111 protein-coding genes, 3 tRNA genes and 2 pseudogenes (2 of these 116 cut by a window edge) are annotated in these 112,905 nt (G+C 73.3%); 60 read left to right on the top strand and 56 right to left on the bottom strand.

Annotated features, from left to right (window positions below):
* Positions 1-304, top strand: partial view of a DegT/DnrJ/EryC1/StrS family aminotransferase gene (locus tag AFB00_RS10475; protein WP_068797074.1) — the final stretch only. Its footprint begins 827 nt before the window's first position; the window shows 304 of its 1,131 coding nt (coding positions 828-1,131); the start codon falls outside the window, past its left edge; the stop codon is at positions 302-304.
* 5 nt (positions 305-309) lie between these two features.
* On the top strand, positions 310-1,716 hold the full coding sequence (locus AFB00_RS10470) for a lipopolysaccharide biosynthesis protein (RefSeq protein ID WP_197519814.1): 1,407 nt from the start codon (positions 310-312) through the stop codon (positions 1,714-1,716).
* Positions 1,717-1,724: 8 nt separating this feature from the next.
* On the opposite strand, the gene AFB00_RS10465 is transcribed toward AFB00_RS10470, so the two are convergent.
* The 3 genes from AFB00_RS10465 to AFB00_RS10455 form a co-directional block, all read right to left on the bottom strand.
* Positions 1,725-2,003, bottom strand: coding sequence for a transcriptional regulator (locus tag AFB00_RS10465; RefSeq protein ID WP_068797072.1), 279 nt, complete (start codon positions 2,001-2,003; stop codon positions 1,725-1,727).
* The gene (locus AFB00_RS10460) at positions 2,000-2,464 is read right to left on the bottom strand and encodes a hypothetical protein (protein WP_068797071.1); all 465 of its coding nucleotides are present in this window, start codon (positions 2,462-2,464) and stop codon (positions 2,000-2,002) included. Before AFB00_RS10460 ends, AFB00_RS10465 begins: the two co-directional genes overlap by 4 nt.
* 567 nt (positions 2,465-3,031) lie before the next feature.
* Entirely contained in the window at positions 3,032-4,333 is a 1,302-nt protein-coding gene (locus tag AFB00_RS10455) for a hemolysin family protein (protein WP_068800184.1), read from the bottom strand.
* Positions 4,334-4,420: 87 nt separating this feature from the next.
* Here AFB00_RS10455 and AFB00_RS10450 point away from each other — a divergent pair, with 87 nt between their 5' ends.
* Positions 4,421-5,155 (top strand): dienelactone hydrolase family protein, encoded by a 735-nt coding sequence (locus AFB00_RS10450; RefSeq protein WP_068797070.1) that lies wholly within the window; start codon positions 4,421-4,423, stop codon positions 5,153-5,155.
* A 59-nt stretch (positions 5,156-5,214) separates the two neighbouring features.
* Here AFB00_RS10450 and AFB00_RS10445 read toward each other — a convergent pair whose 3' ends face one another.
* From AFB00_RS10445 to AFB00_RS10435, 3 genes are all read right to left on the bottom strand, one after another.
* Positions 5,215-6,282 carry a hypothetical protein gene (locus AFB00_RS10445; protein ID WP_068797069.1) on the bottom strand — a complete coding sequence of 356 codons (1,068 nt, stop codon included), beginning with the start codon at positions 6,280-6,282 and terminating at the stop codon, positions 5,215-5,217.
* A gap of 593 nt (positions 6,283-6,875) precedes the next feature.
* Positions 6,876-7,259 (bottom strand): DUF397 domain-containing protein, encoded by a 384-nt coding sequence (locus AFB00_RS10440; protein WP_068797068.1) that lies wholly within the window; start codon positions 7,257-7,259, stop codon positions 6,876-6,878.
* 2 nt (positions 7,260-7,261) lie between these two features.
* Positions 7,262-8,095 carry a Scr1 family TA system antitoxin-like transcriptional regulator gene (locus tag AFB00_RS10435; RefSeq protein ID WP_231974312.1) on the bottom strand — a complete coding sequence of 278 codons (834 nt, stop codon included), beginning with the start codon at positions 8,093-8,095 and terminating at the stop codon, positions 7,262-7,264.
* A 277-nt stretch (positions 8,096-8,372) separates the two neighbouring features.
* Between AFB00_RS10435 and AFB00_RS10430 the strand changes: the two genes are divergently transcribed.
* Together AFB00_RS10430 and AFB00_RS10425 are read left to right on the top strand one after the other, a co-directional pair.
* Complete coding sequence (locus AFB00_RS10430) at positions 8,373-8,609, top strand: hypothetical protein (protein ID WP_156819480.1); 237 nt, start codon at positions 8,373-8,375, stop codon at positions 8,607-8,609.
* A gap of 24 nt (positions 8,610-8,633) precedes the next feature.
* The gene (locus AFB00_RS10425) at positions 8,634-9,518 is read left to right on the top strand and encodes a glycosyltransferase family 2 protein (protein WP_231974310.1); all 885 of its coding nucleotides are present in this window, start codon (positions 8,634-8,636) and stop codon (positions 9,516-9,518) included.
* Between the two features lie 246 nt (positions 9,519-9,764).
* Here AFB00_RS10425 and AFB00_RS10420 read toward each other — a convergent pair whose 3' ends face one another.
* Positions 9,765-11,351, bottom strand: a complete 1,587-nt coding sequence (locus tag AFB00_RS10420; RefSeq protein WP_083275418.1) for a hypothetical protein — start codon at positions 11,349-11,351, stop codon at positions 9,765-9,767.
* Positions 11,352-11,545: 194 nt separating this feature from the next.
* Between AFB00_RS10420 and AFB00_RS10415 the strand changes: the two genes are divergently transcribed.
* Positions 11,546-11,941, top strand: a complete 396-nt coding sequence (locus AFB00_RS10415; protein ID WP_068797066.1) for a VOC family protein — start codon at positions 11,546-11,548, stop codon at positions 11,939-11,941.
* On the opposite strand, the gene AFB00_RS10410 is transcribed toward AFB00_RS10415, so the two are convergent.
* From AFB00_RS10410 to AFB00_RS10395, 4 genes are all read right to left on the bottom strand, one after another.
* Positions 11,922-13,844: an arabinofuranosyltransferase gene (locus AFB00_RS10410; protein ID WP_068797065.1), complete on the bottom strand. Its 1,923-nt coding sequence runs from the start codon at positions 13,842-13,844 to the stop codon at positions 11,922-11,924. The genes AFB00_RS10415 and AFB00_RS10410 overlap by 20 nt on opposite strands.
* A 5-nt stretch (positions 13,845-13,849) precedes the next feature.
* Positions 13,850-14,629 carry a class I SAM-dependent methyltransferase gene (locus AFB00_RS10405; protein ID WP_068797064.1) on the bottom strand — a complete coding sequence of 260 codons (780 nt, stop codon included), beginning with the start codon at positions 14,627-14,629 and terminating at the stop codon, positions 13,850-13,852.
* A 52-nt stretch (positions 14,630-14,681) separates the two neighbouring features.
* On the bottom strand, positions 14,682-16,889 hold the full coding sequence (locus AFB00_RS10400) for a DUF6541 family protein (protein WP_068797063.1): 2,208 nt from the start codon (positions 16,887-16,889) through the stop codon (positions 14,682-14,684).
* A gap of 129 nt (positions 16,890-17,018) precedes the next feature.
* The gene (locus AFB00_RS10395; RefSeq protein WP_068797062.1) at positions 17,019-19,103 is read right to left on the bottom strand and encodes a DUF6541 family protein; all 2,085 of its coding nucleotides are present in this window, start codon (positions 19,101-19,103) and stop codon (positions 17,019-17,021) included.
* Positions 19,104-19,248: 145 nt separating this feature from the next.
* On the opposite strand from AFB00_RS10395, the gene glf reads away from it, so the two are divergent.
* Positions 19,249-20,466, top strand: coding sequence for a UDP-galactopyranose mutase (gene glf, locus AFB00_RS10390; RefSeq protein WP_068797061.1), 1,218 nt, complete (start codon positions 19,249-19,251; stop codon positions 20,464-20,466).
* 240 nt (positions 20,467-20,706) lie between these two features.
* Here glf and AFB00_RS10385 read toward each other — a convergent pair whose 3' ends face one another.
* The 4 genes from AFB00_RS10385 to AFB00_RS10370 all read right to left on the bottom strand — a co-directional run bounded on the left by AFB00_RS10385 (position 20,707) and on the right by AFB00_RS10370 (position 23,168).
* The gene (locus AFB00_RS10385; protein ID WP_060710839.1) at positions 20,707-21,615 is read right to left on the bottom strand and encodes an IS3 family transposase; all 909 of its coding nucleotides are present in this window, start codon (positions 21,613-21,615) and stop codon (positions 20,707-20,709) included.
* Positions 21,612-21,902: a transposase gene (locus AFB00_RS10380; RefSeq protein ID WP_060710840.1), complete on the bottom strand. Its 291-nt coding sequence runs from the start codon at positions 21,900-21,902 to the stop codon at positions 21,612-21,614. Before AFB00_RS10380 ends, AFB00_RS10385 begins: the two co-directional genes overlap by 4 nt.
* A gap of 54 nt (positions 21,903-21,956) precedes the next feature.
* A complete protein-coding gene (locus tag AFB00_RS10375; protein ID WP_068797060.1) occupies positions 21,957-22,256 on the bottom strand; it encodes a hypothetical protein in 300 nt (99 codons plus the stop codon).
* Between the two features lie 123 nt (positions 22,257-22,379).
* Positions 22,380-23,168 (bottom strand): IclR family transcriptional regulator, encoded by a 789-nt coding sequence (locus AFB00_RS10370; protein ID WP_068797059.1) that lies wholly within the window; start codon positions 23,166-23,168, stop codon positions 22,380-22,382.
* A gap of 126 nt (positions 23,169-23,294) precedes the next feature.
* Between AFB00_RS10370 and AFB00_RS10365 the strand changes: the two genes are divergently transcribed.
* The gene (locus AFB00_RS10365) at positions 23,295-24,407 is read left to right on the top strand and encodes a mandelate racemase/muconate lactonizing enzyme family protein (protein WP_068797058.1); all 1,113 of its coding nucleotides are present in this window, start codon (positions 23,295-23,297) and stop codon (positions 24,405-24,407) included.
* On the top strand, positions 24,392-25,525 hold the full coding sequence (locus AFB00_RS10360) for an iron-containing alcohol dehydrogenase family protein (protein WP_231974308.1): 1,134 nt from the start codon (positions 24,392-24,394) through the stop codon (positions 25,523-25,525). Before AFB00_RS10365 ends, AFB00_RS10360 begins: the two co-directional genes overlap by 16 nt.
* A 1-nt stretch (position 25,526) precedes the next feature.
* Here AFB00_RS10360 and AFB00_RS10355 read toward each other — a convergent pair whose 3' ends face one another.
* From AFB00_RS10355 to AFB00_RS10335, 4 genes are all read right to left on the bottom strand, one after another.
* Entirely contained in the window at positions 25,527-26,153 is a 627-nt protein-coding gene (locus AFB00_RS10355) for a hypothetical protein (protein ID WP_068797057.1), read from the bottom strand.
* A 2-nt stretch (positions 26,154-26,155) separates the two neighbouring features.
* Entirely contained in the window at positions 26,156-26,620 is a 465-nt protein-coding gene (locus AFB00_RS10350) for a hypothetical protein (RefSeq protein ID WP_068797056.1), read from the bottom strand.
* 689 nt (positions 26,621-27,309) lie between these two features.
* Positions 27,310-28,452, bottom strand: a complete 1,143-nt coding sequence (locus AFB00_RS10340; protein ID WP_068797054.1) for a hypothetical protein — start codon at positions 28,450-28,452, stop codon at positions 27,310-27,312.
* Complete coding sequence (locus AFB00_RS10335) at positions 28,449-28,730, bottom strand: hypothetical protein (RefSeq protein WP_068797053.1); 282 nt, start codon at positions 28,728-28,730, stop codon at positions 28,449-28,451. Before AFB00_RS10335 ends, AFB00_RS10340 begins: the two co-directional genes overlap by 4 nt.
* A 356-nt stretch (positions 28,731-29,086) precedes the next feature.
* On the opposite strand from AFB00_RS10335, the gene AFB00_RS10330 reads away from it, so the two are divergent.
* The 5 genes from AFB00_RS10330 to AFB00_RS10310 all read left to right on the top strand — a co-directional run bounded on the left by AFB00_RS10330 (position 29,087) and on the right by AFB00_RS10310 (position 36,614).
* Positions 29,087-31,108, top strand: a complete 2,022-nt coding sequence (locus tag AFB00_RS10330; RefSeq protein ID WP_083275416.1) for a glycosyltransferase — start codon at positions 29,087-29,089, stop codon at positions 31,106-31,108.
* A gap of 205 nt (positions 31,109-31,313) precedes the next feature.
* The gene (locus tag AFB00_RS10325) at positions 31,314-34,070 is read left to right on the top strand and encodes an arabinosyltransferase domain-containing protein (RefSeq protein ID WP_156819478.1); all 2,757 of its coding nucleotides are present in this window, start codon (positions 31,314-31,316) and stop codon (positions 34,068-34,070) included.
* Between the two features lie 112 nt (positions 34,071-34,182).
* The gene (locus AFB00_RS10320; RefSeq protein ID WP_068797051.1) at positions 34,183-35,097 is read left to right on the top strand and encodes a hypothetical protein; all 915 of its coding nucleotides are present in this window, start codon (positions 34,183-34,185) and stop codon (positions 35,095-35,097) included.
* Positions 35,098-35,209: 112 nt separating this feature from the next.
* A complete protein-coding gene (locus AFB00_RS10315) occupies positions 35,210-35,866 on the top strand; it encodes an HIRAN domain-containing protein (protein ID WP_083275413.1) in 657 nt (218 codons plus the stop codon).
* Between the two features lie 94 nt (positions 35,867-35,960).
* Positions 35,961-36,614, top strand: a complete 654-nt coding sequence (locus tag AFB00_RS10310; RefSeq protein WP_068797049.1) for a hypothetical protein — start codon at positions 35,961-35,963, stop codon at positions 36,612-36,614.
* On the opposite strand, the gene AFB00_RS10305 is transcribed toward AFB00_RS10310, so the two are convergent.
* Both AFB00_RS10305 and AFB00_RS10300 read right to left on the bottom strand, forming a co-directional pair.
* Positions 36,574-37,731 carry a helix-turn-helix domain-containing protein gene (locus AFB00_RS10305; protein ID WP_197519813.1) on the bottom strand — a complete coding sequence of 386 codons (1,158 nt, stop codon included), beginning with the start codon at positions 37,729-37,731 and terminating at the stop codon, positions 36,574-36,576. The genes AFB00_RS10310 and AFB00_RS10305 overlap by 41 nt on opposite strands.
* Positions 37,732-37,737: 6 nt before the next feature.
* Positions 37,738-38,070: an NUDIX hydrolase gene (locus tag AFB00_RS10300; RefSeq protein WP_231974306.1), complete on the bottom strand. Its 333-nt coding sequence runs from the start codon at positions 38,068-38,070 to the stop codon at positions 37,738-37,740.
* Between the two features lie 209 nt (positions 38,071-38,279).
* Here AFB00_RS10300 and AFB00_RS31650 point away from each other — a divergent pair, with 209 nt between their 5' ends.
* Positions 38,280-39,077 (top strand): TauD/TfdA family dioxygenase, encoded by a 798-nt coding sequence (locus AFB00_RS31650; RefSeq protein WP_197519812.1) that lies wholly within the window; start codon positions 38,280-38,282, stop codon positions 39,075-39,077.
* A gap of 232 nt (positions 39,078-39,309) precedes the next feature.
* Here AFB00_RS31650 and AFB00_RS10295 read toward each other — a convergent pair whose 3' ends face one another.
* Entirely contained in the window at positions 39,310-41,214 is a 1,905-nt protein-coding gene (locus AFB00_RS10295; protein WP_068797046.1) for a glycosyltransferase, read from the bottom strand.
* A 44-nt stretch (positions 41,215-41,258) separates the two neighbouring features.
* Complete coding sequence (locus tag AFB00_RS10290) at positions 41,259-44,477, bottom strand: arabinosyltransferase domain-containing protein (RefSeq protein ID WP_068797045.1); 3,219 nt, start codon at positions 44,475-44,477, stop codon at positions 41,259-41,261.
* Positions 44,478-44,671: 194 nt separating this feature from the next.
* Between AFB00_RS10290 and AFB00_RS36145 the strand changes: the two are divergent.
* From AFB00_RS36145 to AFB00_RS10270, 4 genes and pseudogenes are all read left to right on the top strand, one after another.
* Positions 44,672-45,226: pseudogene (locus AFB00_RS36145) on the top strand (acyltransferase family protein); the annotation flags it as partial.
* A gap of 83 nt (positions 45,227-45,309) precedes the next feature.
* A complete protein-coding gene (locus tag AFB00_RS31640; protein WP_068797043.1) occupies positions 45,310-46,407 on the top strand; it encodes an acyltransferase family protein in 1,098 nt (365 codons plus the stop codon).
* Between the two features lie 78 nt (positions 46,408-46,485).
* Complete coding sequence (locus tag AFB00_RS10275; protein ID WP_068797042.1) at positions 46,486-47,163, top strand: hypothetical protein; 678 nt, start codon at positions 46,486-46,488, stop codon at positions 47,161-47,163.
* A gap of 18 nt (positions 47,164-47,181) precedes the next feature.
* A complete protein-coding gene (locus AFB00_RS10270) occupies positions 47,182-47,832 on the top strand; it encodes a nitroreductase family protein (RefSeq protein ID WP_068797041.1) in 651 nt (216 codons plus the stop codon).
* 128 nt (positions 47,833-47,960) lie between these two features.
* On the opposite strand, the gene AFB00_RS10265 is transcribed toward AFB00_RS10270, so the two are convergent.
* Positions 47,961-48,716, bottom strand: coding sequence for a decaprenylphospho-beta-D-erythro-pentofuranosid-2-ulose 2-reductase (locus tag AFB00_RS10265; protein WP_068797040.1), 756 nt, complete (start codon positions 48,714-48,716; stop codon positions 47,961-47,963).
* Between the two features lie 19 nt (positions 48,717-48,735).
* Positions 48,736-50,142, bottom strand: coding sequence for an FAD-binding protein (locus tag AFB00_RS10260; RefSeq protein WP_068800179.1), 1,407 nt, complete (start codon positions 50,140-50,142; stop codon positions 48,736-48,738).
* Between the two features lie 95 nt (positions 50,143-50,237).
* On the opposite strand from AFB00_RS10260, the gene AFB00_RS10255 reads away from it, so the two are divergent.
* A complete protein-coding gene (locus AFB00_RS10255) occupies positions 50,238-52,061 on the top strand; it encodes a hypothetical protein (protein ID WP_068797039.1) in 1,824 nt (607 codons plus the stop codon).
* A 20-nt stretch (positions 52,062-52,081) separates the two neighbouring features.
* Positions 52,082-52,684, top strand: a complete 603-nt coding sequence (locus AFB00_RS10250) for a DUF1707 SHOCT-like domain-containing protein (protein ID WP_083275409.1) — start codon at positions 52,082-52,084, stop codon at positions 52,682-52,684.
* A gap of 7 nt (positions 52,685-52,691) precedes the next feature.
* On the opposite strand, the gene AFB00_RS10245 is transcribed toward AFB00_RS10250, so the two are convergent.
* From AFB00_RS10245 to AFB00_RS10230, 4 genes are read right to left on the bottom strand one after another with little or no spacing between them, the layout of a single operon-like run.
* Complete coding sequence (locus AFB00_RS10245; protein WP_068797038.1) at positions 52,692-53,432, bottom strand: ABC transporter permease; 741 nt, start codon at positions 53,430-53,432, stop codon at positions 52,692-52,694.
* Positions 53,429-54,304 (bottom strand): ABC transporter ATP-binding protein, encoded by an 876-nt coding sequence (locus tag AFB00_RS10240; RefSeq protein ID WP_068797037.1) that lies wholly within the window; start codon positions 54,302-54,304, stop codon positions 53,429-53,431. Before AFB00_RS10240 ends, AFB00_RS10245 begins: the two co-directional genes overlap by 4 nt.
* Entirely contained in the window at positions 54,301-54,615 is a 315-nt protein-coding gene (locus tag AFB00_RS10235) for a transcriptional regulator (RefSeq protein ID WP_068800177.1), read from the bottom strand. The genes AFB00_RS10240 and AFB00_RS10235 overlap by 4 nt, the downstream gene beginning before the upstream one ends.
* Positions 54,612-55,229: a hypothetical protein gene (locus tag AFB00_RS10230; RefSeq protein WP_156819476.1), complete on the bottom strand. Its 618-nt coding sequence runs from the start codon at positions 55,227-55,229 to the stop codon at positions 54,612-54,614. Before AFB00_RS10230 ends, AFB00_RS10235 begins: the two co-directional genes overlap by 4 nt.
* A 225-nt stretch (positions 55,230-55,454) precedes the next feature.
* Between AFB00_RS10230 and AFB00_RS10225 the strand changes: the two genes are divergently transcribed.
* Positions 55,455-55,934, top strand: coding sequence for a GtrA family protein (locus AFB00_RS10225; protein ID WP_068797035.1), 480 nt, complete (start codon positions 55,455-55,457; stop codon positions 55,932-55,934).
* Between the two features lie 21 nt (positions 55,935-55,955).
* On the opposite strand, the gene glfT1 is transcribed toward AFB00_RS10225, so the two are convergent.
* From glfT1 to AFB00_RS10200, 5 genes are all read right to left on the bottom strand, one after another.
* The gene (gene glfT1 / locus AFB00_RS10220) at positions 55,956-56,870 is read right to left on the bottom strand and encodes a galactofuranosyltransferase GlfT1 (RefSeq protein ID WP_068797034.1); all 915 of its coding nucleotides are present in this window, start codon (positions 56,868-56,870) and stop codon (positions 55,956-55,958) included.
* Complete coding sequence (gene wzt, locus AFB00_RS10215; protein ID WP_442965852.1) at positions 56,867-57,646, bottom strand: galactan export ABC transporter ATP-binding subunit Wzt/RfbE; 780 nt, start codon at positions 57,644-57,646, stop codon at positions 56,867-56,869. Before wzt ends, glfT1 begins: the two co-directional genes overlap by 4 nt.
* A 5-nt stretch (positions 57,647-57,651) precedes the next feature.
* Positions 57,652-58,521, bottom strand: coding sequence for a galactan export ABC transporter permease subunit Wzm/RfbD (gene wzm / locus AFB00_RS10210; RefSeq protein ID WP_068797033.1), 870 nt, complete (start codon positions 58,519-58,521; stop codon positions 57,652-57,654).
* A gap of 94 nt (positions 58,522-58,615) precedes the next feature.
* Positions 58,616-59,164 carry a bacterial proteasome activator family protein gene (locus AFB00_RS10205; RefSeq protein ID WP_068797032.1) on the bottom strand — a complete coding sequence of 183 codons (549 nt, stop codon included), beginning with the start codon at positions 59,162-59,164 and terminating at the stop codon, positions 58,616-58,618.
* 37 nt (positions 59,165-59,201) lie between these two features.
* The gene (locus AFB00_RS10200) at positions 59,202-60,194 is read right to left on the bottom strand and encodes an NAD(P)H-quinone oxidoreductase (protein ID WP_068797031.1); all 993 of its coding nucleotides are present in this window, start codon (positions 60,192-60,194) and stop codon (positions 59,202-59,204) included.
* Between the two features lie 55 nt (positions 60,195-60,249).
* On the opposite strand from AFB00_RS10200, the gene AFB00_RS10195 reads away from it, so the two are divergent.
* On the top strand, positions 60,250-60,936 hold the full coding sequence (locus AFB00_RS10195) for a GNAT family N-acetyltransferase (protein WP_068797030.1): 687 nt from the start codon (positions 60,250-60,252) through the stop codon (positions 60,934-60,936).
* Between the two features lie 62 nt (positions 60,937-60,998).
* Here the strand turns inward: AFB00_RS10195 and AFB00_RS10190 are convergent, their stop codons facing one another.
* Together AFB00_RS10190 and AFB00_RS10185 are read right to left on the bottom strand one after the other, a co-directional pair.
* A complete protein-coding gene (locus tag AFB00_RS10190; RefSeq protein ID WP_068797029.1) occupies positions 60,999-61,616 on the bottom strand; it encodes a VC0807 family protein in 618 nt (205 codons plus the stop codon).
* Positions 61,613-62,485, bottom strand: a complete 873-nt coding sequence (locus AFB00_RS10185; protein WP_068797028.1) for an alpha/beta fold hydrolase — start codon at positions 62,483-62,485, stop codon at positions 61,613-61,615. Before AFB00_RS10185 ends, AFB00_RS10190 begins: the two co-directional genes overlap by 4 nt.
* A 122-nt stretch (positions 62,486-62,607) precedes the next feature.
* Between AFB00_RS10185 and AFB00_RS10180 the strand changes: the two genes are divergently transcribed.
* The gene (locus AFB00_RS10180; RefSeq protein WP_231974304.1) at positions 62,608-63,150 is read left to right on the top strand and encodes a TetR/AcrR family transcriptional regulator; all 543 of its coding nucleotides are present in this window, start codon (positions 62,608-62,610) and stop codon (positions 63,148-63,150) included.
* 1 nt (position 63,151) lies between these two features.
* Here the strand turns inward: AFB00_RS10180 and ypfJ are convergent, their stop codons facing one another.
* Entirely contained in the window at positions 63,152-64,081 is a 930-nt protein-coding gene (gene ypfJ, locus AFB00_RS10175; RefSeq protein ID WP_068797027.1) for a KPN_02809 family neutral zinc metallopeptidase, read from the bottom strand.
* Between the two features lie 208 nt (positions 64,082-64,289).
* Complete coding sequence (locus tag AFB00_RS10170) at positions 64,290-65,165, bottom strand: helix-turn-helix transcriptional regulator (RefSeq protein ID WP_068797026.1); 876 nt, start codon at positions 65,163-65,165, stop codon at positions 64,290-64,292.
* Positions 65,166-65,249: 84 nt separating this feature from the next.
* Between AFB00_RS10170 and AFB00_RS10165 the strand changes: the two genes are divergently transcribed.
* Positions 65,250-66,005, top strand: coding sequence for a class I SAM-dependent methyltransferase (locus AFB00_RS10165; protein ID WP_068797025.1), 756 nt, complete (start codon positions 65,250-65,252; stop codon positions 66,003-66,005).
* Here the strand turns inward: AFB00_RS10165 and AFB00_RS10160 are convergent.
* Positions 66,002-66,337 carry a winged helix-turn-helix transcriptional regulator gene (locus AFB00_RS10160; RefSeq protein WP_068797024.1) on the bottom strand — a complete coding sequence of 112 codons (336 nt, stop codon included), beginning with the start codon at positions 66,335-66,337 and terminating at the stop codon, positions 66,002-66,004. The two genes, AFB00_RS10165 and AFB00_RS10160, sit on opposite strands and share 4 nt — an antisense overlap.
* A gap of 66 nt (positions 66,338-66,403) precedes the next feature.
* On the opposite strand from AFB00_RS10160, the gene AFB00_RS10155 reads away from it, so the two are divergent.
* The 4 genes from AFB00_RS10155 (at position 66,404) to AFB00_RS10140 (ending at position 68,829) form a co-directional block, all read left to right on the top strand.
* The gene (locus tag AFB00_RS10155; protein ID WP_068797023.1) at positions 66,404-67,195 is read left to right on the top strand and encodes an NAD(P)H-dependent oxidoreductase; all 792 of its coding nucleotides are present in this window, start codon (positions 66,404-66,406) and stop codon (positions 67,193-67,195) included.
* Positions 67,196-67,245: 50 nt separating this feature from the next.
* Positions 67,246-67,328 (top strand) — tRNA-Ser (locus AFB00_RS10150).
* Positions 67,329-67,351: 23 nt separating this feature from the next.
* Positions 67,352-68,236 carry an alpha/beta fold hydrolase gene (locus AFB00_RS10145; protein WP_068797022.1) on the top strand — a complete coding sequence of 295 codons (885 nt, stop codon included), beginning with the start codon at positions 67,352-67,354 and terminating at the stop codon, positions 68,234-68,236.
* Positions 68,237-68,325: 89 nt separating this feature from the next.
* Positions 68,326-68,829: a VOC family protein gene (locus tag AFB00_RS10140; protein WP_068797021.1), complete on the top strand. Its 504-nt coding sequence runs from the start codon at positions 68,326-68,328 to the stop codon at positions 68,827-68,829.
* Between the two features lie 36 nt (positions 68,830-68,865).
* Here the strand turns inward: AFB00_RS10140 and AFB00_RS10135 are convergent, their stop codons facing one another.
* Positions 68,866-69,453, bottom strand: a complete 588-nt coding sequence (locus AFB00_RS10135) for an isochorismatase family protein (RefSeq protein ID WP_068797020.1) — start codon at positions 69,451-69,453, stop codon at positions 68,866-68,868.
* A 66-nt stretch (positions 69,454-69,519) separates the two neighbouring features.
* Between AFB00_RS10135 and AFB00_RS33940 the strand changes: the two genes are divergently transcribed.
* The gene (locus AFB00_RS33940) at positions 69,520-70,437 is read left to right on the top strand and encodes a GNAT family N-acetyltransferase (RefSeq protein ID WP_068797019.1); all 918 of its coding nucleotides are present in this window, start codon (positions 69,520-69,522) and stop codon (positions 70,435-70,437) included.
* Here AFB00_RS33940 and AFB00_RS10125 read toward each other — a convergent pair.
* Together AFB00_RS10125 and AFB00_RS10120 are read right to left on the bottom strand one after the other, a co-directional pair.
* Positions 70,427-70,867 carry a DUF6194 family protein gene (locus tag AFB00_RS10125; protein WP_068797018.1) on the bottom strand — a complete coding sequence of 147 codons (441 nt, stop codon included), beginning with the start codon at positions 70,865-70,867 and terminating at the stop codon, positions 70,427-70,429. The two genes, AFB00_RS33940 and AFB00_RS10125, sit on opposite strands and share 11 nt — an antisense overlap.
* 53 nt (positions 70,868-70,920) lie before the next feature.
* Entirely contained in the window at positions 70,921-71,367 is a 447-nt protein-coding gene (locus tag AFB00_RS10120; protein ID WP_068797017.1) for an SRPBCC family protein, read from the bottom strand.
* A 48-nt stretch (positions 71,368-71,415) separates the two neighbouring features.
* Here AFB00_RS10120 and AFB00_RS10115 point away from each other — a divergent pair, with 48 nt between their 5' ends.
* Positions 71,416-71,922 carry a DinB family protein gene (locus tag AFB00_RS10115; protein WP_068797016.1) on the top strand — a complete coding sequence of 169 codons (507 nt, stop codon included), beginning with the start codon at positions 71,416-71,418 and terminating at the stop codon, positions 71,920-71,922.
* Between the two features lie 3 nt (positions 71,923-71,925).
* Here the strand turns inward: AFB00_RS10115 and AFB00_RS10110 are convergent, their stop codons facing one another.
* Positions 71,926-72,702, bottom strand: a complete 777-nt coding sequence (locus AFB00_RS10110) for an AAA family ATPase (protein WP_068797015.1) — start codon at positions 72,700-72,702, stop codon at positions 71,926-71,928.
* Between the two features lie 150 nt (positions 72,703-72,852).
* Here AFB00_RS10110 and AFB00_RS10105 point away from each other — a divergent pair, with 150 nt between their 5' ends.
* Positions 72,853-73,257 carry a YccF domain-containing protein gene (locus AFB00_RS10105; RefSeq protein ID WP_068800175.1) on the top strand — a complete coding sequence of 135 codons (405 nt, stop codon included), beginning with the start codon at positions 72,853-72,855 and terminating at the stop codon, positions 73,255-73,257.
* Positions 73,258-73,281: 24 nt separating this feature from the next.
* On the opposite strand, the gene AFB00_RS10100 is transcribed toward AFB00_RS10105, so the two are convergent.
* The 4 genes from AFB00_RS10100 to AFB00_RS10080 form a co-directional block, all read right to left on the bottom strand.
* Positions 73,282-74,145 carry a helix-turn-helix domain-containing protein gene (locus AFB00_RS10100; RefSeq protein ID WP_083275407.1) on the bottom strand — a complete coding sequence of 288 codons (864 nt, stop codon included), beginning with the start codon at positions 74,143-74,145 and terminating at the stop codon, positions 73,282-73,284.
* Between the two features lie 5 nt (positions 74,146-74,150).
* Positions 74,151-74,720 (bottom strand): DUF6879 family protein, encoded by a 570-nt coding sequence (locus AFB00_RS10095; protein WP_083275406.1) that lies wholly within the window; start codon positions 74,718-74,720, stop codon positions 74,151-74,153.
* Positions 74,721-74,722: 2 nt separating this feature from the next.
* A complete protein-coding gene (locus AFB00_RS10090; protein WP_068797013.1) occupies positions 74,723-74,929 on the bottom strand; it encodes a hypothetical protein in 207 nt (68 codons plus the stop codon).
* 618 nt (positions 74,930-75,547) lie between these two features.
* The gene (locus AFB00_RS10080) at positions 75,548-76,804 is read right to left on the bottom strand and encodes a M18 family aminopeptidase (protein ID WP_197519810.1); all 1,257 of its coding nucleotides are present in this window, start codon (positions 76,802-76,804) and stop codon (positions 75,548-75,550) included.
* 20 nt (positions 76,805-76,824) lie between these two features.
* Here AFB00_RS10080 and mftG point away from each other — a divergent pair, with 20 nt between their 5' ends.
* Genes mftG through AFB00_RS10060 form a run of 4 tightly spaced genes read left to right on the top strand, consistent with a single transcriptional unit; the run spans position 76,825 to position 81,378 of the window.
* Positions 76,825-78,306 carry a mycofactocin dehydrogenase MftG gene (gene mftG, locus AFB00_RS10075; protein ID WP_068797010.1) on the top strand — a complete coding sequence of 494 codons (1,482 nt, stop codon included), beginning with the start codon at positions 76,825-76,827 and terminating at the stop codon, positions 78,304-78,306.
* A gap of 23 nt (positions 78,307-78,329) precedes the next feature.
* Positions 78,330-78,791, top strand: a complete 462-nt coding sequence (locus tag AFB00_RS10070; protein WP_068797009.1) for an SRPBCC family protein — start codon at positions 78,330-78,332, stop codon at positions 78,789-78,791.
* Positions 78,788-79,303, top strand: coding sequence for a GNAT family N-acetyltransferase (locus AFB00_RS10065; protein ID WP_068797008.1), 516 nt, complete (start codon positions 78,788-78,790; stop codon positions 79,301-79,303). Before AFB00_RS10070 ends, AFB00_RS10065 begins: the two co-directional genes overlap by 4 nt.
* Positions 79,304-79,329: 26 nt before the next feature.
* On the top strand, positions 79,330-81,378 hold the full coding sequence (locus AFB00_RS10060; protein ID WP_068797007.1) for a M3 family metallopeptidase: 2,049 nt from the start codon (positions 79,330-79,332) through the stop codon (positions 81,376-81,378).
* Positions 81,379-81,461: 83 nt separating this feature from the next.
* Here the strand turns inward: AFB00_RS10060 and AFB00_RS31635 are convergent, their stop codons facing one another.
* Complete coding sequence (locus tag AFB00_RS31635; RefSeq protein WP_156819475.1) at positions 81,462-82,715, bottom strand: glycoside hydrolase family 16 protein; 1,254 nt, start codon at positions 82,713-82,715, stop codon at positions 81,462-81,464.
* Between the two features lie 523 nt (positions 82,716-83,238).
* On the opposite strand from AFB00_RS31635, the gene AFB00_RS10050 reads away from it, so the two are divergent.
* Positions 83,239-83,916, top strand: coding sequence for a response regulator transcription factor (locus AFB00_RS10050; RefSeq protein WP_231974302.1), 678 nt, complete (start codon positions 83,239-83,241; stop codon positions 83,914-83,916).
* On the opposite strand, the gene hisC is transcribed toward AFB00_RS10050, so the two are convergent.
* Positions 83,901-84,983 (bottom strand): histidinol-phosphate transaminase, encoded by a 1,083-nt coding sequence (gene hisC, locus AFB00_RS10045; protein WP_068797006.1) that lies wholly within the window; start codon positions 84,981-84,983, stop codon positions 83,901-83,903. The genes AFB00_RS10050 and hisC overlap by 16 nt on opposite strands.
* Before the next feature lie 63 nt (positions 84,984-85,046).
* Here hisC and AFB00_RS10040 point away from each other — a divergent pair, with 63 nt between their 5' ends.
* The 8 genes from AFB00_RS10040 to AFB00_RS10005 all read left to right on the top strand — a co-directional run bounded on the left by AFB00_RS10040 (position 85,047) and on the right by AFB00_RS10005 (position 91,825).
* Positions 85,047-85,337: a transposase gene (locus tag AFB00_RS10040; RefSeq protein WP_060710840.1), complete on the top strand. Its 291-nt coding sequence runs from the start codon at positions 85,047-85,049 to the stop codon at positions 85,335-85,337.
* Positions 85,334-86,242, top strand: a complete 909-nt coding sequence (locus tag AFB00_RS10035) for an IS3 family transposase (RefSeq protein WP_060710839.1) — start codon at positions 85,334-85,336, stop codon at positions 86,240-86,242. The genes AFB00_RS10040 and AFB00_RS10035 overlap by 4 nt, the downstream gene beginning before the upstream one ends.
* A 76-nt stretch (positions 86,243-86,318) precedes the next feature.
* Positions 86,319-87,014 carry a dienelactone hydrolase family protein gene (locus AFB00_RS10030; RefSeq protein WP_068797005.1) on the top strand — a complete coding sequence of 232 codons (696 nt, stop codon included), beginning with the start codon at positions 86,319-86,321 and terminating at the stop codon, positions 87,012-87,014.
* A gap of 60 nt (positions 87,015-87,074) precedes the next feature.
* Positions 87,075-89,099 carry an acetoacetate--CoA ligase gene (locus AFB00_RS10025; protein WP_068797004.1) on the top strand — a complete coding sequence of 675 codons (2,025 nt, stop codon included), beginning with the start codon at positions 87,075-87,077 and terminating at the stop codon, positions 89,097-89,099.
* A gap of 110 nt (positions 89,100-89,209) precedes the next feature.
* Positions 89,210-89,299 (top strand) — tRNA-Ser (locus AFB00_RS10020).
* Positions 89,300-89,355: 56 nt separating this feature from the next.
* Positions 89,356-89,431, top strand: a tRNA-Arg gene (locus AFB00_RS10015).
* Positions 89,432-89,542: 111 nt separating this feature from the next.
* Positions 89,543-90,868 carry a site-specific integrase gene (locus AFB00_RS10010; RefSeq protein ID WP_068797003.1) on the top strand — a complete coding sequence of 442 codons (1,326 nt, stop codon included), beginning with the start codon at positions 89,543-89,545 and terminating at the stop codon, positions 90,866-90,868.
* A gap of 45 nt (positions 90,869-90,913) precedes the next feature.
* A complete protein-coding gene (locus AFB00_RS10005; protein WP_068797002.1) occupies positions 90,914-91,825 on the top strand; it encodes an aminoglycoside phosphotransferase family protein in 912 nt (303 codons plus the stop codon).
* Positions 91,826-91,837: 12 nt separating this feature from the next.
* Here the strand turns inward: AFB00_RS10005 and AFB00_RS10000 are convergent, their stop codons facing one another.
* From AFB00_RS10000 to AFB00_RS09985, 4 genes are all read right to left on the bottom strand, one after another.
* On the bottom strand, positions 91,838-92,653 hold the full coding sequence (locus tag AFB00_RS10000; RefSeq protein ID WP_068797001.1) for a hypothetical protein: 816 nt from the start codon (positions 92,651-92,653) through the stop codon (positions 91,838-91,840).
* 31 nt (positions 92,654-92,684) lie between these two features.
* Positions 92,685-93,458: an HARBI1 family protein gene (locus AFB00_RS09995; RefSeq protein WP_068800171.1), complete on the bottom strand. Its 774-nt coding sequence runs from the start codon at positions 93,456-93,458 to the stop codon at positions 92,685-92,687.
* A 169-nt stretch (positions 93,459-93,627) separates the two neighbouring features.
* Positions 93,628-94,215 (bottom strand): hypothetical protein, encoded by a 588-nt coding sequence (locus AFB00_RS09990; RefSeq protein WP_068797000.1) that lies wholly within the window; start codon positions 94,213-94,215, stop codon positions 93,628-93,630.
* Positions 94,216-94,358: 143 nt separating this feature from the next.
* Positions 94,359-94,694 (bottom strand): helix-turn-helix domain-containing protein, encoded by a 336-nt coding sequence (locus AFB00_RS09985; protein WP_068796999.1) that lies wholly within the window; start codon positions 94,692-94,694, stop codon positions 94,359-94,361.
* A gap of 162 nt (positions 94,695-94,856) precedes the next feature.
* Between AFB00_RS09985 and AFB00_RS09980 the strand changes: the two genes are divergently transcribed.
* The 12 genes from AFB00_RS09980 (at position 94,857) to mobF (ending at position 106,539) form a co-directional block, all read left to right on the top strand.
* Positions 94,857-95,192 (top strand): helix-turn-helix domain-containing protein, encoded by a 336-nt coding sequence (locus tag AFB00_RS09980; protein ID WP_068796998.1) that lies wholly within the window; start codon positions 94,857-94,859, stop codon positions 95,190-95,192.
* Positions 95,192-95,431, top strand: a complete 240-nt coding sequence (locus AFB00_RS09975; RefSeq protein ID WP_068796997.1) for a hypothetical protein — start codon at positions 95,192-95,194, stop codon at positions 95,429-95,431. The genes AFB00_RS09980 and AFB00_RS09975 overlap by 1 nt, the downstream gene beginning before the upstream one ends.
* 293 nt (positions 95,432-95,724) lie before the next feature.
* Positions 95,725-96,027, top strand: coding sequence for a hypothetical protein (locus tag AFB00_RS09970; protein ID WP_068796996.1), 303 nt, complete (start codon positions 95,725-95,727; stop codon positions 96,025-96,027).
* A complete protein-coding gene (locus AFB00_RS33105) occupies positions 96,024-96,410 on the top strand; it encodes a hypothetical protein (RefSeq protein WP_068796995.1) in 387 nt (128 codons plus the stop codon). Before AFB00_RS09970 ends, AFB00_RS33105 begins: the two co-directional genes overlap by 4 nt.
* A gap of 101 nt (positions 96,411-96,511) precedes the next feature.
* Positions 96,512-96,982 carry a WhiB family transcriptional regulator gene (locus tag AFB00_RS36140; RefSeq protein ID WP_442965851.1) on the top strand — a complete coding sequence of 157 codons (471 nt, stop codon included), beginning with the start codon at positions 96,512-96,514 and terminating at the stop codon, positions 96,980-96,982.
* Positions 96,982-97,521, top strand: coding sequence for a hypothetical protein (locus AFB00_RS09955; RefSeq protein ID WP_068796993.1), 540 nt, complete (start codon positions 96,982-96,984; stop codon positions 97,519-97,521). Before AFB00_RS36140 ends, AFB00_RS09955 begins: the two co-directional genes overlap by 1 nt.
* Complete coding sequence (locus tag AFB00_RS09950; RefSeq protein ID WP_068796992.1) at positions 97,521-99,467, top strand: type IV secretory system conjugative DNA transfer family protein; 1,947 nt, start codon at positions 97,521-97,523, stop codon at positions 99,465-99,467. Before AFB00_RS09955 ends, AFB00_RS09950 begins: the two co-directional genes overlap by 1 nt.
* A complete protein-coding gene (locus tag AFB00_RS09945) occupies positions 99,464-100,354 on the top strand; it encodes a hypothetical protein (RefSeq protein ID WP_068796991.1) in 891 nt (296 codons plus the stop codon). Before AFB00_RS09950 ends, AFB00_RS09945 begins: the two co-directional genes overlap by 4 nt.
* On the top strand, positions 100,354-101,013 hold the full coding sequence (locus AFB00_RS09940) for a hypothetical protein (protein ID WP_068800170.1): 660 nt from the start codon (positions 100,354-100,356) through the stop codon (positions 101,011-101,013). Before AFB00_RS09945 ends, AFB00_RS09940 begins: the two co-directional genes overlap by 1 nt.
* The gene (locus AFB00_RS33100) at positions 101,010-101,174 is read left to right on the top strand and encodes a hypothetical protein (protein ID WP_156819474.1); all 165 of its coding nucleotides are present in this window, start codon (positions 101,010-101,012) and stop codon (positions 101,172-101,174) included. The genes AFB00_RS09940 and AFB00_RS33100 overlap by 4 nt, the downstream gene beginning before the upstream one ends.
* 84 nt (positions 101,175-101,258) lie before the next feature.
* Positions 101,259-101,915 carry a hypothetical protein gene (locus AFB00_RS09935; protein ID WP_068796990.1) on the top strand — a complete coding sequence of 219 codons (657 nt, stop codon included), beginning with the start codon at positions 101,259-101,261 and terminating at the stop codon, positions 101,913-101,915.
* A 223-nt stretch (positions 101,916-102,138) separates the two neighbouring features.
* Positions 102,139-106,539 (top strand): MobF family relaxase, encoded by a 4,401-nt coding sequence (gene mobF, locus AFB00_RS09930; RefSeq protein ID WP_068796989.1) that lies wholly within the window; start codon positions 102,139-102,141, stop codon positions 106,537-106,539.
* 10 nt (positions 106,540-106,549) lie between these two features.
* Here the strand turns inward: mobF and AFB00_RS09925 are convergent, their stop codons facing one another.
* Positions 106,550-106,975, bottom strand: coding sequence for a hypothetical protein (locus AFB00_RS09925; protein WP_068796988.1), 426 nt, complete (start codon positions 106,973-106,975; stop codon positions 106,550-106,552).
* Positions 106,976-107,295: 320 nt separating this feature from the next.
* Between AFB00_RS09925 and AFB00_RS09920 the strand changes: the two are divergent.
* Positions 107,296-108,270, top strand: a pseudogene (locus AFB00_RS09920) (proline racemase family protein); the annotation flags it as partial.
* 81 nt (positions 108,271-108,351) lie between these two features.
* Here AFB00_RS09920 and AFB00_RS09915 read toward each other — a convergent pair.
* Together AFB00_RS09915 and AFB00_RS09910 are read right to left on the bottom strand one after the other, a co-directional pair.
* The gene (locus tag AFB00_RS09915) at positions 108,352-109,221 is read right to left on the bottom strand and encodes an IS5 family transposase (RefSeq protein ID WP_068796711.1); all 870 of its coding nucleotides are present in this window, start codon (positions 109,219-109,221) and stop codon (positions 108,352-108,354) included.
* A 521-nt stretch (positions 109,222-109,742) separates the two neighbouring features.
* Positions 109,743-111,521 carry an ABC transporter substrate-binding protein gene (locus AFB00_RS09910; RefSeq protein WP_068796986.1) on the bottom strand — a complete coding sequence of 593 codons (1,779 nt, stop codon included), beginning with the start codon at positions 111,519-111,521 and terminating at the stop codon, positions 109,743-109,745.
* Positions 111,522-111,715: 194 nt separating this feature from the next.
* On the opposite strand from AFB00_RS09910, the gene AFB00_RS09905 reads away from it, so the two are divergent.
* Together AFB00_RS09905 and AFB00_RS09900 are read left to right on the top strand one after the other, a co-directional pair.
* Entirely contained in the window at positions 111,716-112,633 is a 918-nt protein-coding gene (locus AFB00_RS09905) for a polysaccharide deacetylase family protein (RefSeq protein ID WP_068796985.1), read from the top strand.
* Positions 112,634-112,649: 16 nt separating this feature from the next.
* Positions 112,650-112,905, top strand: the 5' end (the start) of a protein-coding gene (locus tag AFB00_RS09900; RefSeq protein WP_068800169.1) for a penicillin acylase family protein. The gene runs 2,150 nt beyond the window's last position; only the first 256 of its 2,406 coding nucleotides appear in the window; the start codon lies at positions 112,650-112,652; its stop codon lies off the right edge, out of view.

Below are 112,905 nucleotides of genomic sequence, written 5' to 3'. Positions count from 1 at the left end.
CACCCCGGTCACCCGGGACGGCGCCGAGCCGGCCTGGCACCTGTACCCGCTGCGGGTGCTCGACGGCCGCCGTCGCCAGCTGTTCGAGTTCCTGCGCGAGCGCGGGATCGGCGTGCAGGTGAACTACGTCCCGGTGTACTGGCACCCGGTGTTCGCCGATCTCGGTTACCGGCGCGGCCTGTGCCCGAACGCCGAGACCTACTACTCCCAGCAGCTCTCGCTGCCGCTGTTCCCGGACCTGACCGACGCCGACGTGGACCGGGTCGCCGATCTGGTGCGGGAGTTCTTCGGGTACCCGGTGTGAGTGCGGTGGCTCCGGACGCGAGCCGCGCGGTCCTCGGCCGTGGCTCCCTCTACACCCTGGGCAGCGTCGCGCCGATCCTGGCGAACGTGCTGGTCACGCCGGTCGTGACCCGGGTGCTGGGGCTGGAGCAGTACGGCATCGTGGCCGCCGGTCTGATCCTGGTGCAGGTCGGTGCGATGGTGGTCGGCCTCGGGCTCGGCTCGTCGATCACCCGGCACGGGATCCTGGAGCGCTCCGGCGCCGACGGTGCCCGCGCGCTGGTCCTGCAGGGCAGCGCGATCTCGACCGGGCTCGTCGTGGCGGCCCTGCTGGCCGGCCCGCTGTGGAGCGAGCCGGTGCTCTCGGTGCGGTGGCAGGCCGGTCTCGCGTTCGCCGCGCTCAGCGCGGCCGGGTTCGCCGCGGTGCTGAACGCGCAGGCGTTCCTGCGGGTCCAGGACCGGCCGCTGCCGTTCGTGGTCATGTCCGGGGTGGCGACGCTGGGCGGCCCGCTCGCCGGCCTCGGCATGGCGCTGTGGCGCTCCGCCGACGCCGACGACTACCTGTTCGGCCTGCTCCTCGGCTACCTCGCGGCCGGGCTGACCGGCGTCGTCCTGGCGTGGCGGGGTGGCCGGCCGCGCACCGAGCGCGGCGACCTGTGGCGGGCGCTGAAGGTGGGCCTGCCGGCCGTGCCGCACCTGGTCGCGTTGCTGCTGGTGCAGAACGCGCTGGTGGTGATCGTGAACCACGTGTTCAGCCCCGCGGACGGCGGCCGCATGCAGGTCGCGCTGCTGCTCGGCTCGGCCCCCGCGATGGTGGTCTCGGCGCTGAACAACGCCTGGGCCCCGGTGATCTACCGGACGGACCCCGCGCAGCGCGGTGAGGCCCTGGAGCACAGCGCCCGCGACGTCGCTGCCATCACCGTCGCGCTCTCCGGCGGGGTCGCCCTGCTCGCGCCGTTCCTGCTCCGGGTGCTCGCCCCCGCCGAGTTCAGCCCCGCCGAGCTGGTGCCGGTGACCGCGGTCGCGACGATCGGCGCCGTCGTCAGCGTGGCCTACCTGGCGAACGTGCACCTGGTGTTCGCCTCCGGGCGCAGTGCCGGACTCGCGCTGGCGAGCCCGGTCAGCCTGGTCATCGGCCTGGTCGCGGCGATCCTGCTGGCCCGGACCGGATCGCTGACGGCGGTGGCGGTCGGCTTCCCGCTGATCTACGTGGCCCTCGCGGTCGGGACGTCGCTCCTGCGGCGCCGGGTCTCGGAGACCCGCTGGCGGGAGTCCGTCCTGGCGCTCCCGGTGCTCGCGGGCGCCCTGGTCTGCGGGGCCGCGGTCGTGCTGCCCGCCGAGGGCATCGGATGGCTGTCGGTGCGCTTCGGCCTCGCGGTGCTGCTGGGCGTGGCGTTGCTCTGGATGGTCCGCCGGATCTTCACCCGGTCCTGACCCGGTCCTCACGGGCTGCCCAGCCAGGCCAGGTGATCGCGGAACGCGGCCCGGCCGGACGGGGACAGCCGGAGCCAGGTGCGGGCCCACTGCCCGCCCCGGCCCGTGCGGATCTCCAGGAGACCGGCGTCGGCGAGACTGCGGCTGTGCTGGTGCGCGGTGTAGTCGCCGATGCCGGCGAGACCGCACAGGGCCGAGAACTCGATCCGCTTCGCACCCTGCAGCAGCGCGCACAGCGCCAGCCGTGGCCGGGTCTCGAGGACCGGGTGCCGCTCGCCGGCGGTCACAGCGCGACCCGGCCGGACGCGACGTCGTCCCGCATCAGGGTGCGGATCCGGTACTGCCCGGCGAGGACGAAGACGACCAGCGGCACGAGCGCGATCAGGGCGATCGTCCGGTGGCCGTTCGCCACCAGGGTGTACATGCCGCAGAAGCCGCCGAGCGCGATCGCGAGGACCGCGAGATGGATCCGGCGGGCGCTCGGGTAGGCGCCGATGTGGCGCGGGAGGTGCACGCCGGACCGGTACCGCGTGATCACCGAGTACGCGGTGGCGGCCAGCACGACGGCGACCAGTCCCCACGAGATGTAGCCGGTGTCCAGCGGCAGGAACGACGTCCAGATCGGGATGCCCGCCATCGCCACGAGCGCGACGGCGTAGAGGGCCCAGTAGGTGCGCGGCAGCTCGACGTGGGTGGCGAGCTCGCGCCGGGCCTCGACGGCCTGCTGGAGGGTGGGCTTGTCGTTCATGTCTTTCTCCCTTCGGCATCAACTTGCAATACGGAAAGTGTGTGCCAAGTGGATCGGGTTCGTCAAGCGGCAACCTTGGGTGCGGCGGTCCGCCGGCGTGCCGGGGCGGGGGATACGTGGCCCGGATCCGCTGGTCACCGCGGTGCGGCTGGTTCGATCGGGTGATCGGGGACGGGCACCTCACGGGTCGTGCCGGGGCGGCCCGATCCGGGGACGCCGCCGCAGTGCGCAGGTCGCGTCGCATCCTGGAGCGTCTACTGCGCACACGTCCGGCGTGTCGCACCCGGCGCGTGGGGCGCGGCGGGCCGGGGCGGGGTGCGGGACAGGCTCCGGGGTGCGGTGCGCCGCACGGGGCGCGGCAGCTGGTGCGCGGTCAGCGCGGTGCGACCCTCGCACAGGCGCCGGGTTCCGGCCGGGATCGGCGGTCCCGCACGAGGTCCGGCCCCGTGCGGCGCCGGGGCATCGGTGCGGGTCGCCGTCCCGAGCCGTCCCGAGCGGTTCCGTGGCGGCCCCGGGCGGTCCTGTGGCGGCTCAGGGCGGGATCCCCGGGGGCGGACGAGTGCCCGGTTACGGCTGCGCCGACTCCACCACGGTCACGCCGGCGACGCGCCGGCCGTCCAGCTCGGCCACGGTGAGCCGGTGGCCGTCGAGGTCGACGTGGTCCCCGACGGTGGGGATGCGGCCCAGCGTGTGCTGCAGGTATCCGCCGAGGGTCTCGAAGGGGCCGTCGGGCAGCGTCAGACCGGTGCGGTCGTGCACGTCGTCGCGGTGCAGCAGGCCGTCCACGGTGCGGTCGGAGCCCGGTCCGGAGGCGGACGGCGCGGCGTCGTACTCGTCCTCGATCTCCCCGACCAGCTCCTCGATCAGGTCCTCCATGGTGAGGATGCCGTCGGTGCCGCCGTACTCGTCGATCACGACGGCCAGGTGCGCGCGCCGGGCCCGCATCTCCGACAGCGTCGGCAGCAGCGCCTTCGAGCCGGGCAGCACGTGGACCGGGCGCATGATGTCGCCGACGGTCCGCCCGTCGGTGCCGGACGCGTCGTCGAGGCGGGCGGTGAGCAGGTCGCGGACGTGCACGAACCCGCGGACGTCGTCGACGTCGGTCCCGGTCACCGGGTAGCGCGAGTGCGGCCGGTCGACGACGTCGCGGGCGGCTTCGGCCAGCGACGTCGACGCGTGCAGGAAGTGCACCTCGGTCCGCGGCACCATCACCTCGCTGACCTGCCGGTCGGAGGCCTCGAAGACGTCGGTCAGGACCCGGCGCTCGTCGGTGTCGAGCTCCTCGTGCCCGCTGACCATGTCGCGCAGCTCCGCCTCGCTGACCCGTTCGGAGTCCGCGGTGGGGTCGAGGCCCAGCAGCCGGACGACCGCGTTGGTCGAGCGGGACAGCAGCCAGATCACCGGCCGCGAGATCGTCGCGATCCGGTCCAGTACGGGGGCGACGAACAGCGCCACGCCCTCCGAGCGCTGCAGCGCGAGCCGCTTGGGGACCAGCTCGCCCAGGACCAGCGACAGGTAGGAGATCACCGCGGTGACGGCGACGAGCGCGATCGTCCCGGCGAGTGCCTGCGGGACGCCCCACCCGGCGATCAGCTCGCCGAGCGGCCCGGCGAGGGCGGAGCCGCCGTAGGCCGCGGAGAAGAACCCGGCGAGGGTGACGCCGATCTGCACCGCGGACAGGAACCGGTTGGTGTCGCGCCGCAGTGCCGCGACCCGGGCGCCGCGCCTGCCCTGCGCGGCGAGCCGGTCGACCTGGCTGTCGCGCAGCGACACCAGAGCGAGTTCCGAGGCGGCGAAGTACCCTCCGACCAGCACGAAGAGAACGACGAGGCCGATGCTGAGGGCGATTCCGCCACCGGTGACGTCCATCGACGACAGCATGTCACGGTGGCTCGACCCGGACACAGCAGACACAGCGGACACGCCGGGGTGTCGGCCCACCGAGAAGGGAGCACCGTGCCCGAACTCCAGGTCCCCGCGTCGGCGGGCGGCCGTCAGCGCGCCCACCTCGCGGTCCCGCCGGTCGGCGACGGGCCGTACCCCGGCGTCGTCGTGCTCCAGGACGCGCTCGGTGCGACCGCCGACCTCCGTGCGCACACCGAGCGCCTGGCCACCGCCGGGTACCTCGCGGTCGCGCCCGCGCTCTACACCGCACGCGGCGGTGGCCCACGGTGCATCGCCGGGGTCATGCGGTCGATGCGCAGCGGCAGCGGCCCGGTGTTCGACGACATCGAGGCCGTCCGCAGCTGGCTCGCCGCCCGGGACGACTGCACGGGGACGATCGGCGTCATCGGCTTCTGCCAGGGCGGCGGCTTCGCGCTGCTCTCGGCGGCGCGGCACGACTACGCCGCCGCCGCGCCGAACTACGGGATGCTGCCCGACGACCCGGAGCGCGACCTCGCCGGCATCTGCCCGACCGTCGCGAGCTTCGGTGCACGGGATCCGATCCTGAAGGGAGCGGGCCCGCGGCTGGAGTCCGCACTGGACCGGCTCGGCGTCGAGAACGACGTGCGGACCTACGACGAGGCCGGGCACAGCTTCCTGGAGCGCGGTGTCCCCGGCGTCGCGCGCCGGCTCGTCGGTTTCGGCCACCACGGCCCGTCGGCCGAGGACGCCTGGGGCCGCATCCTGCGCTTCTTCGACACACACCTGCGCGCCGGACCGCGCGACCCGGAGGCGGCCGGAGGCTGACCCCCGGACAGCGCCGCGCCGCCGCGCCCGGACGGCTGTGCCCGGGCCGGGCGACGTGCTCAGGCGTCGAGCGGTTCCTCGGTCGCGATCGGGACCGGCAGGCCGTGCGGGAGCGGGCGGGGCAGCGCGGCAAGCGGGTTGCGCAGCCACAGCATCGGGTTGGAGCTGCCCGCCGACATCGCCTGGGTACTGGCCTCGGACCGCTTCGTCAGCCCGAGCACCATCGCCGCCTTCGCCAGCGGGGACGCCGCGTAGTACTGGACGGCCGGCCCGACGCTCGGCGTCCGCCCCCAGCCCAGGACCTCGCGCAACGCGTCCGGGGCGAGCAGGTGCTCGGCGCCGAGCTCCCGGCGGGCCAGCGCGGTGGCCGCGGCGTCGGCCCCGGCGGCGCCGGACTCGGGGCGGGTGCCGTCCTCCGGATCGGCGGTGTGGAACTCGGGCCAGGTCTCCCGCAGCTTCTCGACGGCGGACGACGACTGCGACCCGAACGTCAGCGGATCCCCCCAGACCGCGGCCGGGGTCCCGACGGCGGCGGCGTAGAGCACCGCGGTGGACAACCGGTTGGACGAGACCCGGCTCGCGTTCCCGATCAGGTGCATGATCCGCGGCAGGAAGTGCGGGTCGTCCCGGCGGCCCGCGGTGACCAGGGTGTGCCCGGCCTCCCGCCAGGCGGCGGTGATCCCGGGGTCGGTCATGTCCTCGTGGTGCAGGCAGACCGTCGACGGCCTGTCGACCTTCGCGACGTGCCGGGCCAGCTCGGTGTGTGCGCCGGTGACCCGGACCAGGCGGGTCCCGTGGAACGGGACGAACACCGGCCCGAGCCGGTCCGACCTGCTCCAGCCCCGGGCCTGCAGCAGGCTCTCCAGGTAGAGGACGGGCGCCCCGATCGGGGTGGTCGTCCGGGTCTCGTCGGCGGGGGACCAGCCGCGGCAGCCGTGCGACCAGACGAGCAGCCGTCGTTGCCGGGGGTCGGTGCCGACCCGCGGGAAGTCGGCGAAGTGCGCCGCCACCGGGGAGACCGCCGTCCAGCCGTGCTGCAGCAGGCCGGCGATGTGCCGGGGCCGGGGCAGCCCGGCGTGGGCGGCCAGGACTGCCGAGTGACCGTAGTAGTGGTTCTGGATGTCCATGGCCGTGCTCCGGATCGCTGCTGGTGGGGCCGGGCGATCGTAGCGATGCGCCCCGCACGGGTTCCGCGACCCGCGCAAGCCGTTCGGACGACGGCGGCCGCAGGGGAGTCGGGAGCGCCCAGCCGCGCCGCACTGCACTGCGCTGTCCCGCTGCGCTGTCCCACGCTGCCGCTCCGCCCCGCGCTGCGCTGTCCCGCCGCCCCGCTCCGCTCCGCCGCGCTGCCCTGCGCAGCCGCGCTGCCCTGCGCAGCCGCGCTGCCCTGCGCAGCCGCGCTGCCCTGCGGCGCGCTGCTCCGCCTCGCTGTCCTGCCCCGCCGCCCCGCGCTGTCCCGCCGCGCTGCGCTGCCCCGCCGCGCTGTCGTGCCTGTGCTGCCTCGCACCGCGCCGTCGCCCCGCGTCGCCCCCGCTTGGCGCGGTGGCATCGCGCTGTCGGACCGCGTGGCCGGAACCGCATCGGTTTGTCGGTGTCGCACGAGGCCCGGCCTCGTGCGGGGGCCCGGGGTCGGTGCGGGGCCGTGGACCCGGTGCGAAGATGGCACGGTCGCGGTCGGGGCGGCCCGTCGGAGCCGTGGCCGCCGCGCGCCGTGCCGGGGTCAGTGCTGCGTGGCGGTGTCCGGCGGAGAGAACTCCCCGGCACGGACGCCGCGGCGGTAGGCGATCCACTCGGCGTCGGTGAAGACGAGCCGCTCGGTCCCGCCGGTGTGCAGGACGGCGCCGCCGTCGGTCGTGGGCTCGGCGGCCAGCGATCGCCCGTCCGTCCGGGCGTGCGCCGCTCTGTCGGGGGCGACCCGGGCCGGCTGCCGGTCGACGTCGGCGAGGAACGCGGTCCACTCGGCGTCGCTCACGGTGAGGACGGGGCCGGAGCGGTCCTTGCTGTCACGGACGTCGACGAGGGTGTCGCGGAACCGGACCTCGACGCAGGTGCCCGTGGCGTTGGAGTAACTGCTGACGAACCAGTCACCGGGCCGCGCGCCCATCCCTACAACTCCTCGGCGTAGCCCTCCACCATGCGGACCGACTCCTCCGCGGACAGAGTCAGCCGTAGTGCGTCGGCCCAGGCGAACACTACATCTCGGACCTGCCCCGGCTGGTCCAGTATCTGCCGCACGGTGATCGCCTCCTGCCAGACCAATGTAGGCAGTCGGGAACTGGCGAAGTCGATCAGATGGAACGTGGAGGCGCCGATCAGGCTGCAGCCCGGAGAGTTGAAGGTCAGCACCCGGATCTGAATGGTCTTCGGGTGTGCGCGTGCCATCTCGGCGAGGTACTGGAGCTGTGCCCGGAACACCTCCCGGCCGCCTACCTGCTGTAGTAGCGCTGCTTCGCCGAGGATGACGGTCAGGTGTAACGGGTCCTCGCCGGTGAGTCGTTCCTGACGTCGCCGCCGTACCTCGATCCGCTGATCGACTTCTACCGGGCGCAAGTGGATGGAGGCCTCCATCAGAGCGCGCGTGTACTCCGGTGTCTGCAGGAGGCCGGGCACGAGGCCCTCGTAGCTGCGGATGCTTTGCGCGCCGTACTCCAGGCCGTGGAAACGGTGGGTCTCCTCGCCGTACAGCGCCGAGTACGCCGTCCACCAGCCACGACCCCGTGACTGCTCCCGTAGCGCGTACAGCTCGCCCTGCTCGTGGGTGTCGAACTCGAGCAGATCTATGAGGAGTCCCAGCTTCTCCTCGGACAGGATCCGGCGCTCGTTCTCCACGGCGGACCAGTAGTTCCGGGTGAAGCCGAGCGCGCCGGTGATGGTCGCGACGTCGACGCCCAGCTCGATCCGGCGCTCCCGCAGTCGCAACGACAGTTCCCAGCTCGCCACGGTCGGCGATGGTGGTGCCACGGGACTCCTCACCTGGTCCGGCATCGGGTGTGACCTGAGTCTAGTCCACCAGCACAAGTCTTGTTACCGTAACCAGAGCAGCACGCGAGGGGAATACAAAGGAGTAGACAGATGCCGATGCGGTTCACATGGCCGGGGCGACGGCGGGATCGTCGCCGGAGTGCGCTCTGCCGCGGAGTGTGCGTGGGGTGCCGTACGCGCCGCTGGGTCGATCACCGCTCGTTCCGCTGCCCGGGGTGCACCGTGCGGAGCCGTGGTGACATCGACCTCGGATGAGTCGGCGGCCCGTGAGGCGGGCGCGGAGCGGGACGATCCGGTCGTCCTCGCCGCACGGCTGCTCCGTCGTGACGGTGACGGCGGGTGGCAGCGGATCCTGCGCACGCACGTACCGGACCACTCCGGGAGCTGCGCCGGCTGCGCTCCGTCGGCGACCGGTCGTCCGCGCCACCCGTGCCTGCTCCGGGTGGTCGCCCAGGCCGCCCGTGACGTGTGACGGCGGCTCGCTACCGTCGGGCGCGTGACCGTCCCGACCGTCGACGTGATGCTTCCCTTCTACGGGGACCCGGATCTGCTGCGCCGCGCGGTGCGCAGCATCCAGGAGCAGGACCGCGCCGACTGGCGCCTCACCGTCGTCGACGACGGCTATCCCGACGACACGATCGAGCCGTGGTTCGCCGGCCTCGGTGACGACCGGATCCGCTACCGCCGCAACCCGGCCCGGCTCGGTGCGCAGCCGAACAACCGGTACTGCATCGAGGCGGTGGAGCTGCCGTACTTCGTCATGATGGGTGCGGACGACCTGATGGCGCCGGACTACCTCGGCACCGTCCTCGCGCTGCACGAGCGCTGGCCGCGGGCCGCCGTCGTCCAGCCGGGGGTGGCGGTCATGGACTCCGACGACCGGCCGGTGCGGCCGCTCGCCGACCGGGTGAAGGCCGCGCTCGCCCCCCGGGGCCACGGACCGCGCGAGGTCTCCGGCGAGGACCTGGTGACGAGCCTGCTGCGCGGGAACTGGCTGTACAACCCGTCGCTGTGCTGGCGGACGGCGGCGCTGAAGCAGATCCCGGAGTCCGCGGACGTCTTCGACCTGGCCCTGCCGGTCGCCGTGATCGCCGACGGCGGGTCGATGGTCGTCGACGACCGGGTCTGCTTCCGCTACCGGCGGCACCGCTCCAGCGACTCCGGCTCCGGTGCGGCGGCCGGGAACCGGTTCGCCGAGGAACGCCGCTACTTCACCGCCGAGGCCGCCCGGATGGACGCCCGCGGCTGGACCCGGGCCGCCCGCGCGGCCCGGTGGCACGTGTCGTCGCGGCTGAACGCCGCCGTCCAGCTGCCCGGTGCGGTGCTGCGCCGCGACAGCGCCGCACTACGCGCACTCGGCGCGCACGTGCTCGCCCGCTGACGGCGTCCGACCGACCTGGCCGGGCCCCTCCGCGGAGGGCGGAACCGGGGACGGGGCGGTGGCGCGGGCCCGGACGACGTGAGATCGAACCTCGGGCTGCGTCCGGTGCCGCTGGTGGCACCGGACGTCGCCGAGGATTCGATCACCGAATCCACACCGCCCCGCTCCGCCGGCCGCGGCGCCGTTCGCCACGGCCGTTCACCGGAGCCGCGTTCCGCGGAACGCCCAGAGCGGAACGTGCCGCGGTCAGCTCCGGCCGAGGAGCCGTTCGATCCAGCGCGAGTAGCCGGGGTCGAGCCGGGCGTCGCTCTCCGCACGTCCCTCGGCGAGCCTGCGGTCCAGCGCCGAACGGATCTCCGGGGCCACGTCCCGCTTGGCGTAGACCAGCTGGAAGTACTCCGGACGCATCTGGGCCACCCCCACCAGCTCCCGGTCCCCGATCACCCGGTCCAGATCCACCCGCCACGAGTCCTCCGGCGGGGCCGGCGAGGACCCGGTGACCACGACGACCGTCGGGTCGTCCGCCTGGATCACGGCCGTCGGGTCGGCGCCGTGCGCGATGCGCTCGTCGTTGAGGCCGATGTAGTCGGTCGCGGTCCAGCCGGAGAAGTACGGGATCGCCCCGGCGTCGGAGACCGCGAGGGTGCGCCGCTCGACCGGCAGGCGGGTGTCGGCCAGCGCGGTGCCGACGGCGACGTGCGCGCGCCGGAGGTCGTCGCCGTAGTGGACCATCGTCCGGGCGTCGGGGGCGACGACACCGGCGACCGTCGTCCAGGCCACCCCGGCGACGGCCGCGACCGCGGCCACCCGGCGCAGGTCGACGGTGTCCAGCGCCCAGGCCGCGGCGAGGCAGAGCACCGGCAGGCCGTGCCAGGCGAACCGGGACAGGTAGTCCATCGCCGGTGCGGACAGCGCCGGGATGACCCACAGCGCCGTGCAGCTCGCGAGGGCCAGCGCGCAGACCGCCGCGACCCGGGCCCGGAACAGCCCCGCGACGGCGAACGCCAGCAGCGGCAGCAGCGTCGCGGCCGTCAGCTGGATCCAGCGGCCGTCGGTGGCGGCCTCCACCCCGACCTTCACGTAGAACGTGTTCGGCAGCGGGTGCCCGAAGTACGCCCACCGCCCGGCCAGGTACGCACCCCCGACGATCGCGGCGGCCGCCGTCCACAGCCACATCGACCGGTCCCGGCGGCGCACCCACCACAGGACGAGCACGGCCGGGGCGACGCCGAGCACGCCGTCCGGGCGCAGGGTGCCGGCGAGCAGCAGCAGCGCCGGGATCGCGGCGTCGTGCACGGGCGCGTCCCGGTCGGTGAGCAGCCGCGCGGCCAGGACGACCGAGCAGAGCACGACCAGCGCGAACGGGGCCGTCTCCAGGCCGGAGTCGACGTGCACCCAGGTCGGCAGGAACAGCACGAAGCTCCCCGCGGCGAGCACCGCGCCGGAGCGGGTACGCGGCTCGCGGACCAGGATCCAGGCGATCGCCGCGGCGCACACCGCGGCGGTCAGCTTCGAGACCACGGGCAGCGGGACGCCGGCCCACACCCACGGCACGTGCCACAGCATCCAGACGAAGTTGGTGAAGCCCTCCACCGGATCCTGGCCGGGGTTCCAGGTCGGGCCGAACCCGTTCGCGAGGTTCGCGCTGTAGCGGTAGGTGATGTAGGCGTCGTCGACGGTGACCGACCAGCACGCCCACAGCCCGACGACCAGGGCGAGGAGTGCGGCCGCCAGCAACGCGGGACGCTTCGGGGCACGGCGTGCCGACGGACGATCCGGAACGGGAGACGGCGGGCGCGCGGTCTCGACGTCACCGGTCATCGTCGGGGTCATGACGAGGATCCTTCCGCACCGGCGGTACCGGATCCGCAGCCACTCCGGAATCGGCGTGGGGGACCGCCCGGCCGGGTTAACCTGATCGTTCCCGCCTGCTCTCGAAGGACCTTGGTGTTGCGCCGTTCGGCCCCCACCGAGCTGAGTCCACCCCGCACCGATGAGTTCCGCCCCGCGCCCCGGTCGGAACTGCCATGAGCACCCACACCGAGAGCACCACCACGCTGACCGACATCGCCGTCGTCATGTTCACCGTCGCGGACCAGGACGCGGCGCTGGAGTTCTACACGACCAAGCTCGGCTTCGAGGTCCGCGGCGACAGCCGCTTCGGGGAGAACGGCGAGTACCGCTGGCTGGAGGTCGCCCCGCCGGGATCGACCGCGCGGCTCGCGCTGAACCCGCCGATGTACGGCGAGCCGGGCGGCAGCGCCGTCGGGATCGAGACGCCGGACGTCGCCGCCGAGCACGCCCGGCTCACCGCGGTCGGCGGCATCGACCTGGACCCGATCGGCGAGGACACCCCGGGGGCGCCGCGCCTGTTCATGCTGCGCGACCCGGACGGCAACCACATCACCGTGGTGCAGGTGTGACCGGTCCCGTCCGTACGAGCACCGCGTAGGGGCCGACGTCGCGGCGCTGCCACGCCGGGTCCTCGAACAGCCGCGGCGCGAACGTCGCGGGCGGGGCGTCGGCGCGCGGGTCCGGGAACCGGTCCTCGGTCGTCGGGAGCTGCAGCAGCCCGTCCGGGGTCCGGGTGAACACGAACACCGACGGTGCCCGTGCCGGGCTCCGGTCGAGCGCGCCCTGCAGCTCGACCGGCCCGGTGGACGTGCTCCACCGGCGGAGCTCCGCGGTGCGCTCCGGGTAGTTCCCGAGCGGGTTCGCGTACTGCGCCGACGGCGCCTGGAAGGCGAAGTACGGGGTGTAGGTCAGCAGCGTCTGGTTCGCGCTCGCGACGACGACCTCGCGCGGCGGCCGGCCGGTCAGCCCGTCGATCGTGGTGCGCAGCTCGCCCAGCCACGAGTTGGGCTCGGCCGGGTCGCGGCTGCCGTCCGGGCGGGAGCCGTCCGGACGGGCGTCCAGGGCGGGCCCGGCCCAGTCGTAGGTCTCCGGGACGGACTGCACCCCGGCGAGGACGCCGAGCGCCGCGAGCACCGACACGACGGCCGTCCCGGCCCGCCGCGCCCGCTCACCCTCCCGGCGGCGCAGGCGTTCCAGCAGGTCGGCGGCCGCCCACACCGCGCCGGACGCCAGCGCGGCGGTGAGGATCGGCTCGATCCGGAAGGCCAGCAGCGTGGTCCCGGCGGCGAGCGCGACCGTCGAGAGCAGGTACCACAGGTAACCGCAGGCGACGACGACGCCGAGCGCCCGAGCGACCGCCGACCGCCCGGCCGCCGCGACGATCCACACCGTCCCGGCCAGGCACAGCCCGCCCAGCGCGGTCGGCTCCAGCATCGGCAGCGGCCATCGGGACCCGGTCTCGGCGAGGAAGTGCTGGCCCGCGCTGTACGTCGGCTCACCGGCGGACGCGAGCAGGTAGGGCAGCCAGTGCACCAACGTCGCGGGCAGGGCGGCGAGGAGCACCACGCCGACCGTCCCGAGCAGCCGCAGCGGGGGCGCGGTCCGGCTCGTCAGCCCGACGACGGCGAGCACGACCAGCACCAGCCCGGCGAACATCAGGATCTGGGTGTGCGTGACGGCCGCGACCCCGAGGACCAGCCCGACCAGCACCGCGGTCAGCAGCCACGGCCCGCGTCCGGACCGGGTGACCAGCCGCAGGCCCAGCACGGCCAGCGGGGGGACCAGGGCGCCGGTCAGCCAGGAGTACGGCGTGTACGCGGCGAGGGTGCCGAGCCCGGCCAGCGCGGTCGCGGCACCCGCGCCGAGCGCCCGGCGGCGGGTCGTCACCAGCGTCCACAACGCGTACGCCAGCACCGCCGTCGCGGCCAGCGTCGCGACCGAGAAGACCTTGTGGAACTCCCACGCCGGTACGCCGAGCAGCGCGGCCGATCGCCCGCCCACCCAGAACCACGCCGTCGGGTAGTACGGCGGCAGGTCGGCGTAGGCGAAGTCGGCGAGCCGCCCGGAGTCGGCGAACCGGGTGAGGAACTGGACCCGGAACTGCTGGTCGCCGGAGACCCCGAACAGGTAGTGCGGCGTGTTCGCCAGGAACAGTGCCAGCGGCCCCGCCGGGATCGCGGCGAGTCCGGCCCAGGTCAGCGGGGCGGCGAGCACCGGCCGGGCGGTCCGCCCGGCGACGACGAGGACGAGCGCGACCAGCGCCCCGCCGGTGGCGGTCAGCGCCAGCCCGACGTTCGAGTTCGCCGGGATCGGCAGCCGGTCCGCGACGGCGAGCGCGGCGACCGCGACGCCGACCGCGACCAGCGGACCGAGCACGAGGTCCGCGAGCGCGGCCGCCCGGCGGGGCGCGGAACGGGCGGGCGACGGCCGTCCGCGGCCGCCGTCCACGACGGTCGCAGCGCCGCCCGCCACCGGACTCAGACCGGCTTCTTGACCGCGACGACCAGGAAGGCCTTCGAGATCGCCCACAGCGCCGGGAACCGGCGCAGCGCGGCCACCCCGGTCGAGTACAGCGCGGAGCCGCCGCCCTCGGCGAGGCTGACGTCGCCGGGGACGGTGAACCGGGCGTCCAGCTCCGGACGGGCGGCCAGCAGCCGGCGCATCCGCAGCCAGCTCGGGGCGTAGCTGGCGTCGGTGTAGTCGCTGCCCCGGCCGGACAGCCGCAGGTAGCGGTTCGCCAGCGGCAGCGGCAGCCAGGCCAGGAACGGCAGCGAGTAGTGCGCCTCGATCGGCCACCACCGGTTCGGCACGAGGATGTAGGCGACCCCGCCGGGGCGCAGGCAGCTCGACAGCCGCTCCAGGGCGTCGGGCTGGTCGTCGAGGTGTTCGAGGACGTTGTCGAGCACCGCGACGTCGAACGTGCCGGTGTCCTCGCCGTGGCCGAACTCGCCGATGCCCTGCACCCGGAACGTGAAGTTGTCGGCGCCACCCTCGTCGGCCAGGGTCCTGGCCTGGGCGGCGAGCGCGCCGTTCGGCTCGATGCCGACGACCTCGCGGCACATCCCGGCCAGCTCCAGCGCGGTGTAGCCGTAGCCGCAGCCGATGTCGGCGACCCGGCACTCGGCGAACGGCCGGTCCAGGAACGGGGCGGTGGTGATCGCGATCTGCTTCGCGAAACCGGTGGCGAGCTGCCGGCGCTCGACCATGCGCAGCGAGCGTTCGTACTCGGGGAGGCTGGTCTGCTCGTTCGGATCCACGTCGGGGGAGTTCTCCGTTCGGGCTGTCGGGGGGTGACTCACCGTACGGGGGTCATGGCTCGGGGTCGGGAACGGGCGGCCCTTCCGCGTCCATCGCCTGCGTGTCCGGAAGATCCGAAGGGTCCGTATCGCACGCGGTGACCCGCCACAGTTCCTGCCCGCCCCCCGAGGCGACCAGTTCGAAGCCCGGCACGGGTGCGATGTCGTGCAGGCCCGGGTACCAGCGGGCCCCGCCGTGCCACGGCCAGAACGAGACCGGGCCGCTGAGCAGCCAGCGCGCCCGGACGGCGGACGCCGCCGTGCAGACCTCGGGATCGACGGCGACGTCGCGGAACCGGGTGGCGAGCACCGTCTGGTCCGGCGACCAGTTGCCGGTCAGGTGCGGGAACACCACCTCGCGGCCGGTGAGCGGGTAGAGCAGCGCGTTGCCGGTGAACGGGTCCGTGGCGACCACGTCGTCCTCCGGCACGATCTCGCCGACCTGCAGCAGGAACGCGCGCTGTCCCGGCTCCAGGAGCTGGTCCGGGGTGTTCTGGTACGGCGACGCGAGGACCGACGAGTGGGTCGTGACGTGCAGGCCGCCGGTCACGCCGAGCAACACCGCGGCGAGGACGACGACGGTGCCGGCGTAGACGCCGCGCCCGCGCAGCGTGGGGACCAGGGACGGCACCCGCAGCAGCGCCGAGCGCAGCAGCCAGGCCAGCGTCAGCAGGCCGACGACGGCCAGCGGTGCCCCGGTGACCGGAACGATCGCGGCCAGCCGGTAGGAGTCGTTGTACCAGGCACCGGTCAGGGCGGCGGAGAGCTCGCCGTCGTCGGACGCGGCCAGGACGTACAGCGTGCCGCCGGCCAGGTGGGCCGGGACCAGCCACGACGTCGTCGCCCGGCGCAGGGCCGCGACCGCACCGACGACCACCAGCACCGACAGCACCACGAGCTGCGGCCGGGTGTTCGAGGCGTTCCACAGGACCTCGGCGACGGCACCGGGGGTGTCGACGAAGGCGGGCCAGTCGAAGCTGCGGACGCCCTCGGTCAGCGGCGAGGACGTCATCATCCACAGGACGCCCCACAGCGTCCCCGCCAGCGCGGCCAGCGCCAGCACCGGCTGCCAGGCGCGCGGGCCCCACAGACGCCGCCGGGCCAGCCGGAGGATCGCCCACAGCACCGGGAACAGCCCGACGACGGCGAGGCTGAACACCGCGTTCGGGTGCGCGAGGCCGAGCGCCGGGATCGCGAACACCAGCAGCAGACCGGCCCCGACCGGCCGCACGACGCCGCGCTCGGTCATCCCGACCAGCGCCGCGACCAGCGCGACGCAGGCCGGCAGCACGGCGACCGCCAGCAGGTTCGGCCACAGCACGCCGAACGACATCAGCGCCCACGGGAACGCGGTGAACCCGGTGGCCAGCACCGGCGCGGCGAACACGGCCCCGGACGACGGCCCGACCGCCTGCCGGGTCAGTGCCAGCACCGACAGCGGGAAGACCAGGCCGGCGACCGCCCACGCGGTCAGGTTGGTCGCGACCGGGATGCCGGCCCCGGAGAGCTGCGCGACGAGCGACACGAGATCGTGCCAGCCCGCCGGGTACAACGCCGCCCCCGCGGCCGGGTTGGTCAGCGCGCCGATGGTCAGCGACGACGCGTCGCCGGTGCGCAGGACGTGTGCGACCGCGTTGTAGTGGAAGACGGCGTCGAAGGTGGACGACAGGCCGTCGACCGGGCCGAACCCGAGCACCACGGTGAACCAGGTCAGCCCGGCCGTGACCGCGCAGCCGAGTGCGGCGGCGGCGCCGGCGTGGCGGCCGTCGATCCCGTCGCGCTGCGCCGACGTGGGCCAGACCTGCGGCAGCGCGGTGGTCAGCTCCTCCGGGGCGCGGGCGAACCGGCCGCGCGGGGTCCGCATCCGGACCCAGGCGGCGCGCAGCCGTCGCCCGGGTCCCCAGCTGCTGATCGCGGTCCGCCAGCCGTGGTAGAGCACGCTGTCCGCCGGGCGCCGGGCGACGAGGCCGCGGAACAGCCCGGCGAGCACCGCGACCACGAGCGCCGCGGCCAGCGGGACCCACGGTCCCCAGCGGAACCCCAGGAGCGTGCCGAGCACCGCCGAGATCGAGATCGTCGTGGTGGACACCAGCGGTGCCAGCGCCCACGCGGTGATGCCGCGGACGCCGATCGCCCGGGTCACGAGGAGGCCGGGAACGATCACCCAGAACGCGGCGGCCAGCGCTACGGGCAGCGCGGACAGCCAGGTGGGAGCGGCCATCGGGGGGTCGCAGCTCCTCTCGCGGCGCCCGCCGCCCGGTGCGTGCGCCACCGGGGACGGGTGACGCCTGTTCCGGGCACGGACCCTACTCCGCGGCCCGCACGGCCCGCGGAGACGATCACGCGAGCATCATGATCCGACGAGCCGGCCGGCGTCGCACGCGGTGATCCGCCACAGCGCGTTGTCGCCCTCCTCGGCGAGCAGCTCGAAGCCCTCGGCGTCGGCGAGGTCGTCGAGGCCCGGCCAGTTCTCGGCGAGCGGGTCCGGCTGCCAGAACGTCGGCGGGGCGGTGATCACGTACCCGACGCCCGTCTCGGCGACCGCCGCGCACACCGCCGGGTCGTGGGCGGCGTCGCTCAGACGTTCCGCGATGAGCTGCTGGTCCGGCGACCACACCCCGGTGAGGTGCGGGAACAGCACCCTGCGGTCGGTCAGCGGCCAGAGCATCGCGGTCCCGGCCCACGGGTTCTGGGCGACGACCGCGTCGGCCGGGAGCAGCTCGCCCGCGTACCGGAGGAACTGCGCCTGCTCCGGGCCGACCAGCACCTCCTCGGGCGTCTGGTAGATCCCGGCGAGCTGGTCGATGTGCGAGCGCTGGTAGAGCCCGCCGGAGGCGGCGACGACGGCGAGCACCCCGATCGCCACCAGCACGGCGGCCCGCGGCCGGGGCCACGCCTCGACCGCGGGGGCGGCCCTGGTGAGCGCATCGCGCACGAGGCAGGCGACCCGACGGGCCAGCGAGCAGAGCGCGACCAGGCCCAGCGCGGCCAGCGGGGCCGCCGTCACCGGGACGAGCGCGGCGATCCGCGGCGCGTCGTTGTACCAGACCCCGGTCCACACCGAGGCCCACGAGCTGGCCCCGACGACGTAGAGCGCGCAGACGAGCAGGTGCGCCGGGACCAGCCAGGCGGTCCGGGCCCGGCGCAGCGCGACGACCGCGCCGGCGACCGTCAGCAGCGCGATCGACCAGGCCGGGTCGTTGCCGTCCGGGCTGTGCAGCAGCGCGTTGACCAGCGCCCCGCCGACGCCGACCTGCGGCTCCCAGTAGTAGCCGCGGATGCCGTCGAGCACCGGGGAGACGAACATGAACCAGGCCAGCCCGCCGCCGACGACGGCGACCAGCGGGATCATCGCCAGCGCCCTGGCGAACGGCCACCGCCCGGCCCGCCGCCCGCGCCGCACCGCGCCCGCGAGCCCCCACAGGACCGGCGGGACGGCCACGACGACCAGGCCGAACAGGGCGTTCGGGTGGGCCAGCCCCAGTGCGGGGACGGCGACGGTGACCGGGAACCAGCGGGCCACCCGCCCCGGTGGGAACGGGCCGGGCCGGGCCGGGCTGACCGGGTCCGGCCCCAGCCCGGGCCGGGCCGCGAGCGCCACGGCGGCGAGCGCGGCCGGGACGAGCGCGACGCCCATCAGGTTCGGCCAGAGCGCGCCGTAGGTCACCAGCGTCCAGGGGAACGCCACGAAGCCGAGCGCCAGGACCGGTGCGGCGAGCGCGACGCCCGCCGAGCGGCCGGTCAGCGTGCGTACCAGCAGCAGCACCGACAGCGGCCAGACCAGCAGCGTCGTCACCAGTGCCACCACGTTCGACGCGATGACGATCTCGCCGGGACCCGGCGCCGCCGGGGCGATCAGGGAGACGACGCCGTGCCACGCCGACGGGTAGAAGCCGGGGGAGTTGACCAGGCCGCCGACGGTCAGCGAGGACGCGTCGGAGGTGGCGAGGATCCGGGCGACGGCGTTGTAGTGGAAGTTCGCGTCGAACGTCTGGGACAGCGCGTCCGGCCGGTCGATCCCGCGGATCGCGGCCCGGAAGCCGAGTGCCCAGGCGATCAGCAGCCCGCCGAGCGCGGCCAGCCCCGTCCAGCGGCGGTCCGGCCCGCCGTGGCGCAGCGTGGCCAGGGTCTCGCCGGTCCGGGCCCGGACCAGCGCCGGTCCCGGCAGCAACGGCCGGCCGAGCACCCACCGGCGGGTACCGACGACGGCGAGCGCGAACAGCACCGCGGCCGCGATCGGGACCGCGCCGCTCCACGGGATCCCGGCCACGCTGCCGACGACGGCCGACCCGGCGATCAGGCCGACCGACAGCAGCGGGGCGGCGCCCCAGGCGGCGATGCCGCGCAGACCGGCCGCGAGCCCGACGAGCAGGCCGGGAACCGTCACCCAGGTCGCGGCCAGCAGAACGAGGGGCACGGCGGAGAACCAGCTCACGACGGGCCCACCCCTTCCTCGCGTGCCGGGTATCCGGCGCCGTGTGCAGCGGGAATGCCGGATACGTCCGCTTCCGGTGCCCGGTGTGTGAGAGTACCGAAGCCGGTCGGTGCCCCCGATCACGGCTGTCCTACCCTCGGGTGCCGTGAACTCCCAGCGAACCCTCGACGGGCACGACCTCGGCAGCTACGACCTGATCGTCGTCGGGTCGGGGTTCTTCGGGCTCACCGTCGCCGAACGTGTCGCGGCCGGACTCGGCAAGCGGGTGCTCGTGCTGGAACGGCGCGACCACATCGGTGGCAACGCCTACTCCGAGCCGGAGCCCGAGACCGGTATCGAGATCCACCGCTACGGCGCGCACCTGTTCCACACGTCGAACGAGCGGGTGTGGACCTACGTCAACCGGTTCACCGAGTTCACGAACTACCAGCACCGGGTGTTCGCCCGCGCCGGTGACCAGGTCTACGCGTTCCCGATGAACCTGGCGCTGATCAACCAGTTCTTCGGCAAGGCGCACACCCCGGACGAGGCCAGGGCGCTGATCGCCGAGCAGTCCGCCGAGGTGAGCACCGGCGAGGCGACCAACCTCGAGGAGAAGGCGATCTCGCTGATCGGCCGCCCGCTCTACGAGGCGTTCATCAAGGGCTACAACGCCAAGCAGTGGCAGACCGATCCGCGCAACCTCGACGCGTCGATCATCACCCGGCTCCCGGTCCGCTACACCTACGACAACCGCTACTTCAACGACACCTACGAGGGCCTGCCGGTCGACGGCTACGCCGCGTGGCTGGAGCGGATGGCCGACCACGAGAACATCGACGTGGTGCTGGAGACCGACTTCTTCGCGATCCGGGACCGGGTCCCGGCCGGGGTCCCGGTCGTCTACACCGGCCCGCTGGACCGCTACTTCGACCACGCCGAGGGCGAGCTGGGCTGGCGCACCATCGACTTCGAGCTGTCGGTGGAGGAGACCGGGGACTTCCAGGGCACCTCGGTGATCAACTACAACGACGCCGACGTCCCGTACACCCGGATCCTGGAGTTCCGCCACCTGCACCCGGAGCGGGACTACCCGAAGGACAAGACGGTGATCGTCCGCGAGTACTCGCGCTTCGCCGAGTCCGGGGACGAGCCGTACTACCCGATCAACACCCCGGACAACCGGGCGAAGCTGGAGCGCTACCGCGAGCTGGCCCGCAAGGAGACCGCGAACCGCGACGTCCTGTTCGGTGGCCGGCTCGGGACCTACAAGTACCTGGACATGCACATGGCCATCGGGTCGGCGCTGACCATGTACGAGAACCGGCTGGTCCCGCACTTCACCGAGGGCCGGCCGCTGTCGGGCACCGAGTCCGAGGACTGATCGGTCACGACCGCCGGTTGTGCCCGTCGATGGGGTTCTCCTCGTCGTCCCAGGTGAACCGGTAGTCGGTGTCGGTGCAGGTGCACGGGTCCGCGTAGTAGTGGTCGTGGATGGCGGCCGGGCTGCGTGGGCCCGGGGTGGGGGTGCGGTGGAACGTCAGGTTCCACCGGTCCCGGTAGAGGGTCTGGGCGGCCAGGTGCCAGTGGTGTTCTGCGGTTCCCCCGAGATCGTGGAGGGTTCTTATGCCGCGTCTCGGGTGAGGGCGGCGTTCTCGTAGTTGATCGGTGAGAGCCCGGCGGCGGCACTGTGTCGCCGCCGGTGGTTGTAGAAGCCGTAACACCAGTCGATGACCGCCGCCCGCGCCCTACTGATGGTGTCGAAGTCGTTGCGGGACAGCACTTCCCACTCCAGGCTGGAGAAGAACGCCTCCGCCGCGGCATTGTCGAAACACGACCCGACCCGGCCCATCGACTGACGGATGTCGAGCCGCCGACACAGAGCGGTGAACGCGCCCGCGGTGTAGGTCGACCCGCGGTCGGTGTGGAAGATCACCCCGGCGATTCGGTCCGCCCCGCCGCGGGCCGCCACCGCCATCCGGATCGCCGCACACGCCAGCTCGGCGTTCGGGTGCAGCCCCGTGGCCGCGCCGAGCAGCCGCCGCGAGTACAGGTCGATCACCGTGGCCAGATACAACTTCCCGGCCGCGGTGGGGATCTCGGTCATGTCCCCGACCCATCTGCGGTTCGGCTCGGCCGCAGTGAAACCCCGACGAAGCAGGTCCGGGAACTTCGGCGCCGTGCGGTCCTGGCGGGTCAGCCCGTTGTGCCGCTTGATCCGGCGGGCGACCAGGCCCTGGCGGCGCATCGAGTCCGCCACGGTCTTCTCCGACACCCGCCATCCGGCCTCACACAGGTCGGCGTGCAGACGGGGTGAGCCGTGTAGCCGCTGGGCGTCGTCGAACGCCACGGCCACGGCGGCGTCCAACGCGCAGCGGCGCTTCTCGGTCGCGGTGGCACCACCGTCGGAACGCGCGGCGCGGTCGAGCCACTTGTACAACCAGGAGATCGACACCCCCAACAGGGCGCAGGCCAGCGTGTGCGGCACCCGGTGGAAGGTCCTCTGGTCGGCGATGAAACGGGCCACGCTCACTTCGTCGCCTCCTTGACCCACAGGACCACGGATCGCTTGAGGACATCACGCTCCATCCGCAGCTCGGCGTTCTCCGCGCGCAGCCGCTTGAGCTCCTCGACGCCGCCGCGAGACAGGCCCTCGGTGTCCTCGCGGGCCTCTCGTGCACGGGCCACCCAGTTGCCCAGCGTGCCCTCGTTGACCCCCAGGTCACGGGCGACCTGGGCGATCGGCTTGCCCGTCTCCTCCACGACCCGGACCGCTCCGTCACGGAACTCCCGGTCGTAGCGCTTCCGTACCTCTGGCATCGCTACCCCTTATAGCTGATGCCTCCCCGATCATGGGTGAACCGCACGGTGTGGTCACCGGTCACCGGCTGTGGGGGTGAACTGCCGGCGGAGTGCCTGTTCGGTCTCGGCGTAGTCCTGCTGGGTCGCGGCGAGGTGACCGTCGAGGGAGGTGAGGCAGTCCTGCAGGTCGGTGAGGCCGTCGGTGCGGCGCTGTCGCAGGGACCGGACGGCGTCGGTGAGGGTGGTGGCTCCCAGGTCGGCGTCGGCGAGTGCGTCGAGGCCGGTCCGGGCCCGGGTGAGGTGTTCGCCGCCCCGGGTGAGCGCGGCCCGCAGGGTCTGCAGCCCTTCCGGCCCCACCGAGAAGTCGGTCATGGGGCGCAACGGTACGGAGCCGGGCAGACGACCGGGCTCCTTCGGCGAAAGATGTCGGACCCCGTCGCTAGTCTTTCGAACATGTATTCGACTCTTCTTCGCCGGTGTCGGCCCGGCGCCGGTTCAGTCCCGGCCGGGCGTCCAGCCCAGCTCGGCGGACACCGCGCCGGCCGCGGCGGCCGTCGTCCGGCCCAGCTCGGTGAGCCGGTCGCCGATCCGGCCGGTCGGCCCGGTGATGTTGATGGCCGCGACGACCCGGCCGCGGAAGTCGCGCACCGCCGCCGAGACCCCCGCGAGTCCCGGTTCCAGCTCGTCGGCGGCCTCGGCCCAGCCGCGTTCGGCGGCGTCCCGGATCGCCCGCCACAGCTCGGGGACGGTCCGGGCCCGCGCGCCGGGCCGGGCCGGGGCCAGGTCGTCGACCGTGCCGAAGCGGACGTACAGCTCGTCCGGCGTCGCGTCGGACAGCAACATCCGGCCGGCGGTCGTGCAGGCCAGCGGGGCCCGCGTGCCCTCCCACCCGGCGGCCCGGAACGAGTGCGCGGACACCGTCCGCACCGTGAACACCGCGTCGTCGCGGAGCACGCACAGGTGCGCCGTCTGCTCGGTCTCCACCGCCAGCCGGTGCAGTGCGGGTTCGGCCGCCGCGGTCAGCCGGTCGTCCGAGCCTCGTGCGACGAGCGAGAACAACCGCCAGCCGAGCCGGTAGGCCAGGGTGTCGGCGTCGCGTTCGACCAGGCCGGCGTCGGCGAGCGCCCGCAGCGTGCGGGAGACCTGGCTCTTCTCCCGGCCGGTCACCCGGGCGATCTGGGCGACACCGAGGCCGCCGGCACGTCGCGCCTGCTCCGAGGTCAGCGCCTCCAGCAGGTCCACGTCCCGGCTGAGCCCGTGACTGGTGCGCGGTGCGTCCGACACCGGGCGACCGTAGCCGGGGTTGGCCGGAGCGCAACACGGGTTGCGATCGCCGTCCGGTGCTGGTCGGCGGCCGGGTGCGCTCCTACCGTCGTCGGGGTCCCGACCACCGTGTCCCCCCGAGGCCCGATGAAGATCACCGACATCACGCTGGACCGGCTGCGCCTGCCGCTGGATCCGCCGCTGCACGCCGCCTGGGATCCGGAACCGCGCCGGGCGTTCGACGTCACCCTGGTCCGGGTCCACACCGACGACGGGCCGGTCGGTATCGGGTCCGGCGACACGATGGACGGCTTCGACGCCTTCCGGGAGGTGTTCGTCGGCGAGGATCCGCTCGCGATCGCCCGGCACGTCCGCGCCATCGAGTCGTGCACGGTGCACGGCGGGCACTACTGGCCGTTGGAGGCCGCGCTGTGGGACATCGCGGGCAAGGTCGCCGGGCTGCCCGTCGCGACCCTGTTCGGCGGGGCCCTCGACCGGCTCCCGGCGTACGCGTCGTTCTGCGTGCCGCGGCCACCGTCGGAGCGGGTCGAGGTCGCACTACAGGTCGCGGAGGAGGGCTTCCGGGCCGCGAAGATCCGGATCGACCGCGACCGGATCGACGACGGCGTCGCGACAGTGGCCGCCGTCCGAACCGCGCTCGGCGACGACTTCACGATCATGGTCGACCTGAACCAGTCCTGGCGGATGGCCGGTGACGTTGCCCCGGCGACCGACCTGGCCGCCACCCGCCGGTTGCTTCGCCGGCTCGCCGAGCTGGACGTCTTCTGGGTCGAGGAGCCGCTGCCCTACGCCGACACCGACGGGTTCCGGGCACTGCGCGCGGAGAATCCCGGCCTGCGGGTCGCGGCGGGGGAGATGCAGCGTTCGGTGCCGGAGATCCTGCGCTGGATCTCCGGCGACGTGCTCGACGTCTATCAGATGGACGTCGTGCTCTCGGTCGGGATGAGCCGCACCCGGACCCTCGCCGAGCTGGCGATGCTGCGGCACCGGGCGTTCACCCCGCACAGCTGGTCGAACGGTGTCGGTGTGCTGGCGAACCTGCACGTCGCGGCCGGTGTCGGGGGCGGTCCGTGGTTCGAGGTCCCGTACGACCCGCCGGACTGGACACCGGCCCGGCGGGACGTCGGGCTCGCGACCCCGCTGAGGATCGGCGCGGACGGCTGCCTCGCGGTCCCCGCCACGCCGGGACTGGGCGTCGAGCTCGACGAGGACGCGGTGGCGCGGTGGCGGATCCGGTGACGGCGCCGTTCTCGGCCGAGCCGACCTGCGCGCTCGAGTTCGGTCCCGGTCAGGTCGCCCGGCTCCCCGCGCTGGTCGACGGGCTCGGTGCGACGGCGGCGTTCGTCGTCACCGACGCCGGTCTGCGCGCCGCCGGTATCGCCGACCGGGTGCTCGCCGACCTCGCCGCAGCGGGGCTGCGGACCGGGGTGTTCGACGGCGTCGGGGCCAACCCCTCGACGGCGGTGGTCGACGCCGGTGCCGCGGCGCTGCGGTCGTTCGGGCCGTGCGCGGTGATCGGGCTGGGCGGTGGATCGGTCCTCGACGCGGCGAAGGGCATCGCGCTGCTCGCCACGAACCCCACGGCCCGTGCCGCCGACGCCGACGAGCTGTGGGGCGCCGCCGTCGACGGGCTCCCGCTGGTCGCCGTCCCCACCACGGCGGGGACCGGCGCGGAGACCAACGGCTTCGGTGTCGTCGAGGACGCCTGTGCCCGCCGCAAGATCTACCTGGGGCACCCGTCGGTACGGCCCCGCGTCGCCGTCCTCGATCCGGAGCTGACCATCGGTCTCCCGCCCTCGGTCACTGCCGCGACCGGGTTCGACGCGCTCGTCCACGGCATCGAGTCCCTCGCCTCGCGCGGCGCGAACCCGCTCTCCGAGGCGTTCGCGACCCGGGCCGTCGCGCTGGTGGGCCGGTGGCTGCCGGTCGCCGTCGACGACGGGGCGGACCTGCAGGCCCGCTCGGAACTGCTGCTCGGGGCGCACCTCGCCGGACAGGCGCTGACGCTGTCCGGTCTCGGGCTGGTGCACGGCATCGCGCACGCGCTCACCGCGCATCTCGGCACCCCGCACGGGATCGCGCTGGCCGCGGTGAACGCGCACGTCATGCGCTACAGCGCGGATGCCGCGGCCGACGCCTACCGCCGGGCGGGCACCGAACTGGGCGGGGACCCGCACGAGACGGTCGCCGGGCTGGCCGAGCGGATCGGTGTCCAGCGGGCGCTGCGCGACCTCGGCGCACAGCGGGACGCACTGCCGCGGCTGGCGGCCGCAGCCGTCGCGGACCCGGTCACCCGCAACGCCCCGCGGACCCCGACCGAGGACGACGTCCGGGACATCCTCGCCGCGGCCTGGTGACTCAGGGGTCGAGCGCGTCGCGGATCGGGGAACGCGCGGCCGTCGGCTCGACGGTGGTCCGGAGCGTGCCGATCACCGGCGCGAGCAGCCGCGCGTAGGTCTCGATCTCCGACGGACGGGACACGCTCAGCGTCAGTACCAGCACGACCTGCTGAGCGGGCACCGGGATCTGGACGCAGACGCTGCGGACGGTCACGTCCCGCTCGTCCACCGGCTCGCCCATCGGCCCGGTGCTGGTCCGGAACCGCTGGTCGGCGACCACCAGGAACCCCGGCCCGAGCGGGGTGTCGATGCGGTCCACGTTGTCCGCGCCGTACTGCCGCCTGAGCAGGTGCACGGTCAGGTCGGCGTCGGGCGGGCGCGGCGAGTCCAGTGGCTCGGTCGAGGCCACGAGCTGGGCGCTGCTCAGCTGTGGCGGGTCGTTGTCGGTGCGGGTCAGCACCACACCGGCGTAGAACGGCTCGGCCCGGGCCAGCTGCCGGACGGCGCCGAGACCCAGCTCGGTGAGGCGGGTGACCACGTCCTCGGGCGCGCCGGGGACGGCCGACCGCACGGCGGCGCCGATGGAGTCCGCGGTGCCGTCGAGCGGGATCGGGACGAGGACGTCGGGCGCGTCGAAGGCGATCACGATCAGTAGTCCGGATCGACCAGGTGATCGACGGGGCGGTCCGGATCGTCCCAGCTGAAGTGGTGGTCGGTCGCGGTGCAGGTGCACGGGTCGGCGAACAGGTGGTTGTGCAGGGCTGCGGGGGAGCGGGTGCCGATGGTGGTGGGGCCGCCGACCTGGCGGAAGCGCAGGTGCCAGCGGTCCTCGTAGATCGTCTGGTCGACGAACTGCCAGCCGTGGGCGGCGGCGCGGGTGCAGAGGTCGTCGAGCAGGAGGTAGCGGAAGTCCTGGTAGTCGATGGTCCAGTGGCCGTCGGCGTCGAGGTCGCGGGGGCCCTCGGTGAGGATGCGGTGCAGTGCGCGGCGGTTACGGCTGGGGTGGGTGTACGCGCGCCAGAGGTAGATGCAGCCGAGAGTGGCATAGAACATGCCCGTCAACGCGAAGATCCCCGTGAAGATCCATACGCCGTAGATGAGGACGTCGGTCACGATCGGCCCGCCGTCCCCTGTCGATGAAAGGACAGTGGATAGTTGCCGATCTTGGTGTCCAGCGGTCGGTGCAACGGGATGAGTCCGTGCCACGATGCGATCTCCCTGGCCATAGGGGTGGAGATCGGTGACAGTGGTGGACGATAGATGGAAGCGTCGACCCGCTTCCCGTCGACCATCACGCTGCGATGTCTGTACTTCTCCTTCTGGTCGTGCGCCATTCGGGTGATCAGTCGAATCTCTGTGACCAAGCTGAGCCGCTTGCGGCCGCTGTGCGTTCGCCTCCCGGTTGCGTACGTGTAGGTGGTCAGGGTGAGGTAGCGGAGTAGATGGAATCCGAAGTAAGACATCAAGGCGAGTCCGGCGAACTGCAAGAAGACAATCATTTCAGTCACTGCTTCCTTGCACTGGCCGCTCCTCTTCGTTGTGCAATGTTTAGGGTGCTACATTCTTGCGCTAGCGATGATTCGGACGAGATTTGTGCCAATGCCCAGTCCGCTTGCCGCATCCTTCTCGGTGTCGGTGGCCTTCTGGTCTGGATTGAGCCTTTTTCAACCTGCCGTTCCGGCAGCTCAGGGGCCTGGTTGTGTGGGTGCAGACGCCGAGCTGGCGAGCCGGTGACCTGTGCAGCTGTGGTCAGAGCAGTTGCGCTGCAACCTTCGCGATCTCCTGACGCAGAAGCTCGCTGGTCAGGTTGAAAAAGGCTCATTGGTCCAGTCCTTGACGGTCGGAGCCTGACCGGCGATTCCGGTAACCGGCACGACGCTCGAGAACATGTAGGGTGACTTCTCGTCGAACTTCGCCGAAGCAACGAACGGCTCTCGGAGTGGCGCGATCCGCGCCCTGGAAGCCTCTCTCGCAGCGGTCAAGGTGTCGCCGGCCTCTCTCGCGATGCGCGCCGCGGTAGTCGCCGAACTTACGGTCTCGATGGTGGCCCCGATGGTCTTGGCCCCGGGGATGACTCCCAGCACGTCGCTACCGAGTGTGTAGAAGTTCCACGAGCCCTTCTGAGCCATCGAGATGCTGTGGCCAGCGAGAGCCACGCCGCCCGCGGCGAGAGCCACTGGACCTGCGATGAAAGTGAGGCCTGGAAACAGAGCGAGCGCCCCTGCCGCCGCCGACACCACCCCCGCCACGTCCCCGATCGAGTTCGCGATGTCCCCCGTGGACCCACCCTCCGCATACCACTCCGGGTCCGGCGGCGGGATGCCGTCGTCGACGTCGGCGAGGACCTTCGCGGTCCGGCCACCCTCCAGCTCGTGCCGGTTCTCGAGGCTGACGGCGCGTCGCACGATCTGTTCCAGGTCCGCATCCAGCGTGCTGACCCGGCCGCCCGCGTCGCTGAGTGCCTGGTTGGCCGCGGTGATGCGGCGGTTGGCGTCGTCCAGCGCGGCCTGGTCGGTGTAGGTGCGGCTCGCGAGGGCGAAGTCCGGATGGGTCCGGGCCCGCTCGTACGCCTGCTCCGCCGCGGCGAGTTGCTCGCGGATCCGCCGGGCCTCGGCCTCCAGCTCCTGCGCGGCCTTCTGGTGCTCGGTGAGGGTGGCCGACCAGCCGTCGAGTGCGGTGCGGGCCCGGTCCAGCGCGGTCCGGCTGGTGTCGGTGTAGGCGGGGAGTTCCGCGGAACGCGACGAGAACGCCTCGGCGGCGGTGCCCGTCCACGTCGACCCGGGGGTGCGCAGCTTCTCGTAGGCGGCCCGGGTCTCCTGCAGCGCGCCCGCGGCGACGCCCAGCTGCTCGGTCAGCGCCCGGACGAAGGCCGGGTCCCCCGGCGCGGGGTCGAAGCCGAGGCCGGGCCAGCCGGCGGGGGACTGCGCACTCCCAGGCGTGGTCACGGTGCGGGCCGGCCGAACGAACCGGTGACCGCCTGCTCGGTCTCGGCGTAGGCCTTCTGGGTCTCGCCGAGCGCACGGTTGATCTGCCCGGCGCAGTCGGCGACCCGCTTGTGCCCGTCGCGCCGGCGCTCCAGGAACCGGCTGCACGCCGCGTCGAGGTCGGGCACGCCGAGGGTGCCGGAGCCGGCGGCGTCGAGCGCGGCCTGGGCCCTCGTCAGGTGCTCGCCGCCACGCGCGATGTCCGCGCGCAGGGCGGTGAGCCCACCGAGGTCGGTCATGGGTCGGAACGGTACGGAGCGCGGCCCCGCGCCGGGGCCGAACCACGGAATCCCGGCACCGACCGGGAGGCTGCAACGGTCGGATCGCCGGTGACCGAGCGGAGCAGCCGGGCGATCCGGGCCTGATCGACCACGACGACTCCGGACCGTCTGCAGGAACTCCCGGCACGGCTGCCGGACGCGTCGCGCGGAGAAGGGCCGGGACACGCGGCCGCCCGCCTCCCGGGCCCGTCCCGCGTCGCCGCTACGCTCGCACGCATCCTCCCGGGCCCGGGCGCACCGGCGACGCCGCCGTGCAGCCGCTCCCCAGGCGCGGGCCCGACCGGAACCCGCCGACCCCCCGAGGCGTTTCTGCGATGACCACCGCTCCCACGGACCAGCGAGGCCACCAGGTGCCCGAGACCGCCGACCCGACCACCGGCGAGACGCTCCTGCAGCGGGTGATCCTGCCCCGTCCCGCCGACCCGACCGCGGTGCGCGCGCTCTACCTCGACGAGCGTCCCGGGACCACGCTGGCCCCGGTCGACCCGCTGCCGGACGAGAAGAGCCGCTCGCTGTCGCTGACGGTCTCCACCGCCGGCGGCCGCCGGACCCGGATCGAGGGGCGGACCAGTGCGACCGTCCCGGCGTCGACCGAGGTCTCCTTCGGCTCCTACTTCAACGCCTTCGCCGCCGGGTACTGGCGGGCCTGGTCCACGCTGACCACCGTCGAGCTCCGGCTCGACCTGGAGGGCTCCGGCCGGGTCGACGTCTACCGCACCAAGGCCGACGGCTCGCACATCTTCGTCGGCGGGGAGACGGTCCGGGGCCGTCGCCGGGTCGGCATGGAGCTGGACCTCCGCCCGTTCTCCGACGGCGGCTGGTACTGGTTCGACCTGACCACCGACGGCGGTACCGACGGCGCGGACCTCACGCTGCACGGCGGCGGCTGGCACGCGCCGCACGACGCGCCGGGGCGGGCCGCCGTCGTCGTCGGGATGCCGACGTTCAACCGGCCGGACGACTGCGTCGCGACGCTGACCGCGCTGGGCTCCGACCCGCAGGTCCTGGCCGCGGTCACCGCGGTCGTGCTGCCCGACCAGGGCACCCGGAAGGTCCGTGACGAGGCGGGCTACGAGCAGGCGGCCGCCGTCCTCGGGGACCGGCTGCGGATCGTGGACCAGCCCAACCTCGGCGGGTCCGGCGGGTACGCCCGGGTGATGTACGAGGTGCTGCACGGGACCGGCCCGCACGCGGGTGGCATCGACTGCGAGCAGATCCTCTACATGGACGACGACATCCTGCTGGAGCCGGACTCGGTGCTCCGCGCGGTCGCGTTCAGCCGGTTCGCCCGGGAGCCGATGCTCGTCGGCGGGCAGATGCTGTCGCTGCAGGCCCGCTCGCAGCTGTCCACGATGGGCGAGGTCGTCGACCGGAACCTGTTCCTCTGGCACAGCGCCCCGCGTACCGAGAACCACCACGATCTCGCGAGCCAGACGCTCCGCCAGACGCCGTGGCTGCACCGCCGGGTCGACGTCGACTACAACGCCTGGTGGATGTGCCTCATCCCGCGCCGGGTCGCCGAGGACCTCGGGCTCCCGCTGCCGCTGTTCATCAAGGGCGACGACATGGAGTACGGCCTGCGGGCCCGCTCGGCCGGGTACCGCACGGCGACCGTGCCGGGCATCGCGATCTGGCACATGTCGTTCATCGAGAAGAACGACTCGGCGGACTGGCAGGCGTACTTCCACTACCGCAACCGGCTGGTCGCGGCCGCACTGCACGGGCCGGACGACCCGTCGGCGCTGCTGCGCGAGAGCTTCAAGCGGACCCTGCGGCACCTGATGCTCATGGAGTACTCGGCCGTCGCCCTGCAGATCAAGGGCTTCACCGACTTCCTCGCCGGGCCGGAGGCGCTGTTCCCGAAGCTGCCGATCGCCCTCGACGAGGTCCGTGCGCTGCGCGCCGAGTACGACGACGGCCGCCCGCTGGACTCGGCCACCGAGGTCCCGCACGCCGAGCTGGACGCGCTGGGCTCGCAGCTGTTCCCGGACCCGCCGGTCGGCAAGGCGAAGGTCGCGCTCGGGCTGGCCCGCGGCGTCCTGCGGAACCTGCGCGCCCCCGACCCGGCGCTGCGGGACCGTCCGCAGCGCAACGTGCCGTGGTCGGACGCGCAGTGGTTCGTCCTCGCCGGGCTGGACTCCGCGACGGTGTCGACCCCGGACGGCCGCGGTGCGACCTTCCGCCGTCGTGACCCGCAGATGTTCCGCCGGATGGTCGCCGAGTCGTTCCGGCTGCACCGGGCCGTCGCCACCGACTGGCAGGCGCTGCGCGGGCGCTACCGGGCGGCGCAGCCCACGCTGACCGGTCGCGACGGCTGGAAGCAGATCTTCGAGTGAGTACCGCCCCCGCACGCCGGGGGTGGCTGCTCCTGCTGCTGGGCGGGCTGACCTGCCTGCTCGGGCTCGGTGCTGCGCTGGCCCCGGTCGACGCCGACGACCCGGTCGTCACCTGGCCACGGGCCGGCGCGGACCCGGCGGTGCCGCAGTCGACGGTGCTGCCGCTCTCGCCGTACCGGCCGCTGGAGTTCACGGCGTCGATCCCGTGCACCGCCCCGAGGGGGACGTGCTGCGCACGATGCCCGCCGACGCGGACCCGGTCACGGCGCCGGGGCTCGCCGCGACCGCCGCGAACGGCACGCTGACGATCCGCTCCGGTGACCGGGACCTGGTCACCGCGCCGGTCGGGCCGGGCTGCGCGTACGAGGTGCGGGCCGACGCCTCGGGCACCGTCGTCAGCCGGGACGGGCAGGTGGTGGCGTCCGAGCCGGATCTCGGGCCCCCGCAGGTCGCCGAGCTGTCCACCGCGCTGACCGGCCCGGACGCGAACGGGCTCGGGGTGTCGCTGCACACCGACGCCCGCTACGAGTCGTCGCCGTCGCCGCTGAAGGTGGCGCTGCTCGTCGCGCACCTGCTGGCGCTGGCCGCGACCCTCGCGCTCGCGGTCCGGACCTGGACCGGAACCCGCCGGGTGTTCGCGGCGCGGCCGCGGCCGGGCATCGCCGACGCCGTCGTGCTGGTCGTGACGCTCGTGTGGGCGGTGCTGGGGCCGGTCAACATCGACGACTCCTGGTACGCGCTGATGGCCCGGCAGGGCGCCGCGACCGGGACCATCGGCAACGCGATCTACCAGTTCAACGTCACCGAGGCGCCGTTCACGACCGGGCAGTACCTCATGCAGCTCGTGGGCGGAGCCACCGGCTGGGGGCTGCTCGGGCTCCGCGCCGTCCCGGTCGTGCTCGGCCTGGGGACCTGGGTGCTGCTGCGGCTGGCGCTGGTCGCGCTCGCCGACCGGGCCGGGACGCGGACGGGCGTGGTGGCCGCGCTGGCGGTCGCCCACCTGGCCTGGTTCCTGCCCTACGGCATCACGCTGCGCCCGGAGCCGGTCGGGACGCTCGCCGCCGCCGGGGTGCTGCTGCTCGTCGCGGCCACGCTGCGGACCGGCGCGATCGGGTTGCTCGCACCGGCCACCGTCGTCGCCGTACTGGGGGTGACGGCGGCCCCTGCGGCGCTGGTCGCCGCGGTGCCGCTGCTGCTCGTGCTGCCGTCGGTGTGGTGGCACCTGGTGCACTCGCGGTGGAGCGGCCGGCTCGCGACCGTCGCGGTCGCGCTGGCCGCGGCGAGCGTCGTCGTCCCGCTGGGGATGGCCGACCAGACCCTCGCCGACGTCCGCGAGTCGATCGCGGTGCACCGCTGGTACTACTTCCAGTACTCCTGGTACTCGGAGCTGGTCCACTACGCCAACCTCCTCGGCCCGGACGACCAGGGCGCCTGGGGCCGGCGGCTCCCGGTCCTGCTGACGGTCGCCGTGCTGCTGCTCGGCGTGGTGCGGCTGGCGACCCGGCGGGGCACCGGCGGGCCGCTCGGGCGGACCCTCGGGTTCGCGGCCGCCGCGACGGTGCTGGCCCTGGTCGCCGTCGCGCTCAGCCCGACCAAGTGGGTCAACCACTTCGGCGCGGTCGCCGCCCCGGCCACGCTGCTGCTCGCCGTCGCGCTCGCCCGCGGGCCGCTGCCGCGCCGGGCGTCGTGGCGGCTGGTCGCCGTCGGGACGGCGGTGCTCGGCGTCGTCGCCGCGGTCGTCTACGCCGGTCCGAACCTGTGGCGGCCGTTCGGGGACTGGGGGCAGCCCTTCGGGAACCACTCGGTCGTCGACGCGCCGATCCACCAGCAGGTGCTGGCCCCGCACCTCGGGCCGCTCTACCTGCGCAGCCCGCTGCTGTGGCTGCTCGTGGCCGTCGCCGCGCTGTGGTGGGCGCACCGGCGGCGGCGGTCCGGACGACCGCCCGGCACCGGCCCGGACGGTGCGATCCTGCGGACCGCGGCCGCGGGTGGCGTCGTACTGATGCTGCTCGTGTTCGCGCTCGCCCCGGTGCAGCAGGCACCCGGGCCGTCGGTGGCGTCGATGAACGTCGCCGCACTGGGCGGGAACCCGTGCGGGCTGGCCGACGCCGTCCGCGTCCGGATGCCGGACGGCGCGGCCCCGCAGCAGGCCGGTCTCCCCGAGCTGACCGGCGCGATGCGCGACGGGCCGCCGCCCGACCGCCCCGGGATCCCCGGCCCGGTGTGGCACACCGCCGACGCCGGCACCGGCACCCTGACGACCGGCTGGTTCCCGCTCCCCGAGGGCGGGACGCACCTGCTCGTCCCCGCCACCGGCGACCTGCGGGCGGACCAGTCCGTGCGCGTCGAGACCGCGGACGGTCCCCCCGGGCTGCCGGTGGCGGCCACCGTGCGGCCCGTGCAGCTCCCCGGGGCGAAGACGGCCGACTGGACCGACCTGGAGATCGACCTGGAGGGTTCGCCCACCCAGGCCCGGCTGCTCGTCGACGACCGCATCGACGGCCCGGACAGCTGGCTCGGGATCGGGGCCCCGGTGCCCGCGCGGGACCGGCCGGTGTCCGAGGTGCTCGACGGGGCCCCGGTGTTCGCCGACCAGGTCTCGGCGCTGCTGTGGCCGTGCCAGGACCAGATCGTGGTTCGGCACGGGATCGCCGAGGCACCGCAGTGGCGGCTGCGCACCGGCGACGGCCTGGAGGGGGCGACCGAGGACAACGCGTTCTTCGCCGCGAACGGCGGCGCGCTCGCCGGGATTGGCCGGACGGCGACCTTCGACGAGGTCCCGTCCCGGCTGGACCCGCCGCCCGGGCGGGCGATGTACACCTGGGGGCACGTCGAGCGGGTGGTGTACGACCATCCGACCGGCGGCTACGACGTGCGCGTCGGGACCGAGCGGCGGTGGGGCTGGGAGCGGTTGCCGACGCTGGCCGACCGGGCCTACACCGGGCGGGACTTCCTGGGCTGAGTGCGCCGGTCACAGGACGCTGCCGAGACGAAAGCGGCGGTGGTGGCATCGGTGCACCATCCTCGACGGCGACTGCGGCATTCCGGTCGGTGTTCGGCGATACGGTGCGCGCGTGGGGTTCCCGGTGGTCGATGTCTCGGACTGGGAGTCCGCCCGGCCGGAGGCGGTCGGGCGGGAGGCCAAGGTCTGGATCAGGCCACCCGGGATCCCGACGACGACCCGGGAACACGACTGGTTGTTCAAGCCGGTCGTGACTCCGGCCAACGGCAACCGGCAGGGTGAGGACTGGGCGGAGAAACTCGCAGCGGAGCTCGGAAGCCTGCTGGGCGTCCCGTGCGCGGAGATCGATGTCGCCGTGCGTGGGGGAACGGCCGGCTCGGTGTCCCGCAACGTCGCGCCGGACGGGTGGAACCTCGTCCTCGGGTCCGTACTGCTCAGCGCGCGGGATCCCGACTACGTCGAAGGTGAGATCCGGCCCCCGGGGCGGCCCGGTCACAGCCCGGCGGCGATCCTGCAGGCGTTGCGGGGGCTCGACGGCCCACCGGGGGTCGGAAACGTCGGTGCTCCGGCGGCATTCGTCGGATTCCTCGTGCTGGACGCCTGGACCGGTAACCAGGACCGGCACGACCAGAACTGGGCCGTGCTGCGCGAGTCGGTGGGACCGGGGCGGCTCCGGCTGGCGCCGTCGTTCGATCATGCGAGTTCGCTGGGGTTCAATCTTCGCGATTCCCGGCGGGACGCGCTGCTCCGCAACGGGCTCGACGCGTTCGTGACGGCGGCCCGTGCGCACCGGTTCGAGCACCGGGTTCCCGCGCGGCGGTCGGATATACCGAGCCTGGTCGACGTGGTGCGTGCGACCCTGGAAGCCGAGCCGGCCGGGCGGATCTGGCTCGAGAGACTCGAGGCGGTGCGGATCGACCAGATCGCAGACCTGGTCGCGGCCGTCCCGGGACTGTCGGACCCGGCGGCTAGGTTCGCCCGAGAGATGCTCCGGCTCAACAGGGAGAGGTTGCTCGATGTCCGCTGACCCGACCGTCGAGACATCGGGCACCGCCGTCCGGGTGGCTCCTGGAACGGGCCGCTCGGCGGGTGCCCTGATCGTCGCGTGGCAACACCCCGGAACCCGTCTGATCAGTCCGGTGGGCAGGTTGGAACACGGCCCGGGCTTCGGATACCGGTTCCACTACCTGCGTGCGGCAGCGGTCGAGGGCTTCCAGGCGTTCCTCAGCTTTCCCGACCTGTCCCACGAGTACCGCTCGGAGCGGCTGTTCCCGCTGTTCTCCCAGCGGATCATGAGCTGGCGCCGACCGGACTTCGCCGAGTACCTCAGGCAGCTCCATCTCGACGCACACGCCACCCCGTGGGAGCAACTGGCCCGCTCGGAGGGCCGGCGCACCGGTGACACGGTGCAGATGTTCCCCGTCCCCTCCGTCGAGGCGGACGGCTCGAGCACGTGCTTCTTCCTCGTCCACGGCATCCGGTACGTCACCGGTGGCCCGCTACCCGTCCTCGCGCCGGGGGACCGGCTGGAGCTGCGGAGGGAACCGGGCAACGTACGGAATCTGGCGGCCAGGCTGGTGTGTACGTCCGACGGTGCTCCGCTCGGCTACGTACCGGACCTGTTGCTCGACCACCTCGACGCCATGCTCGGCACCGGGCCGGTGTCGCTGACCGTGGAGCACGTGAACGGGCCCGAAGCGCCACCGCATCTGCGGCTGCTCGTCCGCCTGGCGGGCTCGACGCCGCCCGGCTACGTCCCGATGTCGGGTGGCCGGTGGCGACGGTGGGGGAGCTGACCCCTCCGCGTACGTCGCAACGACGACCCACCCCCGGGCCGCCCCCGGGGTCGCACCCGATGGGCCCGCCCTCCCGCCGCGGTGTGCTGGGAGTGTGTTCTCCACCAAGACCTGGCGCCGCCTCACCGTCTGGCTGCACGTGCTCACCTCGGTCGGCTGGATGGCGCTCGCCGCCTCCCTCGCCGCACTGCAGGTGTTCGCCACCGACCCGGCCGTCCGCGGGCCGGCCCTGCTCGCCGCGCACCATCTCGACGCGGTCCTGCTCGCCCCGCTGGCCGTCGGATCGGCGCTGACCGGGATGGTGCTGGCCGCCGCCACGCCGTACGGGTTCTTCCAGCACCGCTGGGTCGCGACGAAGTTCGCGATCACGCTGGTGCAGCTCTACCTGGGGATCGTCGTGCTCTCCGCCCGGCTCGACGCGGCCAGGGCCGATCCCGCGGGGTCCCTGCCGGCGACGCTGCTGACGCTCACGCTGCTCATGGTCGCCGCGATCGCGTTCCAGGCGTGGCTGTCGATCGAGAAGCCGTGGGGCCGGACGCGCCGTTCCGCCGGGCGCCCGAAGCCGACGACCGGCCCGCGGTGGATGTTCGCGACGGCCTGCGTGGCCGTCGTCGTCGATCTCGGGACCGGGTTCGCGGTCGGCCACCCGATGCCGCTGGCGTCGGTCGTGGTGCTCGTCGCCGTGCTGCTCGGGCGGTCGCGGCCGCTCAGGAGTCCGCGTAGAGCCGGCTCCACGCCGAGTCGGTAAGTCGCAGGAGCAGAGTGCGGCCGGTCTCGGTCACGGAGTGCAGCCCGCCCGAGATCGCCACACGGACGGCTCGCTGGACCTGGTGCGGGAGGCGGGCCGATTCCGCGAGCCGCAGGCCGACGATCAATGCAGCCTCGGCCTCCTCACGCTCGCCGGTCGCGAGCAGCACACGTCCGGCGGTGATCCGTTCGATGGCCGCCCACTGCGGCGCGGGGGGTGCTACCGCAGCGTTCGACCGTTGCATGAGCCGGTGTGCCTCCGCTGTGCGGCCGGTGTCGGCGAGGCCGCGTAGGTGGATCTCTCGATAGGTGAACTCGGTTGCCAGCATCCCCGACTCCGGCGCGCGGTCGAGGTGACTCCGATAGCTGCGCATGGCACCGTCGAAGAGGTCTTCTCGACCTGCTTCACCGTAGGCACGCGCAAGCATTGCGCTGGCAGCCGCGGCGATGGTCGTGTCGCTCGCCCGGGAGACGGCGAGCTGAAGCCGGCTGATCGATGCCGCCGTTCGTCCTGCTTTCCTTAATTCGTTGCCGTGCATGGCGAGCACTCTGGTGGTGAGTTCGGCGTCGTCGAGATGGGTCGCCGCGAGAAGCGCGCGTCCGGTCCACTTTGCCGCATGTGCCAGGTTCTCTTCGGGGAGAAGCGTTCCCAGCGTAACCCCAAGCCTGAGTCGAGCGCGAACAAGGATGATCAGGGATTCCCGCTCCAGCGATCCTTCCGAGGCCCTCGATTCGAGTCGGGCGACCAGTGGCCATAGTTCGTCGACCGCGTGGGCTGCGTCTCCCGATTTCCGGGCGATCTCAGCGAGGGTGATCACCCATCCTGCGAACTGGATCATCGCCTCGAAGGTCGCGTCGTCCGCTTCGGTCGCTCCCAATGCGTGTACGGGAACGCCGAGTGTATGTGCAATGCGACGGAGGGTTCTCACGTCGGTGATCGAGCGCCGTCGCGTTTCGAGCATGGATATATACGTCTTGTCATAGCCCAGCAGTTCGGCCAATCGCTCCTGGCTGACACCGTTCAGTCGTCGATATGTTCTGAGTATCTGGCCGAGCTCACGGGTTCGCAGTGACTGTGCGGCGTCCGAGCTCGACCAGAGCCACTTGGTCGAGGTCACGGTAAATCAGGTCGTGAGCCGATGCCAAGCGCTGATCGAGCGCCTGTAGCCGGCCGGCATGGTCAAGGCGTTCACCTCGGGCTGCGAGAAGAGTCCGATCTCCTTGTGCTCGTGCGACAGCACCGGTTCGGTTTCGGAAATCGGGCGGCATCCGTATGTCACGATGAAAACATGCCGCTCGACTTCATCGATGTAGTACATCCATGAATCAAGAATTGGCCCGGTGGCGACTTTCCACTGCGTCTCCTCGAATACCTCCCTGGCGACACAGTCTTCTGGAGTCTCGCCGATCTCGATACGTCCACCGGGGAGTTCCCACTCCTCGCGCTCGTTCTTCAACAGTAGAACGCGATGCTGTCGGTCGAGGACGACGCCTTTAACTGAAACGGAGAACTTTGACGGAGGCGGCACGGTATTCCTTTCGGCCGGCGTGCTGAACGTCGGTCAACGTAGCAGTCGCGCCCTCGGCAGGTGGTTGACGATCTGTCAGTGGACGCGCACGAGGTGTACCGCCGATCGTTGCGGCATCACAGAAGAAGGTGATTCACGTGGTGCTTCCGGACGTGCCCGTCCGTCGTTCGACGGCCTCCGTCGACGTTCTCGCCGATCTCGCCCGCACCGGCCTGTCCCTCGTCGATGCCGTGCCCGATCCCGTGAGTCTCCTCGCGTTGGCCCGCTGTATCGGAGCCGTGGTCGTGCCACATCGCGACAGCGGTCCGGACGGCGTGACCGTCATCGAAGATCGTGGAGCCAGTGCAGCCGCTCTTGCCGGCTTCACCTGTGCATCGTTGTACCCGCACACCGACAGATCGGGGGTCGTCGATCCGCCCGGCCTGCTGTTCACGGTGTGCGGCCGTGAGCCGACCGAAGGCGGCGAGTCCTTATTGGTCGACGGTCGCGCCGTGTACCTCGACCTGGAAGAAAACGATCCGGAGGCACTCGCCGCGCTGTCTGTGCCGTCGTCGGCGCTGTTCGGTGGTGCGGACGGATGCCTGGCATCGGTCTTCGCAACCACGAACGATGTTGTGTCGATACGTCTCAGGCTTGACTCGTTGGCGCGGTTCGGGTCACGCGTCGAACCGCATATTCCAGCGCTGCGAGCGGGGATCGAGCGCCATATGTGGGCGGTCCCTGCACGTTCTGGAACCGGCTATGTGCTCGACAACCGACGGTGGCTGCACGGTCGCCGATCGTACGTCGGCCCTCGCGTCATCTACAGAATCACCGCCGATGCCTCTCGATCCGACATCGTCATGGGCGGCTTCCCCCGAAGCATGGACACACAGCCAGGCGAAAGCCGATTCGACCACTCTATCGGGCGAAATGCCGGTGAGTATGAGTCGTGACGCGCCGACCTGGGAACAGCGATCGGGGTTCGGCCAGATGTGTTGGCGATGATGTCGGTCGCGGACTGGCGTACATATCTGGTCTCAGCCGTCGCCTGTGATGACGGCGTCTGGACCGGGGTGGGCCGCTACCAAGCGATCTGCGGTGCACCAGTCGTCGCGGTGGGCCACCCGATGCCGCTGGCGTCGGTCGTGGTGCTCGTCGCCGTGCTGCTCGGGCGGTCGCGGCCGGTCAGGAGTCCGCGTAGAGCCGGCTCCACGTCTCCCGTGCGGTGAGCCGGGGCTCGGCGGTCTTCCACTCCCGGGCCACGGCGGGGCCCTCGGTGTACAGCCGGCGCACCGTCTGCACGCCGCGGGTGCTCAGCTCCCGCAGGCGCTCGGTGTCGCGGGTCCGGATCCGGACGCCGGTCTCGGCCATGTCGGTGACGATCGCCCGCTCGAACAACGCGACGTGCCACCAGTGCGCCTCACCGGCCGGCACCATGCCGGACCGGAACGGCAGCCGTCCCGAGGTCTGCAGCAGGGCCCGCTTGATCCAGGTCCGGACCATCTTCGACGGCTTGCCGCCGGCCAGGTGCACGACGGACTCGCGGGGGTCGAGATCGACGTCGGTGATCGGCACCGCAGCGGTCTCCGGGTAGGCGGCGCGGATCCGGCGGATCCGGGCGGCGGCGGCCGCGGAGCCGTCGTCGAGGACCGACGGGCCCTCGAGGAAGTCCTCGACCGCGGTCAGCAGGGTCGCGGCCAGCCCGTACTGCATCCCGACGAGGTACTGGGCCAGCAGTTCGACGACCGTCGACGCGACGGTGCGGCGGTCGAACCCGGTGCGCAGTGCCGCGGTGATCAGGCCGTTGCGCTGGTTGAAGTAGCGGTGCCACTCGTCCCAGTCCTTCCAGCCGAAGTCGGCGTGCCACACGCCGGCGCCGGGCAGGGACACCGTGCCGAAGCCGTGCTCGCGGGCGCGGTAGCCGAACTCGACGTCGTCCCACTGGAAGAACAGCGGCAGCGGGTAGCCGCCCGCCCGGACGACCGGCGCCGGGATCAGGCAGGACCACCAGCCGTTGTACTCGGTGTCGACGCGGCGCTCCTGCACGATCGGCAGCAGGCGCTCGTCGCGGCCGAGGAGGTAGCCCTCCTCCAGCGCACCCGGGATCGGCTTGCCGACCCGCAGCTTCTCGGGGACGGCGTACTCGGCGGTGATGTGGACGTGCCCGGGGTGCAGCAGGTTGAGCATCTGGCCGCCGACGATCGTCGGCCGTGTGGTGCAGGCGGCGAACCCGGTCAGCCGGACGACGATCTCCGGGTCGAGCTGCACGTCGTCGTCCATCAGCAGGACGTCGTGGTCGTCGGCCGGGTCCCCGGCGGTCGCCTCGTACAGCCCGCGGGTGAAACCACCGGCGCCGCCGAGGTTGGGCTGGCGCTGGTAGACCAGCCGGGCACCGAACACCTCGGCGAGCGTGCCGAACCGGTCCCGTGACTCGAGCGGGTCGCTGCCCTGGTCGACCACCCGGACCAGGGCGAGCCGGTCGAGGGCGACCGGGTCGTCGAGCAGCGCCTGCAGCGTGTTCAGGCAGTCGTCGACGCGGTTGTAGGTGCAGATCGTCATCGACGTCGGCCGCGCGGGCGGCGGGACGTGCACCGCCCACTCCACACCGGACACGGCCAGCTCACCGGTGTCGGTGCCGATCTCCAGCCACATGCCGCCGCCGTCGAGGAACCGGTCGATCGCACCGGTGAGCTCGACGTCGCGCCCCCCGTCGGTGTCGGTGTCGATCTCGACGACCGTCACCGCGCGGGCGACCTTGTTCGTGTCCGACGCCATCAGCCAGATGCGGCCGCGCCCGCTCGCCCGCGCGGTCACCCGGACCTCGGGCACCGCGGTCCACCGCTGCCAGTAGGTGGCGTGCAGCCGGCCCCAGTAGGTGTTGGTGCTGACCAGGGTGGCGGGCGCCAGCTCGATCCGGTCCCGCTCCCGGCGGGCGGCGCCCCGCTGCACCTCGGCGTAGAGATCCTCCGGGACCAGCGCGGTCGGCCCGGTGAACGGCCCGCGCTGCACCACCAGCCGCTCCGGGCGCCGGTCGGCGCCGGACGCGGCTGCGGGCTCGCTCTCACGGGTGGGACGGGCCGTGTCCAGCATGTCTCGCGGTCGCCTCTCGGAGGGGTCGGGTCGGAGGGAGTCTCTCAGCCGGGCAGCGGCGACGGGTTCCCGGGCGCTGCTCCGGCCTCGCCGACCTGCTGCCAGCCCCACATCGTCCGGCTGCCGTGCTCGGCGGTCGCGGGCACCGCCCGCGGGTCGTACGGGTCGACGAGCCGGATCTGCCCCCAGTCGAAGTCCCAGGAGCCGGGCAGGTAGGTCGGCACGTAGCGCTGGGCGCCGACGTGGGTGAGCCAGCCCTGCGGGCCGCCGTTGGAGCCGCGGCCCCACTCGTCGGCCACCGTGCGCTGCTGGGGATCGGCGAGCATCCGGAACGCCGGGACGTCGGCGATGCCGCGGTGCACCCCGAAGCGGGTGAGGCAGGGGTGCACGAACGACGTGGCCCAGTCCAGGTAGCCGGGCTCACCGGCGACGACCTCGGTCAGCGGGGTCAGCCGCGGCACCCGGGGCTGTGCCACCGCGATCCAGGAGTTCGCGCCGAGGCCCTGGTCGGTGACGACGACCCGGACGGCGTCGGCGGTCGCGGCGTCCCGCCCGGTCAGGTCGAGGCGCAGGTCGCGCCAGGCACGCCCGCCGGACGCGCCGCCCGCGCTGTCGGCCGTCGTGGTCACGGCACCGCCGGCACCCGGCTCGATCGTGTCGACGACCCGTCCGTCCCGGGTGAACTCCAGGGCCAGCGTCGTCCCGCCGCCGACGGTGCCGGCGATCCCGAGCACCAGCGGCGCCGACCCGTCGCGGGCCTGCTCGGGCAGTGCGTACCGGATCGACCGGTACTCCCCGACGGCGTCCGGGTCCGGCGACCAGCTGCCGGTCACCGGTCCGCCGAGCGGGCCGGTACCGGTGATCCCGGGCTGCCGGTCGCCGTCGCCGCTGGTGTCGCGCAGCGAGCCGGGGCCGGTGGGCGGCAGGCCGTCGGGGACGAACCCGTCGAGCACCGGGCCGTCGTCCGGGGCACCGGTCGGCGGAGCGGGCGGCAGCACGTTCGCCGCCGGGTCGGTCTCGACCACGATCCGCCCGGACAGGCCGCACCGGGACCCGGTGGGGTCGGTGACGACGTCCTCGCCGAGCGAGTACGACCCGGCCTGCTTCTCCATGCCCTTCGCCAGCGAGGCGACCTGGAACACCACCATGAACGCGCAGATGATCGCGACCGGCGCGGACCCGAGCCGGACCGCCTGGGCCTGGGCGCTGCGCCGGCGCCCGGGGGCCGGGACCGGGCGCGGGACGCCCGACGACGACCGCAGGTGCTCCACCGACGCGACGACGAGCGACACGAACGCGGCCGCGAGCAGCAGGGTGGTCGCCCCGATCCCGTTGACCGAGACCGGCTTGTCGAACCACGGGACACCCCAGTTCGACACGTACCACCAGGTGTTCGGCCCGCGGAAGGCCAGCGCCGTCACGGCCAGCACGGCACCGAGGAACAACGCCTGGTTGCGTCGTGACCGCAGCACGCCGGTCGACGTCGCGAGCGCGGCGAGGGCCGCGACCCCCGCGCCGAGCGCGGCGAACGCGCCGAAGTGGTGGGTCCACTTGGTCGGGGTCAGCGCCAGCACCGCGAACGACAGCGCGGTGCTGGTCAGCAGCCGCCGGGAGAACCCGAGCGCGGCGCCCGGGATCCGCCCGCGGCGCAGCAGCACGATCGTCGACACGATCAGGCACAGCCACAGCAGCAGCACCGGGAAGCGGCGTTGCACCGAGCCGTCCCGGGAGTCGCTGAACAGCAGCTCGTAGCGGGACAGCTCCTCGTACCAGGACAGGCTGGGCCCGATCTCGGTCCGGACCCGGGTGGCCTCGGCGATCGAGGCCCACGTCTGGTCGCCGAAGACGGCCGTCAGCACGATCAGCCCGGCCGCGGCGAGCGGGCCGAGCGTGGTGAGCCAGCCGGAGGTGCGGATCCGCTCGGTCAGCAGCTTGAGCAGCGGGCGGGCCGCGGCGAGCAGCGGGGCGAGCGCGATCAGGCCGGTGGGCGTGGCCGCCACGGCGAACGCTCCGGCCACCAGCGCCCCGGCCACCGGGAGCAGCCGCCGGGTGGCCAGCGCCCGCTCCAGGGTCACGAACGAGACCAGGGCGGCGATGACGACGACCGTCTCCGGGCGCAGGCCGTTGTTGAACGGCAGCCAGAAGCAGAGGAACACCCCGGCGGCGGCCCAGCCGGCCGAGCGGCTGCGCCGGACCCGGGTACCCAGGCGCGGGAGCAGCGCCCGGCTGATCAGGAACCAGGACGCGATCCCCATGGCCAGCGGCGGCAGGCGCAGCCACAGCACCGCGTCGGAGACGCCGCTCCACAGCGAGTACAGCTGGTAGAACCAGCCGAACGGGGCCTCGGGGACGTCGAACCAGCGGTGGTAGTTGCCGATGTAGCCGGCGGTGTCGTTGCCGCGGGAGATGTCGAGGATGTAGCCGTCGTCCGGGGTCATCGAGCCGATCACGGCCCAGACCACGAGCACCCCGACGACGACGAGGTCGCGCACCGTGTCGCGGCCGCGCAGCCGGACGGCCAGCCGGCGGCCGTGCACGACCCGGCGGGCGTCGGCGTCGTCGACCCGGCGCAGGAAGTACAGCGACCCGAGCAGTGCGACGACGGCCAGGGCCCCGGCGACGAGCTTGAGCAGCGACGCGTTCGTGTCGTACCGGTTGTCGGTGTCGAAGCCGACGACCGACCCGGCCATCGGGTCGGTGGCCGCGTCGAGGTCGGAGTAGACGCCGGTGACCTGCGGGCGGGCGTCGCCGGCGAACTCGTAGACCGTCGCCCGACCGACGGCGACGGTGGTGGCGGCGCCGTCCGAGGAGATCGTCAGCTCGCACGGCTCGCCCGGCGGCGGGAGCGGGACCGTGGCCACCCGCTGGCCCCGGTTGTCCACGAGCAGGGTCCCGTCGTTCACGACCGTCCGCAGGCCGACGCCGTCGCCCTCCGGTGCGCCGGCCGGGGTCGTGGACACCACGGTCGCCGGGCCGGGGGAGCGGTCGTCGAGGCTGCGGATCGCGTCGCAGCCGATGGTCGCCCGCAGGCTCTCGGCGCGGTAGGCGACCAGTGGGGCGTTCAGCGGCGCGGTACCGGTCTGCGCCGTCGGCCAGGTGACGGTCGCGGTGTTCTGCTGGACCGGCAGGAACGGGATCGCGAGCGCGAGCAGCGCGGACACCAGCCCGAGCGCGGCGGCGAACAGGCGATCGGTGGGACGGGACCGGCGGTCGACGGACCCGGATCCGGCCCGACGACCGGGCTCCGTGTCGGCGGTCTGCACCCGGCCGAGGCTAGACGGGCGTCGAAGATCGTCCGTGATGCCCCCGTGACGTCCGCGGCGCCGTGATTTCGCCCGCCCGGGGTCTCAAGGATGATCTTCTCGGCGTGTCGTGACCGTGCGTCACTGCATGCGGCATTCGGGCCCTCTTCGGGTGTCACCGGTGACGGTGGCGACGACGGCTCGTTGCCCCGGACGTGAGCATCCGCACCCACCGGCCCGGCACGTCCGGCGACGCGTCCACCGTGACGTCCGGCACCGGCCACCCGTCTCCCGACCAGGACGGACCGTCGGGCGAGCTGACCGCGCTGACCGGCCTGCGGATCGTCGCGGCGGTGTGGGTGGTCGCGTTCCACTTCCACTTCACCCCGTCGGCCGGCGTCGAGGCACTGACCGGATGGCTCGGCCCGCTGGTCACCCAGGGTGCGCTCGGTGTGGACCTGTTCTTCGTCCTCAGTGGTTTCGTGATCGCCTGGACCTACCTGGAGCAGCTCGGTCCCCGGCTGCGGACGCGCGCCACCGGCCGGTTCGTGTGGGCCAGGGTCGCCCGGATGTGGCCCGCCTACGCGGTGGTGTTCCACCTGTTCGGGATCTGGCTCGTCGCCCGCGCCGTGCTCGGCGGGACCGACGACGTCGCCTACCAGGCGGTGCAGCCCGACCTGGACGTCCGGACCTGGCTCGAGCAGCTCGTCGGCGTGCAGCTGTGGAACCAGGCGTTCCTCGACGGGGCGTCCTGGGTCGGCCCGACCTGGTCGATCAGCGCGGAGTGGCTGGCCTACCTGCTGTTCCCGCTGTTCGCGGTGGGGTTCTACCGGCTGCGGAACTGCCGTTCGCGGTGCTCGCCGCCGGCTCGCTGCTGTGCGTCACGCCGCTCGCGGCGGCGTTCGTGGTCGTCGGGTCGCCGTACTACCCGTACAGCTGGCTGGTGCGGATCCTCGGCGGATTCTCCGCCGGGGTGCTCGCGATGCTCGCCGTCCGGCGGCTGCGTCACGCCCGGGTGGGCGCCGTGGCGTCCGGGACGGCCACCGCGGCCGCCGTCGGTGTGCCGGTGGTGCTCGTCGCGGGCGACGCGTACGGCGGCGGGGCACACGGGGCCGCGGTCCTGCTCTTCCCGGTGCTGGTCGGAGCGCTTGCGCTCGCCGACCGCGGGCCGGTGCACCACCTGCTCACCCGTCCGGCCGTCGTGCACGGCGGACGGATCTCCTATGCGCTCTACCTCGTCCACATCCCGGTGTTCGAGGTGTTCTGGTTCCTGAGCGACACCGGTGCCGTCCCCGCTGGCGGGGAGACCGGGCACCTGATCGCGCTCACCGTCTTCGTGGGGACTCTGCCCGTGGCTCACCTGCTCCACCAGCTCGTCGAACGTCCCGCCCGCCGCTGGCTGCGGGCACTGCCCGGCCGCCGGGCGGCGGCCGTCCCCGCCGTCCCCGCCGAGCCGCCGGCGCCGGTCCGGGTCGACACCACCGAGGCCCGCCGCGATCCGGAGACCTGCGTGCTGCCGGCCGTCGCCGCGGACGGGCACCGGGTCACCACCGAGGACGCCCGGCGCGATCCGGACACCTCGGTGCTGCCTGTGGTCGTCCCCGGCCAGGGGACGGGCCGGACGGCGGTCGAACGGCTCGTCGCCGCGCGTGCGGCCGGTGCCCCGCGGAGCCCCGGAGCCGGTCTGTTCACCCCGCTCGCCGACGGCCCCGGTGGCGCGCAGACCGCGGACCGGGTGGAGCGGCTGCGGGCGCTGCAGCTCGCGTCGCGGACCACTCCGGACGCCGACGTCCCCACGCCGCGGGTGCAGCGGACCCGGTCGGGTTCCCGGACCGGTGTCGAGTACTGCGGCCGGCGCCGCCGGGACACCCACGGCAGTGCCGCGACACCGATCGTCGCCGCCTCGGGCGCCGCGGCCCGGCGCCGCCGCAGGCCGGCGCACGGGGCCTGAGCCGGGTCCGGGGGCCTCGTCCGGAGCGGGCCGGGAAGAATGGCGGGTGCCCGCCGTCCCACCGAGCCCTGTGGACCGATGATCCCCACGACTCCGCCGTCCGACGAGCTGCCGGATCCCGCGCCCGCCGCGCCGGACCGGGCGGCCCGCCACTGGTACCTCCGCCTGGTCCGCACCTACCTGGGCCGTGGGCCCTTCCTCGACGTCGCCGGTGCCGGTGGCGCGGTGCTGGCCGCACTCGCCCGGCTCGGGCCGGTGTCCGGGCTCGCCGGGAGCGCGGGGGAGGCGGCCGCCATGCGGGCCGGTGCCCCCGGCTGCCCGGTGCAGCTGCGGGTGGCCGACCTCCCGGCCCGGGTCCCGTCACTGACCGCCGTCGAGGTGCTGGACCGGACCCCGGACAGCGCGCTGGACGAGGACACCGGTCCCGGTGGCTGGTTCCGGGCGCTGGCGCCGGGCGGGCACGCACTCGTCGTCGCGGCGGACGCCGAGGGCCGCGGCCGGGACCTCGCCGGTGCCCGCTGGCCGGCCCCGCCGGTGCCGCGCGGCCACGTCCGGATCCGGGAGATCCTCACCGGGGCCGGGTTCGAGATCGTCCGGGAGGGCTCGGACGGGCTGACCCGCGGGCCGTACGGCGGGGTGCCGGTGCTGCTGGACCCGCGCACCGCACCGGCCAGGGCCCAGAGGTCGTCCGGACGGCTGACGCTGGCCGCCGGGACCGGGGAGCGGGCCGTCCTGGTGGTGCGCCGGCCGCGCTGAGGCAGGCACGATCGGGACATGACCGACGTGCTACCCCTGGGCCCCGACGAACTGCTGACCACCACCCGCTCGGTGCGCAAGCGCCTGGACCTCGACCGCCCGGTCCCGATGGAGCTGGTCCGGGACAGCCTGGAGGTCGCGCTGCAGGCGCCGAGCGGCTCCAACCAGCAGGGCTGGCACTGGCTGGTGATCACCGACGCCGAGAAGCGCCGCGCGGTCGGCGAGTACTACCGCAGGTCGTTCATGGCCTACCGGGAGTCCTCGGCCTACCCGACGACCCGGACCTCCGGCGACGCCGACCGGGACGCCACCCAGCACCGGGTCGCGGACAGCGCGCTGTACCTGGCCGAACGGATGGGGGACGCCCCGGTACTGGTCATCGGGGCGCTGAAGGCGTCGGCGGAGCTGCCGGCGGCGAACCAGGCGGGGATGTGGGGGTCACTGCTCCCGGCCGCGTGGAGCCTGCAGCTCGCGTTGCGGGCCCGCGGGCTCGGCAGCGCGTGGACGACCCTGCACCTGCGCTACGAGCAGGAGATCTCGCAGCTGCTCGGCATCCCGGACGACGTCCGCCAGGGCGTGCTGCTGCCGGTCGCCTACTTCACCGGCGAGACGTTCAAGCCCGCGAAGCGCCAGCCCCTCGACACGGTCCTGCACCTCGACACCTGGTGACCCGCCCGCGCACCCCGCCCCGCCCGCCCCGCCCCGCCCCGGGATGCACTCATGGAGCTTCAGCCTCGTGTGACGAGGCCGAAGCTCCATGAGTGGGACCGGGGGAGGGGAGAAGAGAAGCGGCGCGGTCAGATCGGGAGCTTGCGGAAGATCGGGCGCGGCACGTGGCGCAGCGCGCTCATCACGAAGCGCATCGGGGCCGGGGCCCAGACGAGCTCCTTCTTCGTCCGCACCGCGTCCACGACGATGTCGGCCACCGCCTGCGGGGTGGTCGCCAGCGGCGCCGGGTCGAGGCCCTCGGTCATCTTCGAGTGCACGAAGCCCGGACGGACGATCGTGACCGTGATGCCGTGCTCGCGCAGCGCCTCGGTGAGCCCGGTGTAGAACGCGTCCATCCCGGCCTTCGTCGAGCCGTAGACGAAGTTGGAGCGCCGGGCCCGCTCACCGGCGACCGAGGAGATCGCGACGATCGAGCCGTGGCCCTGCTCGCGGAACCGCTCGGCCAGCGCGACCCCGGTGGAGACGGTCGCGGTGTAGTTGACCTGGGCCAGCTCGACCGCGTGCTCGACGTCGGTCCAGCCGCGCTCGTTGTCCCCGAGCAGGCCGAACGCGACGACCGCCACGTCGATGTCCCCACCGGCGAAGGCCTTCTTCACGACCTCGGCGTGCGTCTCGACCGCCTCGGCGTCGAACTCGACGGTCTCCACCCCGCAGCCGAGCCCTTCCAGCTCGGTGCGGGCGGCGTCCAGCCGGGGGCCGGGGCGTGCGGCGAGCACGACCCGCAGCGGCCGGTCGGCGGCGAACGCGCGGACGGTGGCCAGGCCGATCTCGGAGGTTCCGCCGAGCAGCAGGATGCTCTGCGGGTTACCGACGGCGTCGATCATGAGGGGAGCTCCAGGGATCTCAGAGTGCGAGTGCGAGGCGGCGGGACATGTCGGAGGCGAAGACGCCGGCCGGGTCGGCCGCGTCGCGGATCGCCTTCCACTCGTCGAACCGCGGGTAGCCGGCGGCGAACGCCTCCGGTGAGGTCCGCGACTCCTTGGCCAGGTACAGCCGCCCGCCGGCGGCGAGCACCATGTCGTCCAGCTCGGTGCAGAACCGGGACAGGCCGCCGGCGATCGGGAAGTCGACGGTGATCGTCCAGCCCTTGACCGGGAAGGACAGCGGTGCGTCGTTGCCGTCGCCGAAGCGCTTGAACACGTTCAGCCCGGACTTGTGCGGGGAGCGCGAGATCTTCTCCAGGATCCGGCGCAGCGCCTGCTCCTCGCCCATCGGGACGACGAACTGGTACTGCAGGAAGCCCTTCGAACCGAAGATCCGGTTCCACTCCCCGAACAGGTCGAGCACCTGGTAGAAGGCGGTGATGTTCTGCACCGACCCGCGCTGGCGGCGCGGGGCCTTGCGGAACCACAGCTCGCTGAACGCGGTCAGCGAGAGCTTGTTGGCCAGCCCGCTCGGGAAGACGTCCGGGAAGGTCAACAGCTGCGGCGCGTCGAACTTGAGCGGGTCGGCCTTCAGCTTCGCCGGGAGCTGGTCGACGGTCGCCAGCGAGCCGCGGGTGAGCACCGAGCGGCCCATCCGCGCCCCGGTCGCGGTGGTGTCGAACCACGCGGCGGAGTAGCCATAGGTGTCGTCGGACCCGTCGGTGAGCAGAGCGAGCAGGCCGTCGAGATCGTCGGTCCGGTCGGTGTCCACGACGAAGTACGCCGACTCGGTGCGGTGCAGCCGCACCTTCGCCCGGACGACGACGCCGGTCAGGCCCATGCCGCCGACGGTCGCCCAGAACAGGTCGCGCTCGGCGCCGTCCGGCGTCAGCTCCTTGACCGTGCCGTCGGCGGTCACCAGCTGCAGCCACTCGACGTGGTTGCCGAAGCTGCCCTTGGTGTGGTGGTTCTTGCCGTGCACGTCGGCACCGATCGCGCCACCGATCGTGACCTGCCGGGTGCCGGGCAGCACCGGGACCCACAGGCCCAGCGGCAGCGCGGCCCGCATCAGCGCGTCCAGCGAGACACCGGCGTCGAGGTCGGCGACCCCGGAGTCCGGGTCGATCGCGTGGATCCGGTCCATCGCGGGCATGTCGAGGACGAGCCCGCCCGCGTTCTGCGCCGGGTCGCCGTAGGAACGGCCGAGCCCGCGGGCGATGATCCCGCGGTCACCCGCCGCACGGACGGCGTCGACGACGTCCTCCGCGCCGCGCGGCGAGACGAGCTGCGCGATCGTGGGGGCGGTCCGTCCCCAGCCGTGCAGGGACGCGGTCCGCCGCGCCGGGGCGTCGGTCCGGAGGCTGCTGGGAACGGTCGTGTCCGTCATCGGAGCCAGGCTACCGAGGGCACCCGCACCGGCCGTGGGCGGCGCCCGCACCCCGCCGGGCCACGCGCCCGCGTCCGACCGGCCACACTGGGCCCGTGCTCGACGAGCGGGAGCCCCTCCGGAACGGGCCCCGGCACGCCCGGATCCCGCTCCCGCGCCGGACGGCCCGGGGCGCGGCCGCGGCGCCGTACGTGCTGCTCGGGCTCGGCTACCTGCTGGTGTCGCTGTGGCTGCAGCGCCGGGTGCTGGCGGACCCGGGCGGGCTGCTGATCGGGCACGTCACCGCGGACGCGGACATGTTCGCCTGGTGGCTGAACTGGCTCCCGTTCGCCGTCGGGCAGGGGCAGAACCCGCTGCTCACCGACTGGATGCACTGGCCGCACGGGCTGAACGCACTCTGGAACACCGCGGTGCCGCTGCTCGCGGCGGTGCTCGCACCGGTCACGGTGACCGCGGGCCCGGTCGCCGCGTTCAACGCCGGTGTCGTGCTGGGACCGGTGGTGTCCGGGCTGCTGCTGGTCGCCGCGCTCGGGCCGTACGTCACCTCGGCCGGTGCCCGCGGCTGGGCGGCGCGCGGTGTCGCCGGTGCGCTGTACGCGTTCTCGCCGTTCCACCTCGCGCACGCCGTCGCCGGGCACCTGAACCTCACCTGGTCGGTGCTGCCGCCGCTGCTGCTCCTGCTCGCCCACCACCTGTTCGGGCGGGGCCCGCTGCGCCGGCCGTGGCTCCTCGGCGGCCTCACCGGGCTCGCGCTGGTCGCCCAGCTCGTCCTCTACACCCAGACCCTCGCCGTCGGCGTGATCTTCCTGGTGCTCGCCGCGCTGCTGCTGGCGCTGCGGTTCCCGCGCCGGGTCCCCACGCACCTGCCCGGCCTGCTGCAGGCCGGGGCCGCCTGCGTCGGGGTGTTCGCGGTGCTCGGCGCCTACCCGGTGCTGCTCGTGCTGGCCGGCCCGAACCGGCCGCGCTCGGCGATCCGCAACGTGCACGCCACCGGCGCCGACCTGGCGAACGTGCTCGTCCCGACCCGGATGACGGCGCTGCACCCGGTGCCCGCCGGGACCGGTGAGCGCCTCGCCGGGCACATCGGGGAGCAGGGCGGCTACCTCGGCGTGGCCATGCTGGCGCTGGCGGTGGTCGCCGTGCTCGTCGTCCGGTCGACGGCACTGCGGGTCGTGGCCGCGGTCGGCGGGCTGTCCTGGCTGGCGTCGCTGGGGACCGGGATCACCCTGTTCGGCACCGGCACCGGGGTGCCGCTGCCGTGGCTGGCCCTCGCCGAGGTGCCGCTGCTCTCGGAGATCGAGCCGGTTCGGATCCAGGTCGTGACGACGCTCTGCCTGGCCGCGGTCGTCGCGATCTGGATCGACCGGATGCCGCTGACGGAGGTCACCGGCGCGGTCGGCGCGCTGGCGCTCACCGGGTTCGCGCTGCTCAGCTGGCTGCCCGCGGACGCCCAGGAGGTGCGCCCGGCGCCGGTCCCGGCGTTCTTCACCGGCGGGGCCGGGGGACTGGGGCCCGCCGACGTCGTCGAGATCCACCCGCGGATCACCGCGGCCTGGGACGACGGCGCGCAGGGCCTGCGCTGGCAGGCGGCGTCCGGACCGGGGTTCCGGATCCGCGGCGGCTACTTCATCGCCTCCGACCCCGAGGACGACGTCGTCATCCAGTCCCGCTGGAACCGCTACCAGATCGGCGCGCAGTGGGTCGCGGACGGCAAGAACGACCCGAGCGGGGACTACACCGCCCGGGCCGCCGGCGAGCTGCGCGCTCTCGGCATCACCGCGGTCGTCGTGGTGCCGGGCCACGCGGCGGGTGACGAGGCCCGGGTGCTGGAGTGGACCCGGCGGGTCACCGGCGACCCGGGCCGGTTCGACGGCGGGGCCTGGCTGTTCCGGCTGCCGGTCGCCGCACCGGTCGGCTGAGGTGCGTTTACCCTGGCACGGTGAGCAGTCCGCGGCTTCCCGGTGAGCGGCGCGAGATCAGGATCTCCGACGCCGACCGCGAGCGCGTGGCCGAACGGCTGAACCGCGCGATGGCCGAGGGCCGGATCTCCGTCGAGGAGCTCCAGGACCGGCTGCGCACCGTCTACGCGGCCCGGTTCTCCTCCGACGTGCACCCGGTGCTCGCCGATCTCCCCGGCGATCCGCTGAACCTCAGCGTGGACGTGCTGGCGACACCGGTCGGCCCGCCCACCGTGCTGCGCGGCGGGGTCGGTGGCCTGCGCCGGCGCGGTGACTGGGTCGTCCCGCCGCGGCTGCGGGTGCAGAGCTCGATCGGGTCGGTGCTGCTGGACTTCTGCGACGCGCAGCTGCCGATGCCGGTGGTGGAGGTCGAGCTGGAGCTGGGTGCCGGGTCGGCCCGGCTGCTCGTCCCGGAGGGCGCCACCGCCGACGTCGACGGCCTGGTCTCGGCCTACGGCTCGGTCCGGTCGAAGGTGCCGGCCCGCGCGGTGCACGGCCGTCCGCACTTCCGGGTGTACGGCCGTACCGCGGCCGGATCGGTGACGGTGCGGTCGCGCTACGCCTTCGCCGGGCGGAGCTTCTGAGCCGGTCTCAGCGGAAGCGACGGCCCTCGTCGCGCCGGTAGGCCCAGCCCGCGACCAGGGCGAGCAGCACCGTCCACACCGCGAACGCGGTCACGGCCAGGGTCATCGGCGGTGTGCCGTCCAGCGTCCAGATCAGCAGGTCCCGCCCGCCCCGCACGGGCAGCAGCCCGGACAGCGTCTGCAGCCAGCCGGGGAACATCTCCGGTGGCATGAGCAGCCCGCCGCCGAACGCCATCGGGAAGAACACGAGCTGGGTCACCGGCAGCGCCACCTTCGACGGCAGCGAGTAGCCGATCGCGAGCCCCCCGAACAGGAACGGCAGCCCGGCGACGAGCAGCATCCCGACGGCCGCCAGCAGCCGTACCGGAGGGACGTGGGCGGGGGTCAGGACCGCGCCGAGCACGACCACGGGCAGCAGCCCGAGCAGCGCGAACAGCGCACCGACGGCGAGCCGGGCCACGATCCGGGCGGACGGCGGCGCGGGCAGCGTGCGCAGGTAGGGGTCCCAGGGCTTCTCCCGGTCGTCGGCGGCGCCGATGCCGATCGTGAACAGGAACCCGCTGAGCACACCGAACAACGCGAGCTGGCCGATCGAGATCGTGGCCTGCGCGGGATCGGAGCTCCAGTCGAACGGGAGCACGAAGAACGCCAGCACCAGCGCCGGGAACAGCGCGGTGGACAGCACCGCGACCGGGATCCGGAGCTGCTCCAGCAGCAGGTAGCGGGTGTGCGCGACGACGGTACTCATCCGGTCCTCCCGGTCAGGGTCAGGAACGCCTCTTCCAGGGACGCGCCCGTCACGCCCAGGTCGGCGAACGCGGCGCCGGAGCGCACCAGGTCGCGGACCAGCTCGTCGGCGTCGGCGGTGTGCACGGTCCACCGGTCGCCGTCGCGCTCGGCGAGCTCGATGCCGGGCAGGTCCGGGATCGCGGCGGCGCGGAAGGTGACCCGGCTGCGCCGGACCATCCCGCGGACGGCGTCGACGTCGCCGTCGGCCCGGACGCGGCCGCCGGCGAGCACGACGACCCGCTGCGCCAGCGTCTCGATCTCGTCGAGGTAGTGCGTGGTGAGCAGGACGGTGCCGCCGCCGGCGTGGAACGCGCGGACCGTCTCCCACAGCGCCCGGCGGCCCTCGACGTCGAGGCCGGTCGTTGGTTCGTCGAGCAGCACCAGCCGGGGCCGGCCGGCGAAGGCCAGCGCGAGCGCGAGCCGGCGCTTCTGCCCGCCGGACAGGCCGCCGGCCTGGCGCCGCGCGAGCCCGGCGAGCCCGAAGCGGTCCAGCAGCTCGCCGGCCGGGACCGGGTCCGGGAAGTGCCCGGCGACGAACCGGACGATCTCGCCGACCCGCAGCGTCTCCGGCAGCCCGGTCTGCTGCGGGGTGGTGCCGAGCGCGACCCGGTTGACCGCGTCGCGCGGGTCCCCGCCGAACAGCCGGACGGTGCCGGAGTCCGCCCGGCGCAGCCCGGAGACCAGGTTGACCAGCGTGGACTTCCCGGCGCCGTTCGGGCCGAGCAGGCCGGTCAGGCTGCCGGGCTCGATGGTGAGGTCGACGCCGTCGAGCGCGACGGTGCCACCGTAGGACCGGGTGACGCCGTCGAGGACGACCGGCGCCACGGTCACGATCCGACCTCCTCGTCGACCTGAGGGGACAGCAGCGCACGCAGGCTCGCGGTGTAGTCCTCGAACGCCCGGCGCCCGGTCTTCGTCAGGGCCACGTAGGTGACCGGGGTCCGGCGCTGGTGGGTCTTGGTGATCTCGACGTAGGCGGCGTCCTCGAGCTTGCGCAGGTGCGTCGACAGGTTCCCGGCGGTCATCCCGAGCAGCTCCTGCAGGCGGGGGAACGTCATCCGGTCGGCCTCCTCCAGCGTGGCCAGCGTGGCGGTCACACGGAGCCGGGCCTGGGCGTGGATGACGGGATCGAGCTCGCTCACCGGCTGCTCCGCCACCGCAGCACGCCGACGACGATCATCGCGCCGCCGCCCCCGAGCCCCATCAGCAGCGAGTTCCACGGCATCGGGGTGAACGCCGACAGCACCGCGATGACCTGCAGCGCGATGCCGAGCCCGTAGTCGACCCGGCTGCGCCAGAACGCGCCGCCGAGGGTGTAGAGCGCCCCCACCACGAACACGAACAACGCGGGCGCGAGCACCCCGACCCCCGGTCCGCCGAGCCGGGCGAGTGCCCCGACCAGGACGCCGGTGCCGACCATCGCGATCGCCCAGGCCCAGCCGTAGAGCGCCCCGAACTCCGACGACGGCCCGGCGACCCCGCGCCCGAGCCGGGCGCCGACGACGGCGGACGCGATCGCGGACACGACGATCACGGCCGCGGTGGCGATCCCCGCGGCGGATCCCGGCCAGAGGCCGAGTCCCTCGTCGGCGCCGGCCCAGGCGAGCCCGATGACCGTCCACGCCGCGCCCCAGATCAGGAAGAACGGTGCGATGCCCGGCTCCCGGCGGGACTGCTCACGCTCGATGATCGCCAGCGCCTCGGCCGCCGAGGCCGGTGGCTGGTCGTCGACGTCGGCCCCCTGTCGTTCCTTCACGGTGACCTCCAAGTTGTTTGTGGTGACGTCAACTTTGTAGCACAAACTTGTTGGTGTGGGGAGGGGAGATCGGGTCGGCGCCTGTGCTGCGCGGGTCTCGACGGGCGTGCGGAGGCGCCGATCACGGTGGGCGTGTGCCGGTCGCCCGCGGTCCCACGCCGTCGGTGGCCGTGCGGTCCACCGGGGCCGTGTCGGGGCGTCGTTGCGCGCCGCTACCCTCGGAGGGTGACCGCCACCGAGCCCACGCAGGCCGCGAGCCCGGCAGCCGACGGTTCGGCCGAGCCCGCACCGCGGGGTTCCGCCGAGCCCGCACCGCGTCACGGGCTCCTCCGCCAGCTCGGGAGCTTCGTCGCCATCGGGGCGCTGTCGGCGGTCGTCGACTTCGGCGTCTACCACCTGCTGCTGAACCTCGGCCTGTGGGTGCCGGTCGCCAAGGGCATCAGCTTCATCCTCGGCACCACGACGGCGTACCTGCTGAACAAGCGGTTCACCTTCACCGGGGCCGGCACCGGCGGCCGGGGCCGCTTCGCCGGTTTCGTCGCGCTCTACGGCACGACCTTCGCGGTGAACGTCAGCGTGAACTCGCTGGTCCTGCACCTGCTGCCGCCGATGACGCACGCCGAGTCGCTGGCCTGGCTGGTCGCCCAGGGCACCGCCACCGCGATCAACTTCGTCATGCTGCGGTACGTGATCTTCAAGGACTGACCCGCCCGGCGGCCGCGCGGCTCAGGCGCGGTCGAACCGCTCGTCGCGACCCTTCTTCAGCAGCCGCAACCAGTCCCGGAACCCGGCCGGGTCCCGCTTGGTGACCAGGAAGTACCAGGCGAAGCGCGGCAGCTCCAGGAGGCCGATCCGGCGCATCCCGGGCTGGCTCATCAGGTACCCGCGGTTGCGGTAGGTGTAGTAGCGCTTGACCGGGTCGCCCGGGTCCTGGGCGTGCAACCGGCCCCCCAGCATCGGCTTGAACTCGTCCGAGCCGTAGGGGTGCAGGTAGGTCGCGTGCAGCGCGGTGCCGAACGGCAGCCCGGAGCGCACCATGCGGCGGTGCAGCTCGACCTCGTCCCCGCGGACGAACAGCCGCAGGTCCGGCACCCCGATGACCTCCAGGGTGGAGGCGCGGAACAGCGCGCCGTTGAAGAACGAGGCGATGCCCGGCAGCAGGTCCGGGTCGCCGTCACCGGCGAGCAGCGCGGAGCGGGTGCGGTGCCAGGTCACGCCCCGGCGCAGCGGGAACGCGAGCCGCTCGGGGTCGGACTTGTCCGCGACCACCGGGGACACGGCGGCGAGCCCGCGGTCGGTCGCGAGGTCGAGCAGGGTCGCCAGGGTGGTCTCGTCGGCCGCGTGGCCGTCGTCGTCGGCCAGGAAGACCCAGTCCGCGCCCATCGCGAGCGCGTGCAGCATGCCGAGTGCGAACCCGCCTGCGCCGCCGAGGTTGTGCCAGGACGGGATCCAGGTCGTCGGCAGCGGGCACGCCTCGACGGCCTCGCGGGCGGGCTGGTCCGGCCCGTTGTCGACGACGATCAGGTGTGCCACCGGGCGGCTCTGCTTCGCCATCGCGGCGAGCGAGTCGACGAGCAGGTCGGCGCGGTGCCGGGTGACGATGACCCCGACGACGGAGCCGGGGGCCAGCGGGCCGCTCACGCGGTGCCCTCCAGCGGCGTCCGGCCCTTGTAGTGGTCCAGGACCTCCTGCAGCGGCCCGTACTCCTTGATCGTGCCGTGCTCCATCCACAGCGCGGTGTCGCACAGGTCGGCGAGGAACTCGTCGGAGTGCGAGGCGAACACCAGGATCCCGGAGCGGTCGACGAGCTCGTGCAGCCGGCCGCGCGCCTTGTTCAGGAACTCGGCGTCGACGGCGCCGATGCCCTCGTCGAGCAGCAGGATCTCCGGATCGATCGAGGTGACGACGCCGAGCGCCAGCCGCACCCGCATGCCCGTCGAGTACGCCCGCAGCGGCATCGCCAGGTAGTCGCCCAGCTCGGTGAACTCGGCGATGTCGTCGATCCGGGCTTCCATCTGCTTCTTGGTCATGCCCAGGAACAGGCCCCGGATCAGGATGTTCTCGTACCCGGAGATCTCCGGGTCCATCCCGACCGCCAGGTCGAAGATCGGCGCGACCTTGCCCCGGACGGCGGACCGGCCGCGGGTCGGCTCGTAGATGCCGGCCATCAGCCGCAGCAGCGTCGACTTGCCGGCACCGTTGTGCCCGACCAGCGCGACCCGGTCACCCCGGTCGAGCTTCAGCGTGATGTCGCGCAGCGCCTCGATGATCGGCACCTTGGCCCCGGTGCCGATCCGGCCGCCCGCCTTGCCGAGCACGGCCTTCTTCAGCGACCGGGTCTTGGCGTCGAAGATCGGGAAGTCGACGGCGGCCCGGTCGATCCGGATCCGGGGCTCGACCCCGCTGGAATCAGACACAGTGCTCACACCCAGTACGCGACGCGGGAACGGTAGTTGCGCAGGCAGACCAGCGCGGCGGCCCACCCGACGATCGTGATCGCGCCGGCCACCAGCCAGTACCGGCCGACGATCTCCTGCCCGAGCAGGGGCTGGCGCAGGATCTCCAGGAAGTGGAACACCGGGTTCAGCTCGACGAGGCTGGCCCGCTCCCGGGCGGCCTCGTTGTCCTGCAGGATGTCGATCGACCACACGATCGGTGTCAGGTAGAACACGAGCTGGGTGACGCTGGCGATGATCGGCGGGATGTCCCGGAACCGGGTCGCGAGGATGCCGGCCAGGATCGCGATCCAGGCGCCGTTCACCGCGAGCAGGGCGAACGCCGGCAGCGACAGCAGCACCTCCCAGCCCAGCGGCCGCGGGAAGATCACCATCAGCACGGCCCAGACGACCAGGTTGTGCAGGAAGAACAGCGTCTGCCGCCACACCAGGCGGTAGATGTGCAGGGTCAGCGGCGCGGGGAGGAACTTGATCAGTCCCTCGTTGGAGATGAAGACCTCGCTGCCCTCGAGGATGCAGCCGGAGACGAAGTTCCAGATCAGCAGACCGACCGCCACGTGCGGGAGGAAGGTCGCGATCGGCGTCTCGAACAGCGCCGAGTAGAGGATGCCCAGCCCGAGCGCGATGACGCCCATGCTGATCGAGATCCACAGCGGGCCCAGCACGGAGCGCCGGTAGCGCTGCTTGATGTCCTGCCAGCCCAGGTAGCCCCAGAGCGGGCGCTGCCGCCAGCCGGCACGGAGATCGGCGAACGCCCGGCCCCAGCTGCGCGGGCTCGACACCTCGTCCGGGTCGACGACGTCGCCCGGCTCGTTGTCGGTCACGGTGACGGCCACCCGACGAGGGTACTCACGGCCGTCCGCCCGGTCCGGCAGGGGCGGCCCCTGCCGGACCGGGCGGAAATCGCAGGTCGGGTCCGGGTCCGGAGGGTCAGAGGTACTGCCCGGTGCCCCGGCCCATGCCGTCGGGCATCTGCTGCTCCATGCCGGCGGCCGCGCCGGGCGGGAGGCCCCGGCGCATCTGCTCCAGCTGGGCGCGGGCCGCCATCTGCTGGGCGAACAGCGCGGTCTGGATGCCGTGGAACAGCCCCTCCAGCCAGCCGACCAGCTGGGCCTGGGCGATCCGCAGCTCGCCCTCCGAGGGCGTCGCGTCCGCGGTGAACGGCAGGCTCAGCCGGTTCAGCTCCTCGCGCAGCTCCGGCGCCAGGCCCTCCTCGAGCTCCTTCACGGAGTTCTCGTGGATCTCCTTGAGCCGGCTGCGGGACGCCTCGTCCAGCGGGGCCGCCTTCACCTCCTCCAGCAGCTGCTTGATCATCGTGCCGATCCGCATGACCTTCGCGGGCTGCTCGACCATCGACGCCGGGCTCTGCGGGTCGTCGTCGACGCCGTCGCCGGCCGGGACGGTCGCCATGCCCACGGGGCGGCCGTCGGCGCCGACCACCACGACCCGCTCCTCGGGGGTCTCCTGCTCGTCGCTCATGGCGCCATTCTGGACCCGGCGGCCGGGGTCGCGCGCATCAGGAGCCCGGGTTGCACAGCAGGAGCTTCCCGGTGACGCCGCCGTCGGCGAGCCTGCGGTGCGCGTCGGCGGCGCCGGACATCGGGTACCGCTCGAACACCACCGGGCGGACCGAGCCCGCGGCGAACAGCGGCCACACCCGGTCCCGGACCTGCTCGACGATCGCCGCCTTGGAGTTCGGTCCCTCGACCGGCCGTCCGCGCAGGCCCATCGCGGACACGTGCCCGCGCTTGGCGAGCAGCGCACCGAGGTTGATCTCCGCCTTCACCCCGCCCTGCATGCCGATGATCATCAGACGGCCGTCGGTGGCGAGGGCGGACAGGTTGTTCGCCAGTCCCTTGGCGCCCATGTTGTCCAGGATGACGTCGGCGCCGCGGCCGTCGGTGGCCTCCTTCAGCCGGGCCGCGACGTCGTCGTGGTAGTCGATCACGATGTCGGCGCCGAGGTCGCGGCAGAACTGCAGCCGGTCGGCGTGCCCCGCGGTGGCGGCCACCCGGGCACCGAGGGCCGCCGCGACCTGGATCGCGTGCGTCCCGATCCCGGACGAGCCGCCCTGGACCAGGAACGTCTCGCCCGCGGCCAGCCGGCCCTCCATGAACACGTTCGACCAGACGGTGCAGGCGACCTCGGGCAGCCCGCCGGCCTCCTCCAGCGAGACGCCGTCCGGGATCGGCAGCAGCTGCGCCGCGGGCACCGCGACCTTCTCCGCGTAGCCGCCCCCGGCGAGCAGCGCGCACACCTCGTCCCCGACCGACCAGCCGGTGACGCCCTCGCCGAGCGCGGAGATCCGGCCGGAGCACTCCAGGCCCAGGATGTCCGACGCACCCGGCGGCACCGGGTAGTTGCCCTGCACCTGCAGCAGGTCGGCCCGGTTGACCGCGGAGGCGACGACGTCGACGACCACCTCGCCCGCGCCCGGCGCCGGGTCCGGGACCTCCGTCCAGGCCATGTGCTCCGGTCCGCCGTACTCCGCCAGGGTGATCGCCTTCATGGCGACCGACCGTATTCTCCTCGCGCCGTTCCCGCCGATCCGGCACGGTCGGCCCATGGACGTCCTGCCTGCGCCGATCGACCCCGTCCCGGACCCGTGGCCGGTCTCCGGGCTGGTGCTGCGCACCCCGAGGCTGGAACTGCGCCCGGACGACGACTCCTCGGTCCGCGAGCTGGTCGCGATGGCCCAGACCTCCGGTATCCATCCCGCTGACCGGATGCCGTTCCTGACGTCCTGGACCGAGACCGAGCCGCGGCTGTTCGGGCGGAAGGTGCTGCAGTACTTCTGGTCCACCCGGGCCGAGACCTCCCCGGAGGACTGGAGCCTGCTGTTCGTGGTCCGGGCCGGCGGCACCGTGATCGGCCTGCAGGAGCTGGCCGGCAAGCGGTTCGGGGTCCTGCGCGAGGTGCGGACCGGCTCCTACCTGGGCCTGCCGTACCAGGGCACGGGCTACGGGACCGAGATGCGGGCCGCGGTGCTGGCGTTCGCGTTCGACCACCTGGGGGCGACGACGGCCCGCTCGGAGTACATGGACGGGAACGCCGCGTCGGCCGGGGTCTCGGCCCGGCTCGGCTACGTGCCCGACGGGACGGCGCTGATCGCCTCCCGGGACCGGCCGGTGGTCGAGCACCGGCAGCTGCTGGCCCGTGACGCGTTCGCCCGTCCCGGCTGGGAGCTGCGGGTCGGCGGTTACACCGGGGCGGTCGCCGGGTTCCTCGACGGAGACCTGCCCCCGGGCTGAGCTGGACCGTCCGGATGCCCGGCGCCGGCCGACGTCCGGGCGCACCGGCGCCGCCCGGCCGGTCAGCTGAAGATCAGGTCGCGGTGGCGCGGCAGGCGCAGCCACACCTGCCCGCCGACGAGCAGGATCCCGAGCACGGCGAACCACTGCACCGCGTGCACGGCCGGGACGACGTCGACCGGCAGCGTGTACGCCGTGACCACCCGCAGCCCGGCGTCGGCGAACAGCCCGAGCGCCCAGCCCACGGTCAGCCATCGCCAGACGCCGCGGAACCGGGCCGACGCCGTCCACCGGCGGTCCCACTCGGCCGGGTCGTGCCCGGCCTCGGTCAGGGTGAGCCGCCCGACGGTGAACAGCGCGGGCCGGGTGCCGGGCACCGTCGCGAGCAGGGTCGCGCCGAGGGCGGCGGTGACCAGCCCGTCCCGGGCGAGCAGCACCCGCTCGTCCCCGCCGACCAGCGACGTCGCGGCGCTCGCCACGCACAGCACCAGGACGAGGACGGCGAACCACTCCGGCCGCCGGTAGCGCAGCAGCACGTACAGCGCCCGCGCGGCCGGGGCCGCGGCACCGGTGAGCAGGGCGGGTCCGGCGCCGATCCCGGCGGCCCGCAACCCGTAGAAGACGACCAGCGGGGTCGCGAGGTCCACCGCCGTCGTCACCAGCAGTTCGCGGCGGTTCACGACGGCACCGGTCCGGCCGTCAGCCGGGCGATCCGCTCGGCCACCCGTTCCGGGAACTCCCCGGGCAGCGCGTGCGAGGCGTCCGGCCAGACCTCGACCGTCCCGCGGGGCAGCAGCGCGGCCCGCTCCCGGGCCCGTCCGGCGTCGAGCATCGTGCTGCGGCCGCCGAGCAGGACCAGGGTCGGGACGGTGACGGCGCGGAGGTCGGCGTCCGACGGGCGCGGCGGGTGCGGCACCGCCGAGGCGAAGCCGGACATCCCGGCGTCGACGAGCCGCAGGACCGGGTCGTCGCCGGCGGCCCCGCCGTCGCCGAGCCGGTCCAGGAAGCGGCGGCGCAGCCATCCCGGGGCACCCGGGATCGCGCCCACCGAGGACGCGACCGTCGCGAGCGGGATGCGGTCGAACGTGTTCGCCGGTTCGAGCAGGGAGAGCGTCCGCAGGCCCGCGGGGGCCCGGCGGGCCAGCTCGAACGCGATCCGGCCGCCCATCGACGTCCCCACGAGGTGGAACGACGCGAGGTCTAGCCCGTCCAGCAGGGCGCGCAGCCAGCGGGCCTGGTCGGCGAGGTCGCGGATCGGCACGTCCTGGCGGCTCGCGCCGGGCCCCCCGAGCGGGTCGACGAGGTGCACGGTCCCGAGCCCGAGCAACGACGGCACGCTCGACGCCCAGCTCACCCCCGGCGCACCGGCGCCGGGAAGCAGCACCAGCGGCTCGCCGGACGGTGCCCCCTCGCAGGTCAGGACCCGGACGGTGCCGTGCGTGGTCTCGACGTCACGGGCGATCGCCGGCGGGAGCGTCGCCACCGCGGCGGCGTAGAGCGCCCGGTAGCGCTCCCGCGCCGCCGGGTCGGTGAAGTGTGCGGTCCGCATCGCCCCTCCTTTTCACGGTACGTTCGGACTGGAAAAGGCCCGGAGGGCTTTTGCAAGCCGATCGGATTGCAACGGAGGTGCGGATGCCGAGGGTCGTCGACCACGGATAGCGGCGTGGCGAGATGGCGGAGGCGCTGTGGCGGGTGGCCGCGGCCGAGGGGCTGGAGGCGGTCAGCCTCGCCCGGGTCGCCCAGGAGGCCGGGGTGTCCAAGGGCCGGGTGCAGCACTACTTCGGCTCCCGCGACGAGCTGCTCGACTTCGCCGCGGAGCAGCTCCAGCTCCGGGTGGACGAGCGGATCCGCACCGGGCTGACGGCCGCGCACCCGCGGACCCCGCTGGACGAGGTCCGGGCGCTGCTGGTCGCGCTGCTCCCGCTGGACGACGACGCCCGCACCGACGCCCGGGTCGGTTCGGCGTTCCTGATCCGCGCGCTCGGCGACGACCGGCTCCGGGAGACCTACCGCCGTGGCAACCGGTTGCTGCGCGGGGCGGTCGTGGACCGGCTCGCGGCCGCCGGGCTCGGCGGGATCGCCCCGGAACCCGACGCCGCCATCCTGCTCGCGCTCGCCGGTGGGCTCGCCGAGTCGGTGCTGCTGGGCGAGCACGACGCGGCGTCGGCCGTCGCCGTCCTGGACCACCAGCTCGACCGGTTGCGCCGGGGCTGACCTACCCCAGGTCGCGGGTGGCGAAGGTGTCGCACGCGTTCGGGTCACCGGAGTCGAGGCCGGTGGTGAACCACCGCTCGCGCTGGGCGGAGCTGCCGTGCGAGAACTGGGACTCGTCGACCCGGCCGCCGCCCAGGGTGGCCTGGATGTGGTCGTCGCCGATCTTGTCCGCGGTGTCGAGTGCGGCGTCGACGTCGGCCTGGTTCAGCTCGGTGATCAGCGGGCGGCCGGAGTCGCCGGGGACCGTCGTGGCGTGGTGCGCCCAGACCCCGGCGTAGCAGTCGGCCTGCAGCTCCAGCCGGACCGAGCCGGACGTCGGGCCGGTCTCGTTGCCGACCCGCCGGTTGGCGCCGAGCAGGTTCTGGATGTGGTGGCCGTACTCGTGCGCCATGACGTAGGACTGCGAGAACGGGCCGCCCTCGGCGCCGAACCGGGTCTGCAGGTCGTCGAAGAAGGTCAGGTCGATGTAGATCTCGGAGTCGGCCGGGCAGTAGAACGGCCCGCTGTCCGAGGTCGCCGAGCCGCAGCCGTCGGTGCTGACGCCGCCGGAGAAGAAGTTCGTCCGCGGCGGGGTGAAGCCGGAGGAGAACCGGCCGGCCCAGAAGTCGTCCAGCGAGTTCACGACCGCGACCATCCGGCAGTCCGTCGACGTGTTCGCCGACGCCCCGGTCGAACAGTTGCGGGCCAGCGACGCGCCGTCCGCGGACTGGCCGGTCCCGACCTGGTCGAGGCTGGGGTACCCGCCGCCCGCCGCCATGCCGCCGAGGTCGGTCCCGCCGAGGTTGGTGAGCAGCAGGTAGACGATGAGACCGACGATGCCGAGCCCGCCGCCCGCACCGGCGACCCGCCCGCCGACGCCGCGTCCGCCGCCGGAACCGCGCAGGTCGTCCACCCCGGACGTGTCCAGCCGGGCGTTCTCGTCGAACCGCACCCTGACCTCCCCTTGACCGTTCGCGAAGATCCCACCACATCCGGGGTCGCCGCACCGTCCGTGTCACCCCGCCCCCGTGTCACCCCGCCCCCGGGTCGCCCCACCCCCCGTCGCACTCATGGAGCTTCAGCCCGGTGTCACGAGGCCGAAGCTCCATGAGTGCAACACGGGTGTGACGAGTGTGACGGGTGGGATGAGTGGGCCGGGGTCACCGGCGGCGCCAGGCCGCGGGGCTGGTGCCGTGGGCGGTGCGGAACCGCCGTACGAAGTACCCGGCGTCGCGGTAGCCGACCCGGCGCCCGATCTCGGTGACGGTCAGGTCGGTGCCGGCCAGCAGTCGCCGGGCCTCGCGCATCCGCCGTTCGGTGAGCCACTGCTGGACGGTGCGCCCGGTCCGGCGGCCGACCACGGTCGTCAGGTGGCCCGGGGTGAGCCCGAGTGCGTCGGCGACGTCACGCAGCGAGACGGGTTCGGCGAACCGCTCCTCGATCGTCGCGAAGACCCCGGCGAGCAGGGGGTCCACCGCAGCGGCCGGGACGTCGTCGTGCAACCGCCCCAGGGTGACGAGGAGCAGGGTGAGGTGGGCACGGGCCGCGTCGGCGTGACCGTCGCGCCGCTCGGCCAGCTCGGCCTCCAGCGCGGCGAGCCCGGCGAGCACACCCGGCCGGTCGGTCGCGGGCACAGTGAGCCGCTGCGCCCCGCCCCGGTGGTTCCCGACGAACGGCGCGAGCAGCGGATGCCCGCGCCAGGACACCAGCGGGGCGGCGGCGTCCGGGTCGACGGCCTCCGCGGGGAAGACGACCGTCCAGATCTCCCCGCCGGGCGGGGCCACGTCCTCCTCCGCCGCGACGACCGCTCCCGGGGCGACGACGAACGCGTCGCCCGCGACGAGGTCCCAGTGCCGCCCGTCGACCCTGGTCGCCCACCGCCCGGCGGTGACGTAGCTGAGCAGCAGGAAGTCGTGGGCGTGCGCGCCCCGGAAGCGCGGCATCCCGGGCGAGCCGTGGTCCGAGCGGCGGCCGACCGTGATCGGGACCGGGGCCTGGGCCAGGCCGATCAACGGGACGCCCGAACTTCGTCCCATCACTGCCGTGGATCGTTCATTGGCGCCTGCTCGTCCGCGCTGGAACCTGGTCGACGTACTCGACTTTCGTACCACGGAGGCGTCATGACGACCGACTACCTGCCCGCGCTCATCAGCCCGCGGCTGCTGCCGCGCTACGACGGCCTCGCCCGGCTCAGCGGCGCCGGTGCCGTGTACTGGCGGCTGGTGGCACAGGCCGGCATCCAGCCCGGATCCTCGGTCCTGGAGATCGGGTGCGGGACCGGGAACGTGGTGCTGCGGGCGAAGCGGGCCGTCCCGTCGGCCACCGTGACCGGCATCGACCCCGATCCGGAGGCGTTGCGCATCGCCCGGGGCAAGGCGGGCCGGGAGAACCTGGACCTGCGTCTGGACCGGGGCACCGCCGAGGACCTGCCCTACGACGACGGCAGCGCCGACCGCGTCCTCTCGTCGCTGATGCTGCACCACGTCGCCGCCGACGCGCAGGTCACGGCGCTGCGCGAGGCCCGCCGCGTACTGGCCCCCGGTGGCAGCCTGCACCTGGTCGACCTGGACCACGATCCCCGCGTCGCCGGCCCGCTGACCCCGCTGAACCGCGCGCTGTCCCTGCTCCACCGCCTCGACCAGCTCGCGCACCGCGCGCCCCGCCCCCGGTCACTCATGGAGCTTCGGCCTCGTGAGACCAGGCCGAAGCTCCATGAGTACGACGGGGCGGGGCACGGCCACGGCCACGGCCACGGGCACGGCGCGGGGCGGGCGGTTCCCGAGCTGCTGGACGAGGCGGGGTTCCGGGAGGTGACCGTCGTCGGCGGGGGACGGACCGGGCTGGGGGCGCTCACGTTCTACCGCGCGGAGCGTTAGGCGGGGTCCGTGCCGGTGAACCGGGCGCCCCACTCGTCCATGATCCGGACGATCGGTTCGAGGCTGCGGCCGAGTCCGGTCAGCGAGTACTCGACCCGCGGCGGCACCTCCGGGTGGACGGTGCGGTGCACGATCCCGTCCTCCTCCAGCTCGCGCAGCTGCCGGGTCAGGGTCTTGGTGTTCGCGAGCGGCAGCAGGCGCCCGAGCTCGTTGAACCGCCGGGTCCCGGTGAGCAGGTGCTTGACCAGGGTCAGCTTCCAGGTGCCGCCGAGTACGGAGACCGCGACCTCCACCGGACAGACCTCGACGGCTCGGCGGACGGGCAGCCGCATGGTTCCTCCAAGGGGACAGAAATGTCCGTACTACCGAAGAGCGCACCAAGGGTCAACCATGGATGCATGTCGTCGAACACCACGTCGTCGCGGTCCGTCCTCTGGGTCAGCGCGCACCCCGAGCCCCGTTCGCTGACCGGGAGCCTCCGCCGCGCCGGTGTCGAGCACCTGCGCCGCGGCGGCCACCACGTCCACGAGTCGGATCTCTACGCCATGAACTGGGACCCGGTCGTGCGCCCCGGCGACGGCGGGCACACCACCGGTGACGAGCCCTTCCGCGTGGGGGCCGACACCCGCCGCGCCTACGTCGAGGACGCACTCCCGCCCGAGATCGCCCGGGAGCAGGCGGCGCTGCGGGCGGCGGACGCCGTCGTCCTGCAGTTCCCGCTGTGGTGGTACGGCATGCCCGCCATCCTCAAGGGCTGGTTCGACCGCGTGTTCCTGAACGGGTTCGCGTTCGGGACCGACCCGCGCACGGGCCGCCGGCTGCGCTTCGAGCAGGGCCCGTTCGTCGGGACCCGGGCGCTGGTGCTGACGACGCTGGGGGACCGCCCGGGTGCCGTCGGGCCGCGTGGGGTCTCGGGTGCGCCGGAGGAGATGCTGTTCGGTCTGCTGCACGGGACGCTGGCCTACACCGGGATGGGCGTCCTCCCGCCGTGGGCGCTGCCGAGCGCGGACCGGCTCACCGACTACGGGGCGACGGAGGCGGACCTGCTCGGGCGGCTCGACGCCCTGTGGACCGACGAGCCGATCCCGTACCGGCCCCGGTTCACCGGCGAGTACACCGACGACGGCGAGCTGGCCCCGCACCTGCGGCCGGGGGAGACCGGGCTGCCGATCCACGTCGCCGCCGGATGAGGCTCCGGCGCTGCGACGGGAGCGTGGGCGGACCGGATACGCTGCCCGGCGGAAGCGTGGCAGAGCGGCCGAATGCACCCGCCTTGAAAGCGGGCGTCCGAAAGGACCGGGGGTTCGAATCCCCCCGCTTCCGCTGTTCTCGGCCACGATGACCGGATGGGACACGGCATACCGGTCGACTTCTTCCGCGAGTTCGCCGACGACCGGGTGCCGGTCGGCGACGTCACGCTGCGGGTCCGGCACGGCGGTTCCGGCCCGCCGGTGCTGCTCCTGCACGGCCATCCGCGGACCGCGGCGACCTGGCACCGCGTCGCCCCGTTGCTGGTCGCGGCCGGTTACACGGTGATCTGCCCCGATCTGCGCGGCTACGGCGCCTCCTCCGTCCCGCCCACCACCCACGACCACGCGCCGTACTCGAAACGGGCGATGGCCGCCGACCTCGTCGGCCTGCTCGACCACCTCGGGCTGCGCCGCGCCGCCGTCGTCGGGCACGATCGCGGCTCCTACGTCGTGTTCCGGACGGCGATGGACGCGCCGGAGCGGGTGTCCCGGCTCGCGGTGCTGGACGGCGTCCCGATCGGGGAGGCGCTGGCCCGCTGCGACGCGCGCTTCGCCGCCGAGTGGTGGCACTGGTTCTTCCTCGCCCGGCCGGAGATCCCCGAGCGGGTCATCCTCGCCGATCCCGACGCCTGGTACCGCGGCTCCGCAGGGCAGATGGGCCCCGAGGCCCACGCCGAGTTCCGGCGGGCCGTGCACGATCCCGCCACGGTCGGAGCGATGCTGGAGGACTACTGGGCGGGGCTGGGCGTCGACCGCGCCCACGACGACGCCGACCGCGACGCCGGTCGCCGGATCGGCTGCCCGACGCTCGTCCTCTGGTCGAGCCGCGACGACATGGAGCGGCTCTACGGCGATCCGCGGGCGGTGTGGCGAGCGTGGGCGGACGACGTGTCCGGCGGGCCCGTCGACTCCGGGCACCACATGGCGGAGGAGGCTCCCCGGGAGCTCGCCGCGCGCCTGTGCGAGTTCCTGCGGGAGTGAGACGGCGGCTCACCAGCCGCGGCGTTCCAGGACGAACGTCTGCAGATTCGAGGACCCGGCCTGTCCGCATCGCCCGGCACGCTCGCGCCATGAGTACGGACATCCTCCTCCCGGCCGCTTCGGTCCCCGGTTCGGCCGGGGTCCTCAACGTGTTCCTGATCGTCGACGACGCGGCGTCGCTGCTGACGTTCGTGACCGAGGTCTTCGACGTGAGCGAGAACCCGGCGGGCCGCGCCCATCTCCCGGGCGGCGAGATCATCCATTCCGAGGTCCGCATCGGCGGCAGTGACCTCATGGTCGCGGACCGGCTACCGGGGTGGCCGTCGCGTCCCGGGCTGTTGCAGATCTGGGTCACCGACACCCGGGTCGTGCTCGACCGGGCCGTCGCCCGTGGCGCCGAGATCGTCACCGAGCCGACCCCGTTCTACGGCGAGACGACGCTCGCCCGGATGCTCGACCGCTGGGGGAACCTGTGGTGGCTGTGGTCCCCGGCGCCCGGGCAGCCGGGGCCGGAGTACGCCACCGACGACTCCCCGGACACCGTCTTCACCACGCTCGATACGACCCTGCGCGCGCTGCACGACGGGTCCTGAGCGCCCCCCGGGTTCCCGACGGTCGCCGGGTCGGGATCACGGGCGCCGCGGACGCCCGCCGATCGACGACGGCACCGGAACGAACGTGACCCCGCCGGCGTCGGCCACGATCTCGACCTCGTCCCCGAGCGACCACTCCGCGGCACGTGCCGCCTGCGCCGCGGGTACCCCGTCCGACCCGGGCCCGGGCGGCACGTCGTAGGTCCCGTGCGCCCGGTGCGCCAGCACGACGCCGTAGTCCCGGTCCAGCGCCGCCCGTGCGGTGGCGGCGACGCACATCTCGGACAGGACACCGCACACCGCGATCCGGCGTACACCGGCTGCGCGCAGGATCTCCCCGAGATCGGTGCCCCGGAACCCGTCGTCGAGCGACTTCGCGACGACGGGTTCCGCCGGTGCCGGGTCGCGCAGCAGCGACCAGCCGTCGGTGCCGGGCTCGTCGGGCGCACCGGCGGGGCCGTCGTTGCGCAGGTGCACGATCAACGCCCCGGCGGCACGCGCGCGGCCGAGCAGCCGGTCGATCTCCGCCACGAGGCGGTCCGCGTCCGGAACGGCATCCGCACCCCGCACGAAGGCGGTCTGCAGATCGACGACGATCAGTGCCTCGGCGGCGGCTGGGTCCACCCGGTCAGCATGCGGTGTGCGGACGAGTCGCTCGACGGGTTTTGCCGCAGCTGCGACGCTGGCGGCGTGACCGATCCGCGCCCGGGCCCGCGCGGTCCCGGCCGACCGGCGACCGAGGTTCTGTCGACGCCGCGCCTGCGGCTCGAACCGCTGACCGTCGGGCACGCCGCCGAGGCGGTGGCACTGCTGGCGGCACCGTCGCTCTACCGGTTCACCGGTGGCGCGCCGCCGACACCGGGCGAGCTCACCGACCGCTACCGGCGGCAGGGCACCGGGCACTCGCCGGACGGCACGGAACGCTGGCTGAACTGGATGGTGCGCCGCGTCGCCGACGGCCGGCTCGTCGGGACCGTGCAGGCGACCGTCACGGGTCCCGAGCCGGGCCGTGCCGCGATCGCGTGGGTGGTCGGGGAAGCGGACCAGGGCCGGGGCTACGGCACGGAGGCCGTGACCGCGATGCGGGCGTGGCTCGCGCGCCACGGGATCGACGACGTCGTCGCGATGATCCGCCCGGGGCACCGCCGGTCGGAGGGCCTCGCCCGCCGGGTGGGCCTGCGGCCGTCGGCGACGATGCTCGACGGCGAACGGATGTGGGCCGCCCGGGCCTATCCTGCGGCGATGATCGAGCGGATTGCCTGGGCCACCGTCGCCGTCGCCGACCAGGACGTCATGCGCGAGTTCTTCGTCGACGTCCTCGGGTTCGAGGTCCGGGCCGACGCCGAGATGTGGCCGGGCGCCCGATGGCTGGAGGTCGTGCCACCGGGCGCGGAGACCGGTCTCGTGCTGAGCCGGGCGTCGGACTTCGGGCGCGAACCCGACGCGCAGTACCCGGTCGGGCTCGTCGCACGGGATCTGGCCGGCGTCGTGGCGGCGGCCCGGGCCCGCGGGCTGGCGGCGACCGAGCCGGCCACCGAGAGCTGGGGCACCTCGGCCCGGATCACCGATCCCGAGGGCCGCGAGCTCCTGGTCCGCGCTACGGGGTGACCGGGCGGTCCCGCTCCCGGCGTGCGGCGTTCGCGTGCCGGCGGACGGCGAACGCGTGCGCCTCGTCGAGCAGGCCCCTGACCTGCGGCCACGTCGTGTCCGGGGTGATCACGGCGACCCAGTGGTAGGCGCCGTACACCGGGTGCGGGAAGAGCACGTCCGCCGCGGCCGGATCGTGGTCGGTGCCGCCCGGGAAGAGTTCGGCGAACCGCGCCTTCGGCAGTCCGATGTTGAGCCGGTAGCGACCCGGGTGGTCCAGGTCGGACGCGGTGTCGTGGGCATCGGACGCGACGACGGTCGCCCAGCCCTGCCGGGGCCGCTGCTCGTAGTCGTGGTCCGGGTCGTGGATGGCGTACGCGTCACCCGCGGCCTCGATCAGCCGGGTACCGGGATAGGCGGCCAGGACGGCGGTGATCTCGTCGAAATCCATCGCGCCAAGAGAGCACCTTTCCGCGATCGGATGTCCGGCACAAGTGATCTATATCACTCACTCTCGGCGACGCGGGCCAACCCGTCGAGGGACGCCGCCAGCCGGTCGGCCGTGGTCGCCCGCGCGCGGACCAGCCGCCCGGGATCGGTCAGCCGGGTCCAGTCGTAGGTGTGGACGACCAGGGTGCGGCCGTCGTCGAGCGGGCTCAGCTCCCAGCGCCACAGGTGCCCTGGCGGGGCCGAGCCCGGCTCGGACGGCGTCCACGCGATCGCCCGGCCCTCGGTGAACTCGACGACCCGGTTCTCCCGCACCCCGCCGTTGGTCAGGGTCGTCCGGAACGTCTCCCCGGCGGCCCGGACGCGCTGCGCATCGTCGGCGTGGGCGAGGTTGTCGTTGCCGTCCCACCGCGGCTGCTGTGCGGGATCGGCGACGAGTTCGAAGATCACCGCGGCGGGGGCGGCGATCTCCCGGCTGCTGGACACGACGGTCTGCTCGGTCACGCCTGCAGTCAAGCATCGTTGTCGGACCCCGGTGCCACCATTCCTCGCATGACGACGACCGAGCGCCCGACCCCGCCGCTGCAGGCCGACCCGGTGACCACTCTCGCGGGCTGGCTCGACTTCTACCGGGCCACCCTCGTCGGCCGGTGCGACGGGCTGACCGACGAGCAACTGCGCGCCGCGCCGGTGGCGCCGTCACCGATCTCGCTGCTCGGGCTGGTCCGGCACCTCGCGGCGGTGGAGCGGAACTGGTTCCGGTCGGTCCTGGCCGGGGAGGAGATCGCGCCGCTGCACGGCCGGGAGCCCGGCACCGGGCACTCCGGCGGTTTCGAGCTCGACGGCACCGGCATCGCCGAGGCCCGCGCGTCCTGGGAGGAGGAGGTCGCGCACGCCCGGCGGATCGTCGCCGCGGCGGGCCCGGCGGGCACCGGATCGCTCGACGGTCACGAGGTGTCGCTGGTCTGGGTCCTCACCCACGTGATCGCCGAGTACGCGCGGCACTGCGGCCACGCCGACCTCGTCCGCGAGCGCATCGACGGCCGTACCGGGGTCTGAGCCTCAGGGCCGGGTGTCGAGCGCGCTCCGGTAGGCCGAGCCGGTCCCGGGAGCGTGCGGGACCACCCGCGTTCCGCGGAACGCGAAACCGTCCTGGCGGACCGGCTCCCACTCCAGGGTCACCGATCCGCCCGGGGTCAGCGAGCGGTACCCGTCGGCGACGATCGCGCCGAAGTGCACCCAGCAGCCACCGGGTGTCGCCGCGGAGTCCACGACACCGTGGCCGTCGGAGTCGTTCCACTCCCGCACGACCCCGGGCACCCCGACGATCGACTCCGCGGACCGGGCGAGTATCTGCCCGACCGTGGCGTCGACGTCGAGGTCCGACGAGTCCAGCCACAGCCCGCGCCGCGCCGTCTCCGTGCGCAGGACCCGGTCCAGCGCGGCCGAGGTGAACGCGTCCGACGTCGTCTTGTCCCGGTCCGCCCGGCGCTGCGCGGCGACCTCCGGGCGGGGCGCGAGCACGACGACGTGCAGCGGCCGGGTCCGCAGGGCGGTGATCATCTCGTCGAGGTGCGGGCCGAGCACCACGTCCTGGACGACGACGGAGAACCCGGCGGCGGCGTAACCGTCGGCGGTGCGGGCGGTCAGTTCGTGCCGGAGCCGGAGCTGCTGCACGGCGGGGCCGCCGGCGTCGGGGGTCATGTCCGCCCGGCCGGTCACCACCCAGCGCCGGAACTGGTCGCCGTGCACGTGCGCGGCGGGCTCCGGGAGCCGGCGGGCGAGCGCCTCGGCGACCGTCGACTTGCCGGACGCCTGGATCCCGGTCACCAGGTACATGCGATCCCTCCCTCTCCGGAGGAGGACCCGACCACACCCGGTGCCGTCCGCGCACGGAGTTTCCGGCGGTCGCCGGGCCCCGGACCCCCGATGAGGATCAGGGCGAACCCTGGGGCCGCCGCGGGCCCGATCGGGGACCCTGGAGTCATGCTGCGACTGATCCTCAACGTGATCTGGCTGGTGCTCTCCGGGTTCTGGCTGTTCCTCGCCTACCTGGCGGCCGGGATCGTGGCGTGCCTGCTCGTCGTCACCATCCCGTTCGGGATCGCCGCGTTCCGGATCGGCCTCTACGCGCTGTGGCCGTTCGGCCGGGAGGCGGTCCGGCGGCCGGGCTCCGGGGCGCCGTCGGCGATCGGCAACGTCCTGTGGATCGTGCTGTTCGGCTGGTGGCTCGTCCTGGGCCACATCGTCACCGCGGTCGCGCTGGCGGTCACGATCATCGGACTGCCGATGGCGTGGGCGAACCTCAAGCTCATCCCGGTGTCGTTGCTGCCGCTGGGATCGGTGATCATCGACTCGGACGCCTACGTCCCGGGGCGCCCGGCGCTGGTCTGAGCCGGGCCCGGGCCGGACGCCCGGTCAGCGGAACTCGGAGGCGATCTCGGCGATCGCGGATCGCGCCTCGTCACCGGCCAGCGCAACGGCCTGGAGCCGCTCGAACTCGGCGACGTAGCGGGCGACGTCCTCCGGCGCGGTCAACGTCGCCGACCCGTCGATCTGCGACCAGATCACCATCCGGTCGTCGTAGACGTGGAAGGCCGGCAGCAGCGGAAGTCTCTCGAGCCGCACGCCGAGGGGGAGCCACCGGAGGTCGACGTTGGGCAGCTGCGACGTCGTGATCAGGTCGTCGAGCTGGTCGAGCATCGCCGTATCGTCCACCAGCGGCCACCGGGCCACGGTCTCGGCCAGGAGCACGTCGTACTGACGCAGCCGGTTCCGCGGGGCGCCCGCGTAGCGCTCGCGCCGCTGCCGGACCTCCGGTGAGTCCTCGGGCAGGCCCAGTACGGCGGCGGTGTAGGCGGGCGACTGGAGCTGGCCCAGGATGAGGCCCTGTGACCACGCCCGAATCCTGGTCGACGCCTGCTCCTCGCGGGTGAACCGGCGCTGCATCGCCATGATGTTGCTGCCGCGGACGACGACGACGCGCTTCTCCTCGCGGCGGTCGTGCAGCTCCTCGACGACGTCGCGGAGCCAGGTGGCCAGCTCGGGATCGGTATCACCGAGCCGATAGACGGTGACGAGCTCGGCGACCTGGTCGCGGTCGTCGTCGAGCGCAGGCAGGCCGTCCCCACGCTCGATCCGGGACAGCGCCGCCTGCGACAGGGACGTGGCCTCGACGACCGCGGTCTGGGTCAGGCCGGCGTCCCCACGAGCAGCGCGGAGCAACGCGCCCACAGTGCCCGGGTCGCGCTGTCGCTCGTTGCTCGCAGGAACATCGGTCATGCCGATCAGACCACCAGACGTTGACGGAGTTCGGGGTGACGGGACCACCACGGTGCGAAGGCTTCGGCCCTCGACCAGACGAGGTCGTGCTCACGGAGCACGTCGGGCAGCAGATCGGGGGCATTCTCCGCGCCGACGAACGCGCCCTCGGTGTCGTAGTGCATGCGTAGCACGGTGCGGCTGTTCAGCACCCAGTAGTCGAAACCCAGAAGCTCGGGGACCTGGTGCTCGCCGTGGCGCAGGACGCGGATGTCCTCGCCCGCGGCTGCGTTCGGCCCGTAGCCGAAGTCGCAGGCGTAGCGCTCGTACTCGGTGACCTCGGCGCTCAGGACCCGCACCCGGCGCGAGGAGATGCCGGCGGCGGCCCGCTCGGCGAGCCGACGGATCGTGGGTTCCTTCCGGTCCCGATCCGGTTCCGGAGCGCCGTCGCGCCAGCGGGCGAAGTCGCCTCCGTCGGATACGACGGAGTACGCCGGAAGCAGCTCCATGCGGAACACGGTGGCTCCCGGGCCGGCACCGAACGTGCCGTCATGGATGGCGGACATGAGACCGGCGGGATCGAGCAGATCGGTCATGGTCACACCTCCGGAAGCAGGTCGGCGGGGACGAAACCCAGAAGCTCGTCGTCAGCCACCAGGTGTGCGAACGCGGCAGTGATCGCCGGGTCGTCGACGCGCTTGGTGATCACGTAGAGCCGGTCCGGGTGCTCGGCCGTGCGATGGACCGACGGGCACGTGCCGTCGTCCGGGCAGTTCGAGGTCGTGCGGAGCGTCGTGATGAGCATCTTCGGCAATCCCCTCCCGGTGAGAAGCGGCGAGATCGAGTCTCCCACTCCCGGCACGTTAGCCGCACGATCCAAGAATATCCATCAACTCGTGGAATATTGTCTGAGACAGTGGTTGTATGCGTCCACCCCTCTCTCAGGGGCACCGGCGGTCGGTGCTCCGGGCCCTCCCGACGAGGAGTTTCGAGATGATCAGACGGGTCATGGCGCCCCGCGCCGCACCCCCGACCTGGAGGGAGCTGGCTACCGCCGACCTGCTTCGAGTCGGATCGTCCGGCGACGGTCTCAGCCATCTCGTCGACAGCGATCACTACGCAGAGGAACTCATCCACCGGGTCGGGCGGCCGCAGTTGATCGGCACGTGCGGGTACGCGATCGTGGCCTGCTCGTTGACCGAGTCACCGGCGCCGACGTGCCCGCGGTGTGTCGAGGTGGCCGCCCCGCTGTGGACCGATATCGACCGGGCATCGCAGGCGGACGGCTCGTCGTCGCGGTGGCATGCGGCCGCCGTCTGGAGGATGTGGTCCCGGCTGCGTGGCGCCGTGTGGTCGTCGGCACCGCGGTGACGCGGCCGGCCCTCGTGATGCTGCGTCGGATCCGAAGGAGCGAGGCCAGGGCTCAGTCGGTGTCGCCGAGGAACCGCGCCCCCGCCCGCGCCAGCAGCTCCGGGTCGTGCACCCCGCACAGCTCCCGCGCCGAGTGCATCGACAGCACCGGGATGCCGACGTCGACCGTCCGGATCCCCAGCCGGGTCGACATGATCGGGCCGACGGTCGAACCGCAGGGCACGGTGTTCTTCGAGACGAAGACCTGGCTCGGCACGCCGGCGTCCCGGCAGGCCCGCTGCCACGCGGCGGCCCCGGGCGCGTCGGTCGCGTAGCGCTGCACCGCGTTGACCTTCAGCGCCGGGCCGCGGTTCGGCACCGACAGGTGGTCGAGGTCGTGCTTGTCCAGGTGGTTGGGGTGCGCGGCGTGCGTGACGTCCACCGACAGGCACCGGGACCGGGCGAACACCGGGCGCCGGGCGTCGAACCCGCCGGCCAGCCGGGTCAGCACCGTCTCCAGCAGCGGCCCGGCCGCGCCGGTCGCCGAGTCCGAGCCGATCTCCTCGTGGTCGAACCCGACGAACACCGGCACCGTTCCGGGATCGAGCCGGGCGGCCTCGGTCAGCGCCGTGATGCCGGCGTGCACCGACGCGAGGTTGTCCAGCCGGGGCCCGGCCAGCAGCTCGTCGTCGCGGCCGATGGTGGCCGGCGGGGTGAGGTCGTAGGTGAACAGGTCGTGCGCCGCGACGTCGGCCGGGGACTCCCCGGCGAGCACGGCCAGGAACTCGACGAGATCGCCGTCCGCCGGGTCGCCGAGGCCCCAGACCGGCAGCAGGTGCCGCTGCGGATCGAGGGTGAGGCCCTGGTTCACCGTGCGGTCGAGGTGGATCGCCACCTGCGGGATCCGCAGCAGCGGCCGGTCCACCCGGACCGGGACGACCCGGCCGTCGTAGAGCGCGAGCCGCCCGGCCAGCCCGAGATCGCGGTCCAGCCAGGAGTTCCACAGCGCGCCGCCGTAGACCTCGACGCCGACCTGACGCCAGCCCGCGGTGCCGACGTCCGGGTTCGGCTTGACCTTGAACCCGGGGGAGTCGGTGTGCGCGGCGAACACCCGCAGCGGCTTCTCCCCGGCGGTCTCCGGCTGCCACCAGGCCAGGATCGTGCCGTCGCGCACCAGGTACCGGCCGCCCGCGCCGTCGATCCACGGGCCGTCCTCGGGCTGGGCGACGAACCCGGCGGCGGTCAGCCGCCGGACGGCCTCGGCCACCGCGTGGTAGGGCGACGGGCTCGCGGTCAGGAACGAGGCGAGGTCACGCGCTGCGTCGGTCACGTAAGGCATCCTGACACCCGATGGCGGACAGCTTCGACGTGGTGGTGGTGGGTGCGGGGTCCGCGGGCTGTGCGCTCGCGGGCCGGCTGGCCGGGCGCGGGGTCCGGACGGCGCTGGTGGAGGCGGGCGACGTCGTCGTGCCGCCGGAGGCGACGCCGATCGCCTCGCTGGCCGCCACCACCCCCGGACACGTACTGAACTGGGCGTACCGCGCGACCCTGGTTCAGGGCCGGGAGACGACGGTGCCCCGCGGCCGGGCGCTCGGCGGCTCCGGCGCGATCAACGGCGGCTACTTCGTCCGTGCGGTCCCGGCCGACTTCGCGGACTGGGACCTGCCGGGCTGGTCCTACGACGACGTCCTGCCGTACTACCGCAGGCTCGAACGCGACGTGGACTTCTGCACCTCGAACGTGCACGGCGACGCCGGCCCGCTGCGGATCTCCCGCCCGGCCGGGCACCTGCTCGCCCCGGTCACCGACCCGTTCCTGCAGGCCTGCTCCGCACTCGGCTTCGCGGCCGAGCCGGACAAGAACGCCGGTGCCGCGCCCGGCGCGGGCCCGGTCCCGACGAACGCCGTCGACGGCAGGCGGGTCAGCGCCGCGACCGCGTACCTGTCCCCGCCGTGGGGCACCGCGGAGTGGCAGGACGCGCTGACCGTCTACGGCGGCTGCGCGGCCCGGACCCTGCTGTTCGACGGCGACCGGGTCACCGGTGTGCGCTGCGAGGACACCGAGCTGCACGCCGCCGAGACGGTCGTCGCCGCGGGCGCGGTCGGCAGCCCGGCCCTGCTGCAGCGGTCCGGGATCGGGCCGGAGGACACCCTGCGCGCGGCCGGGGTCGCGGTGCGCCACGAGCTGCCCGGCGTCGGACGCGGCTGGTCGGACCATCCGTCGGTGTTCCTGCCGCTGCGCAGCGGCCTGCCCGACCCGCACGTCGACGCCGTCGCCGGCCAGGCCGCGCTGAACCTCGACTCGGGCACCGATCCGGCCGGTGACCTGGAGATCCTGCTGTTCGCGCACCCGTTCGCGCCGCGCGGGCCGGCGCACCTGATGTGTGCGGTGCAGCGGCCGGACAGCCGCGGGATGCTCGCCATCACCTCACCCGACCCGGCCGACCCGCCCCGGCTGGACTACCGCTACCTGCGCAGCACGTCGGACCGGCATCGGATGCGCGCCGCGGTGCGGGTGGCCGCGGAGATCCTGCGCGCCGCCGGCTGGGACCGCGCCGGTGCCGACGACGGCGGCCCGGCCGGCTGGGAGCTCGGCAACGACACCCGGCTCGACGAGTGGATCCACAGCCGTCTGACGACCTCGGTGCACCTGTCCGGCAGCGCGGCGATGGGGACCGGCCCGGACGCCGTCGTCGGGCCGGACCTGCGGGTGCACGGCGTGGCGGGGCTGCGGGTGGCCGACACCTCGGTGCTGCCGTCGGTTCCCCGTCGCGGACCGGCCGCGACCGCTGTCATGATCGGGGAACGGGCCGCCGACCTGGTCGTGGCCTGACCCCACGGGCGAGGAGAGCACCGATGCGCGACGAGGTCACCGTCCACATGCGGGCCCCGGCGGCGCAGATCTGGGACCTGGTCGCCGACGTGCGCAAAACCGGCCGGTTCTCCCCGGAGACGGTGCGGGCCGAGTGGCAGGGCGGCGCGACCGGCCCGGCGCCCGGCGCGCGGTTCCGCGGCCAGGTCAAGCGCAACGGCCGCGGCCCGCTGTACTGGACGGAGTGCGAGGTCACCGCCTGCGTGCCGGGTCGCGAGTTCGGGTTCTCGGTGAGCGCGGCGAACCGGGTGCTCAACAACTGGCACTACCGCTTCGTCCCGAACGGGGACGGCACCGACGTGACCGAGTCCTACGCCCTGCAGGACTCGGTCGGCACCCGGATCTACTGGGCGCTGGCCGGGCGGGCCCGGCGGCGCACGAACCGGCGTGGGATGACCGAGACCCTGCAGCGCATCCGCGCGGTCGTCGAGGACGGACCGGCGTGATCCGGCCCGCGACTCCGGCCGACGCCGCGGCGATGCGGGAGATCGAGCGTGCGGCCGGTGCGCCGTTCCGGGAGATCGGCCTGGACGTCGTCGCCGACGACGAGCCGCCGCCGGTCGCGCTGCTGGCCGCCTACGCCGCGGCGGGCCGGGCGTTCGTCGACGAGCGCGGCACACCGGGGACCCCCGACCGCGCGCCGGTCGGCTACCTGATCACCGAGATCGTCGACGGCTGCGCCCACCTCGAGCAGGTGTCGGTGCTGCCCCGGTGGCGCGGGCACCGGGTCGGCGCCGGGCTGGTCGAGCGCCTGGCGGGCTGGGCCAGGGACCGCCGGCTCCCGGCACTGACCCTGACCAGCTTCCGGGACGTGCCGTGGAACGGCCCGTACTACCTGCGCCTCGGCTTCCGGGAGGTGGTCGAGCCGACGCCCGGCCTGCGGGCGATCCGGCAGGCGGAGACCGACCGCGGGCTCGACGTGTGGCCCCGGCTGGCGATGCGTCGCGACCTCACCTGAGCCCGGTCCGGCCGTAGGGTTCGCGGATGGCCAACCCCTTCCTCGCGCCGAGCGACCTGCCGTTCGGGCTGCCGGACACCACCCGCATCACCGAGGAGCACTACCTGCCGGCGTTCGAGGCGGGGATCGCCGAGCAGCGTGCCGAGATCGCGGCGATCACCGCGGGCCCGGCGCCGACGTTCGAGAACACGATCGTCGCGCTGGAACGCTCCGGGGCCGTGCTGGACCGGGTGGCGCGGCTGTTCTTCACCCTCGTCTCGGCGCACACCTCGCCGGAGATCCAGCGGATCGAGGCCGAGGTGGCCCCGCGCCTCGCGGCGCACACCGACGCGATCGCGCTGGACCCGGAGCTGTTCGCCCGGATCGACGACCTGCACGCCCGGCGCGGCGAGCTGGGCCTGGACCCGGAGTCGGCACGGCTGCTGGAGCGCACCCACCGCGACATGGTCCGGGCCGGTGCCCGGCTGGGCCCGGCCGAGCAGCAGCGGCTGCGCGAGTGCAACGCCGAGCTGTCCCGGCTGACCACCGCGTTCGGTGCCGCCCTGCTGGCCGGTGCGAACGCGGCCGCGGTGCACGTCACCGAGCGGGCCCGGCTCGACGGCCTGTCCGAGGACGCGGTCTCGGCCGCCGCGGCCGCCGCCCGGGACCGTGGCCACGACGGCGGCTGGCTGCTCACCCCGGTCCTGCCGACCGCGCAGCCCGCGCTCGCGGTGCTGACCGACCCCGGCACCCGGGCCGCGCTGCACCGGGCGTCGGTGACCCGGGGGCAGGGCGGTCCGCACGACACCCGGGACACCGTGCTGGCCATCGCCCGGCTGCGCGCCGAGCGGGCCCGGCTGCTCGGGTACTCCGACCACGCGTCGTACGTGATCGGCGACGGCCCGGACGCGGGCGTGACGACGGCGGGGACGGCCGCCGCGGCGCAGGCGCTGCTGGAGTCGATGGTCCCGGCGGCCGTCGCGAACGCCGAGCGGGAGCTGGCCGAGCTGGCCACCGCCGCGGGCGGCCCGATCGAGGTCTCCGACCGGGCGTTCCACGCCGAGCGACTGCGCAACGCCCGCTTCGCGGTGGACGACGCCGCGCTGCGGCCCTACCTGAGCGTCGAGCGGGTGATCCACGACGGCGTGTTCCGCGCGGCGGGGGAGCTGTACGGGCTCTCCTTCACCGAGCGCACCGACCTGCCCGCCTACCACCCGGACGTCCGCTGGTGGGAGGTGCACGACGACACCGGCGCACTGCTCGGGCTGTTCGGCGCCGACCTGTGGGCACGACCGTCGAAGCGGGGCGGCGCGTGGATGAACGCGCTCGTCGACCAGTCCGAGCTGCTGGGCACCCGGCCGGTCGTGCTGAACACGCTGAACCTGGTCCGCCCGGCGGACGGCGAGCCGGCGCTGCTGTCGCTGGACGAGGTGCGGACGCTGTTCCACGAGTTCGGTCACGCCCTGCACGGGCTGTTCTCCGCGGTGCGCTACCCGTCGTTCGCCGGGACCTCGGTGCCGCGCGACTTCGTGGAGTTCCCGAGCCAGGTCAACGAGATGTGGCTGAGCGACCCGCAGGTGCTGGCGTCGTTCGCGCGGCACCACGCGACCGGCGAGCCGCTGCCGGCGGAGCTGCTGGACGCGGCACTGGCGGCGCAGGGGTACGGCGAGGGCTTCGCCACCACCGAGTACCTGGCCGCGGCGCTGCTGGACCAGGCGTGGCACCGGCTGGGACCGGACGAGGCGGCCGCGGTGACCGACGTCGTGGCCTTCGAGCAGCAGGCGCTGGCGGCGGCCGGGATCGCTCTGCCGCTGGTCCCGCCGCGGTACCGGACGACGTACTTCAACCACGTCTTCGGCGGCAGCGGGTACGCGGCGGCCTACTACTCCTACGTGTGGGCCGAGGTGCTCGACGCCGACACCGTCGCCTGGTTCGGCGAGAACGGCGGCCTGCGCCGGGCGAACGGTGACCGCTTCCGCCGGGAGGTGCTCTCCCGGGGCGGTGCGGTGGACGCGATGGAGGCGTACCGGGCGTTCCGCGGGCGGGACCCGGAGATCGGCCCGCTGCTCGAACGCCGGGGCCTGGTCCGGAGCTGACCCGGACGCGACACCGCCCGCCGTCCGATGGGGAGCGCCGGACGGCGGGCGGTGCCGGGGTGTGCGGTGTTACCGGTGCGGTGTCACTGGTACTGGCGCATCCAGGAGACCTGCATCTCCGAGGGCTGGGGCGACCCGCCGTCGGGGAAGTAGTCGAGCTGGATCGTGGCGTGCATCGGGCCGGGGGGCTGGGTCTGCTGGTCGGTCGACCGGAACCACTCGACGCCGTCGATGTAGCCGATGATCGCGTCCGGGGTCCACTCCACGGCGTAGTTGTGCCACTGGGTGATGTCGAGGTCCTTCTTGGCGTGCTCCTGGGAGTTGCTGGCGCCGTAGTGCAGGAAGAAGGACACGTCGTCGGCCGCGCTGGTGGTCTCGGCGAAGTCGATCTCGCCACCCTCCGGCCAGCCGACCTCGCTCGGCCACAGGAGCAGGACCGGGTGGTACTGCTTGTCGCCGGCGGGGAACCGGGCGCGCATCTCCCACTTGCCGTACTTCTGCGGGGTGCCCCAGGCGATGCCGCCGGTGTTGCCCTCGGAGTCACCGCGGATCACGAGGTTGCCGTTCTCGACGGTCACCGCGTCCGGGGTGCGCCGGCCCGCGCCGTCGTGGCCCTCGCCGTCGTAGGCGCTCCAGCCGTCGCCGAGCGCGGAACCGGCGAACTCGTCGCCGCCGATCGCCGCCCAGCCCTTCTGCAGCGCGGCCTGCACGCCGTCGCCCGCGACCTGGACCGCGCCACCGACCGCGCCCGCGGCCGGCGACGAGCCGCCGGAGCTGCGGCTGGAGTCCTCCGCGCCGGAGGAGTCCTCGGCGGCCTCCTCGGCCGCCTTGCGCCGGCGCTCGGCGCGCTCCTCGGCGGCCTCGGCCGCGGCGATGGCCGGTCCGACCTGGCCGGAGGCACCCTCCGCGGCGTCACCGAGCCGGGAGCCACCGCCGTCGCCGACGCCCTCGGCCGCGGTGCCGACGCCGTCGGACACCGACCGGCGCGAGGCGTCCACCAGGGTGGTGATCAGCGACGGGTCCTCGGCGCCGGGCTGCAGCAGGGTGATCACCATGGTCGCGGCGAGCACCGCGGCGGCGCCGATCCCGAGCGGCCCGAACCGGCGGAGCCGGGACCGGCGGGTGCCCTCGGACCGGTCGATCTCGACGACCGACCCGTCCGGCTGGGCACCGGGCGCGGCGTCGGGGTCCGCTCCGGCCGGTTCGTGCAGGTCGGCGATCGTGACGCCGGTGACCTCGCGGTCCGGCGCGGCGTGGGCGGCGGTCGTCCCCCCGTGGGTGCTGTCGTCTCCGTCGTCGCTCGCAGGCTGTGCGCGGTGCCGCCCGGAGGCGGTCACCCGCTCCTGCAGCAGGACTGCTGCAGGAACTGCTGCGGACGCGGAACGCCCTGCCCGGCCGGACGGCACAGAGGGGGAGCTGTGCTCTGCGGCGACCCGCTCGATCAGATCCCGGGGGTCGATCTGATCAGCCGCAGCGGAAGTGTTCCGTCGCATGGTCCAGGACTCTAGGTAGAGTCACCGACGGTGAACAGACTCGCTGAGAAGGGTGGTTGCTCCCGGGCGCCGACAGGTCGTCGAGACGCGATCACCAGCGCAATCCCGCCGAATCGGCAGCTTTCATAGTCCGAACGGACTAGCCGGGCTCTCAGCTTGTCCCGTTCGGCCCGCCAGATCAGGAGCGTCGTACCGTTAGCCGATCGTGACCGACGTCCGGTCGCGCGACAGTGTCGTAACAGTAGCGCTCCGTGCTCCCCCTGCTCCCCCTGCTCCCCGATCCGCTCCCCAGGACTCCGTGAACGCCCCCACCGCCCGCCCGTCCGTCCCTACGATCCCCGCCCCCCGCTCCGGGTCCCCCCGCCCGGTGGAGCGGCGGCTGTGCGTCCTGCTCGCCCTCCCGCCGTCCGCCACCTCGTCGTCGCTCGGCCGCGGGCTGCGCCGGGACCTCGGCGCCGAGGGGGTCGAGCTGGTGGTCGCGTCCGACGGCATCGAGCTGCTGGACGTGATGCGCGCCGGTTCGGCGAACCTGCTGGTCCTCGACATGGAGCTGCCGGGCCCGGACCCGGCGGTCCTGCTCGGGGCGGTGCACGCGGAGTCGCCGCCGACCCCGGTGATCACCGTCGTGCCGCGCGAGCGCCGGGCCGGGGTGCTCGGCCTGCTCCGCGGGGACCGGGACGACTTCCTCATCCGGCCGTTCGCCGCCGACGAGCTGGCCGCCCGCATCCGGTTGCGGCTGCGCGCCGCGGCCGGGCTGCCCTCGCCGACCGTGCTCGGGCACGGCGGCCTCGCCGTGGACGTCGACGCCGGTCAGGTCTTCGCCGACGGCCGCCGGGTGTCGCTGTCCCCGACCGAGTACGCGCTGCTGCTGGCGCTCGCCGAGCGGGCCGGGCAGGTCGTCACGCACGACGAGCTGTCCCGCCGTGCCTGGTCCGAGCCGGTGTCGGCGAACCTGGTCCAGGTCTACGTCTCCTACCTGCGCCGCAAGATCGGCCCGGAGCGGATCCGGACCGTGCGCGGCGCCGGCTATCAGCTCGACGGCTGACCGTCGTCGGACCCCGCTGCGTCGAATCCTGCGGCGGCGGCCAGCAGCCGGTCGTTCTCCTCCGGCGTCGACACCGTGACCCGGACGCCGTCCGGCGGGAACGGCCGCACGATCACCTTCTGCCCGGCGCAGTGCGCGGCGAAGTCCGCGGAGCGCCCGCCGAGCGGCAGCCAGACGAAGTTCGCCTCGCTCGGCGGCACGGCGAGGCCGAGCCCGCGCAGCTCGGCGGCGACCCGCTCGCGTTCCCGGACGACGTCCGCGCAGCCGGCCAGGATCTCCTCCCGGTGCTCCAGCGCGGCGATCGCGCCCGCCTGGGCCAGCGAGTTGACGCCGAACGGCGGGGCCACCTTGCGCAGCGCGGTCGCGACCTGCTCGGACGCCAGCGCGTAGCCGACCCGCAGCCCGGCCATCCGGTAGGCCTTGGAGAACGTCCGCAGCACCACCAGGTTCGGGTGCTCGTCGAGCAGCGGCCTGCCGTGCACCGCGTCGTCGTCGGTCACGTACTCGGCGTAGGCCTCGTCGAGCACCACCAGCACGTCCCGGGGGACGGCGGCGAGGAACCGCAGGAACTCCTCGCGCCGCACGACCGGCCCGGTCGGGTTGTTCGGGCTGCAGACGAACACCAGCCGGGTCCGCTCGGTGATCGCGGCGGCCATCGCGTCCAGGTCGTGCCGGTGCCCGGCGTCCAGCGGCACCGTCCGGATCGCGGCGCCGCCGATCTGGGTGACGATCGGGTACGCCTCGAACGAGCGCCAGGCGAACAGCACCTCCGAGCCCGGGCCCGGCGAGGTGACCTGCACGAGCTGCTGGCACAGCGTGACCGAGCCGCAGCCGACGGCGATCCGCTCCGGTGCGAGCCCGTGCAGGTCCGCGATCCGGGCGGTCAGCTCGACGACCCCGAGGTCCGGGTAGCGGTTCCCGCCGGCGGCGGCGCGGCCGATCGCGTCCAGCACCGGCTGCGCCGGCGGCTCGGCGACCTCGTTGCTGGCGAGCTTGATCGCCCCGGGGACGGTGCGGCCGGGGACGTACGCCGGCAAGGTGTCCAGATCGGGACGGATGAGCGTCATGCGGGAAACGGTAGCTCTGCGGTTCCCCCATGATCGGGGAGGCATCAGCTATAAGGGGTAGCGATGCCAGAGGTACGGAAGCGCTACGACCGGGAGTTCCGTGACGGAGCGGTCCGGGTCGTGGAGGAGACGGGCAAGCCGATCGCCCAGGTCGCCCGTGACCTGGGGGTCAACGAGGGCACGCTGGGCAACTGGGTGGCCCGTGCACGAGAGGCCCGCGAGGACACCGAGGGCCTGTCTCGCGGCGGCGTCGAGGAGCTCAAGCGGCTGCGCGCGGAGAACGCCGAGCTGCGGATGGAGCGTGATGTCCTCAAGCGATCCGTGGTCCTGTGGGTCAAGGAGGCGACGAAGTGAGCGTGGCCCGTTTCATCGCCGACCAGAGGACCTTCCACCGGGTGCCGCACACGCTGGCCTGCGCCCTGTTGGGGGTGTCGATCTCCTGGTTGTACAAGTGGCTCGACCGCGCCGCGCGTTCCGACGGTGGTGCCACCGCGACCGAGAAGCGCCGCTGCGCGTTGGACGCCGCCGTGGCCGTGGCGTTCGACGACGCCCAGCGGCTACACGGCTCACCCCGTCTGCACGCCGACCTGTGTGAGGCCGGATGGCGGGTGTCGGAGAAGACCGTGGCGGACTCGATGCGCCGCCAGGGCCTGGTCGCCCGCCGGATCAAGCGGCACAACGGGCTGACCCGCCAGGACCGCACGGCGCCGAAGTTCCCGGACCTGCTTCGTCGGGGTTTCACTGCGGCCGAGCCGAACCGCAGATGGGTCGGGGACATGACCGAGATCCCCACCGCGGCCGGGAAGTTGTATCTGGCCACGGTGATCGACCTGTACTCGCGGCGGCTGCTCGGCGCGGCCACGGGGCTGCACCCGAACGCCGAGCTGGCGTGTGCGGCGATCCGGATGGCGGTGGCGGCCCGCGGCGGGGCGGACCGAATCGCCGGGGTGATCTTCCACACCGACCGCGGGTCGACCTACACCGCGGGCGCGTTCACCGCTCTGTGTCGGCGGCTCGACATCCGTCAGTCGATGGGCCGGGTCGGGTCGTGTTTCGACAATGCCGCGGCGGAGGCGTTCTTCTCCAGCCTGGAGTGGGAAGTGCTGTCCCGCAACGACTTCGACACCATCAGTAGGGCGCGGGCGGCGGTCATCGACTGGTGTTACGGCTTCTACAACCACCGGCGGCGACACAGTGCCGCCGCCGGGCTCTCACCGATCAACTACGAGAACGCCGCCCTCACCCGAGACGCGGCATAAGAACCCTCCACGATCTCGGGGGAACCGCACTCCCCAGGGGTCGAAACCCGGGCGGATGCTCTGGTTGAGTGATCACATGACGACGGCGATCCGGACCGAAGCGGTCCCCCTGACCGACGGGAGTGAGCTGCGGCTCACCGTGGCCGAGCCGGACGGCCCGGCCCGGGGCGGCGTCGTCGTGCTGCAGGAGGCCCGCGGGGTCACCGACTCCGTCCGGCTGCTGGTCACCGGCCTGGCGGCCGAGGGCCTGCTCGCCGTCGCCCCGCACCTGTACCACCGCGACGACGCCGACGACCTCGGCTCCGGCACCGAGACGCAGGTGGCAGAGCAGCTCGGCCGCCTGGACGCCGACCAGGTGATGGACGACTGCGACACCGCGTTCGGCTGGCTCGCCGACAACGGCATCGAGGCCGACCGGATGGGCGTGCTCGGGTTCGACCTCGGCGGCACTGTCGCCCTGCACGTGGCCGCGAACCGGACCCTGGGTGCGGCCGTGACGGTGGCGGGGGAGGGGATCGAGAAGTCGCCGTCGCGCAGCGTCCCGGCCCTGATCGAGACCGCCCCGGAGCTGACCTGCCCGTGGCTGGGCATCTACTCCGAGACGGTCGACGGCGACGCGGTCGGCCGGCTGCGGGCGGCGGCGGAGCAGTCCGGGGTCGCGACCGACGTCGTCGTCTACCCCTCGACCGGCTACCGGTTCGACGACGATCCCGACTCCGCCGCCGAGGCGTGGCAGCGGGTGCTCAACTGGTTCGACGCCCACCTGCGCTGAGCCCCCGGGTGTGGTCCCGGCCACTGGTGCCGGGGGCATCCGGTCGGTAAGGGTGGGGGCATGTCGTCAGCGCAGCCAGGGTCGTCAGCGCAGTCGGGGCCGGCCGTGGGCGATCCCGGCGCCCCGGAGCTGCTGTGGAGCCCGGACCCGGAGCAGGTCCCGCAGAGCGAGATCGTGGCCTTCGCCACCTGGGTGCGCGACGAGCGGGGTGCCCCGGTCACCGACGTCACCGACTACGAGCAGCTGCACGCCTGGTCGGTCGCCGACACCGAGGGCTTTTGGTCCGCCGTCGCCGAGTACTGCGGGGTGCTGTTCCACGACCACCCGACGGCCACCCTGGGCTCGCGGGAGATGCCCGGCGCCCGGTGGTTCCCGGGCGCGACGCTGAACTACGCCGAGCACGCGCTCACCCCCGCCCCCGGCCGGGCCGACGACGACGTGGCCGTCGAGTTCGCCCGCGAGGACGGGCTGGAGCGCACCGTCACCCACGCCGAGCTGCGCGAGGAGGTCGCGCGGGCCCGCGCCGGGCTGGTCCGGGCCGGGGTCGGCGCCGGTGACCGGGTCGTGGCGCTGGCGCCGAACTCGGTGGAGACCCTGGTCGCGTTCCTGGCCACGGCCAGCCTGGGCGCGATCTGGTCGTCCTGCTCGCCGGACTTCGGGGCCCGCGCGGTGCACGACCGGTTCGCCCAGATCGAGCCCGCCGTCCTGATCACCGTGGACGGGTACCGCTACAACGGCAAGGGCTACGACATCCGGGAGAACGTGGCGAGCCTGCAGCGGCAGATGCCGTCGCTGCGCGAGACCGTCCTGGTGCCCTACCTGGACCCCGGGGCGAGCCTGGACGGGACGACGTCGTGGGCGGAGTTCACGGCCGTCACCGCCCCGCTGGAGTTCACCGCGGTGCCGTTCGACCACCCGCTGTGGGTCCTCTACTCCTCGGGGACCACCGGGCTGCCGAAGGGCATCGTGCACGGGCACGGCGGGATCGTCGTCGAGCACCTGAAGGCGATGCGCCTGCAGCACGGCCTGGGGCCGGGGGACCGGTTCTTCTGGTTCACCACCACCGGCTGGATGATGTGGAACTTCCTCGTCGGCGGCCTGCTGGCCGGCGCGACGGTGGTGCTGTTCGACGGCAGCCCCGGGCACCCCGACCTCGGCGCGCTGTGGGCGCTCGCGGCGAAGCACCGGGTGTCGCTGTTCGGGGTGTCGGCGCCCTACATCCAGTCCTGCATGAAGGCCGGCCTGCGCCCCGGCGACGACCACGACCTGTCGCAGATGCGGGCGCTCGGCTCCACCGGCGCCCCGCTCTCGGTCGAGGGCTTCCGCTGGATCGGTGACGCGGCGGGCCGGCACATCCAGATCTGCTCGGTCTCCGGCGGCACCGACGTGTGCGCGGCGTTCCTGACCAGCGCGCCGACCGTCGGGGTGTGGCTGGGGGAGCTGTCCTGCGCGGCGCTGGGTGCCGACGTCCGGTCCTACGGCGAGGACGGCACCGACCTGCTCGACGACGTCGGCGAGCTGGTCATCACCGGCCCGACCCCGTCGATGCCGGTGATGTTCTGGAACGACCCGGACGGCAGCCGCCTGCGCGAGTCCTACTTCGAGGACTTCCCGGGCCGGTGGCGGCACGGCGACTGGGTGCGGCGCACCCCGCGGAACTCGTTCGTGATCTACGGGCGGTCGGACTCGACGCTGAACCGCGGCGGCGTCCGGATGGGGACGGCGGACTTCTACTCGGTCGTCGAGGGCCTGGACGGGATCGCCGACTCGCTGGTGATCGACACCACCGCGCTCGGGGCCCGGGAGGAGGGCGCGCTGCTGTGCTTCCTCGTGCTCGACGAGGGGGTGGAGCTGCCCGACGTCGAGCCCGCCCTGCGGTCGGCGCTGCGCTCCGAGCTCTCGCCCCGGCACGTCCCGGACCGGTTCGTGGTGGTCGACGCGGTGCCGCGGACGCTGAACGGCAAGAAGTGCGAGGTGCCCGTCAAGAAGATCCTCTCCGGGGCCGACCCGGAGAAGGCGGTGTCGGCCGGAGCGCTGCAGAACCCGGACGCGCTGACCCCGTTCATCGAGCTGGCGGGGCGCTGATCGGCGCCGATCCACGGCGTGACCGGGCCCGTCACCGACGGGGGACCCCGGTGGGAACCCGCTGGCGGCGGCGTGTAATGTTCTCCTCGCTGGTGGCCGTGAGGCACCGGGGAGGCTTCGCCTAGTCTGGTCTATGGCGCCGCACTGCTAATGCGGTTTGGGGTAACCCCCCATCCCGGGTTCAAATCCCGGAGCCTCCGCGCCGGCACGACGGGCCTGAACGGTCCGGCGGGTCGACACAAGAGAATATCGACGAGCGCCCGTAGCTCAACGGATAGAGCATCTGACTACGGATCAGAAGGTTAGGGGTTCGAATCCCTTCGGGCGCACCACTCGAGATCCGGCTCTGACCAGGGACAACGGTCAGGGCCGGATCTTTTTTCGTCGGTGGAAGTTGATCGCGGTCCACGGACCGGTCCACGAACCTTGCTAGCTTCCGCCAGGTGGCCAGCCGATCCGACTCCCCCGTCAAGCGCCAGCGCGGCAGCATCCGCCGCCGGGCCCGGTGCTACGAGGTCCGTGTGTCGGCGGGTGAGGACCCGTCGACCGGCGAGCGGATCGTGTTGTGCGAGAGCGTCGACATCGAGGGCGACGGCGACCGCGCGGAGAAGGCCGCCTACCGCGAGGCCGAGAAGATCCGGACCCGGCTCCTCGCAGACGCGGACGAACTGAAGGTCGCGCGCACCAAGGCCACCGTCGGAGCGCTGCTCGAACGCTGGATGCAGCAGCACGAGATCGATGCCACCACCCGGATGACCTACGAGTCCCAGATCCGGATGTACATCCTCCCGAACCTCGGTGACGTCCCGCTGGTGCTGTTCGTCCGGGAGGCCTCGCAGCGCCTGGAGACGCTCTACAGCCGCCTGCGGAGGTGCCGAGCACTGTGCAACGGCCGGCCGTTCGTCGAGAAACACGCGGCGGAGGGCCCGCACGACTGCGTGGTCGCGGGCTGCAAGCGACACGTGTGCAAGCCCTACGCGGCGTCGAGTGTGCGGTCGATCCACGCGATCCTCTCCGGGGCGTGCAGCGCCGCGGTGCGCTGGGGCTGGATCGCCTTCAACCCCATGCCGTCGGTACGGCCACCGTCGAAGGCGAGGCCGCAGCCGCGCCCGCCGACGAGCGCGCAGATGGCCCGCATCGTCGAGGCGGCCTGGGACGCGGCTGCGGAGTGGGGCCTCTACGTCTGGCTGTCCGCGGTGCTCGGAGCCCGCCGGGGCGAGGTCGTCGCACTCCAGTGGGAGGACATCGACCTGACCGCGGGCGTCGTCCGCCTGGACGAGAACTACGTCCGGGTCCCCGGCGGGATGGTCGTCAAGGACACGAAGACCCACCAGATGCGCCGGGTCTCGATCGACCCGCCCACCGTCGAGCTGCTCCGCCAGCACCGCGCGGAGTGCGCGGAACGGCTCGCCCTGCTCGGGCTGACCGTGACCGACCGGACATGGCTGTTCTCGGCGACGCCGGACATGCGCCGTCCCCGCGACCCGTCGTCGCTCACCCGGCGGTACGCGCGGCTGGTCGCCAAGCTCGACATCGACACCGGGTTGAAGGAGCTGCGCCACTACTCGGCGACCGAACTCCTGACCGCGGGCGTCGATCTCCGCACCGTCGCCGGACGGCTCGGTCACGGCGACGGCACCACCACCCTGCGGCACTACGCAGCATGGGTCACGGCCGCGGACGAGGGTGCGGCCGGCGTGATCGGCGGCCGGATGCCGGTGGTCCGCAGGCCGCAGCGCAGCGCTGGCGATGTCGCAGAGCCTGCGTAGGCTTGGGCTGAACCGATCCGGTCCGGCCGAAGCGGAGACGACGGCATGGCAGACCTCGCGACGGGCGCCCCGTCGTCGTTCACCGAACCGCTCGCCCGCCGCGTTCTGGCCGAGGCCGTCGACCGGGCCGACCTGCCGCGTGGCCCTGTCGAGCTGATCAGGATCGGCTCCAACGCCGTGTTCCGGATAGCCGGTGACCTCATCGCGCGGGTCGCGTCGCCGTCGGCACCGCTCGCCACCGCGGAGAAACAGATCCGGGTCGCCCGCTGGCTGGCGGCGGAACGGTTCCCGGCGACTCGCGCGGTCGACGTCGAGCAGCCGGTCGAGGTCGACGGCTGCGCCGTCACCTTCTGGGAGTCCGTCGCCCCGGGAACGACGTACGCGCCGATCGGTGACGTCGCCGCCGTCATCCGCCGACTCCACCAGCTCCCGACGCCCGACGACCTCGACCTCCCGGAGATCAAACCGTTCGGGCTGGCCGGGGCCGACCTGCCCGATTTCCCGGGGCTCGCTCCGGACGACGCCTGCTTCCTCCGAGAACGGATCGAGCGGGCGCGCGATGCATTTCCACGGTTGCCGTTCGAACTGCCGCACGGAGCCATTCACGGGGACGCGAACGTGGGAAACGTGCTCGTCGACACCGCCGGACATCCGGTGCTGATCGATCTCGACAGTTTCGCCACCGGACCGCGCGAGTGGGACCTGATTCAGACGGCGTTGTTCGCGACGCGTCTCGGCTGGCACAGCCGCTCCGAGTACGCGGACTTCGTCCGTATCTACGGCTACGACGTCACACAATGGTCCGGTTTCGAGTGTTTGGCCGACATGCGCGAGATCGCGATGACCTCGTGGCTGAGCAAGAAGGCTACGGAATCCCAGGCGACTGCACGCGAGGCCGGTCGCCGGATCTCCGACATTCGAAACGGCGCTCCCCGAACGGACTGGGGAGCGTACTGATCACACGGACCGTCATCCCGACGGCCGCCAGAGCCGAGAGTTTCGGGCGGAGTCGACGAAGGTCCGCACCGCCGTGCTGCGCCGGTGCCGGACCAGCCGTTCCCTGAATTCATCCACATAGCTGCTGCACCGTGCCGACCGGAGTCTCCCGCCGACCTCCAGGGCGTCCGCCGCGACACGGCACCCCTCGTCGAGGTCGCCTCGGTCGATCAAGGAGTCGGCGAGCACCATCGCCACGAAGAAGTCGCTCCTGACGTACTCGCCGGACGCCGACGTGAGCGCTCGCTGCGCGTGCTCCACCGCGACATCGGCGCGGCCGAGATCGCGGTGGCAGTGCGCCATCTCCGCTGCCATCTCGGCCTGGTCGAAATAGCCGATCCAGGCGGGCCCGTCCCCGGCCCGGTGCCGCTCGAAATGCTGTACCGCTGATCCCATCGCGCGATCGCACGCGTCGGCGTCACCGATCCGCGCCAGTGCCCGGGCCTCCATGATGTGGAAATGCGAGGTGAGGATCGGAATTCCGATCGAGTCGGTCCCGAGGCGAGCGGCCCGAGCCATGTTCGCGGCCTCGCGATAGCGACCGAGGAAACTCGCCTGGTGGCTCATCGCGTCCAGAATGCTCGCCGCGAGCAGACGATCCTCTCCGGCGTCCGCAAGTCCGAGTGCCTGGATGAAATAGCGTTGCGCGAGTCCGTGGAGCCCGGCGTCGTACGCCATCCACGCGGCCAGTTGTGTCGATTCGCCGGCGGCTGCGAACAGGGCGCGCCGCACGTCTGCGGTGCCCGCGGCCCGAAGGAGCAGCGGCAGCTCCGTGCGGAGGTACTGCACCAGTGAGCCTTTCCCAGTAGGTGCTGGTTGATCATGTGGTTCGGTCGTGCTCGACGTGGAGGAGAACGAGCGCGGCGGCGGTGATCGCGCCGATCCGCCAGGGGCAGAAGCTGACCCGACGCAGCGCCTTGAAGGTGGTCTTGAGCAGGGAGTTCCCGCGTTCGGCCACAGCCCTGACGGCGGAGTGCAGCGTGTTGACGGTGCGCTTGTCCTCCGACAGCCCACCGCCGGTGGGGGTCTTGAACGGGCAGGTCAGGCGGGTGTTCTCACCGTCGTAGCCGAGGTCGGCGAGCACGACGTGGGTGTCGTCGGTCCAGTCCTCGATCGCGTCGAGCAGGCCGGGGTGGCCGCGGGCGCAGGTGGTGTCGTGCTCGCGGCCCGGGCGCACCGGGGATGTCCACAACGGCCACCCGTCAGGCGCGGTGAGGACCTGAACGTTCCCGCCGTGGACGTGGTGCTTGCCCGACCACCACAGATCCACTCCCGGGGTCGGTCCGGGAGTGCGGGAGCGGTCAGTGTGGATCACGGTGCCGTCGAGGTGAACGTGGGTGTGCCCGGCGGTGCGGGCCGCGAGCAGCGCGCCGGGCAGTCCAGGCGCGGCGGCGGCCAGAACGTCGATGCCTTCGTGCAGGTAGCGGTAGGTACTCGACAGGCTCAGCTGGTTGTCGGCGGCGAGCTGGGCGACCCGGGTGGCGTCGAGGAACCAGCGCAGCACCAGCACCGCGTGGCGGTCACAGTCCAGCGCGCGGCGCCCGCGCCGGGTCCCGCGCCGGAGGCGTTCCTCGGCCAACAGCCGCGACAACATGGACGCGGTGGGCTCCCCGATCGGGAGCACGGCGGTGTAGGTGACAGGATCGGGCACGCGGGACCTCGGTGGTGAGTCGATCTTTGAGCGGACCGACCTCTTCTACTGGGGTCCCGCCCCCTCGTTGAGCACCTCCACGTCACGGCGTGTCGCCGCCAGCCGCTCCCCACTACTGGGAAAGGCTCAGTGAGTTCCGGGCGTGCGCGCCGCCGAACGTGCTGTCCAGACGGTCGAAGGTCTCGCGCATCGTCCGGAGCCGTTGAACGTCGGACAGCCCGATGCGCGATGGACCCTCCGCGCGATCGCCGACCGGCGACTGTGACCCCACCAGCCAGGAGACCGACGCCTCGTTCCAGGCCGCGACGTTCGTCGGCGCCCCGAGCACCACGGGCGCGCTCGCGAGATCCGCGTCGAGGAGCTGCGCGGTCGCCACGACCCCGTCCTCCGCCGAGCCGGGGTAGGCGAGGCCTGCCTGCGGGTCCGACGTCGTCGGCCGGCGGAATCCGAGCTCGTCGAGCGCGACCGTGCGTCCGAGTGCGGCGCCCACCGCCTGCGCGATCGCCGTCCGCGTGGCGTCGTCACGAGGAACGGTCCCGGCGATCCACCGGCTCACATAGGTGTGGGAGTAGCTCCGGCCGGCGGCCCGCGCGGCTGGTGACTCGCTGACGGCGCGGGCGAACCGCTTCCGGCCGATCGTCCCGGCACGGTCGAGGAACCCCGCCTCGATCAGCAACGAGGACAGCCGCTCGTTCGCCACGCGCCGGTCACCCCCCGGATCAGTGCGCCGTCTGACCGAGTGTGCCCCCACTGCGCCCTGTCGCGGGTGAATCCGGAAATCCACTCTGGTTCCTGTCAGGACAACCGACGCGGCAGCTCCGGGAGGTGAGCGGGATGAACGAGTCAGGACTTCATGTCGACGGCGCGTTCGAGGGCCTCGACCCGGCGTCGGAGGTCTCGGAGTTCCCCTCGAACGTCCACGGAGTCGTCGTGCCGGAGATCCTCGCCGGTCCGGCCGCCGCGGAGCACGGTGCCGAGGTGGTCCGCAGGCCATCCGAGCGCCACGGAGAGGGCGACCAGCGTCCTGGGCTGGCGGCGACGGGTGTTCAGGACGTGCACCAGCTCGCGGACGGTTGTCAGCGAGACCCCCGACTTCGACGCGAGATCGGTCATCGTCATGCCTCGCTCGTCGAGGCGGACCTTGATCGCGTCCGACACCGCGGACCAGTCCTGATTCACGTGCGCTCCCGCCTTGTCGAGGTGCGGCGAGCGTAGCGAGAGCGCGGTACCGCGCGCACTTCACGCGCGAAGCCGTGTTGACCAACTATCAATTTACGCTCAATATGAGCGTAAAATTGGCACTGCTGGATCGGCTGGCAGGCCACGACAGGGGAGGCACGAGTGGATACGACGAAGACCTCGACGGCGGAGGTTCCGGCCGCCGACGCGACGGTGAGCAGGCCCGCCTTCTACACCGCGGCGGAGACCGCGGCGATGCTCCGGCTCGACGAGTCGACGCTGTACCGGCACCTGCGGCGGGGGACCTTTCCCGGACTCAAGATCGGTGGGCGCTACGTGGTCCCCGGAGCGGTCCTGGAGCGTCTGGTGGCCGACATCCTCACGACCGGGCGCTGCATCGACCTCGGCTCCTGGACCGAGCAGTGGCGGCACGACCAGGTCACCGCACTCGCCCGGATCGCGGCCGCGGACGTCTCGATCGTGGGCGGGGAGTCCTGATGGGCAGCGTCGGGGTGCTGATCCTGTTCATGGTCGCCGGTGCGGTGATCTGCGCGAAGGCGCGGGTGGCTGGCGGCGCGGTGGCGTTCTCCCTGGTCGCGTTGGTGCTGTTCATCGCCACGCCGGTCGGGGCCGGTCTGCCGGACGCGATCGGCACGTTCATCTCGGCGTTCGACCAGGCCGCCACCCCCGCGCTGAACGGTACGCCCGACCCCGGGTCCGCGGGGGCCGGGTCGTGACCCCGGCCGCTGAGCCCGGAGCGGGAGACCTCGCCCTCACGGCCGGGCGGGCCGAGAGCCCGGAGGGTCCCGCCTTCGGCGGGGCGGAGGGCCGTCCGGCCCGAGTTTGGCCCGGCCTCACTCAGATTCAAGGGCGCTCCGCTGGCGCTGCGCGTCGCTGCGCGACCGACCTTCGGTCGGCCCTTGAGTCCGAGCCTCGGAGGCAGTGCGCGCCTGACGGCGCGGTGGCGGACGGGACGCCGCCACCGGTGGGCCGGACCGGCCGACCCTCCTCACCCCTTCTGGAGGCCAGCATGACCGCGATCTTCCTGCCCGGCCCGCCCGTCGTGGACCTGGCCGACGACCCCGTCGACCTGGTCGACGTGACCGACCTGGTGTGCCCGGGCTGTACCGGCCCGGTGGTCGACGCCCCGCCATCGGGCTGGTCCGCCCGCGCGGGCCGCTGCCCGGAGTTCTCCCACCTGGACGGGTCGGTGCTGTGCCCGGACGGGTTCGGGCGGGTGCCGGAGCCGGTCGAGGCGGCGTCGCTGCGCTACGGCCTCACCGCCGCCGGAGCGACCGCGGCCCTGGACGAGACCCGCGGGCGGTCGGCGTGACCGCCCGCCCCTCACCGGAGTGGACGGTCCCCGAGCGGGTCGCCGGCCCCGAGGACCTGGACCCGCGGTTGCTGCGCCCGACCGGGCGGACGGACCGGTTGCAGGTGGTGGTCGAGCACTACGTGCCGGGCGCAGGTCGGTGCCCGGCGTGCGGGTGGCCGGTACTGCGCCGCCAGGAGTGCCCCTCGCGTCAGGTCGCGGTGTGCCTGCTCGACAACCGGCCGCTGCCGGTCCGGCTCGCGCACCTGGCCGACGTGATCCCCGGCGCCCGCACCGGCCGCGACACCGCGGCCGACCGGCACGAGCAGCGCCGAATCGAGGACGGCCTGCCGGGGCTGTTCGCGGCCCCGACCCGGGCCCCGGAGCGGGGGCAGCCGCAGTGATCGGAGCGAGCAGCAAGCAGCAGTTGGGACGGCCCGGCGACGGGATCTTGGCGGAACACGACCGCCGGGCCGTTCTCACCAACCAACAGGAGGTAGGAGAGATGTCCACCGTAGACCCGACGCCCAACGTGGGCGAGGAGCTGGACTGGCGTGCCGGTGCGGCGTGCCGCGACGTCGACCCGGAGCTGTTCTTCCCGACCCCGATCGACGGTGCCGCCCTGCTGGCGGCGGAGCGGCGGGCGCTGTCGGTGTGCCGAGTGTGCCCGGTCCTGGACGCGTGCCGGGCGTGGGCGATCGTCGAGCAGCCGCACGAGATCGCCGGTGGGCTGACCGAGGACGAGCGCCGCCGCGCCCGCCAGGCGATGCCCCGCCGTCCCGGTCGCGCCGAAGTCCCGGCCGTGGTGCCCGGCCCGTCGCTGCGCACCGACCGAGCCCCGGTCATCGCCGCCGGCCACACGGCGCTCACCGCCGGGGCCGACCGCGGAGACATCGCCCGCGCCCTGGGCGTCACCCGCCGGACCGTCGACCGCTGGGCCGCCGCCCTCGCGATCCCCGCCGGAGGTGGTCGGTGATGAGCGAGCCGTTCAGGGTGTCGGAGTCCGGGCAGGCCGCCGGTCGGATCCGGGAGCTGGTCCGCCGGATCGCGGTCGAGGTGTTCGGCACGACCGAGACCGAGGTCCCGATCCCCGGGTTCACGGTGTTCACCGACCGCAAGCTCGACGACCCGCTGGCCGGTGTCCGGGCCGCGCTGCTGATGCGCAGCGTCGCGGAGGCTCAGCTCTACGACTACGCCCGCTCCGCTCGCGCGGCCGGGCGGTCGTGGGACGAGATCGGCGCGGTCCTCAGCCTGCCGACCGGCGAGGTGCCGGTGGGGGAGGCGGCGTTCGACTGGCTGGTCTGCGGCCGGGTCCCCGACCCGGAGCGCGACGGGATCCGGTCGTTCCGGACGCCGTCGGCGTTCTGGCGCTGCACGACCTGCGGCGAGCAGGTCACCGACGACGGCCCGTTCGAGTCCCACCCGACCGACAACGAGACCGGCCACGCCGACACCTGCGCCCGGCACCAGGCCGACATCGCGGCCTGGGCCGAGCGGACGGGGTGGGACGACTGATGAGCATCCTGTTCAGCTCCACCAGTCTCGTCCTCGCCGTGTTCGCCGGGGGCGCCCTGCTGGCCTGGTCCCGCGGGGCCCGCGGCCTGGCCGCCGGCCTCGCCGCGATCGCCCTGCTCCCGGCCGCGACGATCGTCACCGCCCTCTCGTGGCCCGCCCTGGTCGCTGTTGCCGGGCTGGCTGTGGTGATCGTGTGGCATCGCTGGGCTCGCTCGTCGGCGACGGTGTCGCGGTGGGCGTCGCGCTCGCGCCGCAAGGTCGGTGTGGCGTCGTCGTTGGACATCGTCCGGCATGCCGGGACTCTCGCGGTGCGTCGCCGGATCGGTACCGTCCGCCCGTCGCTGGCCGGGCTGCCCCGGCTCCAGAGGTGGCGCCTCGCGACCACCGAGGCCGCGGTGGAGCTGTGCCGGACCGGGGCGTTGCGGGTGTGGGCGCTGGTCGAGGACGTCGTGATCGTCGTCGGCGGCCCCCGCACCGGCAAGACAGGCTGGCTCGCCGGGCGCGTCCTCGACGCCCCCGGCGCCGCCCTGGTCACCTCCACCCGCACCGACCTGCTCGACCTCTGCGCGCCGCTGCGCCGTCAGGACCGGGGTGAGGTGTTCGTGTTCAACCCGGCCGGCCTCGGGGCACGGGCCAGCACGATAACGTTCGATCCGCTGACCGGCTGCTCGGATCCGGTGACTGCGACCGAGCGGGCGACGGACATGCTCGCCGCCGTCGCCTCTGGCAGTGGTGGGGATCGGGAGTTCTGGGACGGTCAGGCCCGCCGCGTGCTGGCCGCGCTGTTGCACGCCGCCGCTCTCGGCGGTCGGCGGATGGCCGATGTGCTCGGGTGGGTCGCCGACCCCGACGCCGCCGGCCGCGAGGTCCCCGCGCTGCTGCGCCGCTCCGGGGTGACCGCGTTCGAACAGGACGCCATGCAGTTCATCACCACCAACGAACGCACCCGCTCCTCGATCACCTCCTCGGTGATGCCCGCCCTCGGCTGGCTCACCCACCCCGCCGCGGCCGCGGCGGCCGAGCCCGGCGCAGGGTTCGACGTCGCCCGCCTCCTCGACGAGCGGGCGACGGTGTTCCTGCTCGGCGCCGAAGAAGCCCAGACCGCACCCCTGGTCTGCGCCCTCACGGGCCACATCGCCCGCGAGGCCCGACGACTCGCCGCAGGCCAGCCGAAGGGGCGGCTGGACCCGCCGCTTGGGCTGTTCCTCGACGAGGCCGCCCTGATCAGCCCGGTCCCGCTGGAGTCCTGGACCGCGGACATGGGCGGTCGGGGAGTGACGATCCTGTGCGCGTTCCAGTCCCGCGCCCAGCTCCTGGCCCGCTGGGGTGAGCACAAGGCGGCGACGATCCTGAACAACACCGCCGCGGTGATGATCTTCGGTGGGACGCGGGACAAGGCGGACCTGGAGTTCTGGTCGACCCTCGCGGGCGAGCGCGACGAGCGCGTGTCGACGACCGACGAGCACGGCCGGGTCGCGTCGAGGTCGGTGCGGAAGGTGCCGGTGCTCGCCCCGGCGCAGATCGCGAACCTGCCCGCCGGGCGGGTCGTGGTCATCCGGCGCGGGATCGCCCCGGTGATCGGCCGGGCCCGCATGGCCTGGAAGCGCCCGGACGTCCGGCGTCGGGCGCGGCTGATGCGCCGGGTCGAGGCCGAGTCCCGTCGTCACCGGCGCAACGAGGTGGTCCGGGTGTGGCTCGATGCCCAGCTCGAACGAGCTCTGGTCGTGCTCGCGGCGCGGTGGCCTATCCGGTTCGGGGAGGCGTTGGAGCGGGTGCGGTCGTCGAACCGGATGTTCGGCGAGCTGCGCGCGATCCGCGGTGGCGGCGACAACGTCGACCAGGCGGTCGAGGCGACCGCGCTGCATGAGCCGACACCGGGAGACGGTCCCGGCGGGGCGGCGGGCCCGGCCCGGCCGGTCGACGGTGACGGGCGGTGGCAGCGATGAGCGACCGCTACGAGCTGTGGACCCCGGCCCAGGCGGTCGATCGCTTCGCGGCCGAGCTGCCGGGCGGGCGGGCCGACGCTGAGCAGGTCATCGCCTCCTACCTGCGCGACGCCACCGGTGTGCACGGTCGGCCGTCGTCGGGGTGGCGGCTTGACGAGTTCGATCTCGACGACGCCCGCGCCCGCTTCGGCTGGGTCGACTTCACCCACGGCGAGACTGTCGCTGCCGCCCGCGCCCGGGCCGACGCCACCACGATCGCGGCGATTCGTCAGGCGCGTGGGACGTCGGCGATCACCGAGCGGGCCCGGCTGGCCGGGCTGCACTCCGACGTGGAGATGTGGGGCTACCGCGCCCACCAGGTCGGCCTCGACGAGCTGACCAACACCACTGCCTGTGATCCGCAACCCCGACTGGTGACCGTCGCCCGTGAAGGGCGGGAGCGGTCGCACCGCGAGGCCACCGCAGCGCACGACGCCCGCGTCCTGGCCGTCGAAGCGACGGCCGAGGCCGCCGCGCTCGATCACCGCACCGACCGGCGCCCCGACCACGGACCCGCCACCACCGAGCACCAGGACAACGACGAGGAGGACCGCGTGAACACCCCCGAGGATGGCCACCCGTGTGCGGAGGTGGGCACCGACGAGCGCAGTGACCGGGACCGGGTGCTCGACGAGGGCCCCGGCTCGTTCGCGGGCGGGCTGTGGTTCACCCCCGACCACGCGGTCGAGGGTGGGGTCCGGCCGCTGACCGAGGACGAGATGGCACGGGTCTGCGAGCTGGTCCGTCAGACCCAGGCCGACGCAGTCGACTACGCCGAGGCAGCCGACGAGCCGCCCGAGGGGCGGGCCCCCGCGGCGGACGTGGACGGGGCGGGGTGGGAGCGGTGATGCCCCCACCCCCGCAGACCCCCGAGGGTGCCGGGGCCGAGGTCGTCGTGGCCGGTCTGGCCCGGGAGGTCGACGTGCTGCGCCGCCGGGTCGACGGCCTGGACCCGCTCACCGCCCGGGTGGACCGGCTCGACGAGATGGCAGTACGAACCGCGGACACGTTGAAGAGCGTCATCGGCAGGAAGGCCAAGCCGCCGGCGCCGTCGTGGCTGCTCGCTCCCACCGACCCCGGCGAGGTCGCCAGGCTGGTCGACGAGCTGACCGCATGGCTCGGCGCGGTGTTCCTGCGCTACCCCGACGGGGCGTCGGTCCTGCCGGAGTGCTGGCTGTGGCACCCCGACGTCGTCGAGGAACTCCTCTGGTTGATGCACGCCTGGCTCGCCGCCTACCAGGGCCCCGACGCCTCGGTCGCCGCGGCGGGGGACTGGCACGACCGCCAGCGCCCCGGCGTGACCGCCCGGATCCGCAAGAGCGCGGGGTCGTGCTCGATCGAGGCCCACCAGACCCGCCCCGGCTGGTCGGCCCCGGGCGGGGCGCCGGTGCCGGTGCCCGGGCTGGAGCACACGCCCGCGATCACCGGGTGGTGGGCGCAGCACCGCGACCAGGCCCCACCCGAGCCCGCCCCAGCCGCGAGCCCGATTGGGGGTGCGCTCGGATGACCACCACCAGCAGCGGCAGTAGCGGTGCGGGGCGGTGGGGCCGGGCCGCGGTGTGGCTCCCGGGCCTCGCCGTCGCCATAGGCGCCGCGGTCGCCACGGCGCACGGCCTGTTCGAGGTCGCCGTGGCCGCCCGGGTGCCGGTCGGGGTGGCGTGGATCTAACCGCTGATCACCGACGGCCTCGCCCTGGTCGCCTACGCGGCCACGGCGCGGTTGTCGGGGTCGGCGGCTCGCTACGCCTGGAGCGTGGTGGTCGTCTCGGCCGGTCTGTCGGGGCTGGCGCAGGCGGTCTACCTCGCCTCGGACACGGTCACCGCCGGCGGGGAGCTGGAGGTTAGCGCCGGACTGCGGTTTGGGGTCGGGGCGTGGCCCGCGATCGCCGCCGCGGTCGTCGCGCACCTGCTCTACCTCCTGGCCGAGACGCCCACCGACGAGCCCGCGAACAGCCGGGTCCGGCCCGAGCCCGACGGCCCGGCACGGCCGCCGGTTCCGGCGACCATCACCGTCCCAGCGTCCGGCCGGACAGCGATGGAACGCCCGGACACGGTGGGACGCGGGTCGGGTGTCCCACCTGCGCTGGACGGTCCGGTCATCCCGGGCCCGCCGCGGCCGGTGTCCCACCCGGCCCCGCGCCCGGCCGTCCGCCCGGACCGGCCCGCGCCGTCGACGGCCGGTGGGACGGGCGGGTCGGGTGCGGGCGCGCAGGAGCGCGCCCGCACCACCGCCCTCACCCACCGCCAGCACCACGGCGCCCTCCCCACCGTCCGGGAGCTGGAAGACCTCGCCCACGTCGGCCGAGGCACCGCCGCCCGAGCACTCCAGCAACTCCGCGACACCCCACCGCAGACCTCGAACGCCCTGCACCTCGTCCCCGACGAGCCCCAGAACAGGACCACCCGATGAGCCCGAGCAGCACGACCAGCCACGAGACCAGCACCAGCACCACCGCGACCGAGCAGAACACCAGAACCGAGAGCGACTACACCGAACAGAGCAAAAGCACCCCAAGATCAAAGGCAGCACACCTTGGCATCACGATCTGCTGGTGCTGTCCGGCCTCCGGCCGGACAGCGAACCCCACCCACCGAGTTGATCTTCACGCTGTCGGTTTCATGATCGTTTCGGGGTGGTCGGGGTGCTGAAGGTCGTCAACGGCTACAGCCCGGAGTACCTGTTGAAGGAGGTCGCGACCGGGCGGGAGAACTACTACACCGGCGCGGTCGCCGACGGGGAGCCGCCAGGGCGCTGGTGGGGGGCGGGGGCTGAGCGCCTGGGCCTGGCCGGGCTGGTCGACGCCCAGGACATGCGAGCCCTCTACGAGCGGTTCCTCGACCCGCGGGACGCAGGGTTCCGGGATCCGTCCCGGTGGGACAGCGTCCCGACGCTGGGACACACCGGACGCAAGTACCTGTCCGAGGACGACCTGTACGCGGCGGCGTTGGAACGGCAGCCGGACGCGGCGGCGGAACGCCGCGCCGAGCTCCGGACCGAAGCGGGCAAGGCGGCCCGGCACAACGTCGCGTTCCTGGACGCCACGTTCAGCGTGCAGAAGTCGGTGACGCTGCTGCACACGGCGTTCGAGGCCCGCGAGGTCGCCGCCCGCCAGGCCGGGGACGAGGCCACCGCCAACGCGTGGGGGGAGTTCCGGCAGGCGGTGGAGGACGCGATCTGGGCGGGTAACAACGCTGCGCTGGCCTACCTGGAGGACAAGGCCGGCTATTCGCGGGTCGGGCACCACGGCGGCGCGGCGGGGCGGTGGGTGGACGCGCACGCGTTCACCGTGGCGTCGTTCTTCCAGCACGACTCCCGGGACCGGGACCCGCAGCTGCACATCCACAACACGATCCTGAACCGGGTCGAGTGCCCGGACGGGACCTGGCGGACGCTGGATTCGCGGGCGGTCCACCGGTGGCGCCCGGGTGCGGCGGCGGTGGGGGAGCGCACGACCGAGGAGCGGCTGATCGAGACGATCGGGGTGCTGCTGGCGATGCGCCCGGACGGGAAGGCCCGCGAGGTGGTCGGGATCCCGGCGCAGGCGATGTCGCTGATCTCCACCCGCCGTCACGCGGTGACCGCGAAGGCGGCGGAGCTGGTGGAGGCGTTCGAGGCCCGCTATGGGCGCGCCCCGAACGGCTATGAGTACGAGCGGCTGACCCAGCAGGCGACCCTGGTCACCCGTGCCGCGAAGTCCCACCACGGGGAGGACCGTGACGACATGCTGTCGCGGATCGACCTGCGGCTGCGCGCGGACATCGAGGGCGGGCTGGCCGGGATCGCCGACGCCGTCCTCGCCGCCCGCCGCGAGGGTGTGGAGCCGATGGCGTTCACCCCGCAGGCGGTGATCGAACTCGCGCTGGAGGACGTCCGGAACCGCAAGACGTTCTGGACGACCGCCGACCTCACCCGGGCGGTCAACGCCGCCCTGCCCGACTACCTCGGCGTCTCCGACGGGGCCGAGGTCGCAGCCCTGTTGGATCAGCTCACCGACGCCGCACTGGAGCACGCGGTGACGATGGAGACCGCCAAGCCCGCCACCGAGGTGCTGCCCGACGGGCTGCGCCTGGCGAACGGCCAGTCCGCCTATCAGGCCCCGGGTGGGGCGCTGTATGCGACGCCGGAGCAGGTCCACACCGAGCGGTTCCTGCTCGCCGCGACCACCTCACGCGACGGCGCCGCGTTGTCGCGCCCGGCGGCCGGCCGGTTCCTGGAGCGGCTGCGGGCCGAGGGCGTCGAGCTGGGCGCCGACCAGGCCGCCGCCGTGCGCGGGATCCTCACTTCCGGCGCCCGGGTCGAGACCCTCGTCGGCCCGGCCGGGACCGGGAAGTCCTTCGTCGTCGGCACCCTCGCCCGGGCCTGGACCGACCCCACCCTGAACGACCACGACCCGGGACAGCCGTCGCGGGCCGGTCGGGTGTTCGGGCTGGCGACGAGCCAGATGGCGACCGAGGTCCTCACCGGCGAGGGGCTGACCGCGCGCAACGTCGCCGCCTGGCTCGCCACCCAGGACCGCCTCCAGGGCCCCGGCGCATCCCGGAGCGAGGACGAGGCGTGGCGGCTGCGTGAGGGGGACCTGCTGGTGGTCGACGAGTCCGCGATGACCGACACCGCCGCCCTCGCCACGATCCACACCCACGCCGACCGCGTCGGGGCGAAGCTGCTGCTGGTCGGGGACCACCGCCAGCTCGCCGCCATCGGCGCGGGCGGGGCGATGGACCTGCTCGCCACCGCCGGATCGTCCTACGAACTGGCCGACGCCCGCCGCTTCACCTCCGCATGGGAACGCGACGCCTCTCTGCGGCTGCGCGCCGGGGACGAGAGCGTGCTGCGCACCTACCACCAGCACGGCCGCATCCTCGACTCCGGCACCCGCGACGACGCCGAAGCCTCCGCCGCACGCGGATGGTTGGCCGACACCCTCGACGGACAGCACTCGCTGCTGCTGGTCGACACCAACGACCAGGCCGCCCGCCTCTCGGCGGCCCTGCGCACCGAGCTGGTCCGACTCGGACGCGTCACCGAGAACGGCGTCTGGTTGGGCCGTCAAGGTGTCGTCGCCGGAGTCGGGGACCTGGTCCAGGCCCGCCGCAACGCCTGGCACCTCGCCGGGCTGCACGGCAACCGCCGCGGACCGATCAACCGCGAGACCTACCGCGTCACCGCCGTCCGCGACGACGGCTCGATCGAGGTCACCACCGACACCACCGCCCTCACCGACCCCGCTTCCGGCAGGACGGTCGAGGGGACGGGTGGGCAGCGGCTCGTGCTGCCCGCCTTCTACGTCACCGAGGACCTGGCCCTCGGCTACGCCACCACCGTCCACGCCGCCCAGGGCGCCACCGTCGACACCACCCATTCGGTGATCACCCCGAACACCGGCGCTCCAGCCCTCTACGTTGGCATGTCCCGCGGCCGCGCGACCAACACCGCGCACGTCACCACCCGCACCGCCCCCGACGACCCCGCCGACGGCACCCACCGCCACGAACTGCACCGCGACCCCGTCGCCACGCTCGCCGCCATCCTCGACACCGCCGAGATCACGCAGTCGCGCTCCGCTCTGGCGGTCGCGACCGAGTCCGCCGAGCACGCCGCCAGCACCCGCACCGCCGCCGAGCTGCTCGCCGACGCCGCCCACCTCGCCGCGACCGAACGCACCCGCGACCACCTCGACCAACTCGTCGCGGGTGGCCGCCTCACCGGAGAGCAGCGGGCCCGGATCGCCGCCGAGGACGGCGCCGCCTCCCTGACCCGCGTGCTGCGCCGCGCCGAGCTGGCCGGCCTCGACCCCCAGACAGTCCTCGGCGACGCGGTCGACCGCGGGCCGCTCACCGGCTCCCGCAACCTCACCAACGTGCTCTACTCCCGCATCCGCGACACCCACCGCTTCGACCCCGTCGGCGACACCTGGACGCAGTGGACACCCCGCACCGCCAACACCGAGTGGAGCGACTACCTCACCGCCCTGGCCCGCGCCGCCGCCACCCGCGCCGCGGCCCTCGGCCGCGACGCCGCCACCGAGCCCCCCGCCTGGGCCACCACGGCGTTCGGGAACTGCCCGGCCGAGGCCGACCAGCGCGACGAGTGGTGCGCCGCGGTCGGCCGAGTCGCCGCCTACCGCGAGATGCGCGGCCACACCAACGACGACGGTGACATTCTCGGGCCGGCGCCCAAGCCCGGGCAGGTCGAGGAGTTCGCCGCCTACCGCGCAGCCTGGCGGACCCTCGGCCGCCCCGAGATCGACCGCGAACACCTGGAGCTGTCCAACGGCCAGCTCCGCGCCCGCGTCCGCGCCTACGAACGCGAACTCGCCGCCGCACCCCGCTACGTCGCGAACGAACTCGCCGGAACCCGCCAGACCGCCGCCACCCACCAGCAGACCGCAGCCCTGCGCCGCGCCGAAGCCGACGCGATCACCGACCCCGCCCAACGGCAACGGATCCTCGACCAAGCCACCCAGGCCACCGCTCTGGCCGCCGTGCTCGACGCCCGCGCCGCACAGCTCCAGCAGATCGACGACGCCCGCGCCACCTGGCTCGCCCACACCGCCCAGACCCGGGTCCAGGCCGAACTGTCCAAGGCCGAGCTGTCCGCCCGCGACGCCGACGACAACCCCGACCAGCAGGTCACCGCCGCCGAATGGAAGACCGCCCACGACGCCGCCATGGCCGAGGAGGACGCCCACCGGGAGATCACCGAGGCCGACCTCGCCGTGGACGACGACCTCGACGACGCGGGCCAGGTCCGGGAGGACGCTGCGGCGGGGATCGGGTGGGACGACGTCCGCGAGCAGGTCGAGCGCGAGCCCCGCCCTGGTCGCGAGGACGTCGTCCGCGTGCCCGACGCCGCCGAGACGACGGGGCACCTCGACCACGCCGGCCGGGTCCTGGACGAGATCCGCTACCGCGACACCGGCGACGACCTTGCCCGCGCCGAGGAACTCAACCGCTGGCACACCGACGACCAGGCGGCCGCGGTCGAGAACGACGTCGCGGACGCGCCGGTCGACGAGTACAGCAACGGCTGGTAGCCGGAGAAGATCAGCCTGTGCCGGCCTGGCGGGGCACGTCCAGGGGCGGAGGCCCCTCACCCCGCCAGGCCCACCACAACGTCGCCCGGATCCCCTCCCGCCACCCCGGACGATCCGCGACCAGATCCGGCTGACGCAGCGAGACCAGCTCGACCGCCAGGCACTCGGCCTCGATCAGCTCCTCGTAGGCCGTCTCTCGGGACTGGGTGACCGGCGCCGCCGCAGGCTGCACCAGCCCCCACGACGTACGGTGCGACGCCCCGGCCAGCCACCGGCACGTCGTCACCACCCCGGCGGCGTACCAGTCCTGGATGCCGCGTTCGCCCTGCTCCCGGGTGCGGCACTGCGCCGCGGCCCAGACCGCGGCGAACTCCGCGCGGGGCACCCGCAGATTGCCCGCTGGGATCCGCTCGATCTGCTCCACCGGTACACCCACGAGACCACAGTCTCACCAGCCACCGACATCCACCGGCAATCCCACAGGGGGTAAACGCGGGTGTGGCCCGCGGTGCGGTGCAGACCGGCGAGCCCGCGGTAGTCGGCCGCGTTGTCCGCGGTGTGGTCGCGCTCGTCCGGTGCGACCGTTCGGCGCACCGTCGTCGGAACCCCGGCGGCCAGCGAACCGGCCGGTAACTCGGCGTTCTGCGGCACCAGTGGGCCTGCGGCGACGACATGACCAGCAGCCCGCACCTGATCGACGAGCGCGACGATCAGCGGTCTCGGGGGGGGGACCACCACTACTGAGAACACCTCACTGTCGAGTCGCACGCCGAGGGCCTAGCGGTGCGTGTCGTGACCGGGGGAGTCGGGGTCTTCCCAGGGGCGACCATGGCCGAGCGGCGCCGATGGTTCATCGAGAACTCCGACGACCTGCGTACTTTCCTCATGTGCGAACCGCGGGGACACGGATCGATGTCCGGAGCCATCTTGCAGCCACCGACCCGCCCCGACGCCGACTGGGGTGTGCTCTTCATTGAGGTCACCGGGGCCCTGCCGATGTGTGGGGCCGGCACGATCGCGACCGCGACCGTCCTGGTGGAGACTGGCATGGTCCCCGTGACCGAGCCGATCACCACGGTGCGCCTCGACTCACCGGTCGGCTTGGTGGTAGCCGAGGTCCGGGTCCGCGACGGGCGGGCGGAGGGAGTGACGATCGAAAACGTCGCCTCCTACTCCCACGTCCTCGACCAGCGCATCGACATCGAGGGCGTCGGGCCGATCGAGGTCGACATCGCCTACGGCGGCAACTTCTACGCAATCGTCGAACTCGATGCGCTCGGCCTGCCATTCGAACGCAAGGCCACACAGCAGATGGTCGACGCCAGCCTGTCGATCATGTCGGCGATCAACGAGCAGGCGCGCCCACAACACCCCGAGCAGCCCGAGATCTCCGGCTGCCATCACGTCTACCTCGCCGCACCCGGCTCCACCGCACACCACTCGCGGCACGCGCTGGCAATCCACCCCGGCTGGGTGGACCGATCGCCGGGCGGGACCGGCACAAGCGCGCGGATGGCCCAGCTGCACGCCAGAGGTGCATTGGACCTGCACACCGACATCGTCAACGAGTCGATAATCGGCACGTCGTTCACCGGGCGTCTCGTCGGTAGCACCGAAGTCGGCGGGCGGACCGCGGTGCTGCCCACATTCACCGGACGCGCCTGGATCACCGGCACCGCGCAGCACATGCTCGACCCCTCGGATCCGTTCCCCGCGGGCTTCGTGCTGTAGGCCGAAGCGATCGGCGCCCTTCGCCGGGCCGCAGAACAGTCGCTGTTGGTCGATCCGTGGCTCAGAGAGTGTTTGAGAAGATCATGTTGAGGGTGTGACTACGTACTTCTGCTGGCGTCGGGCGGGTTCGCCACGGGCGATGCGGCGGGTGATGGTGTTGATCGCCGCCCAGCGGATCATGGCCTCGGACACTGCGGGGTGGCGTTCGTAGTCGCGGGCCAGGCGGCGGTGTGCGGTGACCCAGGCCAGGGTCCGCTCGACCACCCACCGCCGCGGGAGGACGGCGAATCCGCGCTGCTCAGGCGGTTTGCGCACGATCTCGACGCTGGTGTGCAGGATCGTGGTCGCCCAGTCCAGCAGGCGCCCGGCGAACCCGGCGTCGGCGTAGACGAACCGCACCCTCGTGCGCAGGTAGAGGTCGAGCAGGATCGACTTGGCGCCATCGCGGTCCTGCACCGACGCCGAGCACACCATCGTGGTCAGCAGCAGGCCGAGGGTGTCGGTCACGATGAACCGCTTCCGACCGTTGATCTTCTTCCCGGCGTCGTAGCCGCGGGTGTCCCGCCCGACCGTGTCAGCGCCCCTCACCGACTGCGAGTCGATGATCCCCGCGCTGGGTTCGGGGTCGCGGCCCTCATCAGCGCGTAGCTGACGGCGCACGATCGGGAGGATCTGCTCGGTGACCCTCTGCTGCTCCCACCGGTTGAAGTACCAGTACACCGTCTGCCACGGCGGGAAATCCACTGGTAGAGCCCGCCACGCGCACCCGGCGCGCACGACGTAGAGGATCGCATCCACCACATCACGGCGCGCGTGCTTCTCCGGCCGGCCTCCCGCCCCCGCCGCTGGCAGCAGCGGCTCGATCAACGCCCACTGCTCATCGCTGGTGTCCGAGGGGTACCGCCGCCTACGCCGAGCCACTCCTCCACGATGGACCACACCCGGACGCATCCAGCGCAGACACGCCGACCCTTCTCAAACACGCTCTCAGAGGCGACCGTGGACCGTGCCCGGGGACGGTGTTCCCCGCATCGTGGTACGCCCGTCGTTGGACGAGCCGTCGGCCGGGCGTCGATTCCACAACAGGCCCCCGACCTCGGTCGGACGGGTGCTCGACTCCGGGTAGGTAGCTGTGATGCCCAGGCACGTTGGTGACAGGCGGCTGATCGGAGGGACTTCACCCGGGGCCGCTGTGGCGGCGTCGGGTCAGTGAGCCTTTGCCAACCTGACCAGCGAGCTTCTGCGTCAGGAGATCGCGAAGGTTGCAGCGCAACTGCTCTGACCACAGCTGCACAGGTCACCGGCTCGCCAGCTCGGCGTCTGCACCCACACAACCAGGCCCATGAGCTGCCGGAACGGCAGGTTGAAAAGGGCTCAGTGGCCGGAATCTCGCTGGACGACGGGCTCGGTCGGCTCGCGCTGCACGTGGGCATCGAGGTGCGTCGGGATCGTGCAGGTCCGCGAGCCTCGGGTCATGCACTCGCCGTCAGGTGGGCGGGCGCACGGAACTCCGCGGTACGAAACGGGCCGCCGCGGATGATCATCTGTCGGCCGTCCTGGATCTGGTAGATCAACTGCGGCTGGGCGAGCGACGGGTCGCCGTGGTCCCCGACGCCGAGAGCGACCTGGCCCGGAGTGTCGAAGTTGTAGGTGCCGTTCACCCCCCGGTACGGCTCGGCGCGCAGATGGGCGGCGACACCGTCGGCATCGGTGATATCGCCGCAGACGTCCCACGCTCGCACGATGCGCCAGGTCCGGTCGTAGGCCAGACCGGCGTGCGAGCGACCAGGGACGATCCCGAACCGCTCGGTGTAGCGGCGTGCGAACGCGCGTCCGGTCCGGTCGGAGTAGGTGCCGGTGGTCGTGGCCCACACGACGCCCTCGGCCAGTGACCCGAGCCGGTGGCGGAACGCCGGCACCGAGGGGGCGTAGATGGCGTAGGGAAGTGCAGTGGCACCCAGATCGCGCAGCGTCGCGACGGCCTGAACGGTGTCGTCGACGAAGAAGCTGCCGATCATCACCGCGGCGGCCGGTTCGCGCACCGCGGCGGCCGTCGCGCGGGCCCAGCCGCTTCCGACCACGGGGACGACGTCGAGCGACCAGCCCTGGCGCTCGGCGACCTCGCGGGCCCGATCGATGCCGAAGTCCACACCGTGCCAGTCCCGCACCACGATCGCGAGCCGGTCGGCGCTATGGCGCCACCGGCCGCGCTCGCGCAGCGAGGTCAGCAACGACACGAAGCGCGGTGCGTACTCGGTGTCGCTGGCGCACACCTGGAAGATCCGGCCGAACCGGGCCGGGTCGTCGCGCACCATGCGCTCCATCGCCCCGCTGGTCGCCGCGTGCAGGTAGGGCACACCGGCCGCCGCGGCCAGCTCGTGGCCGATCTCCTGCCCGGCCAGGTAGCCGGAGGTGAGCACGTCGACACCATCGACCAGCAGCGAGTCGAACGCGGTGCGGATCGACGCCGCCCGGGTCACCTCGACGTCGTGCACCCGGGCCGTGACCCGCCGCCCGCGGACCCCGCCCGCGGCGTTGATCTCCTCGATCGCCAGGCGCAGCCCGTTCACCATCTCCCGGCCGTCGTCACTGCCGGTGCCGGTCAACGGCAGCGCGGCGCCGACGACGAGTTCGCGACGCGGTCGCGGAACCTGCGGGGTACGCGTCCCACGGGCGGGCGCCTGCGGCCCGGCGGCGGGGTCCGCGCACTCCACGAGCCGGCCGACCGACAGCCCCGCGTACCGCTGTGGTGACCCCGGCAGCGGCACGCACAACAGCCCTGTGTCCAGTGCGTGGGTGGCTGCAGCCGTCCGGGTCGGGGCTTTCAGCTTCTGCATCAGGTGTGTGACGTGCGTGGCGGCGGTGCGCGCGGTGATACCCAGATCCGCGGAGATCTCGGCGTTCGACGGGCCGGACAGCAGCATCGTGAGTACCTCCAGCTCCCGTGGCGACAGCCCCGCGGGAAGCCCGTCGACCGGGTCACCGCTCAGCTCGACGTGGTCGAACCCGAGGTCGGTCCGCGCGAGCAGTGATACCCGGCAGAACCGCCCCGAGAACGGTGCCCGCCAGTGAAACCGGCACTGCTCCAGCCCGGCGCGCCCCAACGCGACAGCGAGGCGGCGCAGCGGTTCGGGCACGTCCTCGTGCCGGCCGCGGTCGCTCAGGCCCAGCCGCCCGTCTGCTCGGACCTGCACGGTGAAGGCGGCACCGGACCAGACCGGACGCCGGTCGGTGACCTGCGGCGGCGTCATCGCCCACCTCCTCCGGCGCCGGCTGCCCCACCGGTGCACCTCGTGTCCTGGCCCGAGCATGCCGCATGCATGCGCATCCGACGACGGTACGTACTTCTGACGATGGCGGTTGACCACGCGGTTCCTAGCGTCGCGACCGGACCGGCGCCGCGCCGGAACTGCGGTCGCCCGACCGCGAGGACGAAGGAGACCTCATGGGACACCTGCAACTGCCCCCGGGAAAGAAGATCGCCGTCAATCTGGGCACCGACTTTGACTCCCAGTGCCTGTGGCTCGGGGCGTTCAACCGGCCGACTCCCGCGTCGATGTCGCGCGGCGAGTTCGGCGCCGAGGTCGGGGTGCCCCGCCTGCTGTCGCTCTACGAGCGCTACGGCGTGCGCACCACCTGGTTCACCCCGGGGCACACGATCGACACCTTCCCCGAGTGGTGCAAGAAGATCCTCGACGACGGCCACGAGTTCGGCCACCACGGCTACTACCATGAGAACCCGACCATGATCTCCGCCGACACCGAACGCCGGCTGGTCGACCTCGCGTTCCGCACCTTCGATAAGGTGCTCGGTATCCGGCCGGTCGGGTACCGCTCGCCCTACTGGGACTACAGCGACTCCACCCTCGACATCATCGAGGAGGCCGGGCTCATCTACGACACCAGCCTCATGGGCCGCGACTTCCACCCCTACCACCCCCAGCGCTGGCAGGTCCGCTGGGAGAAGGGCAACGTCGCCGGCCGTGCCAGCAAGGTCCTCGAGATCCCCGTCAACTGGTACCTCGACGACTTCCCGCCGCTGGCCTACACCGGTCCGCAGGCCGGTATGCAGGACTCGAACACGATCTTCGAGCGGTGGCGCGACATCTTCGACTACGCCTACCGCAACGAGACCAACCCAGTCTACGCCACCTGCGTCCACCCGCAGGTCATCGGCCAGGCGCACCACATGATGTGGTACGAGCGTCTCGTCGAGCACATCAGCGGACACGAGGGCGTCTGGTTCGCCACCATCGAGGAGATCGCCCGCGCCTGGGTCGACGACGACACCGACGAGGCGAAGTTCGTGCTGCCCGACGCACGCGGGGTCGAGCCCGCCCCGGCCGACTCCGGGTGGGCGTGAGGTGTCGCCGCTGAGCATGTCCCCGCTCCCGTCCGCACCGGGGGCCCCGTCCCCGTCGGGCTCCGTGGCGCTGCCCGGGCTCGACGGGGAGGTCGAGATCGTGCTCGATCGTTGGGGCGTCCCGCACATCTATGCCGGCTCCCGGCACGACGCCTACCTGGCCCAGGGCTTCCAGGCCGCCCGCGATCGGCTGTTCCAGATCGACATGTGGCGCCGGCGCGGCCTCGGCCGCCTAGCCGAGGTCTTCGGCGAGGCGTTCCTGGACCAGGACC

Source organism: Pseudonocardia sp. HH130630-07 (assembly GCF_001698125.1).
In the GTDB taxonomy this organism is placed as follows: Bacteria; Actinomycetota; Actinomycetes; order Mycobacteriales; family Pseudonocardiaceae; genus Pseudonocardia.
The sequence above is the reverse complement of the archived record's forward strand: the minus strand, read 5'-3'. Positions and strand labels throughout refer to the sequence as shown.

Excerpts from the sequence above, each read along its gene's own strand:
- AFB00_RS10245 (WP_068797038.1), bottom strand. The coding sequence starts at position 53,432 with ATGAGTACCGTCGTCGCGCACACCCGCTACCTGCTGCTGGAGCAGCTC.
- AFB00_RS10005 (WP_068797002.1), top strand. The coding sequence starts at position 90,914 with ATGGCAGACCTCGCGACGGGCGCCCCGTCGTCGTTCACCGAACCGCTC.
- AFB00_RS10380 (WP_060710840.1), bottom strand. The coding sequence starts at position 21,902 with ATGCCAGAGGTACGGAAGCGCTACGACCGGGAGTTCCGTGACGGAGCG.
- AFB00_RS10400 (WP_068797063.1), bottom strand. The coding sequence starts at position 16,889 with ATGGCCGCTCCCACCTGGCTGTCCGCGCTGCCCGTAGCGCTGGCCGCC.
- AFB00_RS10275 (WP_068797042.1), top strand. The coding sequence starts at position 46,486 with ATGATCCCCACGACTCCGCCGTCCGACGAGCTGCCGGATCCCGCGCCC.
- AFB00_RS10445 (WP_068797069.1), bottom strand. The coding sequence starts at position 6,282 with ATGGACATCCAGAACCACTACTACGGTCACTCGGCAGTCCTGGCCGCC.
- AFB00_RS10195 (WP_068797030.1), top strand. The coding sequence starts at position 60,250 with ATGGACGTCCTGCCTGCGCCGATCGACCCCGTCCCGGACCCGTGGCCG.
- AFB00_RS10060 (WP_068797007.1), top strand. The coding sequence starts at position 79,330 with ATGGCCAACCCCTTCCTCGCGCCGAGCGACCTGCCGTTCGGGCTGCCG.
- AFB00_RS10460 (WP_068797071.1), bottom strand. The coding sequence starts at position 2,464 with ATGAACGACAAGCCCACCCTCCAGCAGGCCGTCGAGGCCCGGCGCGAG.
- AFB00_RS10110 (WP_068797015.1), bottom strand. The coding sequence starts at position 72,702 with ATGTACCTGGTGACCGGGATCCAGGCGTCCGGCAAGTCGACGGTCGCC.
- AFB00_RS09945 (WP_068796991.1), top strand. The coding sequence starts at position 99,464 with ATGAGCGACCGCTACGAGCTGTGGACCCCGGCCCAGGCGGTCGATCGC.
- AFB00_RS10330 (WP_083275416.1), top strand. The coding sequence starts at position 29,087 with ATGACCACCGCTCCCACGGACCAGCGAGGCCACCAGGTGCCCGAGACC.
- AFB00_RS10165 (WP_068797025.1), top strand. The coding sequence starts at position 65,250 with ATGACGACCGACTACCTGCCCGCGCTCATCAGCCCGCGGCTGCTGCCG.
- AFB00_RS10295 (WP_068797046.1), bottom strand. The coding sequence starts at position 41,214 with ATGCTGGACACGGCCCGTCCCACCCGTGAGAGCGAGCCCGCAGCCGCG.
- AFB00_RS10205 (WP_068797032.1), bottom strand. The coding sequence starts at position 59,164 with ATGAGCGACGAGCAGGAGACCCCCGAGGAGCGGGTCGTGGTGGTCGGC.
- AFB00_RS09975 (WP_068796997.1), top strand. The coding sequence starts at position 95,192 with ATGGGCAGCGTCGGGGTGCTGATCCTGTTCATGGTCGCCGGTGCGGTG.
- AFB00_RS10375 (WP_068797060.1), bottom strand. The coding sequence starts at position 22,256 with ATGACCGACTTCTCGGTGGGGCCGGAAGGGCTGCAGACCCTGCGGGCC.
- AFB00_RS10185 (WP_068797028.1), bottom strand. The coding sequence starts at position 62,485 with ATGCGGACCGCACACTTCACCGACCCGGCGGCGCGGGAGCGCTACCGG.
- AFB00_RS10260 (WP_068800179.1), bottom strand. The coding sequence starts at position 50,142 with ATGACGGACACGACCGTTCCCAGCAGCCTCCGGACCGACGCCCCGGCG.
- AFB00_RS10090 (WP_068797013.1), bottom strand. The coding sequence starts at position 74,929 with ATGCTCATCACGACGCTCCGCACGACCTCGAACTGCCCGGACGACGGC.
- AFB00_RS09910 (WP_068796986.1), bottom strand. The coding sequence starts at position 111,521 with ATGACGCCGCCGCAGGTCACCGACCGGCGTCCGGTCTGGTCCGGTGCC.
- AFB00_RS10420 (WP_083275418.1), bottom strand. The coding sequence starts at position 11,351 with ATGACCCCGACGATGACCGGTGACGTCGAGACCGCGCGCCCGCCGTCT.
- AFB00_RS09995 (WP_068800171.1), bottom strand. The coding sequence starts at position 93,458 with ATGTTGTCGCGGCTGTTGGCCGAGGAACGCCTCCGGCGCGGGACCCGG.
- AFB00_RS10200 (WP_068797031.1), bottom strand. The coding sequence starts at position 60,194 with ATGAAGGCGATCACCCTGGCGGAGTACGGCGGACCGGAGCACATGGCC.
- AFB00_RS10270 (WP_068797041.1), top strand. The coding sequence starts at position 47,182 with ATGACCGACGTGCTACCCCTGGGCCCCGACGAACTGCTGACCACCACC.
- AFB00_RS10100 (WP_083275407.1), bottom strand. The coding sequence starts at position 74,145 with ATGACCGATGTTCCTGCGAGCAACGAGCGACAGCGCGACCCGGGCACT.
- AFB00_RS09950 (WP_068796992.1), top strand. The coding sequence starts at position 97,521 with ATGAGCATCCTGTTCAGCTCCACCAGTCTCGTCCTCGCCGTGTTCGCC.
- AFB00_RS10125 (WP_068797018.1), bottom strand. The coding sequence starts at position 70,867 with ATGGATTTCGACGAGATCACCGCCGTCCTGGCCGCCTATCCCGGTACC.
- AFB00_RS09915 (WP_068796711.1), bottom strand. The coding sequence starts at position 109,221 with ATGCGTCCGGGTGTGGTCCATCGTGGAGGAGTGGCTCGGCGTAGGCGG.
- AFB00_RS10040 (WP_060710840.1), top strand. The coding sequence starts at position 85,047 with ATGCCAGAGGTACGGAAGCGCTACGACCGGGAGTTCCGTGACGGAGCG.
- AFB00_RS10170 (WP_068797026.1), bottom strand. The coding sequence starts at position 65,165 with ATGGGACGAAGTTCGGGCGTCCCGTTGATCGGCCTGGCCCAGGCCCCG.
- AFB00_RS09970 (WP_068796996.1), top strand. The coding sequence starts at position 95,725 with ATGACCGCGATCTTCCTGCCCGGCCCGCCCGTCGTGGACCTGGCCGAC.
- AFB00_RS10070 (WP_068797009.1), top strand. The coding sequence starts at position 78,330 with ATGCGCGACGAGGTCACCGTCCACATGCGGGCCCCGGCGGCGCAGATC.
- AFB00_RS10025 (WP_068797004.1), top strand. The coding sequence starts at position 87,075 with ATGTCGTCAGCGCAGCCAGGGTCGTCAGCGCAGTCGGGGCCGGCCGTG.
- AFB00_RS10030 (WP_068797005.1), top strand. The coding sequence starts at position 86,319 with ATGACGACGGCGATCCGGACCGAAGCGGTCCCCCTGACCGACGGGAGT.
- AFB00_RS33100 (WP_156819474.1), top strand. The coding sequence starts at position 101,010 with ATGACCACCACCAGCAGCGGCAGTAGCGGTGCGGGGCGGTGGGGCCGG.
- AFB00_RS10155 (WP_068797023.1), top strand. The coding sequence starts at position 66,404 with ATGTCGTCGAACACCACGTCGTCGCGGTCCGTCCTCTGGGTCAGCGCG.
- AFB00_RS10265 (WP_068797040.1), bottom strand. The coding sequence starts at position 48,716 with ATGATCGACGCCGTCGGTAACCCGCAGAGCATCCTGCTGCTCGGCGGA.
- AFB00_RS10365 (WP_068797058.1), top strand. The coding sequence starts at position 23,295 with ATGAAGATCACCGACATCACGCTGGACCGGCTGCGCCTGCCGCTGGAT.
- AFB00_RS10335 (WP_068797053.1), bottom strand. The coding sequence starts at position 28,730 with ATGACCGACCTCGGTGGGCTCACCGCCCTGCGCGCGGACATCGCGCGT.
- AFB00_RS10145 (WP_068797022.1), top strand. The coding sequence starts at position 67,352 with ATGGGACACGGCATACCGGTCGACTTCTTCCGCGAGTTCGCCGACGAC.
- AFB00_RS10415 (WP_068797066.1), top strand. The coding sequence starts at position 11,546 with ATGAGCACCCACACCGAGAGCACCACCACGCTGACCGACATCGCCGTC.
- AFB00_RS09905 (WP_068796985.1), top strand. The coding sequence starts at position 111,716 with ATGGGACACCTGCAACTGCCCCCGGGAAAGAAGATCGCCGTCAATCTG.
- AFB00_RS36140 (WP_442965851.1), top strand. The coding sequence starts at position 96,512 with ATGTCCACCGTAGACCCGACGCCCAACGTGGGCGAGGAGCTGGACTGG.
- hisC (WP_068797006.1), bottom strand. The coding sequence starts at position 84,983 with ATGACGCTCATCCGTCCCGATCTGGACACCTTGCCGGCGTACGTCCCC.
- AFB00_RS09940 (WP_068800170.1), top strand. The coding sequence starts at position 100,354 with ATGCCCCCACCCCCGCAGACCCCCGAGGGTGCCGGGGCCGAGGTCGTC.
- AFB00_RS10115 (WP_068797016.1), top strand. The coding sequence starts at position 71,416 with ATGACGACGACCGAGCGCCCGACCCCGCCGCTGCAGGCCGACCCGGTG.
- AFB00_RS10160 (WP_068797024.1), bottom strand. The coding sequence starts at position 66,337 with ATGCGGCTGCCCGTCCGCCGAGCCGTCGAGGTCTGTCCGGTGGAGGTC.
- AFB00_RS10095 (WP_083275406.1), bottom strand. The coding sequence starts at position 74,720 with ATGACCGATCTGCTCGATCCCGCCGGTCTCATGTCCGCCATCCATGAC.
- AFB00_RS10180 (WP_231974304.1), top strand. The coding sequence starts at position 62,608 with ATGGCGGAGGCGCTGTGGCGGGTGGCCGCGGCCGAGGGGCTGGAGGCG.
- AFB00_RS10440 (WP_068797068.1), bottom strand. The coding sequence starts at position 7,259 with ATGGGCGCGCGGCCCGGTGACTGGTTCGTCAGCAGTTACTCCAACGCC.
- mftG (WP_068797010.1), top strand. The coding sequence starts at position 76,825 with ATGGCGGACAGCTTCGACGTGGTGGTGGTGGGTGCGGGGTCCGCGGGC.
- AFB00_RS10455 (WP_068800184.1), bottom strand. The coding sequence starts at position 4,333 with ATGGACGTCACCGGTGGCGGAATCGCCCTCAGCATCGGCCTCGTCGTT.
- AFB00_RS10140 (WP_068797021.1), top strand. The coding sequence starts at position 68,326 with ATGAGTACGGACATCCTCCTCCCGGCCGCTTCGGTCCCCGGTTCGGCC.
- AFB00_RS09955 (WP_068796993.1), top strand. The coding sequence starts at position 96,982 with ATGAGCGAGCCGTTCAGGGTGTCGGAGTCCGGGCAGGCCGCCGGTCGG.